We start from the raw sequence: 110,967 nt of genomic DNA, 5'->3' as shown, positions 1-110,967 counted from the left end.
TTTGTGAAACGCTCTCGCGGCGAAGTAAGAATTTATTCCGAACCGGCCATGGGGACCAGTTTCCGGATCTATCTCCCGCTTGTGGAGGACGGTGCCCGTCTCGAGACCGGCACCGTGCAGGAGGCTCATGTGCTGCCGCGTGGCTCGGAACATATCCTGATCGTCGACGATGAAGCCGAGCTTGCGGCCTTCGCCAGGGCAACGCTGGAAGAACTCGGATATTGCGTCACGACCTGTCATTCCCCTGCCGAGGCGCTGTCGAGCCTGCGCCACCATGAAAGCATCGATCTGCTCTTCACCGACATTGTCATGCCGGGAGCGCTCAACGGGATCGAGTTGTGCCGTCAGGCGAAATCCATCCGGCCGGGACTAAAAACGCTGCTGACGTCCGGATTTCCGGGCGAAGGCCGGTCGAATCTGGACACTTCCGAAGAGAATCTGCTGGTCAAACCCTACACCCAGAGCCGTCTGGCCGCCGCGATTCGCAGGAATCTCGATGAAGGGGGCAAGTCATGAAGGTCCTGATCTACGATGACGAAGCCGAATTTGCCGACTATGTCCGGGAGGCCATAGAGGATCTCGGACACAGCGTCACCGTCGCGACCAACGCCGGGGAATTTGCGGACCGCTTCTCGGTTGAAACGGACCTGATCTTTCTCGATCTGTTCATGCCGGATGTAAACGGCATCGAATGCATCCGTTTCCTTGCGGAAACAGGCACCAATGCCTTGCTCGTGTTGATGAGCGGTCAGGACCCGGCAATCCTGAACGCCGCCCGTGAGGGCGCACGCGCAAACAAGCTCGCGGTGCTTGACGTGATGAACAAGCCGATCGGGCTGATGGAACTGGAGAAAACGCTTGAACTTGCGGAAGCCGAGCTCGCAACGACGGTCCTCGCGAAAGCGGCCTCAACCAACGAGCCGGCACATTTTCTGCGAGAAGACATTCTGCAAGGCCTGGCAAGGAAAGAATTTTTTCTGGTTTACCAGCCGCAACTGCGCCTCGACAACAGAAGCGTGATTGGCGTGGAAGCCCTGATCAGGTGGGACCGTCCTGAGCACGGCTTGGTATCTCCTGCGCATTTCATTCCGGTTCTGGAGTCCGATCCGGCAGCGATGGGAACCTTGACGGACTTCGTCATTGAGACAGCTTGCAGGGACCAGAAGGATTTCACAAGAATAGCACCGCACCTGACTTGCTCGGTCAACCTGTCTGCGGCGACATTCGAGGATATCAGCCTCCCGGACAGGATTTTGCAGGTCGTCCACGACGCCGGCTTGCAGCCCGCACAGCTAATTCTGGAAGTCGCCGAAACAGCCGCTTCGTCTCATGTCGGCACCGCCATCGACATCCTGACGCGCTTGAGGATGGCCGGCTTCGGCGTTTCCATCGACGATTTCGGAACCGGCTACTCTTCACTCGAACAGATTGTCCATGTGCCTTACACGGAGCTCAAGGTCGATCAACGCTTTGTCAGGGACATACTGGACAGTGCCAAATGCCGGGCAATCTGCGAGATCAGCTGCTTGCTGGCCCAGAAAACCGACATGACGCCTCTGGCGGAAGGTGTCGAAGACGAAAAGACGGCCCTGGCCCTTCTGGAACTCGGCTTTGTTCTGGCCCAGGGGTTCCATTTCGCCAAGCCGATGCGCAGCACGCATCTCAAGTCATGGCTACAGAGTGCCGTCGCGAAGGGTTCAACCCGTGAAAAGGCAGACCTTGCCATGGTGCCATTCGGCAAAACCAAAGGTTAGAACGTTTTCCGATCAATTAGGATCATTTGATGAGTGTATCCGGTTCAGTCGGCAAGGCGCGTCGCGAAGCGCGATGCGGTGCATCGGGCAAGCGGCGCAACGCTGCCGATGGGCCGGATACCATCACCCGCAACAGCCCGGATGCGTATGAGAAGCAATTGAAATTGGGCCGGACGGTTTGGCGCACAGGCGTCGTTGGCCCACCCTTGCGGTGGGAAACACCACCGCGGGTGACCCGCCTGGCCAGTGCGCCAAACCGTCTCGGTCAAATGATCCTAATTGATCGGAAAACGCTCCAGCGGTCGATCGGCCCCGGTCCGGTCGCTGTCCGGCTCCTCGTCAAGGCGTGGCCGGAGTGTGCAGGGTCGTGACCGGCACGCCGGAAGCGACCTGGTGGTCGGTCAGGGCGAGGCTCGGATTGGTGGCCTTGGTGGCGGCAACACCGGCAAGGATCAGCGCGACGACGGCAATGCTCCAGAACTTCATGTCTTTGCTCCGTTGGCTGTGCCGCCCCCGCCAAGTCGTTGCGGGCCGTTCCGGCGACGATTCGATCTTCGACTTTCGTCTATATTATACTTTTGGGTAAGAAAATGCAAATTCGCTGCGTCACCTCGTGCCGAACACCGCGCAGCACGAACGTGCCCGCCCGTCGTTAGAGCGTTTTCCGATCAATGAGGGTCAAGCGCGAGATGTCCGGGCGGCAGGCAAAGCCGGAAATGTTCGTCAGGCCGGCCTCGGCCGGCGCCGTTGCGCGGCGAGATCGCGCGTATAGGCCGACAGGGCCTCGAGCTGTTGCTGCGCCATGCCGCCGTCCCCGGCTTCCAGCGCATCTGCCAGCGCTTCGTGCAGGTCGGCAATCCGCTCGCGGTCGCGCAGCTTGTAGACCAGCATGTTCATGAGGGGCTGCATGGCCTCGAACGCGGCCGACAACTGAAACCCCAGCAGCGGATTGCCGGTTGCCGAGGCAATCGCCGAATGAAAGGCGACGTCCGAGGCGCAGAACGCCTCGTCGCTGGTCAGTGCGTCGCGCTGACGGGCGATTTCCCTGCGCATGTCCGCCAGATGGTCCGGCGACCGCTTTTCGGCCGCCAGCGGCAAGGCCGAGGTTTCCAGCGCAAACCGGGCCTCGATGGCGTCTTCCAGGGGAATATCGTTCATGCCGATCAGGAGCCGGGTGGTCGTCACCAGATTGTCCTGGGCCTCGTCCCATGTGATGCGGTTGACGAAGGCTCCGCCCGAGGAGCCGCGCTCGCTCCGGATCAGGTTCTGTGCCGCCAGGCGCTTCAGCGCCTCGCGGACCGTCGAGCGCGATACGTCGAAGCGCTCGGCCAGCTCGGCTTCGCTCGGCAGGCGCTCCTCGCCGGCAAGGCGCCCTTCCAGGATGGCATCGCGAATGGCATTGGCGATCTGGACCGACAGGCCCTCTTTCTGAATCGTGTTGAATTCAATCGCCAAGCGCGCCTCCGGCCGGTCTGCCCTTCATCCCCGTCGAACCTAAAGAGGAGAAAGGTCAGGGTCAATTCAAAATGTTTAAATGTCTGACAATTAAATGTTTGACTTTTACGCTTTGGGCGCGCAGCGTTAGGTCAAAGACGATCTCGGGAGGATCCGATGGAGACCATGACGCGGCTGCTTGCCGGTCAGAGAGGCCTGTGGCTGGCCTTCTACGGCAGCGTGCTCGCCGCCTGGGGCGTCCTGTTCGCCATGCAGACGCGCGATGTGCCGGCGGCCCTGCAAATCGATGGCCTTGCCTTTCTTCTGTCACTCTGCCGGACAACCGCGGCGGATGCGGGCTTTGGCTCCGCCCTCATCATGTGGTCGCTGATGGCGCTCGCCATGATGGCGCCGACCGCCTTCCCGGCCTTCCGCACCTTTGCCCAGATCAACCGGACGGCAGGCGCCGGAGGGCAGCCGGTCGCAGCCCTTCTCGCAGGTTACGTGACCGTCTGGCTCGGCTTTGCCGTTGCGGCGGCGCTCCTGCAGGTTCGGCTGGCGGAATTCGGCCTGGTCTCGACGCTCGGCCGGTCGGTCTCGGCACCGCTCAACGGCCTTCTTCTGCTTCTTGCGGGCGCCTACCAGTTCAGCCGCCTCAAGGAGGCCTGCCTCAACGCCTGCCAGAGCCCGATGACCTTCTTCTTCAGTCACTGGCAGGCCGGCGCGACAGGCGGTGCGAAACTGGGTGTGAGGCTTGGCGCCGTCTGTCTCGGCTGCTGCTGGGCGCTGATGCTGCTCGCCTTTGTCGCCGGCACCATGAACCTGGCGTTCATGGGCCTCGCCATGGTGCTGATGACACTCGAAAAACTGCCGGCCGTCGGTGCCAGGATCACGGCACCGCTCGGTGTCTTTCTCATTTTGTCGGGAGCAGTCGTCTTGCTCCTGTCCGCAATCACAACAATCAACTAGGGAGAAAACCATGTCCGGATGGGCCATTCGCGGAGAACTGATCCTCAACTGCAATTGCACCGTCTTCTGTCCCTGCGTGGTCTCGCTCGGCAAGCATCCGCCCACGGAAGGTTATTGCCAGGCCTGGGCGGGCGTGCGCATCGACGAAGGTCACTATGAGGGCGAGGATCTCTCCGGTCTCAATGTCGGCCTGGTGCTTGAAATTCCGGGCCTGATGGCCCGCGGCAACTGGAAGGCCGCCGCCTATATCGACGAACGCGCCAGCGACGCCGCCTATGACGGCCTCATCAGGATCTTTTCCGGCCAGGCCAAGGGCACCACGGGACTCTTCAAGGTTCTGGTGAGCGAATTCCTGGGTGCGGAACGGGCTCCCGTCTCCTATGAAAACGCGGGCAAAAAGCGTCGCCTGATCGTCGGCAAGGCGATCAAGGGGGAGGTGGAGCCGGTACGCGGTGCCAACCCGGACAAGGACATTGTCGTCACAAACACCGAATACTGGATGGGATCGGACATCACGGTCGCCACGGCCACGCAAGGCCGTGTGCGCGCTTACGGCAGGGTCTGGGATTTCGACGGCAGAAGTGCTGAAATCTGCCAGATCGACTGGTCCGGCCCGGCCGCCGAAGCCGCAGCCTGACAACAACCGGAATTGGAGAACAGCTGATGACGTTCAAGGCCCTGATTGTCGACAAGGACGAAGACGGCAAGACCCATGCCGCGATCCAGGAGATCGACGAGAGCCGGTTGCCGGAAGCCGATGTCACCGTCAATGTCGAATATTCGACCCTGAACTACAAGGACGGCCTCTGCCTGGGCCCCGGCGGCGGCCTGGTCAGGAATTACCCGCATGTGCCGGGCATCGATTTTGCCGGCACGGTCGAGGAAAGTTCCGACGACTGGTACAAGCCGGGCGACAAGGTGGTGCTGACCGGCTGGCGCGTCGGTGAGGCCTGGTGGGGCGGCTATTCGCAGAAGGCGCGGGTCAAGGGCGAGTGGCTGGTGCCGCTTCCCGAAGGCCTGACCACCCGCAACGCCATGGCGATCGGCACGGCCGGGTTCACCGCCATGCTCGCGGTCATGGCGCTGGAGGAACACGGGCTCAAGCCGGAGAACGGTCCCGTCCTGGTCACGGGCGCCGCCGGCGGTGTCGGCTCGGTCGCGACCGCCATCCTTGCCAATCTCGGCTACGAGGTCGCAGCGGTCACCGGCCGGGAAGCGACTTGGGACTATCTGAAATCTCTCGGCGCCAGCAGCATTGTACCGCGCGACGATGTCGCCGAAACCGTCAAGCGCCCGCTCGAAAGCGAGACCTGGGCCGGCTGCGTCGACGCTGTTGGCGGCCCCATGCTGGCGAGAATCCTCGGCCAGATGAAATACGGTGCATCTGTCGCGGCTGTCGGCCTCGCCGGAGGCGCGGCCCTGCCCGCCACGGTCATTCCGTTCCTGCTGCGCGGGGTCAACCTGCTGGGCATCGACAGCGTCATGAAACCTTATGACGCGAGGCTGAAGGCCTGGGAGCGGCTGGCGAAAGACCTGCCCATGGACAAGCTGGAAGCTATGATCCGTCCGGCGACGCTCAATGATCTGCCGCAACTCGGCGCGGATATCCTGAAAGGCCAGGTCAAGGGCCGGGTGGTCGTCGATGTGAATGCCTGACGGGCAGGCCGCCCCCGACAGAAGCCCGGGTGCCATGGCCCCGGGCCCCGGTTAGGCCGTCTCGTTGAGGAGCTGCTCTATGGTCGCGTTGATCGACCTGCTGGCCATGTTGATGTCCTTGAGACCGTCCAGGATGTCTCGCTGAAAGATGCCGAGGTCATCGATCAGGTTGTTCAGACTGACTTGTGCAGCACTTAACGAGGCGCTCTCGATCTTGCCCATGATCCGCGTCACCTCCAGCCCCAGGACAAGCTGGCGCATTTCCTGACAGGCATCCTGGAACTGCGTAACCTGTTTCGCGATCGCCTTCAGACCGTCTGCCGCCTTGACTGCATAGGCCTGCCGCTGCTGGTCGAGATGGTCCATTTCCAGCTGGTTCGAAGCCTGTTCCCCGTTCTTCTCTTCCCCGTCATTTTCCTTTGTGAATTCGTCGTAGACCTCCCGCTGGATCTTGGACGTGCCGACCAGGAACAGGCCCTCGTTGATCGCCTGTGCGACCTGTTCCCCACCTTCCATGAACCGCTTCATCGTTCCCTGGATTTCCTTGGAGGCGGCGGTGTAGTTGTTGGAGATGACACACAGCGGCGCGCCTTCGTCACCGAGTTGCGCCGAGTGGATGCGCATGTTGAGGGAGACATATTCATTGCCCTCGTAGATCCGGTAGATATCCTCGGCCTTTTCCAGAAGGGACTTCGCGAAAGCCATGAGCTTCTTGAACAGGCTGATGCTCTTGTCTTCCTCGCGTCCGATCTGCTGGTTGCGCTCCATGAGGACCTCGCACATGGCGGCCGACATGAAGGATGCATATTCCCTGAAACCGAGTTCCTGGAGACGGCCGAGCAGCAGCCGGGCGCTTTCGTCCGAGCTCAACTTTTCAGAGAGCTCTTTTGATCTCAGCGCCCTGTATTCCTGTTCGGCGGCCTGGAACAGCGCGCCCTTCGGCTTGACACGAACGGAAAGGAAGCCGTTTTCAATCGGCGTTACAATGGCGAAAACCCAATAATAGCGCCCGTCCTTGGCCTTGTTCTTCACGAAGGCGCCGATGGGCCGGCCTTTCTTGATCGTGTCCCACAAGAGCCAGAAGACCGCTTTCGGCATGTCCGGATGGCGGATGATCTTGTGGGGCTTGTTGATGAGTTCATCCCAGCTGTAACCGCTAACCCGCTGGAAAACGCTGTTTCCGGACAGAATGATGCCGCTGTCGGTGGTTCTAGAAAAGAACAGTTCGTCAAAGGCAAACGGCGACTCGCGGTCCGTCTCCGTCGTCATGTCCGTATCGAGCATTCGGCTCACTCCGCTACCGGTGGAATCAGTCAAGAACTCCGGAAACTTTAGGGAATTTGCTTTAAAATAACTTGACCAAAGTCAGATAAACTACAACTTACGCGAAAGAATATGTATTAGTACTGATAAAACAGGTCGACGATGAAGGCGAACGACCTAACTCTATCGTCAATTCTGTCAGACTACCTGGAGTCAGAACTCGTCAAATTGACTGACAGGTTGCCAAGGGCAACTATCCGGCAGAACCGACAGACCTGCCGCAACTCGGCCTTGCCTTTTTGGGACCGGGTCAAAGCCCGGGTGGCTATCGAGTCGAACACCTGATCAGTGATCTCGCTGGTCGGTGGCCTCACCGCCCATACCGCTCTTTCAGAAAGTCGATCATGACCCTGACCTTCTGCGGCAGATAGGACCGGCTTGGATAGAGCAGCCAGGCCGCCGTCTCGAACGAGGCCGCCGCGCAGGCATGATCCGGGAAAAGATCGACCAGGGTGCCCTTTGCCAGATCCCGCTGCACCAGCATGATGGGCAGGAGCGCAACGCCCATGCCGAGCCGTGCCGCCGAGCGGATGGACAGGGCGTTCGAGATCACCGTTGCGCCTCCGACGGGAACACTGAAAGGCTCCGCGTCCTTTTCCCGAAATTGCCAGAGCGTCTTGAAGCCCGGGATGGCAAACCGGATGCAGTCGCGCTCAGACAGGTCCTCGGGATGCGCGGGCCTGCCCGTTCTTTCCAGATAGTCCGGCGACGCCACCACGCGGTAGCTGGTTGTCACCAATTTCGAAACGATCCAGTCGCCCTGCGGCACCTGGCCGAAACGCACGGCAAGGTCGATGCCGTCGGCCCTGAGATCCAGATTGGCGTCGGACGCCAGGATTTCGAGATCGATCTCCGGATACCGAGTCCGAAACTCCGGAAGGATGGGCATCAGGCATTCCTGAACGAAGGAAATGCTGGCGGTGAGGCGCAAGGTGCCGCGCGGCGCCACCGCATTTGTGCAGGCCTCCTCCCCGGCAGCCTCCAGTTCTTCCACCAGTGGCGCGATCCGGTTGAGATAGAGCTCTCCCTCCCCCGTTGGGGCAAGGCTGCGGGTGCTGCGCTGGAACAACCGGAACCCGACATCCTGTTCCAACTGCGCGATCACGCGCGAAATGCTCGACGCGTCCAGATCGAGCAGCCGGGCAACGGCGGCGAAACTGCCGAGATCGCGAACCAGCAGGGCGGTTTTCAGTGTTTCAAGCTCCATTCATGCACATTACGCACGAGTTAAGTGCATTTCGATCTATTTTTTGAAAAACAGCATCAAACTACATCGAACTTGCCATTCAACAAGGAGGCAGGTTCATGACACAGTTGCTCCGCATCAATTCAAGTTCCCGGCTGGAGGGCTCGCACTCGGCCGCGGTCGCCGACGTCTTCGAAGCCGAATACAGACAGAGAAACCCGGGATGCCGTGTGATCACCCGCAACGTGGCCGACGGGTCCATTCCGTTCATTGCGCAAGACACCATCGAGGGTTTCTACGCGCCGCAGGACACCCTGTCCGACGACCTCAAGGCGGCAACCGCCCTGTCGGATGCGTTGATCGCGGAAATCCAGGGGTCCGACACGCTGCTTCTTGCGGTCCCGATCTACAATTTCTCCATTCCGGCGGCCCTGAAGGCCTGGATCGACCAGATCATGCGGATCGGGCATACGTTTTCGATGGATGAAACAGGCTTCAAGGGGCTGGTCCGGGCCCGCCGGGCGGTCATCGTCTGCGCTTACGGCGCCGAGGGTTACTTGCAGGAAGAACCTTTTGCCGCGGCCAATTTTCTCGAACCCTACCTGAAATTCCTGTTCGCGTTTCTGGGTATCGAGACGGTGGAATTCGTCCACGTTCAGGGCACGGCAACGGCGGCGCCGGAAGCGTTTGCCGAAAGGCTGGACGATGCCCGGGCTCAGGCACGGAAAGCCGCCTAGTCCGGGATCTGCACTGCATTGCGACCCGCAACCGGAAAACGGGCATCAAGATCTTGCGTTCCAGGCCCGGATTCCGGTTGCATTCGGCGGACACCTCCCATATAAGCGCCCGGTCCAGAGTCGTCCGGCTCGTCGTGGACTGGATTCCTGTGTTCCGATGCAGACCGTCTTCGACAACCAAGGGCATGCCGTGTCGGCTCTGAATGCACCAAGAATGAAGAGCCCGTTTTCAAGCGGGCTTACCAAAGAAAGGATGCAAAATGCCCAAGCTGAAGACGAAATCCGGCGCCAAGAAGCGCTTCAAGGTGACCGCGACCGGCAAGGTGAAAACCGCGCAGGCCGGCAAGCGTCATGGCATGATCAAGCGCACGAACAAGTTCATCCGCAACGCCCGTGGCACGACCACGTTGAGCGACCAGGATGCAAAGATCGTGAAGCAGTTCCTGCCCTACGCATAAAGCCAGCCCCGAAGGAGATCATCTAAATGTCACGCGTCAAACGGGGCGTAACCGCCCACGCTCGTCACAAGAAAGTTCTTAAAGCAGCAAAAGGCTATTACGGCCGCCGCAAGAACACCATCCGCGTTGCCAAGCAGGCCGTCGAAAAGGCCGCACAGTACGCCTATCGCGACCGCAAGGCCAAGAAGCGCAACTTCCGTTCGCTCTGGATCCAGCGCATCAACGCCGCCACCCGTCAGCACGGCATGACCTACGGCACCTTCATCAACGGCCTGTCCAAGGCCGGTGTCGAGGTCGACCGCAAGGTTCTGTCCGACCTGGCCATCAATCAGCCGGACGCCTTCAAGGCTCTGGTCGACAAGGCGCAGGGTGCCCTCGCCGCTTAAGGCAGGGGACACTTTCGAGAATTTGCAAAGCGCGGTCCGTCGGGCCGCGCTTTTCTTTTGCGCGCTCATGTGATTCCCTGTCGTCTCCACCTTCAGCCTTTCGATCCGGTGCCGGGGACATGCAGCTTTCTCAGAAACAGACCTCCGTCTTCAAGGGCATGGCCGCCGCCCTGCTGGTCTCCGGCCTGGCCCTGGCGGCGGGCGCCTTTCTGTTGCCCGCAGGTCTTCCGGCGGAGGCCGGCACCGGTGGACGGCTTGAGCTCCTGGCAATATGCACGCTCGCGATCAGCGTGTGGTTGCTCGCGTCGATCGGTGTCCTTGCCAGGCACCGGTTCTTCACACCGGAAGACATCGACGGCAGCGGTCTGACCTCCGGCTCGGCCGAGGCAAGTGTCCTGCAGGCGGTGCTGCAGAACACGCTGGAACAGACCGTGCTGGCCGCAAGTGTCTATGGCTGCTTCGCCATTCTGGCTCCTGCGCACTATCTTGGGGCCCTTCCCGCGGCGGCAGGCCTGTTCTGGATCGGCCGGGCCCTGTTCTGGCATGGCTATGCGAAAGGCGCCGGCGGACGGGCCTTCGGCTTCGCCCTCACGTTCTATTCGACCGTACTGCTTCTGATCACGACGGTGGTCATGGCGCTGATCTGACGCATCTTCCTTTCCAACCCGAAGCCGACGGAGCCACTGCGGATGTCACACGCCATCATTTTCGACTGCGAATTCCTCACCGCTCCCGGCGCCATGAGCCGGCTTTGGGGCGGCCCCCTCGATCCCGATCCGACCGTTGTTCAGATCGGCGCCGTCAAGCTCTCGCTGGCTCCGGAATTTGCCCTGCTGGACGAGTTCCAGGTGCTGATCGCCCCGAAGGACCGGTTTGGCGGCAAGGCCTTGCTGGACCCGTTCTTCACGGAACTGACCGGAATTGACCAGGCATCGGTCGACCGGGACGGCATTCCCATGATCGACGCCCTGACGCGGTTTGAAGATTTCGCCGGCGACTGCACACTGTGGTCCTGGGGCAAGGACGAACTCTATCTCTATGCGATCAGCAGTTATATCGCGGGATGCGAGCCGGCCTTGCCGCCGCAACGCTTCGGCAATGCCTCCGCCCTGGTCCTCAAGGCCGGCGTGCCCTACGAGGACCTGAAGAAAACGACCAGCGGCAAGCTGGCGGACTATTTCGGACTGGAAGGCAGGCAGAGACGCCAGCATGACGCCCTGGACGACGCCATGTCCGTCGCCCTCTCCCTTCAGCATCTCTTGCAAGACGGCCGGCTGGCCCCGGGGGATTTCCGTCTTCCGGTCCAGGCCCGGTCCTGACGTCCGGCTCTGAAACCCGGCCCAGGCACCCGGCCCTCACACTCGGCCTGGGCACCCTCTTGCCCGGTCCTCTGGTCCCCTTACGCGTCCCGTCTCCAATTGAGAAAATAGCCCCCGCCATCCCCGCATCTCTTTAACTTTTGTCCTGTTTCGCACCACCTTGTTAACTTTTGTGAACACGGATCGGCGGTTTTCTGCGGACAAAAGGTTAACGCCCGCCTATATTGGCATGGTGATTGCGACGTTTCAGGAAAGGCCACACCAAGTGTGCCATTCTGAAACAACGAGGCGTTAAAACGTGCGAGTGAACCCGGTTACATCCGCTGGCCGTGCCAATGTGAGGCGCAAGCGTCCCTCCGTGGGAGAAACGGAGACCGAGCGTCGCGCGGATGATTTCGGCAGGCATCTTCCTGTGCCGCACCAGCCGACACTGGAGCGCGACCAGGCCGCCTTTGCCTCCCGTTATCGCCCCAACTCGATTTTTCTGGCGCAACTGATCGCCACCCGCGACTACGACATCCAGGCCGGCACACCACGCCCGGACGAAGCCCTCAATGGCGCCAACAGCTATCGCGCCGTGGCCGCCCTGCCGCGCCGCCGCGTTGCCGGCCATCTGCTCAAGGCCGAGCGTTAGGCGCACCACTTTCCAGAAGTACCACTGGAGACCTTCAGCCCGGGGCCCTGCTCCGGGTTCTTTTTTGCCAAAGACCGGAGAACCATGGCTGTCTTCATGGGCCGGAACACGTTTCCTTCAAGCCTGCCTGTGGCCTGATCCGGCGCCGGTACCGTGCCCAACGACATCGGCACGAAAAAATCCGGGCAACCAATGAACCGAAATCGGCGCCAACTGCACTTATGCTGCAGAAGGGCACAAACCGAGGCTGGCATGGACGAGGATCGACACCAAAAGACGCGTGTACTGGAGGAGTTCCTGATCCTCGACGCCAAACGGGGCGACCGGCAGGCCCTGAACCGCCTGATAGAGCTGCGCGGCCCCAGACTCCATGCGCACGCGGCGCGTCTTTCCGGCGATCGGGAAGCGGCCCGGGACATCGTGCAGGAGGCGTGGATCCAGATCATCCGGGCCTTGCCGTCGCTTCGGCAGGAACGCGCCTTTCTGCCCTGGGCCCTGTGCATCGTGTCCCGGCGTGTCGCCGCTCACATCAAGGACCGGCAAAAGGGCCGCAAGCTGTCACAGGCCTATGCGGCCGAAGCCGAAGTTGCGCCGGAACCGCCAGAGCCCGGAGGGCTCGAAACAGACGCAATCCTTGCCGCGTTGAAAAAGCTGCCCCCGACACAGCAAGCAACCGTCGCCCTTTTTTATCTGGAAGACCTTCGGGTCAACGAAGTGGCGACCGCCCTCAATGTGCCGGTCGGCACCGTCAAGACCCGGCTGATGAAAGCGCGCGAGACGCTGCGCGACCTGCTCGAAGGAGAAGCAAATGGATAAGCTCGACAGACTGATCGAAGACGCGCTGAAAGACGAGGATCAGCGGCTTGTGGAAGAGACGCGGGAGCTCGGTTTTTTTGCGCTGGGGCTCAAGCAATTCACCGGAAAGCTGGGCTGGGTCACCTGGGTCGTCATGACGCTCCAGGGTCTGATGTTCCTGGCCGGCGTCTGGTGTGCCGTCCAATTCTACGGCACGCAGGATGTTCTGGGCGCCGTCAAATGGGGCTTGACCGCAGCCGTCCTGATGCTTCTCGCAACCGCGCTGAAACTGAGTCTGGCGCCGCAGATGCAGGCGGACAGGATCCTGCGGGAGCTCAAACGGATCGAATTGATGGTCCTCAGCGCAAAGTGAATCCCGCGCCGTATCCCAATCCGGGTCTTCGCATCGCTGCTTCACGCGGCAGCGATGCGGAACCCGGCTGCTCGCCTCTCAAGTGGAACAGGGCAGCGACCAGAATGTGACGCGCGTCACATTTTTCCGTTGCGGTTCATCCTATATTGAAAAACAGATCCGGACTCTCCGGACCTCCGACCAGATTGGCCACGGACTGGCCCGCCACGGAGACTTCGAAATGCGAGTGAACCCCGTTACCGCCGTACCGGCCCTGCGCATCCGCCAGAAGCCGGTTGCCGAGTTCATCCCGAACCCGGAGCTTTTCGACACCACCGACAGCGCTTTTGGCGGCATCGACATGCCGGCCCATATCGCCGCTGCGGAACTCGAGCGCGGCCTGCACGCCGGCGCCCATGCCGAATATGCGACACAGCTTCTGGCCAGCCGTCACCTGGCGCTGGAAACGGAGCTGGAGCGCCGGCAGCACCACGCCTCCTACCGGACAGCCGCCGAAGACGTCGACGAGCGCTCCTATACGGTGTCCCTGTCCGCCTGAAGCCTGCCTGTCTGACACCTGTCCGTCAGCCGTCGATCCTCAGGAAACCGGCCAGGCCGGTTTTCTGGTGTTCGATCACGTGGCAATGAAACGCCCAGTCCCCCGGATTGTCGGCGACCAAGGCCACATCCATGGTTTCTTCTTCCAGCAACAGGGCGGTGTCGGTCACCATCGGCGGCAGTTTCCGCTTGTTCGAGCGCAGCAGCCTGAAGGAAACGCCGTGCAGGTGGATGGGATGGTCGTTCGGCGATTCGTTGCGCAGCCGCAGGACATAGGACTTGCCAAGCTTGAGCGTCGCCAACGGATCGAACGGCCCCGGCAGGTCGCCGGGCCAGGCGGTGCGGTTGATCGACCAGAACGTATAGCCGAGCGAGCCGCAGATGCTGGCCTGGGGCGCGTCGCCTTCGGGCGACCAGCCGAACACGAATTCCAGCACCTCCGCATTGGCAAGGTCCGGTTCCGGCACCGGGTTCGGCGGCAGCGGCTTCAGCTCCCGCAGGTCCCGGCCGGCGCTTTGCCCCGTGGGCCGGAAGGAGCACAGCTCCCGGTCGCCGTTCGGACGCTTGAGCAACAGGCGCACCACCTCGTCCTCCCGGTCGGGAACCCGCAGGGCGATATCCGCCCGCTGGCCCGGTGACAGGATGATGTCCTTCGCGGCCACCGGCCCGGGCAGCGGGTTGGAATCCAGCGCGATCACCCGCGCCTCGCCACCACTGATCTCGCCACCACTGATCTCGTAGCTACCGACGCGCGTCACGTCCGTCACCGCAAGCCGCAGCCGCACAAGACTGCCCGCCGGAAGGTCATACACCGGCGCAACGGACCAGTTGACCGTCGGCACGGTGCCATAAGTGCCGCCACGCGCCGCGTTGCGCGCCTTGAAGAATTCGATGAACTGGCCGTCGCCGCCAAGCCGGAAATCCCGGATATTCAGCGGCAGGTCCCGGTCGAAGCCCGGATCCTCGTCCTCTTCCACGACCATGACACCGGTGAGGCCCCGGGCCATCTGTTCCAGCGTGTTGCAATGCGGGTGGTACCAGAAAGTGCCCGCATCGGGCGGCGTGAAGTCGTAGCGGAAGGACTGGCCTGCCTCTATCGGATATTGCGTCAGGTACGGCACGCCGTCCATGCCGTTGGCGATCCTGAGCCCGTGCCAGTGCACGACCGAGGCTTCGTCCAGGGAGTTGCGGACATCGATGGTTGTTTTCCGGCCCTGTCTGAACCGCAACACCGGAGGCGGCCCGTCCGGCGCGAAGCTCATCATGTTCCGGGTCGTCTTGTCCGGCAGGATGGCATGGTCGAGACTGGCCAGGGTGAGCGCGTGATCGGCGGCCAGCGCCTGGCGCGCGCCAAGCCCGCCGGCAGCGAAGGCGGTCAGCGTGCCGGCGCCGCCGAGCAACAATTCCCGCCGGGAAAGTCCAGGCATCTTGAAACCTCTGTCGAGTGTCGGCGCGTCCGTGCCCAATCAACACAGCCGGGTCCCGGAACTCAAGGTTCAAATTGACGCGGCCCGCAAGCCGGCAGGATCAGTACCCTGCCGCGTGGCCGTCCTTGCGCGGATCGGAACCGGCGGTCAGGAGATGACGCGCCCTGTCGATCATGATCGCCTGGGATCCGCCGATCGGCCCTGATGCCGGAGTGACGGTGTGCCCCAGGGCCTTCAAGCCTTCCAGGGTCGACGGCGGCACCAGCTTCTCGGCCTCCAGAGCGTGGGTATCCATGTTGAAGAACATGCGCGGGAAGTCGATCGCGGCCTGCACATCCATGCCGTAGTCGATGATGTTGGTCAGCAGATGCGCATGACCGCAGGCCTGGTACTGGCCGCCCATCACCCCGAAGGAAAGGAACGGCGCACCGCCCTTGAGCACCGTCGCCGGAATGATGGTGTGCATCGGGCGCTTGCCGCCATCGATCGAGTTGGCATGTCCGGGCGCGGCCCGGAACGACTTGCCCCGGCAGTGCAGCAACACGCCGCTGTCCGGAGCCACGATGCCGCTGCCGAAATCGCTGAACAGGGAATTGATGAAGGAGACGGACAACCCGTCCTTGTCCACCACCGTCAGGTAGACCGTATCGGTCTGCGGCACCAGGGCATTTTCCGGAACGCTCGCCATGCGCTTGTCGAGGGAAACTTCCCGGGCCAGCTGATCGATGTAATCGGAACCGATCAGGCGCGTGTGGCAGACATCCATGTGACCCGGGTCGGTGACGAACCTGTTGCGCACCGCATAGGCAAGCCGGGCGGCCTCCATTTCCAGGTGGAACCGTTCCGGGCCGAGCGGGTCGAACCCTTGCAGATCGAATTTTTCCAGGATACCGAGCATGATCAGGGCGATGATGCCCTGGCCGTTCGGCGGCAATTCGGCCACCGTGTGGCCCTTGTACTCCCTCAAGACCGGCGACACGGCCGTGGTATGACAGGCCGCGAGGTCGTCCTCGGTCATCAGCCCGCCGCGCGATTGCAACGCGGACACGATGTCCTTGGCAATGTCGCCGGAGTAGAACGCATCGGCGCCGCCCTCGGCGATCTTTTGAAGCGTGTCCGCCAGATGCGGATACTTCAGGATCGTGCCCGTCTCCGGCGCCTCGCCCTTGATCAGGTAGCGCGCCGCGGAAACCGGATCGGCCCGAAGCTTGTCCAGGTTTTTCACCCAGTCGTGCGCGACGCGCGGCGCAACGGGGAAACCGTCCCTGGCATAATGAATGGCCCGCTTGAACAGCGATTTGAACGGCGCCGCTCCGTGCGCCTTGTGCAGCGTTTCCCAGGCGCGCACCGCGCCCGGAACGGTGACCGCATGGGGCGATGTGTCCGTGATTTCGGCAACACCAAGCTCGGCGAGTTTGTCGGGCGTTGCCGCGCGTGGTGCGGCACCGGAGCCGTTGAAGCCGGTCAACCGTCCATCCGGCTCCATGACGATGGCAAAACAGTCGCCGCCGACACCGGTCATATGGGGTTCGACCACGCACTGCACCGCAACGGCCGCGATCGCCGCGTCGACCGCATTGCCGCCCGCCAGGAGAGTTTCAAGCGCCGCGCTGGTCGCAAGGGGATGCGAGGTTGCCGCCGCCGCTTCCCGCGCAAAGACTGGGGAGCGGCCTGGTGCCTGAAAATCGCGATTCACTGAGGTTCTCCTACCCGCTGAAGCATTTTATCCATTTTGCCGAAAATGCTTCGCGGGTTTTTCGCCTATGCGCCCAAGGCCCGGTCTGCTAGCAAAATCGAATGACGGCCAGCACCTTAAGGAGAAGTCATCGAATGAGCAAACTCACTTTGTCTACGGCGGAGATCATCACCTCTGCCGCGATGGAAAAAGCGGCTGAACTGAACCTCAAGCCCCTGACGGTTTCCGTGCTCGACGCAGGCGGGCATGCCGTTCTTCTCAAGCGCCAGGACGGCGCCTCGATCATGCGGCCGCAGATCGCTGCCGGCAAGGCCATCGGAGCGCTGGCCGTCGGCACCGGCACCAGATGGCTGAATGACAATGCCGAATCGCGCCCGCATTTCGTCAACGCGCTCAACGGCGTTTCCGGCGGCGCCATCGTTCCGGTTCCGGGTGGTGTCCTGGTCAAGGACGGCAACGGTGAAACTCTGGGGGCCGTCGGCATCACCGGCGACACGTCTGACAATGACGAGGCCTGCGCCGTCGCCGGTATCGAAGCGGCGGGTCTGGTCGCCGATTGCGGCTGAGGCGAAAGGGTCTCTACCCCAAATGAGACGTCATCCTGAGGAGGGCCGACAGGCCCGACTCGAAGGATCGGCTGCAAGATTCTGGAACAAGTGGCCGAATCCTTCGAGACAGCGCTTTCGCGCGTCCTCAGGATGACGCTGAATGTGTTGCTGCCGCAATTCAAGCCAGACTGAACACCTTCCGGAAAACCTCGAGCTCACCTTCCGGATAGGCCAGCGTATCCAACGGCTGCCAGTCCCTGGCCAGAAACAGGGATTGCGCGCTGGCCGTTGATGCGTGGATTTCGCCGAATCCGACCTCACGGGCCTCCCGTTCGGCTGCGGCGACCAGCGCGGTTCCGATCCCCGCCCGCCTGCAGGTCTCCGGTACCAGAAGCGCCGTGAGCCATGCCCCCGGGTAGCGGTCGGACCCCGGCGAGGAGTCGCGCAGCGACACGGTGCCGACCGGCCGCCGCCCGGTGTCGAACGCAACCAGGCAGCGCGGCAGCCGATCGCGGGAGGCGAGGCATCTGTCGAGGTCCCGGTGCGCATCTCCCTGCCCGCCCGGGCCGTACCAGCCCGGCCAAGCGTCCGCGAACCAGAGTTCGATCCGGTCCAGCTGATCGGGGCATGTTTCAAGGGAGACGACCGAAATCGGACGGCCCGGTTCAAGGGACTTGGCCGCAGGGATATCGCATTTGACCGGCGCCTTGTCCGCAGTCACCGAAGTTACCTCTCCCATTGGGAGAGGTCGGAGCAACGGTCCGGGTGAGGGAGCAGGCCTCTCCGCAACTTTCAGGGATTTGTTCCCTCACCCCTACCCTCTCCCATAGGAAGAGGGAGCAGGCTTCTGCCCTATGCGATTGCCTTCGGCCCGGCCATGCTCACGTCCGGTCCTTCGATAATTCAGCTCTTGTCGCTCAGCTGGTTGATCTTCTTCTGCATCTCTTCCAGCTGTTTCTTCATGTTGTCCAGGTCCGATGGCTCGGACTTGTCTTCCTTCGCGGCAGTGGCGGGACTGCCGCCTTCGCCGGTCGGGAACGGCATGAACATCTTCATCGCCCGCTCGAACATTTCCGTGTTGCGCTTGACCTGGTCCTCGATCGCGTCGAAGGCCGTCGCGCCGAAGGCTTCGCTCATTTGCGAGCGCAGCTTCTCCTGCTCCTTGGTCAGCGAGGTCATGGAATACTCGAGAAAGCTCGGCACGAGGCCCTGCATGCTGTCACCGTAAAAACGGATCAGCTGGCGCAGGAAGGTGACCGGCAGCAGGTTCTGCCCCTTGCCTTCCTGCTCGAAAATGATCTGGGTGAGCACGGACCGGGTGATGTCATCGCCGGACTTTGCGTCATAGACGACGAAGTCCTCCTCCCCCTTCACCATCACCGCCAGGTCCTCAAGCGTGACATAGGTGCTGGTGCCCGTGTTGTAGAGCCGCCGGTTGGCGTATTTCTTGATGATTGTCGGCTCGTTGGTCTTGGCCATCCGTGAATTCCGCCTGTTTGCCTTTTTGGGCATGAACGGGAGGTCCTCCCGCTCTGGTTTCCCATTTGACGACAAGGCTTTCGCAGACTTGTCATCTCCTCCAACTAAGAGACTAAGCCAATCGTATCGGATCGTGCCACCCTTTTTATGTGCAGTGACGAAAGGATGATGCCGCAAATGCGAAAACAGGTCGCCGATAAGGACTGATACGGTTGACACGACCAGCTGGTGCAGTTCTAGTTCCCGCATCAATAAGGATTAAAAGGTGCCCTTGCGGCACCAGTCCACTACGGCCGATCGGCCACGAGTCCTGGAGAGTATGATGAGCGCTTTCACCGATATCGTCATTGTCAGTGCCACCCGCACACCTGTCGGATCCTTCAACGGATCCTTCGCAAATACCCCCGCGCATGACCTGGGTGCCATTGTCATGAAAGCGGCCATGGAACAGTCCGGTGTCGAGGGCGGCGACGTCGACGAGGTCGTTTTCGGCCAGGTGCTCACAGCCGGCCAGGGACAGAATCCGGCCCGCCAGGCCGCCATCAAGGCCGGTATCTCCGACGCGGCCACCGCCTGGACCCTCAACCAGGTCTGCGGCTCGGGCCTGCGCACCGTTGCCATTGCAGCGCAGCAAATCCTGACCGGCGACGCCACCATCATGATGGCCGGCGGCCAGGAAAACATGTCCCTGTCGCCGCACTGCGCTCACATGCGCGCCGGCTACAAGATGGGCGACTACAAGATGATCGACACGATGATCAAGGACGGTCTCTGGGACGCCTTCAACGGTTACCACATGGGCCAGACCGCAGAGAACGTCGCCGAGAAATGGCAGATCAACCGCGACCAGCAGGACGCATTCGCCGTTGCCTCCCAGAACAAGGCCGAAGCCGCCCAGAAGGCCGGCAAGTTCAAGGACGAGATCACCCCGGTGACGGTCGTCGAGCGCCGCGCCGAAAAGGTCGTCGAGGACGATGAGTATATCCGCCACGGCGCCACCCTGGACAGCGTCGCCAAGCTGCGTCCGGCCTTTGCCAAGGAGGGTTCCGTAACGGCGGCCAATGCGTCCGGCATCAATGACGGCGCCGCCGCCATCCTGGTCATGAGCGCCGCGGAGGCCGAAAAGCGCGGTCTCAAGCCGCTCGCCCGCATCGCCTCCTGGGCGACCGCCGGCGTCGATCCCGCGATCATGGGCTCCGGTCCGATCCCGGCCTCGCGCAAGGCGCTGGAAAAGGCCGGCTGGAACGCCGCCGACCTGGACCTGGTGGAAGCCAACGAGGCCTTCGCCGCCCAGGCCTGCGCCGTCAACAAGGACATGGGCTGGAACCCGGACATCGTCAACGTCAATGGCGGCGCGATTGCCATCGGTCACCCGATCGGGGCCTCCGGCGCCCGCATCCTGTGCACCCTGCTGCATGAAATGAACCGCCGTGACGCCAAGAAAGGCCTCGCGACGCTGTGCATCGGCGGCGGCATGGGCGTTGCCATGTGCCTGGAGCGCTGACCGGAAACAATCGGAATTGGTCATGGCCGGCTCGTCCGGCCGTGACCGAACAGGTCAGATCTTCGAAGAACGTTGAAAAACCTTGAGACCCGAAGGGTCCGGAACTGGAAGTCAGGAGGAAGGGGAATGAGCAAGGTCGCATTGGTCACGGGAGGCACGCGCGGTATCGGCGAATCGATTTCGCGGGGCCTGAAAGACGCTGGTTACACCGTGGCGGCCACATATGCCGGCAACACCGAAAAGGCGGAAGCCTTCAAGGCCGAGACCGGCATTCACGTCTACAAATGGGACGTTTCCGATCCTGACGCCTGCGCGGCGGGCATTGCCCAGGTCGAAAACGAGCTGGGGCCGGTGGAAGTGCTGGTCAACAATGCCGGCATCACCCGTGACGGCATGTTCCACAAGATGGACTTCGACCAGTGGCGCGCCGTCCTGTCGACGAATCTCGATTCGATGTTCACGATGACCAAGCCGGTGATCAACGGCATGCGCGGCCGCGGCTCCGGCCGCATCATCAACATCTCGTCGATCAACGGCCAGAAGGGCCAGATGGGTCAGACCAACTACTCGGCCGCCAAGGCCGGCGTGATCGGTTTCACCAAGGCGCTTGCCCAGGAAAACGCCTTCAAGGGCATCACCGTCAACTGCGTCTGCCCGGGCTACATCAACACCGACATGGTCGCCGCCATGCCGGAAAAGGTCCTGGAGAGCATCGTCTCGAACATCCCGGTCGGCCGTCTCGGCCATCCGGAGGAAATTGCGCAGACCGTGGTCTATCTCGCGTCCGACGCCGCGGCCTTCATGACCGGTGCCGTGATGACCATCAACGGCGGCCAGTACATCGCCAACGGCTGAATTGCCAGCTCAGCAGACAAGCAGGAAGGCGCCCCAGCGGCGCCTTTCTATTTGACTCTTCCGCCAACGGCTCATCGCGGATCGAGCTCACCGAGACAAAACCGTTGGAACCAGTAAGGATCACTCGGCGCTTCGGAGTCGAATTCCCGTAAGTAGTAGCTCCAGTCCCACCTCTTTTCAGGCGAAACCAGATGGAAATGGCCATTGCGGGTGCGCTTGGGCAGCGTCAGGAACGTTAGTCGCGCCCCTTGCGGCAATGCCTTTCTCGCCTCCGGAGAATAGAGGCAAAAAGGTCCCCCACCGACTTTTCTTGCAATCGCGTCATTGATCATTTGCGGATACCAAGCCCAGCTGTATGCCGTCAGGACCAAGATGGATGCGCCAGTTCCAATACCTGCTGATAAATGCAAGGGCCGCGCCAGCGGTGCCATTGCTCCCATGACTGCCGATACGGTGAAAGCGGTCGCACCGGCAATCGCAAGGATCAAATGCACCAAGAAGGGATTCGCAAGGTCGCGGGTTTGCCACGCGAGAGCGATAAAGCCTATTAACGAGAGAATTCCCGATGCCCAGAGACCGAAGACCACGTCCAGCCAAACAGGCGAAGCGGTTTCGGCATCCCGGATCGCTAACCCCCTGTTGAAGAGATAAACGAGAAACGTAAAGAGAAGACGCAACACGACCGCGAGGCACATACCGGCGACAATCAGTCCTGCCAGCACGCCCCCCAGCCCCATCCCCTCCGGCTCTGAAGGTGGGGTCAAACGCCACCACAACAGCAGTCCGAGAAAGGCCGCGGCCGATAGTTTCAAGGCCGTTTGAAGCCTGACAAAAAAGATCGGCGACATGGAAAACAAACCGATCAAGGCAAGACCGAGCAACATTGAAAGAACGTGCCTCAAGCAAAAATCTTGATGAATAACCGCGGGAAGCAATCCGGCGGAGACCTTTACTGGACAAGTTTTCGATAGCCCGACCCAAATTCAATGGACTGCAAAAAAACTGCTCAAAATTCGCTGAAATAACCCACCAAGTCGCGCGGTGAGCCGTGTTTGTGGAGGCAATGCCTTGACGCGCGCCACACTCTGCCCCTATTTCCCGGGAACACCCGACGAGGAGCAAACAAAAAAACATGGAATTCGAACACGGCCCGAACGACCCGACCCGCAAGGAACTGTCGCCACTTCTGAAGCTGGCGCTGGAACTGGGGCCGCTCGGTGTCTTCTTCCTGTTCAACGCGCGCGGTGAGCAGATCGCCGCCGCCTTTCCGGTGCTTCAGTCCGTCGGCAAACCGATCTTCCTGGCGACCGCGGCCTTCATGATCGCCATTTCGGTTTCCCTGGTCGTGTCCCTGTGGCTGACAAAACGCCTGCCGATCATGCCGCTGGTCTCCGGCGTCGTCGTGCTGGTCTTCGGCGCGCTGACGCTGTGGCTGCATGACGAGCTCTTCATCAAGCTGAAGCCGACCATCGTCAACTGCCTGTTCGGCTCGATCCTGCTCGGCGGACTTCTGTTCGGAAAATCCCTGCTCGGCTATGTCTTCGACAGCGCCTTCAAGCTGACCGACGAGGGCTGGCGCAAGCTGACCTTCCGCTGGGGCGTGTTCTTCTTTGTGCTGGCGATCATCAACGAGATCGTCTGGCGCAGCTTCTCGACCGATTTCTGGGTCAGCTTCAAGGTTTTCGGCATCATGCCGATCACCCTCGTCTTCACCCTGACCCAGCTGCCATTGATCCAGAAGCACGCCATCGTGGAAGAGGGCGAGGCCTGAGGGTGCCACTTTCCCCGTCTGTCATTCCCGCGAAATCGGGAATTCAGGGAACCTCATAAACCGCTGGAATCAATCAAGTTTCGCCCGGGAGTCCTGGGTCCCGGGTCTCTGCTGCGCTGCGCCCGGGATGACAACCTGGGAGCACTTTCTCCCCCCGGCATTCCGGACAAGTGCAGCAAGGCTGCACGCCGATCCGGAACCCAGCGCGTCAGCGTGAGCGCAAGCGAACTCCATATTCAGACAAAAGCTTTGGCCGCGCTTTCAGCGCGAAATATGTCTGGAGTCCGGATCGGCGCTCGGCTGCGCCCTCACCTGTCCGGAATGACGGCATTCGGTTTCATCCTCAGTGCATCTCGCCATGCCCGAAGGACACATCCCGGCGCGCGCCGGTGATGGAAATCGAGAAACCCGCGATCACGTCGATCAGGGAAATCGCCATCAGGATGAAGAACAGGGACGTGGCCGCCTGTTGCAGCACCAGGAACTCGACCAGATAGGCGACGAAGACCAGCACGGAAAACATGTGGTCGAGCAGCGCCGTCGTGCCGATACGGGTCGCCTTCAGGATCTCGATGAACAGGAAGAAAAGCCCCAGCGTGATCAGGACGTCGCTGGTGAGCAACTGGAAGGTCGCGCCGGAGACCATGGCGATGGTGATGATCGGCTGCGCCCAGAACCCGGCATCCCCGGCCGCCGCCGTGAACGCCAGCGCGTTGTAGATCAGCAGGGAAAACAGCGTGAACGGAACGGCGGAGAAAAGGCGCATGGCAGGCTCCCGGCAGGACTGGCCCGGTGCGGGCCGATGGCGGCGAGCTGACACGATCTTGAAAGCTTATTCAAGGCATGGCCCGCAAAAGACAAAGAAAAAGGCCGGCCCGTCGGAACAAGGCCAGCCTAGATCTCGTTTTGCCATGCGGCGATCCGTCCGAAAGGGACCCGAGCCTGACACCGTCTGCTTTCAGCGCGCTGAAAGCGGAGAGGTGTTATGCCTCGTCCTTAGCGGTAAGGATCTGACGGCCCCGGTACATGCCGGTCTTCAGGTCAACGTGATGCGGACGGCGCAGTTCGCCCGAATCCTTGTCCTCAACGTAAGACGGCTGCTTCAGGGCGTCCGTAGAACGGCGAAAACCGCGCTTCATGCGCGAGGTTTTTCTCTTTGGAACGGCCATTTTTCTTTTCTCCGTGGTCCATAACAGCGCGGCCCGGACCGGGTAAGCCCGGGGCGTGGCGTCACGCAACGTGTTGGAATGCGCGGCGTTATACAGGCAACGCCAGCGTTTTGCCACCCCATAGACAAAAAATTCTTGGTCTAAGTAGACCAGGCTGGTGGGAAGGACCACCCACCCCGGCCTATTTCCCCAGAACACAGCCGAAAATCGGCCCCGCGCCATTGACCCTGGCGAGGTTTGTCGCCGCCAGGCGGCGGTGCCCATTGGAGGGTTTGGCCGGGTTCCGGCCAAGCGGATTGGGCAGGGACGTGGCCAGTCTTGCAGCCTCGGTTCTGGTGAGATCCCTCGCAGGCTTGCCGAACCAGGCCTGGGCGGCGGCTTCGGCACCGAAGATGCCCTCGCCCCATTCGGCGATGTTGAGATAGATCTCCAGGATCCGTTTCTTGGTCAGGATCGCGTCCAGCATCAGCGCCAGGGGCAGTTCCAGCCCTTTCCGGATATAGGACCGCTCACCCCACAGGAACAGGTTCTTGGCCGTCTGCATGGTGATGGTGCTGGCCCCGCGCGGCCGTTCGCCTTCGCTCAGCGCCTCGACCTGGTCCTGAAGCGCGTCCCATTCGACGCCGTCATTCTCGCAAAAGCCGCTGTCTTCGGATGTGATCACCGAGCGGACCAGGTTGGGCGATATTGCCTCCAGCGGCACCCATTGCCGGTCGACCCACAGGAACTGAACGTAGCGGCCGATCATCAGCGTGCTCACAGGCGGCACGACGGAGTAGATCACGGTCAGGACGGGTGGCAGCAGAAGGAGGATCAGCACAAGCTGCAGGAGCCTCCTGCGCAACAATCCCCAGAAACCACGCTTCCCGCCTGATGTCTTTCCCGAGCCGGGCCTCCCCCCCGATGCCGGCTTAACTTTCGCCATTCAGTTTCCGTTCGTTGTCGACAATGAAGTCGCGGACAATGGGTACGGCGTCCCGCTCCTTCGACACAAGGAGCTGGAAAACCATGTTCGAACCATGCAGGAACCCCAGTTCGACGGCACAGAGGTAGAACTCCCACATCCGGCAAAAGGCTTCATCGTAAAGCGCCGCCGCCTCGGAACGCTTGTCCTCGAACCGCTGCCGCCAGTCGCGAATGGTGTAGTAATAGTGCAGGCGCAGGATTTCCGCATCGCAGACCCATAACCCAAGCCGTTCCGTCGAGGCAAAAACTTCCGACAGGGCGGGCACGTAACCACCGGGGAAAATGTACTTGCGGATGAACGGTCCGGTCGTGCCCGGCGGGGTCATGCGCCCGATGGAGTGAATCACCGCATATCCCGTTTCCGTCAGGCAGTCCCGGATCTTGCCGAAATAGGCATCCAGGTGACCGATGCCGACATGTTCCATCATGCCGACGGAAATCACCCGGTCGAACCTGCCTTCGAACTCACGGTAGTCCTTCAGCACGAAGGTGACCCGGTCCTCAAGGCCCGCCGCGCGCACCCGCTCCTCGGCGATCTTCACCTGCTCGGGCGACACGTTCAGCGAGGTCACGCGCGCGCCGGCCTCGGCCATGCGAATGGCCAGCGCCCCCCAGCCGCCGCCGATCTCCAGGACGTCCATGTCGGGCTCAAGGTCGAGCTTGGCCACCAGATGCGTCAGCTTGGCGTGTTGCGCCGCTTCCAGCGTGTCGTCGGCGCTCGTGTAATAGGCACAGCTGTAATTGAGGCCGTCATCCAGAAACAGCCGGTAGAGCTCCGTCGACAGGTCGTAGTGATGCCGCGCCTGCGCCTTGGCCCGTTCGACGCTGTTCTTCTGCTGGCGCCGGCGCATGGCCTTCCAGCCCTTGCGCAGCAGTCCCTGGACCGGGTGCGCGCCGAGCGGCGCCCTGTTGATCGAGAACAGGAACATGAAGTCGTAACAGGTCGATCCCTCTTCCATGGTCAGGGTGCCGTCCATATAGGCTTCGCCTGCCGCAAGTTCGGGATTGAGGAACAAAGACCGGTAGAGCTTCTTGTCGTGCAGCCGGATGGTCACGGTCGGACCATCCGTTCCGGAGCCGAATTCATGCGCCCCCCCATCGACATCGATGACGCGCATGCGCCCGCGTTTGATGAAGCTGCGCAGAAGGCCGGAAAGCAATCTCATGAATGGGTCTCCAAATAATCCGGTTCGAAATCGACGGTGCTGGTCGCACCGGCCACTTTTTCAAATTCAAGCCTTGACGATACAGACAATAGGTCTCAGGGAAACCCGGTCTTTCAAAAAGTTGTCGGCAGCAATGCCCCGACCGGAGCCCATCGTGACCCTTGACCTGAAACAGCACCTTGCGAAACACGGCGAAAATATCGGGACGGTGTTGGAAGACATCCTCAGCGCGCGGCTTCTGCCCGGCGAGACGGCGCGCCCGGAACGGCTGCTGGCCGCCATGCGCCACGGCGCGCTCAACGGCGGCAAGCGGCTCAGGCCCATTCTCGTGCTGGAAGCCGCCAGGCTGTTCGGCCGCACGGATGACGGTGTGGTCAAGGCGGCCTGCGCGCTGGAACTCATCCACTGCTATTCCCTCGTCCATGACGACCTGCCCGCCATGGACGACGACGACCTGCGCCGCGGCCAGCCGACGGTGCACAAGGCCTATGACGAGGCCGCCGCCATCCTGGCCGGGGACGCCTTGCTGACGCTGGCCTTCGACGTCATCACCGGGGAAGCCGTGCACTCCGACGCGGGCGTGCGGCTGGCGCTTTCCCGGGAGCTGGCCCGCGCCGCAGGCGTCGGCGGCATGGCGGGTGGCCAGATGCTCGACCTCGACTCCGAGCACCGCGACCGGACAGAGGCCGAGATCCGCGAACTGCAATCGATGAAGACCGGCGCCCTCCTGCGCTATGCCTGCCGGGCCGGTGCCCGCCTCGCAGACGCCTCTGACGCCGATATCGACCGCCTGACACGGTTCGGCGAGGTGATCGGCCTTGCCTTTCAGCTGGCCGATGACCTGCTGGATGTCGAAGCCAGCCCCGAGGCCATGGGCAAGGCCACCGGCAAGGACGCCGAGGCCGGCAAGGCGACGCTGGTCGGGCTCTGGGGCGTTGAAAAAACCCGGGCGGAACTGGTCCGGCTGCAGGCGGAAGCGGAACTGCTGCTGGCGCCCTACGGCACAAGGGCCGATACCTTGAGCGCCCTTGCCGCGTTCATCGTCAACCGGACGAGTTAAGTCTGAATTCTTCACTTTCAGCGTCATCCTGAGGAGGGCCGAAAGGCCCGTCTCGAAGGATCGGCGGCATATTCCGAACAAGCGGCCTATCCTTCGAGACAGCGCTGACGCGCTTCCTCAGGATGACGCTTGAGCAGGGGTTTATGCAAACAGGCTTGCGGCCGAAGACCCTGCGATACCCGAAAACCGTCCGGGCCTACTCCGCCGGGCCGTCCGGATTGCCCTTGCCGTGACGGCCGAAATCCGGTGCCTCGGTTTCCTGGCCCGCCTCGATGATCGAGCGGCGAATGCCGCGGGTGCGGGTGAACAGGTCGAACAGCATCTGGCCGTCACCCCAGCGGATCGCGCGCTGCAGGGCGGACAGATCCTCGGAAAACCGCGCCAGCATTTCCAGGATCGCGTCCTTGTTGTTGAGACAGACATCGCGCCACATGGTCGGGTCGGACGCCGCCAGGCGGGTGAAATCGCGGAAACCGGAAGCGGAATACTTGATCACTTCCGACTTGGTCACGGTTTCCAGATCATCCGCCGTGCCGACGATGTTGTAGGCGATCAGGTGCGGCAGATGCGACACGATCGCCAGCACCAGGTCGTGATGGTTCGGGTCCATCCGGTCGACATCCGAACCGCAGCCCCGCCAGAAAGCGCTGAGCTTCTCTACCGCGTCCGGGTCCGTCCCCTCCGGGGGCGTCAGGATGCACCAGCGATCCTCGAACAGTGTCGGGAAGCCCGCATCAGGGCCGGACTGTTCCGTACCGGCGATCGGGTGCCCCGGAACGAAATGCACCCCATCGGGCACATGCGGGCTGACCTGCTCGACCACCGAGCCCTTGGTCGAGCCGACATCGGTCAGGATGGCGCCTTTCTTGAGCACCGGGGATATCCACTTGGCAACCGCCGCATTCGCCCCCACGGGAACACACAGGATGACCAGGTCGGCTCCCTCGACGGCTGCGGCGGCATCGAGCTCATAGCGGTCGCCCAGCCCCAGCTCCTCGGCCCGCCGGAGCGTTTCCGGAGAGCGGGTGGAGATGGAGATTTCCTTCACCAGGCCGCGTTGTCGGGCGACCTGGGCAAGGGAAGACCCGATCAGGCCGATACCGATCAGGGCCATGCGCTCGAAGAGGGGGGCAGCAGTCATGTGATTTTTTTAGTTCTTTTCGAAAAAGTCTTTCAGATGGCCGATCACGGTCCGGTTGGCATCTTCGGAGCCGACGGTCATGCGGATCGCGTTGGGCAGGCCGTAATTGCCGACCAGACGCAGAACGCAGCCGCGCTCCAGCAGGTAGGCATCGGCATCCTTCGCGCGCTTGCCGTCCTCGTCCGGAAAATGCACCAGCACGAAATTGCCGACGCTCGGTGTCACCTTGAGGCCGAGTTTTTCCAGCTCCCCGGTCACGAAGGGCAGCCATGTTTCATTGTGCTCGACAGACTTCGCGACAAAGTCGCGGTCCCGGACGGCAGCCGTTCCGGCGGCAATCGCCATGCCGTTCATGTTGAACGGGCCGCGGATGCGGTTGAGCGCATCGATGACATGCGCCGGGCCGAAACCCCAGCCCAGCCGGAGATTGGCGAGACCGTAGATCTTGGAGAAGGTCCGGGTCATGATGACGTTTTCGCTCGTCGCCGCCAGCTCGATGCCGCTTTCATAGTCGTTGCGGCGGACATATTCCGCGTAGGCCGCATCCAGCACCAGCAGCACATGCGGCGGCAGCCCCTGATGCAGGCGGCGGACCTCCTCGAAGGGCAGGTAGGTGCCGGTCGGATTGTTCGGATTGGCGACGAACACCATTTTCGTCCTGTCGGTCACCCGTGCGAGGATGGCGTCCACATCCGTGGTCAGGTCCTTTTCCGGCGCGATCACCGGCGTCGCCCCGGCCGCGCGGATGGCGATGTCATAGACCAGGAAACCGTGCTCGGAATAGATCGCCTCGTCGCCAGGGCCGAGATAGGCATAGGCGATCAGGCTCAGGACTTCGTCGGACCCGGCGCCGCAGATGATCCGGTCGGGATTGAGCCCGTAGACCTCGCCGATCGCATTCCGCAATTCCGTGGCGGCCCCGTCCGGATAGAGTTCCAGGTTCTGCGCCACGGCCTCGATGGCGGCTTTCGCGGCAGAGCTGGTGCCCAGCGGCGTCTCGTTCGAGGAGAGCTTGTGGACGGTCTTGCCGTGGGAGCCCTTCGACTTGCCCGGAACATAAGGGGCAATGTCCAGAACGCCCGGCTTCGGCTGCGGGCGGTTTTGGGTCTCGTCGGCCTGTGTCACTGCGCTCATCTCGTTCATTCCTGAGGCTCCTCGTCCTCGCCAGCAAAACTGTCTTCCGGATCGCCGTCAATCGGTGCGGCGTAACCGCCGACACGTCTCAGCACGTCGGGCTCCGCTCCGGCGGCGCTGCAGGCAACCCGGACATCTTCCTCGCTCAGGTCCCCGGAAATCGCCAGCAGCGCATCGACGCCGCTTGCGGAGCGGAAGAAACTGAGCACCTCGATGCCCTGGTCCATCAGCCTGACCGGCAGAATATCGGACCAGCGGGCGTCATAGACCGCCACGTCGGCGTTGTCGATCATGCTGTCCGCTTTCGACAGCACCAGGGCCGGCAGGTCGGCCGGTCGTTCGTCGAGAACGACAAAGGGCAGGCGCGCCCGGACCAGGGCGCCGGCCTCGCTGAGGCCGCGCCACCACGGCAGTTCCGCCCGGTCGGTCAGGGCAACCAGGCCGAGATCGCCGTCAGACGCCGTCACGGCGCCGACGACATCGGCCGCATCCGCGGCCGGGACGAGTTCCACGGAGAAGCCGAAATAGAACCGGGCAAGGTCAAGCATCTCGATCAGCTCGGCGCTGCCGTCCAGGTGAACCGCCGCATCCGCCTGCAGGCTGGTGCAGGCACTGATGAGATCGCGCCAGAGATGTTCGACCGTTGCAAGCGGCAGCTCGCCGCGATGGCGTTCGACCATCTGGCGCATCATGTCCGCATCCCGGTCCGGGTGAAACAGGGCCGCGCCCTCGCCCGCCGCACGGCGGGCAGCCAGGATGCCCGCCTCGGCCTGGGCACGTTCCATCAAGGCTTCGTGAATGCGTTTGTCGATCTCGTCGACGCGCTCCCGAAGATCCTCCAGCGACAGTCCGCTGCCGGGCAATTGAGACATCACGTTTTTCCGGTTTTCTTAAAGGGTCGGCGGCGCATAGTCATAGGCATGTGATGGCGCAAACGCAAAAGAAAACGTTGACTCGGCGCGTTCCGCACGGCTACCTCGCCAGTCTGGCCTTGTGCAGTGCCACAGGATGCCGGACACCCGCCGGGGACGTACACGCAAACTCTGAAAGCCATGTCCGCAGACACACCCAGTACCGCCACACCGGAAGATCTGAAGGCGAGCGAGGCCGTTTCGCCCTCGAGCAAGCTCGCCAGGTTTCCTGCCGAAGAGCCTCTGGAACTCGATTCCGGAGCCCGGCTGGGCCCGTGGCAGATCGCTTACGAGACCTACGGGACGCTCAACGCCGACAAGACCAATGCGGTGGTGGTCTGTCACGCCCTCACGGGCGACCAATACGTGGCCTCGACCAATCCGGTGACCGGCAAGCCCGGCTGGTGGAGCCTGATGGTCGGTCCGGGACGACCCATCGACACCAACCACTATTTTGTTGTCTGCGCCAACGTCCTGGGCGGCTGCCTCGGCACCACCGGGCCGGCGACGATCAATCCGGAGACCGGCAAGGCCTACGGGCTCGACATGCCGGTGGTCACCATTCGCGACATGGTCCGCGCCCAGGCGCGCCTGGTTGATCACCTGGGCATCGACACGCTGTTTGCCGTGATCGGCGGTTCCATGGGCGGCATGCAGGTGCTGCAATGGGCTGTCAGCTATCCCGAACGGGTCTTCGCCGCGGTGCCGATTGCCGCGGCAGCGCGGCACACGTCCCAGAACATTGCGTTCCACGAAGTCGGCCGCCAGGCGATCATGGCGGATCCGAACTGGCGTGGCGGCAATTACATCGAGGAAGGCGTCCGCCCCACCAAGGGTCTGGCGGTTGCCCGCATGGCGGCCCATGTCACCTACATGTCCGACGAATCGCTGCATCAGAAATTCGGCCGCAACCTGCAGGACCGCGAGCGCAAGACCTTCGGGTTCGACGCGGACTTCCAGATCGAAAGCTACCTGCGCCACCAGGGCATGACATTTGTCGACCGTTTCGACGCCAATTCCTATCTCTATGTCACCCGCGCCATGGACTATTTCGACGTGGCAGAGGAATTCGGCGGCACCCTCGCCAATGCCTTCCAGAACACGGACACGCGCTTCTGCGTCATGTCGTTCACCTCGGACTGGCTGTTCCCGACCTCGGAAAGCCGGCGGGTGGTCAAGGCGCTGAACGCGGCCGCCGCGAACGTCTCCTTTGTCGAGATCGAGAGCGACCGCGGCCACGATTCGTTCCTGCTGGATGTCCCGGAGATGTTCGACACCATTCACGGCTTCATCACCGGCGCCGCGCATGCCCGCGGCATTCCGGCTCCGGGCGAGGAGGCCTGAGATGAACCTTGCTCCCACTCAGACCCGTCCCGGTGAAGTGCGCGGCGACCACAAGGTGGTGGCTGAACTGGTACCCGAAGGCGCACGCGTGCTCGACATCGGCTCCGCGGACGGCGAGCTGCTCGATCTTCTGGTGCGCGAGCGCAATGTCGACGGGCGCGGCATAGAACTGTCCCAGGAAGGCGTGAACCGCTGTGTCGCCCGGGGCCTGTCCGTCATCCAGGGCGATGCCGACACCGACCTGGCCGACTATCCCGACCGGGCCTTCGACGTCGCCATTCTCAGCCAGACGCTGCAGGCGACACGGGCACCGAAAGAGGTGATGAGCGAGCTTCTGCGTATCGGCAAGCATGTGGTCGTGTCGCTGCCGAACTTCGCCCATTGGCGCAACCGCGCCCAGCTCCTGTTCCGCGGCCGCATGCCGGTGACCAAGTACCTTCCCTATGAATGGTACGACACGCCCAACATCCATTTCTGCTCCCTGCGCGACTTTGTCGACCTGTGCCGGGAACTGGATGCCGATGTCGAAAAGGCCATTGCTCTCAGCGCCAAGGGCAACAAGATCCCCGTCAACGCCCCCTGGTGGGTCTGGAACATCGTCGCCGAACAGGCGGTTTTCCTGCTGAAACGGTAGAAAGTAAACCGCACCGCCGTCATTCCGGACAAGCGCAGCGAAAGCTGCGTGCCGATCCGGAATCCAGCGGATCCTCGTGAGCGAAGCGAACTCCAAATGAACGGCGCGCCTTCGGCGCGAATGATGTCTGGATTCCGGATCAGCGTTCGGCGTTGCCTCACTTGTCCGGAATGACGGCAGATGGGATTATCTCGCGTCCACCCGCCGGTGCACGGAGCGGACGGGTTTCAGGCCCGTGGCGACGCCTTCGGGGATGAAGACCGGGCGCAGCACCCGCAGCCGGCTTTTCTGGCCGCCCGACGGCAGGCTCTGGAAGACGACCTTTTCCGCCTCGACCACCAGGATGCCGCCAAAGACCGGCCAGATGCGCCGGCCGATGCTTTCCCAGGTCCGGGCCGCGCGCAGGATCGCACGCTTGCGCGAGGGCGGCATGAACAGGGCTTCTCTGTCGTCCAGGACGTTGAACTGGCAGCTCTTCAGCAGGTCCTTGAGCTGGCCGCCCGAATAGGGCCGGCCATAGCCGAAGGGAGAGAGTTCCGACTGTGCCCACAATCCGCGCCGGTTGGGCACGACCGCGATCAGCCGTCCCCCGGGTGCAAGCACCCGCCAGGCCTCCCTCAGGAGAGCCGCCGGGTCGGAGCAGTGGTCAAGCGCATGGACCAGCATGACACGGTCGAAATAGGCGTCCGGCAAAGGCAGGTCGTCGTCTTCCACGAGGACGCTGGTGCTGTCGCGTTCCCGCGGCCAGGGCACGGCGCCCTGGGGGGCGGGCATGGCCGCGATAGCGCGTTCGGCACTGTCCAGATAAGGCCGCATGAACGGGCCGGCATAGCCGATGCCGAGCACGCTCTTGCCATCCATGTCCGGCCACATCTTGCGGATCGGCGCCCCGATCAGGCTGCGCAGCAGCCGTCCGAGCGGTAAATCGTAAAATGCGCGCAGATGGACGACGTCGAGATACATTCCGGCCGGCTCGGTGAGTTCTGGGATCTGGATTGAACATGGATCAAGCCATCAGCGCAAGATCTCTTGCCTTGCCCTTGAAGGTGCTCTTTGCCACTTTACGTTTCGAGAAGCCATCCCCGAAACGGAGCCCGCCCATGGCCTTGCGCGACACCACCGAAATTCACCAGTTCCCCTGCCTCGACGACAATTTCGGCGTGCTTGTGCACGATTCGCAGACCGGAACCACCATTGCCGTCGACGTTCCCAGTGCCGCCGCCTATGAGCAGGCGCTGAAGCAAACCGGCTGGACGCTCAGCCATATCCTGATCACGCACCACCACTGGGACCACGTCCAGGGCCTGGGGGAGCTGAAACAGAAAACCGGCGCCACGGTGATCGGGCCCGAACGCTCCCGCCAGAAGATCGCCGAGTTCGACCAGACCGTGGAGGACGATGACGACGTTCTGTGCGGTCCCTACGAGGTCAAGGCCATCGCCACGCCCGGGCACACGCTTGACCAGATCTCCTGGTACATTCCCTCGATCGGTGTTGCCCATACCGGCGACACGCTGTTTTCGCTCGGCTGCGGCCGGGTCTTCGAGGGTGACAAGGAAATGATGTGGTCGTCGCTTTCCAAGCTGCTGCGCAAGCTGCCGGACGACACCACGATCTATTGCGGTCACGAATATACCCAGGCCAATGCCCGCTTCTCGCTCACAATCGAACCGGACAATGCCGATCTGAAGGCCCGGGCGGAAGAAGTCGCCGCCTTGCGTGCAAGCGGCAAACCGACCCTGCCGACCACCATGGCCCGGGAAAAGGCGACCAATCCATTCCTGCGCGCCGGGGAAGCATCAGTTGCCGCCGCGCTTGGAATGGAGGGCAAGCCGGCCGCGGAGATATTTGCCGAAATCCGCACCCGCAAGGACAACGCCTGAAACCGCTGCGCAAACGCTGGGGTTGCAGAGTTTTTTCAGGCTTTCTGCGCCCCGCGCCTTAAAACCGGCGGAACCTGCCCCCATATGCACGTCATCGTGATCATGAAGGGGCAGACGCCATGACACCAGCCAGTTCCGAAGCCCATCTCGCGCGTTCCGCCGAGCAGCGCGCCAAGGATGTTGTCCACCGGATCGTCAGCCAGGCCGAGGCAATCCCGGTCCATCAGGGCGGCGGCCACAAGCTCGACATGCAGGTGCTCTACGAGGAAGTGGTTGCGGCCTTGCGCGAAACCATCGATGATCTTGCCTTCTGCTCCGGGACGAAGCCCTCCTGACAGCCTCCTTCCCGGCGCTCAACGCATCAGCCGAGCCGGGGACCGCAATGACCGTTTCTCCCGACCTGACAGCCGATCAGGTCGTCTCTCTCCTGAACATGCAGCCGCATCCGGAAGGCGGCTATTATGCCGAAACCTTCCGTGACAGCGTCACGGATGACAGCGGCCGCGCGGCGTCCACGCTGATCTATTTCCTGCTTCCCGAAGGTGTTCTTTCCCGCTGGCACAAGGTCGATGCGGTCGAAACCTGGCACTGGTACGCCGGTGCACCGCTGGAACTGTCCATCAGTTCCGACGGTTCTTCAAAGGACGTCCTCACCCTGGGCAATGACCTCCTTTCCGGTCAGCGCCCCCAAGGCATCGTACCGCGCGACGGCTGGCAGCAGGCCCGCTCGCTCGGCGCCTGGACGCTGGTCGGCTGCACCGTTGCGCCGGGCTTTCAGTTCGAAGGGTTCGTGATGGCACCGGAGGACTGGGAGCCGGGGCCGTGATCGGCCTCCTGTTCAGAAAACGGATTTTCACGGGCTATGCCGCCAGCGCCCTGGTGGCCAGCCTCACGCTGCACATCGTGATCAACACCCTGTCGGGCGGCGGCGACGGAGGTCTCAGCCTGAACATGGTCGTCTACCTGGTCCTGCTGATGTTCGTGACGCTCTACACGATGGTGCCGTCGCTCCTGTTCATTGCCTATTGCGAAAAACGGACGATCCGCAGCGCCGTCTTCTACGTGCTCTTTTCCGCCGCGCTGGCCTTCGTGGGACTGCCGGTCATGTTCCTCAATGTCGATTGGGAAATCTTCAAGACCGCGCTGATCTTCACCCCAGCCGGGATCGTCTCCGGCCTTGTCTACTGGTCGCTCGCCGGCCGGCTCGCCGGCGACGACGCCAGGCTCCTGAAGGCCCAGATCGAGGCATTCGACTGAAACCTGCATGGCTTCGGCTCAGGTCAGCCCTTTTATCGCGCCCGTGAATTGTGACCGGCTCCGGACCGACCGGCCTTCGCGGACGAAGAGGATGTTCGCCGCAGGTTCCGGCGGTCATCGGCGAGCGGAAGTCCGATCGGCTGGTTTGGCGGCCGCCTTGATCTGCGACCGCCTTCCGGGTTCGAAACCCTTTATGCCGCCGCGCGGGCGCGCTCCAGAGCGCGCTCCAGATCGCCTGCCGGGTTCCCGGTCAGGATGCTCGGCTGGTGGCGGGTCTCGACAACGTTCTCAATTCCGACCAGTCCGAACCACCAGTCCATGTATGTCGAATGAAAGTCAGCGCCGTATTTCTTGTCCGCTCCGGGGGCAAAAACGCCTGAAGAATAAAATACATTGGCCGTCTTGTTTTCCAAAAGCCCGAAATAGCCGCGTTCCGGCTCGAATCCGAACAGCAGGCCCGGTTGGGTGATGACGTCGATATAATGCTTGAGCTTGTAGGGTATGCCCCCATTCCACATGGGAATGTTGAAGACATATTCGTCCGCATCGATGAAACGCTGCGTAACCGCGACGATCTGATCCCAAGCGCTTTGCGCCGAGGGCGTCATGGTGCCGACGCCGAAGAATGACAGCTTGGCCGCGTTCTTGTCGCCGTCAAAATCGGGCAAATGCTCTTTCCAAAGATCCAGAACATCGATTTCAAGCCCGGGTGCCCTCGATTTGCGCTGCTGCAGATAGGCATTTGCAAGCGATGCCGACTGGGATTTCTCTCCACGCGGTGACGCATTTATGTGCAGAAGTCTGGTCATTCCGTTGGTCTCCGTTAGCATAGCCGGAAGCCATCTTCCGGTAACCACTATTAATCATTTTTGACGGTTACGCACAATCCTGATAACCGTCAAAATCACTTATTGACGGTTTCATTTTCGCGTGAAGTCTCCTCAGGAACAGTCTTATGCCGCACGATTTGCCGCCGCCCATTCTGCTTGCCGACCACACGGCGCTGGACTTTCTGAATTCGGTCGGCGCGCCAAACGGTGAAGACATCGAATGGCTTGGAACCGGAGAGGACCTGATCACATGGCTGGAGACAACGGGCCTGATCAGCGCTGACCAGGCGCGATCGTGCCTCAGGGACGTGCAAATGCGCGACCTGGATGCCGCCGCACGTGACGCGGTCGCCTTACGCGAATGGTTTCGGGACTTCCTTGCCGATCAAATCCATCGGACCACCTGGGATTTCGACGACGCGGACGTCGAACCGGTCAACCGGATACTGAGGCGAGGAAACTATGTTTTCCAACTGAGCAGCGGCAAAGGCGATCCGGAGCTGAAAGGCTCCGCCGTCATAGAGCACGCCGGGGATCTGCTGTTTCCAATCGCTCTGGAAATCGCGGATTTCCTGTCAACGGCGAAGCATCAGGACACACACATCTGTGCCGGGGAGACCTGCACATTCTGGTTCGTGGACCTGACAAAGAACAAGAAACGGCGCTGGTGCGACATGAAAATCTGCGGCAACCGCGCCAAGGTGACGGCCTTCAGATCGCGACGGGCCGGAAAGAAAAGCTGATCCCCGTTTAAATTCCGCGTGGTATCAGGCCAGCCCGGCAATCGCGCTGGCGAAATCCTTCGCCGAGAACGGTTCGAGATCGGCAACACCTTCGCCGACGCCGATGAAATGCACCGGCATGCCGTGCTTGGCGGCGATCGCGACAAGAATGCCGCCGCGGGCGGTGCCGTCGAGCTTGGTCATCACCAGGCCGGTCACGCCGGCGACCTTGCCGAAGATCTCGACCTGGTTGAGCGCGTTCTGGCCGGTGGTGGCATCCAGCGTCAGCAGAACCGTGTGCGGGGCCTCCGGATCGTGCTTCCGGATCACGCGGATGACCTTTTCCAGCTCATCCATCAGCTCCGCCCTGTTCTGCAGGCGGCCTGCCGTATCGATCAGGAGAACGTCGACGGCCTTGTCCTTCGCCTCTTTCATCGCGTCGAAGGCGAGGCCGGCGGCATCCGCGCCGGTATCGCGGGCGATCACCTCCGCGCCGGTGCGCTCGCCCCAGATCTTCAACTGCTCGACAGCGGCTGCCCGGAACGTGTCGCCGGCGGCCAGCATCACCGACTTGCCCTCGGAGCGCAGCTTCTGGCTGAGCTTGCCGATGGTGGTGGTCTTGCCGGTGCCGTTGACGCCGACCATCAGCACCACGTGCGGTTTCTTGCCGGTGTCGAGATCGAGCGGCTTCGCCACCGGCTCCAGAACCTTCTCGACTTCCTCCGACAGGATCGAGCGGACTTCCTCCGGCGAGATTTCCTTGTCGTAGCGGCCGTCGGACAGACGCTCGGTGATCGCCATCGCCGTGTCGACGCCGAGATCGGCCTGGATCAGCACGTCCTCCAGCTCCTCCAGCATGGAGGCGTCCAGCTTGCGCTTGGTGAAGATGGAGGAAATGCCTTCGGTCAGCGAGGCAGACGACCGGGACAGGCCCTGTTTCAGGCGCTGGAACCAGGACTGTTTCGGTTCTTCCGGCGCCGGAGCGGGCGTAGGATCTGCCACCGGTGCCGGAGGCGGCGGGGACGGCACCACTTCAGCCGGTTCGGTAACCTGCTCCGCGCCCGGCTCCTCGCCCGTCACATCGGTCGGCAGGGACTCTTCGGGGGCAACCGGTACAACCGGGGCGGAAAAATCGTCCACCAGGTCCGGACCGTCCGCGACGCTGAAGGGTTCCGCGGGCCGGCTCAGCGAGCCGGCCGGCGGAACTTCCATCTCGGTCTCAAGTTCCGGCGAACCGGGGTCCTCGCTCGGGGCAGGGGCCGCCTCGCTGGTCTCTACCGGACCAGCGGCGGTGTCCGCAGCATCTTCCGGCTTGTCCTTGCCGCCGAAGAGCCGTCCAAGAAACCCGCGCTTTTTCTCGCTCATGAACCCGCCTTAAAGATCTGTCCGTCATTGCATCGCGCCACCACCGGCGAGACCACACCTAATGCCTCATCCTGAGGAAGCGCGTGAGCGCTGTCTTGAAGGATGGGCCGCTTGCTCCGAGTATGCCGCCCATCCTTCGAGACGGACCTTCGGTCCTCCTCAGGATGACGACAATTGTCTGGTTTTAGCCCAGTCCGACGCATTTCACAGGACAGCCTATTCAAGCTACATCGAAAACCGCCGCTCAGGCGGCCCTGGAAAGGGCTTCGCCCAGAAGATGACGCCCGGTATGGCCGATAATTTTCGTTTCGACAATCTCTCCGGCAGAACCGCCCGTCAGTTCGACCTGGGTGAACTGCTCCGTCCGGCCAAGACCTTCCTTCTCGATCAGCACGGGCCGGATGCCGCCGACCTCCGCCGCCAGATGACGTCCCAGCGCCTCTTCCCCCTTTGCCCTGAGCCGCGCGCCGCGGTCCTTGACGACCTGGCGCGGAAGCTGCGGCATGCGCGCCGCCGGTGTGCCCGGGCGCGGCGAAAACGGGAAGACATGCAGATGGGTGAGACCGCATTCGTCGACGATCTTCAGCGAATTTTCGAACATCTCTTCGGTTTCGGTCGGGAAGCCGGCGATGATGTCGGCGCCGAAGACCACGTCCGGGCGCATCCGGCGCACCTCTTCGCAGAACCGGATCGTGTCGGCGCGCAAGTGCCGCCGCTTCATCCGCTTCAGGATCATGTCGTCGCCCGCCTGCAGGGACAGGTGGAAATGCGGCATCAGCCGCTCGTCCTCTGCAATCACCCGCATCAGGTCGTCGTCGGCCTCGATGCTGTCGATCGACGACAGGCGCAGGCGTTTCAGTTCCGGCACCATCTTCAGGATCTTGGCCGTCAGGGTGCCCAGTTTCGGCATTCCCGGCAGATCCGCGCCATAGGAGGTGATATCGACACCGGTCAGCACGATCTCGTTGTAGCCGTTGTCGACAAGACGCCTGATCTGGTCGGTGACCACACCCATCGGCACGGAGCGGGAATTGCCGCGGCCATAGGGAATGATGCAGAAGGTGCAGCGGTGGTCGCAGCCGTTCTGGACCTGGACAAAGGCGCGGGCGCGCCCGGTCAGGCCGTCGATCAGGTGACCGGCGGTTTCCTCGACACTCATGATGTCGTTGACGCGCACCTTCTCGGATTCCGAAATGCCGAAGGCGGCGACATCGGCATAGGACTTGCGCTCCAGCTTCTCGGTGTTGCCGAGCACAAGGTCGACCTCGTCCATCGACGAAAAGGTGTCGGCCTCGGTCTGGGCGGCACAGCCGGTGACGATCACACGCGCGTCCGGGTTGTCGCGCTTGGCCTTGCGCACGGCCTGGCGCGCCTGGCGGACCGCCTCGTTGGTGACCGCGCAGGTGTTGATCAGGATGGCGTCCTTGAGGCCCGCAGCCTCCGCTTCGCGCTTCATCACCTCCGACTCGTAGGAATTGAGCCGGCAGCCGAAGGTTACGACATCGACGCTCATGACGCGGCTCCGGCCTCCAGCGGCGCGTCGCCTGCGCCGGTCTTGCGCCAGGCCAGCGTATCCAGATCGATCTCGCCCTCGAATTCCACTTCCGTCAGGCCGGTCATCAGCACATGGCCGTCGCTCTCGCGCCACTCGATGCCGATCGGGCCGCCGGGCAGGTGAATGGTGGTCTTGCGGCCGGTCCTGCCGTCGCGTGCCGCGGCAACGCCGACGGCACAGGCGGCCGTGCCGCAGGCAAGCGTCAGGCCGACACCACGCTCCCAGACCTTCACCCGGATCTGGTCCTTGTCGAAGATATGGGCCAGCGAGATATTGGCGCATTCGGGGAAAATCGGATGTGTTTCCAGAAGCGGCCCGATCCGCTCAAGATCATAGGCCTCGACATCGTCGACCCAGAAGATCGCATGCGGATTTCCCATGTTGACGGCAGCGGGCGTGTGCAGGATCGGGTCGTCGATCGGGCCGATTTGCAACTCGATGGCGCGCGTGTCGGCAAATTCCTCGGCGAGCGGGATCTGGTCCCATTCAAGACGCGGCGCACCCATGTCGACCGTAACACTGCGCGGCCCGGCGGCATCGAAGGCATGCAGCAGGCCTGCCGCGGTCTCGATGGTCACCAGATCCTTGCCGGCCTCTTCCATCAGCAGGCGGCCGATACAACGGGTGGCATTGCCGCAAGCAGACACCTCACCACCATTCTGGTTGTGAATGCGCATGAAGGCGTCGACGCCGAGCGAAGACCGCTCCACGGTGATCATCTGGTCGAAGCCGATGCCGTTTTCCCGGTCGCCCAGCGCGGCGATGACATCCTTGCCAAGACGCAGCGGTTTTTCCCGCGCGTCCCAGACCACGAAGTCGTTGCCAAGGCCGTTCATCTTCAAAAAGGGTCTGGTTTCAGACGCCATACCGGGTGCACTTCTTGTTGAACTTGAGGAAAAGCGCCCGCCATCTTGCGGACATTGGTCCCTATATGGCGGAAATCATCGCAAATTACCAGTGGGGCAGGATGTCGGATCAGATATGCGTAAACGGCGAGCGTTCCGACGCCTTATGTCTCCGTGCTCGCTGCGGCTTCCTTGTCCGCTTGAGGACTTGGTGATGCAGGACAGGCGCCGGATGCAGCCACCCTTGACTCAACCTTTAGTAATTAATGCTTAATACGGCAACTGAGTTGACTTGGCCCGAGATTCTGGTCCCAATCGGTCGACTAGGAGGACCTCATCATGACTTCAGGCGTTTCCAGACGGCGTTTCCTGCAAGGTGCCACGGCTCTTGCGGGTGGGCTTGCCGCTCCTCCCCTGCTATCGGGGTTCTGGCAGGCCAGGGCGGGCTACCAGACGAGCCGCCCCGATCTTGGACCTGACTTCGGAAAAGGCAAGTCGGTCGCGATCCTCGGCGCCGGCGTCGCCGGATTGACCTCGGCCTATGTGCTGGCGAATTCCGGTTTCAAGGTCGCCGTCTTCGAGGCGGATGACCGCTATGGCGGACGCAGTCTGACGGCACGCCCCTCCGATGAGAAATACAAGGACTGGTGGTTCGCCAAATACAATCCCGACAAGCTGTTCCCGAAAATGTACGCCGACCGCTACCAGGAACGGTCCGGCAGCCCGGCGCCGCAGGAACAGGTTTGTACGTTCATGGATGACCTCTGGCAGGAGAGGGATTACCAAGGCGATCCGGTGGAGCTTTTCCTGAATGCGGGCCCGGGCCGCATTCCGTCAAATCACTTCAATCTCATTGCCCTGTGCCAGGAGATCGGCGTTGCGCTGGAACCCTATTTCTTCCAGTCCATGTCCAATGTTCTTCAGAGCGAGAAATTCAACGGCGGGCAGCCGGTCGCCATGGGTCAGGTCACATACAGCCTCTTTTCCGAAATGGCGGAGATGATGGCCAAGGTCAACATGGAGGCCTGCAAGCTCGGCGGCAACTCGGAAAAACAGATCGCCGAATTGATGCAGATCTTCGGGGATCTGAAACGCACCGACCCCAACGATCCCTGCAATCTGGTGATCGACGCCATGTCTTCGCGCATCGGTTACAGCGACGTGCCCGGCGGCTGGCGGGATGCGGGCGCATTGCGCAAGCGGCTCGGCCTTGAGTCCATTCTCGATTCCGGCTTCGTCGGGGACCCGGCGGCCAATCCGGAACTGTCTCCGGGATCCTTCCTCTTCAACAGCTACAATATCGACTGGCAGCCGAGCCTGATGCAGCCTGTCGGCGGCATGGACCGCATCTGGCAGCAATTGCTTCTGCAGGATGTGCAGGCGGATTCTCTCATATATGGCTCGGGCGATGTCCAGGGACAGACGCCGAAGGTCGGTGACCTCGTCTTCCTCAACACCGAAGTGACCGAAGTCTACGCGGACTCTGCCCGGACAGTTGTCGGTCTCAAGGGAGGCGATCATGGCCGCGAGTGGAACGACGGCAGGGAAGAGTTCGATTTCTGCATTTCCACCATGGCCCCGTCGCTGCTGAACGGCATCTTGAACAAGCAGCACATGCCCGCCGCGTTCCTTGCCGGGCTTGAGGCCTTCAGCGTAACAGGACATTGGCCGAACGATCCGACACCGGATCTCTGGACTCCCGCCATCAAGGTCGGCTGGCAGGGCAGGAACAGGTTCTGGGAAACGGAAGACGAGATCTATGGCGGCATTTCCTGGACGGACGATATCATCAGTCAGATCTGGTACCCGTCCGAGGATTTCACCGCCCACACGGGTGTCCTGACGGGTGCCTATAACCGGGGAACGGAGGCGGTCACCTTCGCCGCCTTCACCCAGGAGCAGCGCATCGATGCCGCCATCAACGGTCTCGGTCTCCTGCATCCAGGCAATGAGAAGGACATATATGTAGACCGCGGCATGACGATCGCGTGGCAATACATGCCGCATCAGGTCGGCGGATGGGCATCGGACACGGCAAAGGAAACGCCGGATGTCTATGAGCAGATCACGACCTTCTCGACCTCCCTGCCGTTTTTCTGCGCGGGGGACACGTGGAGCTACTGGCCGGGCTGGCAGGAAGGCTCGGTTTCATCGGCCTATTGCGCCATCTCCGCCATCGCTCTCATCATGGACCCGGGCAATCAGGGCTTCGCCGACAAGGCCTGCCATATCAAGTAGGCCGTCAGGGCCGTGACCCTGAGATCCACGCAGTTCCGTTCTCGCGACGGAACTGTCGTGTTCCTGCGCCTTCCTACAAATTCGACGCGTTGAACGTATCGCAGGCGTCCAGCTGCCCGGCCTGGAAACCCTTCTTGAACCAGCGCGCCCGTTGCGCCGAGGTGCCGTGGTTGAAGCTTTCCGGAACGATATAGCCCTGTGACCGGCGTTGCAGCGTGTCGTCGCCGATCCGGCTGGCGGCGTTGAGCGCCTCCTCGATATCGCCTTCCTCGACAAAGCCGCGTTGGCGGGCAGCATAATGCGCCCAGATGCCGGCGAAGCAGTCAGCCTGCAATTCGACCCGCACCGAGAGCGCATTGCCCTCCGCCTTGCCCATCGTACGCCTGGCCTTGTGAAACTCCGGCAGAATGCCAAGAACGTTCTGGATGTGATGGCCAACCTCATGGGCCAGCACATAGGCCTGGGCGAAATCTCCCGGCGCGTTCAATTGAGACGCCAGTTCCTTGTAGAATTCGAGATCGATATAGAGCTTGCTGTCGGCCCCGCAATAGAAAGGACCGGTCGCGGCGCTGGCATAGCCGCAGGCCGAGGACACCGAACCTGAAAACATCACCAGCGTCGGCTCCGGATAGGTGCCGCCGCCGTCCCGGAAGATCTCGCCCCAGGTGTTTTCCGTATCCGCCAGGATGACGGAAACGAACTGCGCGGTCTCGTCGTCGGCGGCGCTTCGTGGAGGCTGGCTGCCGGAGGAAGCCGGCGGGTAGCCGCCACCGTCGAGCTGACCGAGCAATGTCAGCGGGTTGACCCCGGTCAGCCAGGCAATGCCGAGCACAATCAGGATGCCGGTCAGGCCAAGCCCGCCACCGGCACGCACCCTGCGGCCGCGCGGCACACGCATGCCCCCGCCGCGCGAGCGCCTGTCATCGATATTGCTGCTGCCGCGGCGGCCTTTCCAGCGCATGCTTGTATTCCTTCTCAACGTCCCCCTTGCTGATACCAGAGTTATCCGGCCAGGCCTACGCTGTTGCAGTCATATGCCAGGGCCTGCCCAGCCACTCGACGCGCGAGGCAAGTGCCCCGCACCACTGGACGCAAAAAAAATGTGATGCCCGTTACAGTGGAGACGGGCCGCCACCTCTAGTCTTTGCGCTTGTGGGGCAGAAGAAAGGACTTTGTGAATGCCCGACGCAAACGCACAGCAAGCACAGCGCCTGATCGATTTCGCGACCCAGAGACTGGGCCGCGTCGAAGGCAATGGCCAATGCTGGACCCTTGTGGACAACGGATTCCAGCATGTCGGTTTCATCAAGCCGGCCTCCACCTATGAATGGGGACGCGTCGTCAGCAATCTTTCCGACGCCCGGCCCGGCGACGTTTTCCAGTTCACCCGGTTCGAGGTCACCACACGGGTCACGCAGCCGGACGGGAGCTGGCAGGAACAGACCCTGTCGCGAGGTGAGCCGCGGCACACCGCGATCCTGGAAAGCGTCAATGGCAACGTCGCCACGTTTCTGGAAAGCAATGTGACCGACGACCAGACCGTCAAGCGCAACGACATGGGCGTGCGGACCGCCACCACGACCGACGATGCCGGTGTCCGCACCTCGATCACGGTCAGCGGCAGCTTCATCATCTATCGGCCGCAGGTCGCGGCAAACCCATGATCCCGTTGATTGCCGCAAACAGGCCGACCTGTGCGGCACTCAGGCGCGGATCACCATTTCCGCGCCGGCGGTGATTGTCGACAGGATCAGCCGCATGTGCCGCGGCGCGACGGCCACACAGCCTTCCGTCGGGCGGTAGTCTTCCCGCGCGATATGGAAAAAGATCGCGCTGCCCTTGCCCCTGACCGCCGGCGACAGGTTGCAGTCGAGCACGACGACGATGTCGTAGAGCCGGTCGTCGCGCCACATTGTCTCGTGGCTCGCGGCAAAGGGCAGGTCGACCGGCCGGTTGTAACGCGGGCTGGCCGGATCATCGCACCAGCCGGCAGTCGGTGTCAGCGGCTCGATTGGAAGCAGCGTGCTGGGCGGCAATCCCCTGTCCGGCCGGTAATAGACATGCAGCAGGGCAAAGCGCCCCGACGGCGTGCCGCCGTCGCCTTCGCGCTTGCGCGTCACGATGCCGGATCTGCCGAGCGCACACGGAACCGTGATCTCGCCGATGCGCAGGACACCCTTTGTCCGGTCGCGGGCAAGCGCGTGAACCTCGAGCATATCCGTGGCTTTTTTGGCTGTTCCCATGATTTGCCTGTCCCCTGGCGCCGTCTCGTGCGAAGGTCTTGATAAACCACCCCTAAACCCCGCGTGAAGAAGAATTGACGCCGCACCGCTTGTATGGCGAGAATTTCACGCGCACATAGGGGCAGCAACACGCTTGTGTCCATTGCGCAAGTTGACGTGATCGGTTTTTAGGCTTTTGGCGAGGAACGACGACGATGACCGCCCGCACGATATTGATTGTCGATGATGATAACGAACTGCGCGAAGCGCTGGTGGAACAGCTCTCGCTTTATGACGAGTTCGAGACCATCCAGGCGGATTCGGCAACTTCCGGCATCGCCATGGCGAAGGAAGAACATGTCGACCTGCTGCTCATGGATGTCGGCCTGCCGGATATCGACGGGCGGGAAGCGGTCAAGCTTCTGCGCAAAAGCGGCTTCAAGGCGCCGATCATCATGCTGACCGGCCATGACGGCGACAGCGACACCATCCTCGGCCTCGAGGCCGGCGCCAACGATTATGTCACCAAGCCGTTCAAGTTCGCGGTGCTGCTCGCCCGTGTCCGCGCCCATCTGCGCCAGCACGAGCAGAGCGAAGACGCCACCTTCGCCATTGGCCGCTATTCCTTCCGCCCGGCCGCCAAGGTGATGCAGGACGACGCCGGCTCCAAGGTTCGGCTGACGGAGAAGGAAACCTCCATTCTCAAGTTCCTCTACCGCGCCGGCGAAAAACCGGTCACCCGCGACGTGCTTCTGCATGAAGTCTGGGGCTACAATTCCGGTGTCACCACCCACACGCTGGAAACCCACATCTACCGCCTCAGGCAGAAAATCGAGCGGGACCCGTCCAATGCCGAGCTTCTTGTCACAGAAGCCGGTGGATATAAGCTTGTGCCGTAACGGGTAATCAGCGTAAATCTGGGGCATGAGCCTTGCCCAAGACATTGCGATTCTCAAACAAATCCCGATGCTTTCGGACTTTCAGGACGATCAGCTGCGCCTGCTCGCCTTCAGCGCCGAAAGCATGGATTACAGCAGCGGCCAGCGCCTGTTCGACCAGGGCGACCGCGCCGATGGCGGTCTTGTGATCACCGACGGCACGGTCAGCCTCCAGACAAAGGGCGCCGACGGCTTTGAGGAAATCGAACGGGTCGGCCAGGGCACGCTTCTTGGCGAAACCGCCCTTCTGGCCGAAAACAAGCGCCCCTGCCGGGCCGAGGCCGTCGACGCCGTGCGTATCATCCGTATTCGCCGGGCCCTCTTCAAGCGCATGATCCAGGAATATCCGGAGCTCGCCCAGCGCCTGCTCGACCAGCGTGTCAGCCATTTCCGCTACACGGTGTCCGCGCTGAAGCCGATCGGCGACAAGATGGCCGAACTGGAGCAGCTCAACGCCGAGCGGCGTGTCAAGGACGACGAAAAGCAGTCGTAGGCCTTTTTGAGGGGGCTTGCGGGCTCCCATCATTCCCAACCAGAGAAAATGTTCCCGGGCCTCGTCATTGCCGGACTTGATCCGGCAATCCATGCCGTTGCTTTACCAAATCAACCGCCCTGTCGAACGGGCCCGCAACGGCATGGTGCCCATGGTCAAACCAACTGCTGTCCGGTTAAGCAGGAGCCTCTGTACGCAAACAGGCTTTCCCGCTTGTTCCAGTCTCTCCCTCCAAGGGCAAGGCAATCGCATTTGCAATTCCTCGTCAAAGCCCTTGGCAAATACGTTACCTTTGGAGTCATCCCGGCCAAGCGCAGCGCGAGCCGGGACCCACTCGCAGATCCGCATACCCAAGCGTACGGTGCGTATTCGAAAGGTGCCTTTGCTTCTCCACTCTGCAAACGAGTGGGCCCCGGGTCTCACTTTGTTCGCCCGGGGTGACACCGATGTCTGTGGGGTGTTTTCTTCAATTGCGATTGCCCAGCCCTCCAGGGGGGAGAGGGGTGCAAGCGGCAAGGCACTGCGTGTCCCGGATCGGGACAAGCGTAACTATCGACAATGAATCAATGACCTGTTGAAACTGAGCCGCGTTAAACCGGACACCAGTGGTTTAAGCCATGGGATGACGACAAAGGGATACTTGTCCGAGAGTGATCTTACACCCGCCTCAGCCCGAACTTCGGTCGCACCAGTCCGGCAACCGCCTGCACCAGCGCCGCAGCCGCGATCCCCAGCCCGGCAAGGCCGACCCACACGGCCGGGCGGATCGCTGTCGCGATGTCGAAATTCGCCGCGAAAACCCGGTCCGCGGGAATGCCGGTGGCAAGCGCGTACCAGGCATATTCAATGCCCGCCGTTCCGAGCGCCGCCAGGACTGCACCGCCTGCCAGGACCAGAGGGTTCGAGATGTCGACCCCTGCCTTCACGGCCCCCCGGTAAAGCATCAACAGCACGAACAGTCCCGCCATCAGGGTCGGTTCGGTGACGTCCGATTTCGACTGCAGGAAGAAATGCACCAGCGCCAGAACCCCGAGTCCGTAAACAAGGCTGTGCAGGCGCTGCCAGTTGCGGCCAAGCTTGCGGATTGCCGTGTCGAAGGAGGTTGCGCCAAGGGCCGACAGGCCGAGCAGCGCGGCAAAGCCGATTGTCAGGTAGATGCGTTGACCGATTTCGGAAGCGACCTTCAGGAGATTCCACTGCTCCTGGGCTGCATAGAGGCCGAGATGCAGCAATGCATAGGCCAGAACGGACAGCCCGATCATGCGCCGGAGACCTGCGATCCGGTTCCAGGAGAAGATCCTCCTGAGCGGTGTCACCGCAAGGCTCAGCAGCAGGAACCGCACTGCCCAGTCCCCGCTGGCATGCAGCGCCGCCTCATAGGGTTCGGCCTGAACAGGTCCGAAGGCGAGGCCGGACAGGAGCGTGACCGCGGGCAGCAACAGGCAGAGAAAAACCGCCAGGCGCAACGGACACAACTTGCCGCGCCGGTTGGTCCAGGGCGCGTAGGGGGCCAGGGAAGACAAGGTCATGGAAAGGATTTAGCCCTTCGGGCTGAAGATTTCATCAAACAGCTCTTCAAGCCTGTGTGAGACGCCCGCGACCAACCTCGAGGGTGCACGCTCATGGCACCGACGGCCACGCGATCAGGTCTTGTCGACCTTCCTGAGCGTCGCGCGAACCGTGGAAAGCGTCATCAGCATGCCCGGAACGCTGAGCAGTTCCTTGAAGCAGCGCGTGAACAGCGCCGTACGGCCTGGCGTATAGGGCGCGCGGATGAAGGCCTTCAGCCCCCAGCCGATGCCGCCCACCTTGGGCATCGCCCCGATCACCTTTGAGTAGCCGTTCCGGACGAAGACCCATTTATGGTTCTTGAAGGAGTCCAGCACCCTGATCCGTTCGATGTCCCGCTTGAATTCCCGGGACAGGATCGACGTTGCGCGTTTCGTGAAGGTCCAGTTGATATTGATGTTCACGTCTTCCTTGGCAACCGCCCGGTGATACCAGTAGGGCGGAACGTAGAGCAGGTCGCCTTCTTCGAGGTCGAACTTGTAATAGTCCCTGGAGCGCAGAAGCTTCTCTTCCGATTTCAGAAGCGTGAAATTGGTAAAGGGATAGCAGGGCAGAGGCGTTTCCGGCGACACCAGCACCCATTCCTTGCGCCCCTTCACCTGGACGGTGATCACGTTTTCCGCATTTGTGTCGTAGTGGAATTCCGTCCGGTTGTGCTTCCTGTTGATCCAGAAGCGCCAGGCAATGGAATCCGGCATCACCTTGTCCGACCTCAAAATTTCCTCAAGGAAGTCCGGCATCACGATGTCGTCCTCGAGGACCGGTTTCCGGCTGACGAAAAAAACACCCCTGTCCTTGACACTCGGGTTTCCGTGCAGATCGGCCCGCAACCGCTCCGGAGTCCATTTGCCCCGCGCCGGCCAGTCCTTCGCCAATCCCTTGATGAGTACCGGTCGCTCCGGCCCGCTGAAGGTTTCGAGAAACGTTTCACGGCTTGGGACTTCGCTGACGGTCGTGATGGTTGGCGGGGATCCGTTGTTCATGTATGTCCCGTATCGAATGATGCGTTTCGGCTGGCAATGCCGGAAAGGCAGCGGCCAATAAAATCAATCGTCTTGCAGTAAAACGACGCTAGTCACATCGTTAATTCATATCAAGTTGAAACAACAACGTCTTTTCAGGATACGCCTGCCAGGCAGTCGGAAATAGAAAAAGCCGGGCCAAATGACCCGGCTTTGCCAAACAATCGGTGAGATACCCTCACACCCAGGGACGGCTCTCGCCCATCTTGCCTTCGAACGTGTCGATCTGGTCCGCCTTGGCCATGGTCAGGCCGATGTCGTCGAGACCGTTCATCAGGCAGTGCTTGCGGAAATGGTCGATCTTGAAGGCGATGTCGCCGCTTTCCAGACCCTGGATCTCCTGGTTTTCCAGGTCGATGGTCAGCGTGAAGTTGGAACCCCGCTCGGCCGCATGCATCAGCGTGTCGAGTTCATCCTCCGAAACCTGGATCGGCAGGATGCCGTTCTTGAAGCAGTTGTTGTAGAAGATGTCGGCGAAGCTGGTGGAGATCACGCAACGGATGCCGAAGTCCAGCAGTGCCCAGGGGGCATGCTCGCGAGAGGAGCCGCAGCCGAAATTGTCACCGGCAATCAGGATCTTGGCGTTGCGGTAAGCGGCCTTGTTGAGCACGAAATCCGGATTTTCCGAACCGTCGTCATTGGCGCGCATCTCGTGAAACAGCGCCGTGCCGAGACCGGTGCGCTTGATGGTCTTCAGGAACTGCTTGGGAATGATCATGTCCGTGTCGATGTTCACGATCGGCAGAGGGGCCGCGACACCGGTCAGGGTTTCGAATTTTTCCATGTTTTTCTCCCGAAAGGATGGCTCAAGCGGCAAGGCTTGTGGTCTGGTCGACACCGAGCATCAGGTTGAGGTTCTGGACGGCCGCGCCGGACGCGCCCTTGCCCAGGTTGTCATAGACGGCAAGGATCACGGCCTGCGCCCTGGCATCATTGGCAAAGACGTGCAGGCGCAGCGTGTTGGTGTCGTTGAGGGCCTGGGGGTCGAGGATGTCGGCGCGTTCCAGCGCCTCCAGCGGTGCGACCTCGACAAAGCCGCCGGCACTCGCGGCGAAATGATCGGCCAGTGCGGCATGCAGCTCTTCGCCGGTCGGCACCTTGGCAAGACCGGCCAGGTTCAGGGGCACGGCGGTCAGCATGCCCTTGTAGTAGTTGCCGACAGACGGCGTGAACAAGGGAGCCGAGTCGAGCAGCGCGTATTCCGTCATCTCCGGCAGGTGCTTGTGATTGAAGCCGAGCGCATAGGGAGCGAACTCGTTGGCCGAGGTGCCCGCGGCCTCGTAGTCGGCGATCATGCCCTTGCCGCCACCGGAATAGCCGGAAATGCCGTGATAGGTGAAATTGAACCCTGCGGGAATCAGCCCGGCTGCGATCAGCGGCCGCACGGCGGCAATCAGCCCCTGCGGCCAGCATCCCGGATTTGCAACCCGCATGGCGGCGGCGATGATATCGCCCTGGTCGGCGTCCATCTCTGCAAAACCGTAGGCCCAGCCCTCGGCGACACGATGGGCGCTCGAGGCATCGATCACCCGCGTGGTGTCGTTCTCGATCAGCGCAACGCTCTCCTTGGCCGCCGCATCGGGCAGGCACAGGATGGCAACGTCCGCCTTGTTGAGATGGTCGGCCCGGGCGGCCGGATCCTTCCGGCTTTCCTCCGGGATCGAGATCAGCTCCAGGTCGCGGCGCATGGCAAGACGCTCGCGGATCTGCAGACCCGTCGTACCGGCTTCGCCATCAATGAACACGCGCGCGACCATGGCCCGCTCCTCTCCTTTTGATAAGTCGGGAGCGTCATACACCCAAACAACGGCCTTGTCACCGCCGAGACTGGAGCCGTGAGCTCAACGGGCCCTTGAGTGATACTCATCATTCGGGCGCATGTCGGATGCCGCCGCGACGCGGTTGGACATGTTGAAGAACCCCGTCACGGACGCGATGTCCCAGATGTCACGGTCCGTGAACCCCACATCCCGAAGCGCCTGGCGGTCACCTTCCAGGATCTCGGCAGGCCTTTCCGTCAACTTGACGGCAAAGTCGAGCATCGCCCGCTGCCGGTCGGACAAGTCGGCCACCCGGTAGTTCATCACCATGAGCTCGCCGAGCACCGGATCGCCCGAAAGTTCGCGCACCGCGGCGCCATGGGCGGTCAGGCAGTAAAAACAGCGGTTGACCGCCGATACCGCAACGGCAATCATCTCCCTCTCCAGCTTGCTGAGACCGCACTCGGCCAGCATGAGGTCGTTGTACATGTCGGTGAAGGCACGCAGCTTCGTTTCGTCGAAGGCATAGGCCTGGAGGACATTGGGCACCAAACCCAGTTTCTCCTCGCACACGTCGAAATACGCTCGCGTTTTTTCACTTAATGTTTCATTTGAATCGATTTGCAAGGCCGTGACTTTACTTGACAATTTGCTCCTCCCGTCATGAAACCTTTTATGTCGCGACAATATGAACTTAAGTCGTAGGATAACCTAGACCGACAATGCGACAGAGCCAAACCATACGATCGCCTAAGGGGATGGAAAATGCCGGACAAACACGACGTCGAGAAACTGAAACTCATCGACGCGGTCCAAGCAACCTTGAGCCAGGAAGATCCCGCCCTCGCCGAGTTCTCCCACGCCTTTTATGACAGGGGCGCGGCCGAAGATCTCGTTACCTATTCGGCGGAAGAGCTGATCGGGTTCGTCCGGGATGCCTGGCAGGACTTCCAGAATCATGAACTCGGCACCCACCGCGTCAGCATTTCGGATCCCGCTTTCAAGGCCGACAGCAAGAAGATCAAGGGGTTGAGCGTCATTGAAGTCGTCAATGACAACATGCCTTTCCTGGTCGACTCGGTGATGGACGAACTCCAGGAAAGCAAGCTGGAAGTGCACCTGGTCCTCCACCCGATCTACATCGTCGAGCGCGACGAAAACGGCAAGCTGACCTCGTCCGTCGCCCGCAAGAAACCGCCGAAGCGCACCGACCGCCAGGAAAGCCTGATCCATATCCATGTAACCAGGATCGATTCCGACGACGCCCGGGCCGACCTGCAGGCGCGCCTGGACAAGGTCCTGAAAGACGTCCGCTCGGTGGTCTCCGATTTCAAGCCGATGCAGGAACGTCTGGCTGAGGCCATCGACACCTACAAGACCACCCAGATCCCCAGCAGCAGCGACGACCTGTGGGAGGCCATCCACTTCCTGGAATGGATGGAAAACGACAATTTCATCTTCCTGGGCATGCGCGAATACACGTTCGAAGGCGGCGTCGAGGAAGGCGAACTCTCGCCCCATGAGGGCACCGGCCTCGGTCTCCTCACCGACCCGGATGTCCGGGTCCTGCGACGCGGCTCCGAATTCGTGCAGATCACGCCGGAAATCCGCGAGTTCCTGAAGAAGCCGGAACCACTGATCATTGCCAAGGCCAATGTCAAGAGCACCGTGCACCGGCGCGTGCACATGGACTATGTCGGCGCGAAACTCTACGACGACGACGGCAACCTGATCGGTGAATTGCGCATTGTCGGCCTGTTCGCCTCCACCGCCTATACTGAACCGACCAGCACGATCCCGTTCCTGCGCCGCAAGGTCGCCAGCGTGCTGGCCCGGGCCGGTTACGGGTCCGAAAGCCATTCCGGACGGGCGCTGCGCAACGTCCTGGAGGCGTTCCCCCGGGACGAATTGTTTCAGATCGAGCGCGAGCGCCTGTTCGACTTCTCGATTGCCATCCTGCAGCTGGATGAAAGACCGCGTATCCGCGTGCTGTCGCGTCCGGACAAGTTTGACCGCTATGTCTCCATACTCGTCTTCGTTCCGCGGGACCGCTATTCCACGGAGGTGCGCCTGAATGTCGGCACCTACCTGGCGTCCATTTACGAAGGCCGGGTATCCGCCTGGTACGTGACCTATCCGGAAGGACCGTTGGCGCGGGTGCATTACATCATCGGCCGCGACAAGGGTGAGACGCCGCAGCCGGAGCAGGAAGAGCTGGAGACGGCGGTTGCCGACATGGTACGCACCTGGTCCGACAGTGTCCGGGATGCATTGAAGCAGGAATTCGCACCGGCCCGGGCCCGCAAACTGGCCGACCGTTACGCACTGTCCTTCCATGGCGGCTACAAGGAAGTCTACAACGCCCAGTCCGCGCTCTACGACATCGTCAAGCTGGAAACGCTTTCGGAGCGCAACGACACCACGATCAGCTTCCACCGGCCCAAGGGCACCAGGGAAAACCGGCTGGCACTCAAGGTCTATCACCGCGGGTCGCCGATCCCCTTGTCGGCGCGCGTGCCGATGCTGGAAAACATGGGCTTCCGGGTGATCAACGAGCGGACCTATCGCATCACCCCGGCCGACGCGCCCATGTCCTATCTGCATGAAATGACACTCGAGGCACGTGGCGGCGAGGACATCGACTTCACCGACCAGCTGCAGACCCGGCTGGAGAGCATGTTTATCGCGGTCTGGACCGCGCAGGCCGAGGATGACGGCTACAACCGCCTCGTTCTCACCGCCGACCTTGCCTGGCGCGACATCGCCGTCATCCGCGCGCTGTCCAAGTATCTGCGCCAGGCCGGCATCCGCTTTTCCGAAGACTACATGTGGTCGACGCTCAACAATTACCCGTTGATCACCGCCAAGCTGGTCGAGCTGTTCCACCTGCGCTTCAACCCGGCCGTCACCGAAAAGGACCGGGACCTGGGCACCGAGCGGCTCGAGGGTGAACTCACCTCCAATCTGGAAGAAGTTGCCAGCCTCGACGACGACCGCATCCTGCGCCGGTTCCAGAATGCCATCGAGTCGGTCCTGCGCACCAACTTTTACCAGCTGGACGGCAAGGGTCAGCCAAAGCCGGTCTTTGCCTTCAAGATCGACAGCCGCATGATCGACGACCTGCCGCAGCCGCGTCCGTTCCGCGAAATCTTCGTCTACAGCCCGCGGGTGGAAGGCGTGCATCTGCGCTTCGGCATGGTTGCCCGTGGCGGTTTGCGCTGGTCGGACCGGCCGCAGGACTTCCGCACCGAGGTGCTCGGCCTGGTCAAGGCCCAGCAGGTCAAGAACGCCGTGATCGTCCCGGTCGGCGCCAAGGGCGGGTTCGTGCCGAAGAACCTGCCGCCGATGAGCGACCGCGACGCCTGGTTCAAGGAAGGCACCGAGAGCTACAAGATCTTCATCAACGCGCTGCTCGACGTCACCGACAACCTCGACGAGGACAAGATCGTGCCGCCCGAGCAGGTCAACCGCTTCGATGGCGACGATCCCTATCTCGTCGTTGCCGCCGACAAGGGCACGGCGACCTTCTCGGACACCGCAAACGGCATTTCCGAAGGCCGGCATTTCTGGCTTGGCGACGCCTTTGCCTCCGGCGGGTCCGCCGGGTACGACCACAAGAAAATGGGCATTACGGCCCGCGGCGCCTGGGAGGCGGTCAAGCGGCATTTCCGCGAGATGAATCGCGACATCCAGACCGAGCCGTTCACGGCTGCCGGTGTCGGCGACATGTCCGGCGACGTCTTCGGCAACGGCATGCTCCTGTCGAAAGCCACCAGACTGGTCGCCGCCTTCGACCACAGGGACATCTTCATCGACCCGGATCCGGACCCGGCAACCACCTGGGAAGAGCGCAAGCGCCTGTTCGACATGGGCCGCTCCTCCTGGAAGGACTACAATGAAAGCCTGATTTCAAAGGGCGGCGGTATCTTTTCCCGCCAGTTGAAGTCCATTCCGCTGTCGCCGGAAATCCAGGCGCTCCTGAACCTGCCGAAATCCAGCGCGCCGCCGCAGGAAGTCATGATGGCGATCCTGAAGATGGAGGTCGACCTGCTCTGGTTCGGCGGCATCGGCACCTATATCCGCGCCACGACGGAAACCGACGCGGATGCCGGCGACCGCGCCAACGATCCGATCCGCATCACCGCGCCGCAGCTCGGCGCCAAGGTGATCGGTGAAGGCGCCAACCTGGGCCTGACGCAGCTGGCCCGGATCGAATTCAACAAGAAAGGCGGGCGCTGCAATTCCGATGCGATCGACAATTCCGCCGGGGTGAATTCCTCCGATATGGAGGTCAACATCAAGATCGCCCTTGGCGCCGCGGTGAAATCCGGCAAGCTGACCCTGGAACAACGCAACACGCTGCTCGCCGAGATGACCGACGAGGTCGCCGACCTTGTTCTCAGGAACAACTACCTGCAGACCCTGGCCATCTCCATGACGCACCTGCAGGGCATGGAGGATTTCGGCTACCAGGTGCGCATGATGCGCCAGCTGGAACAGGCGGGATTGCTGGACCGGGTTGTCGAACAGCTCCCGGACGAGGCCACGCTCGACGAGATGCGCAAGGCCGGCCAGCTGCTGACCCGTGCAGAACTCGGCGTGCTGCTGGCCTATGCCAAGATCACGCTATACGACGCGCTCCTGGAAAGCTCGGTTCCGGATGACGACTATCTCGCCCGCGAGCTGTTCCGCTATTTCCCCGACCAGATGGCGACCACCTATCAGGACGAGATCAACGGTCACCGGCTGCGCCGCGAGATCATTGCCACGATGCTGGCCAATTCCATGATCAACCGCGGCGGACCCACCTTCCTGACCCGCCTGATCGATCAGACCGGGGCCACGACGACGGAAATCGCGCAGGGCTTCGTCGCCGTGCGCAACAGCTACGACCTGACCGATCTCAACACGGAAATCGACGCGCTCGACACGAAGATCGACGGCGACCTGCAGCTTGAACTCTATTCGGAAGTCCAGAGCCTGTTGCTGGAACGGGTGGTCTGGTTCAAGCGCAACGTCTCCTTCGACAAGGGCCTGTCGGCGGTGGTCGAACGCTTCCGGTCCGGCATCGCCGCGCTGCGCGGCCGGCTGGAAGCGGTGCTGCCCGAGGAACCGGCCGCCGTCCTGAACCAGCGCGCTGCCGACTTCGTCGAGAAAGGCGTTCCCGAGCCGCTGGCCAGGCGGATTGCCTGGCTGCTGGCCGAGAACGCGATCCCGGACATCGTCATCGTGTCGGAGGAAACCGGCGCGGATCTCGATACGGCAGCAACCGCCTATTACCAGGTCGCGCACAGTTTCCAGATCGGCTCCATGCACGAACGGGCCAATGATCTGGATGTGCGGGACTATTTCGACGGCCTGGCGCTCGACCGCGCCCGCGCGACCCTGTTCGGTGCCCATCGGGCCCTGGCGGTCGAAGCGGTTCGCGACGGCGGCTTCTCCTGCTGGCTGGAGAATCACGAAACCCAGGTGGTGCGCACCAAGCGGGCGGTCACCGAGATCCTCGACGGCAGCCTGAGTGTTTCCAAGTTCTCCGTCGCGGCCAGCCTTCTGTCGGAAATCTGCGGCAAGGCGTGAGCCTGGTGGCGTCAACAATTGCGGCTGGCGGAGTATCCGCCGGCTGCAGATTCAAGATGGACTTAATCCCACTGCCCTCGTCATCCTGATGAGGCGCAAAGCGCCGTCTCGAAGAATCGGCGGCGAATTCCAACACAAGTGGCCGATCCTTCGAGACGGGCTTTGCCCTCCTCAGGATGACGCTGAACAAGTTGATTGGCTTGGCACTTCAGCGGCGTCAGCCGCCTTTCTTAAGGACCTTCGAAAATGACCGTCACTTCCGAAGTTCCTCCGGCCAAGACCGACCCGCGGGCCGTGCTGTCCTGGGCGCTGTTCGACTGGGCCGCGCAGCCGTTCTTCACGCTGATCACCACCTTTGTCTTTGCCCCCTATTTCGCTTCGGCCCTGGCCGCGACACCGGCGGAGGGTCAGGCGCTCTGGGGGTATGCCACCGCCGCCGCGGGCCTCGGCATTGCGCTCACCGCCCCCGTGCTCGGTTCCGTCGCCGACGCGACCGGCCGCCGCAAGCGCTGGATCCTTGTCTTCTCGATCCCGTTCGTGATCTGCTGCTGGGCCTTCTGGGAGGCCGCGCCAGGAAGCGCGCACGGTATCCTGATCGCACTCGTCGCCTTCGGCATCGGCACCTTCTGCATCGAGGTCGCGACTGTCTTCAACAACGCGATGATGCCGTCTCTTGTGCCCCCGGAGAGGATCGGCCGACTGTCGAGCTTCGGCTGGGCCATGGGCTATGCCAGCGCCCTGATCACGCTCCTGATCACTCTCGGGTTCCTGGCCGCCAGCGCGGACACAGGCAAGACGCTGCTTGGAATGACGCCTCTCTTCGGTCTCGACCCGGCCACCGGCGAGGGCGACAGGGCCTCCGGCCCGTTCTCCGCATTGTGGTATCTGGTCTTTGCCCTGCCGATGTTCCTGTTCGTGCCGGACGTGCCGCACCAGGCCAGCCTCGGCCCCGCCATTCGTGCCGGGTTGAACAGCCTGAAGGCAAGCCTTGCCCAGGCACGGTCCAACCGCAACATCTTCCGGTTCCTGCTGGCCAACATGATCTTCAAGGACGGATTGGTGGCGCTGTTCGCCTTTGGCGGCATCTATGCGGGTGGCCAGCTCGGCTGGGGCGCCATCGAAATCGGCACGTTCGGCATCATCCTGACCATCACCGGCACTTTGGGCCTTGTGCTCGGCGGCCCCATGGACGACCGTTTCGGCGCCAAACCCGTGATCGTCTTCGCGCTGGTCGTGCTGATGTTCTGCGGGCTGGGCATGATCTCCATCGACAAGGACACCGTCTTCTTTGTCGTCAGGACGGCAGCGGCTCCGGAAGGCGCCCTGTTCGCCTCCCTGCCGGAACAGATGTTCATCGGCCTCGGCGCGGTCATCGGCGCGGTGTCCGGCCCCTTGCAAGCCTCCTGCCGCAGCCTGCTGGTGCGGCTGGCGCCGGCGGAACACATGACCCAGTATTTCGGTCTCCTGGCCCTGTCGGGAAAGGTCACCAGCTTTCTGGCCCCGCTCGCCGTCGGCATCGTCACCAGCCTTTCCGGCAGCCAGCCGGCCGGCATGTCGGTGATCCTGGTGTTCTTCGGCGTGGGCCTTGTGTTGCTCCTGAAGGTGCGCGAGCGGGAGATGGCATGAGTTCTGATTATGTCGGCTTTCCACGGAACAAGAAGGAAGAACGGTTATCGGCACTGCCGATCGCGTTGTTGCTGGATTATGCAAAGACGGTCTTGAGCGATCCCGAACTGCTTGAAAGACTAAAAACGGGTTGGGATCGCAATATCACATCCCGCTGGACAGATGACCAATTTGCGGAGCTCGCATGGCTGGAAGAAAAACAAGGCGAACAGTTTCTCTCCTCCAAGGGGTATCATGGACTGTACGGACGCCACAAAGTCGCACTGGCCAAGGTCGAGAAAGCCATCATTGAGTACCTGAAAAGTCCTTCGGACGAATTCGAGCCTTTCCTACGGGAAAGACTTGAAGGATCCCAATTTGTCCTGGAGACCTATTCAACGGATTAGAGCTTTTCCGGCTGGATTGTCTGAGACAAACAAAAAACGTGCCGGCTTTCACCGGCGCGTTTCCCAATCAGCTTGAAACCTGGTGTCAGCCGACCTGGCGGACATTGGCGAGGAAGCCTTCGACTTCCTGGCGCAACCTGCCGGCCTCGCTTTGCAACACGTTGGCCGACGCCGACACCTGGCGCGCCGCGTTGCCGGTATCGTCGGCCGATGCCGCCACCTTGACAATGTTCTGGGCGACTTCCTGGGTACCGTTCGAGGCCTCCTGGATGTTGCGGGCGATCTCGTCCGTGGCCAGGCCCTGCTGCTCCACGGAGCTCTGGATCGAGGACGAGATCTCGTTCATCTTCTCGATGGTTTCGGAGATACCCTTGATAGCCTCGACGGAACCGGCGGTTTCCGTCTGGACCGACTGGATCTGCAGCGAGATTTCCTCGGTCGCCTTGGCGGTCTGGTTGGCGAGTTCCTTCACCTCCGCCGCCACGACGGCAAACCCCTTGCCGGCTTCTCCGGCGCGGGCCGCTTCGATGGTGGCGTTCAGGGCCAGCAGGTTGGTCTGCTCGGCGATATCCGTGATCAGCTTGACCACTTCACTGATCCGGTTGGCGGCTTCCGCCAGCCCCTCGATCTTGCTGTTGGTCGACTGGGCCTGATCGACGGCATGAGCGGCGATTTCCGTCGACTGGGTCATCTGGCGGGAAATCTCACCGACCGATGCCATCAGCTCCTCGGCGGCCGAGGCAACCGTTTCAACGTTGGAGGATGCCTCTTCCGAGGCCGCCGCGACAGCCGTGGACTTGTCGCTGGTATCGTCCGCGCCGGCCGTCAACGTGCCGGAAGCGGCGTTCAGGTCTTCCACCTGGGTCATGACGGTCTGAGTCAGCTCGGAAATCTGGCGGTCGAAATTCTGTGACAGCTCGCTGATCCGCTCCGCCCGGGCCAGTTGCTGGCGCCGTGCTTCTTCCTGTTCGGCGGCGAGCGCCTCGGCTTGCCGGGCCTTGTCGCGGAACACTTCCAGCGCCTTGCTGATTTCGCCGATTTCATCGGCGCGGTCCGTGTCGTGGATCGGCTCGTCGTAACGGCGGTCGATCAGCGCCTGGATGCTGGAGACAGCGCGTTCCAGAGGACGGCGGACAATCGTGTTGCCGACCAGGTAGATGGACAGGGCAACAACAATCAGCAGCACGATGCCGACACCGATGATCAGTGCCGTGATTTCGGACGAGGCCGCATTCAGCGTGTCGAGCGGCACGTTGACCACGACCGCCATCTTTGCATCCGTCCCGGAAATCTCGACGGGTGTGACGATGCGGTGCACGTTGGTGCCAAGCGTGTTGGAATAGCCGTCATAGGCGAAAGGTTCACCGGCCTTGACCGCTGCCAGCAATGCGTCGCGAACCGCCAGATCCGCATCGGAACGGCCTTCCGCCCATGACTTGCCGAGCACCGCGGGATCCGGATGGGCGATCCAGACGCCGTTCTGGGAGACCAGATGGACCGACCCGGTGTCGAGGGGGGTTTGCCTGCCGAGCGCCTCGGAAAGGGGCGTCAGAAGAATGTCGCCGCCGGCGACGCCGATGGTCTTGCCGCCATTCTTGATCGGAATGCTGAAGGAGACGCCCGTGACGGTCTTGCCGTCGGCTTCCCAACTGTAGGGCTCGGTGACATAGTCCTTGCCCGGAACAAACGCGCCGTTGAACCAGAGCTGGCCGGCATCGCTCATGTCACCGACCGCGATTTCCTCGATCGTCCGGTAGGCAAGGGTGCCATCCGCCTTGCGGAAGTAATAGGGCTGCCACGCGCCGTTCACGGCCCAGGTTTCATTGCCCTTGAACTCGGCGTCCCTGCCGTCGAGCTGGTCACCGACAATAACGCCCCAGGCGCCCGACAGGTCCTTGTTTGTAAGCGCCAGGTTCTCGACAACGGCGCTCCAGGCTTCACGGTCGGCGATGCCGCCCTTTTTCATGCCTTCGAGCGTGCTTGCAAGGGCCTGCGCCGATTTGAGCCCCTTTTCCAGACCACGCCGGACGAATTCGGCCTGTTCACGGGCCACCGTTTCCGCTTCGGCCTTGGCCAGGTCGCTCGTGATCTCCGAAGCTTTCCAGCCGATAAAGCTGATGCCGACCACAAGGGCAACCGTCAGGGCGGCGGCACTGGCCCCGATAAGCTTTGTTGTGACCTTCGCTTTTTTAAACACCCGTAGTCTCCGCAATTCTCAAGAAAGCGGCAGATGAACTGCCCCAACCTCTTCCAGAATACCGAAGCGGTGTTAACAAGGTCTTCAAGGAGTGAACGGTTCCAAGGTTATCCCGTCAGGTTTTCCAGTATTTTGGGAGCGTCGGGCGGAAGGTCTCAAACGGGACGGTCCCGGCCCTGAACGGGCCGGAACACAGAGACATTTCCGGAGCTGTTCCGCTTTAGTGGCGGAAGTGGCGCATGCCGGTCAGGACCATGGCAAGGCCCGCCTCGTCGGCCGCCGCGATGACCTCGTCGTCGCGCATGGAACCGCCCGGCTGGATGACCGCGGTGGCACCCGCCTCGGCCGCAGACAGCAGGCCGTCCGCAAAGGGGAAGAACGCGTCGGAAGCGACCACGCAGCCCTTGGTCAGCGGCTCCCCGAGACCTGCCGCCTCGGTCGCATCCAGAGCCTTGCGCGCTGCAATGCGGGCCGAATCCACACGGCTCATCTGGCCGGCGCCGACACCAACCGTGGCCCCGTCCCTGGCATAGACGATGGCGTTCGACTTGACGTGCTTGGCAACGCGGAAGGCGAATTTCAGGTCGGCCAGTTCCTGGTCGCTCGGTGCGCGCCTGGTCACCACCTTCAGGTCGAGATCGTCGACAACACCATTGTCGCGCGACTGCACCAGGAGACCGCCGGCCACGGACTTGACGAACAGGCCCTTGGCGCGGGCGTCGGCGAGACCGCCGGTGACCAGCAGGCGCAGGTTCTTCTTGGCGGCGATGATCTCGCGGGCGGCCTCGTCCGCGTCCGGAGCAATGATCACTTCGGTGAAGATCTTGACGATTTCCTCGGCCGCGGCCGCGTCCAGCGTCTGGTTCAGGGCGACAATGCCGCCGAAGGCCGAGACCGGGTCGCAGCGCAGTGCCATTTCATAGGCGTCTTTCAGGCTCGCGCCTTCCGCGACGCCGCAGGGATTGGCGTGTTTGATGATCGCCACGGCGCTGGTGCGGGCCGGGTCGAATTCGCTGACCAGTTCGAAGGCCGCGTCCGTGTCGTTGATGTTGTTATAGGACAGCGTCTTGCCCTGAAGCTGCTTCGCCGTGGCGACGCCCGGACGGTTTTCGCCGGTCTTGTAGAACCCTGCGGTCTGGTGCGGGTTTTCGCCGTAACGCATGACTTCGGCAAGCGCCCCGCCGACGGCGCGGTGCGCCGGTGTGGCTTCGTCCAGCTGCTCCGCCATCCAGTTCGAGACCGCCGCGTCATAGGCTGCGGTGCGGGCAAAGGCCTTCAGCGCCAGTTTCTTGCGCAGCGCGATGGGCGACTGGCCGCCATTGGCGTCGAGTTCGGCTATCACGGCTTCGTAGTCGGCCGGGTCGGTGACAACGGTCACATAGGCATGGTTCTTGGCGGCGGCGCGGGTCATGGCGGGCCCGCCGATGTCGATATTCTCGATCCCCGTCGCATAGTCGGCACCCGAGGCGACAACGTCCTCGAACGGATAGAGATTGCCGCAGAAAAGATCGATGCCGCCGATGCCATGATCCTTCATCGCAGCCTGGTGGTCGGCATCGTCGCGGATCGCCAGCAAACCGCCATGCACATTCGGGTGCAGGGTCTTGACCCGCCCGTCCATGATTTCGGGAAAGCCCGTCACCTCGGAAATGTCCTTGACCGCCAGCCCGGCGTCTTTCAGCGCCTTGAAGGACCCGCCCGTGGAAACCAGTTCGACACCGCGCTCTGCAAGCGCCCTGGCGAAATCGACCAGGCCGGTCTTGTCGAAGACCGACAGGAGCGCGCGTTTGACGGGAACGAGTTCCGGAACGGGAACGGCTTTGGACACAATGGCCATGAATTTGCCTCGCGATTGGGACGCCTTGGGAGAGTTGGCGTCGCCCTAGCACGTCTTCAGGCAAATCGGAAGCTCATCAGAAGTCGAAGCGCCGCTATTCTTCCTCCAGGGGCAGTTCTTCCAGGTCATCGAAATCGCTGGTGCCACGGCGGCTGAGCTTGGCGACGGCCGTCTTGCGGAACTGCCAGCTGACCGACGGCGCCTCCTGAAGCGATCCGGCAACCACGATCTGATCCGTCTTCCTGTGACCGTAGACATCTGACAGATAGATGCTTTCCTCCAGCATCACCTCGTTGCCCGGCGCCTCGAATTCCCAGGCTTCGCCGTCCCGGCAGACCAGCAGCACCGCCGAACCGCCCCTGACGAGCGAACTGCGCACGCTCGGGTGAAGGTGGAAACGGATGGCGTAGTGATGTTCCCGGTCGATCGGCCCGACCGCGCTCAGGGTGTCGACACCGTCCAGCACCGTGCCGTCGCCGGCAAGCCTCAGGTCGCGTTCGTGGATCACGTTGAACTCGGCGGCATAGCCGTCATGGGACGCGGTGACCCGGCTGCCCATGGTGTCGTCCTCGCGGGCGACCGGCACCTTTGCCGGCCCGGAAAGGATCGGGGCTCCGAGAATGTGGCCGAACGGCCTGTCGGACAGGAAACGGCAGGACGAGGTGTCCTCGACGACGACGGTCGAGTGGGCCGCTGTTGACCGGCTGACCCGGCGCCACAACGGGTTCGACTTTGGCGAGACGCCGCAATTCACCACGATCCGGTTGGCGCCGGAGGAAAACTCCAGCGAAAGGCAGCCCGCATGGGCGTCGGAGGATACGTTCAGGGCAGGAGAGGGGCCCGTATCGATCAGAACGACCGAACTTCCACCGCTCAGCCGCTGGTACCCGGAATGCGGCGCATTGACGGGCGGTGCGCCCCTTGCATCGTCATAGGCAAGGATGGTGGCAACCAGATCGCTGGGTGTCGATCCCATGCCGTTGAAATGCGCCAGGGCGCCGTCGCCATGCCGGAAGAACCTCAGCAGCGGCATCATCCGGTCCACCGATTGCAGCATCGCCGGCGGCACTTCCAGCCCCTGAGCGACAAATGCCTGCCGGACGGGAAGCAGATCGGCGAGAATATCGATCAGCGCCCGCGGGTTGCGGGAAATATGGCCACCATCAGGGAGGATCTGCCGGGTCAGTTCCTGGTCGAGACGGCGGATGCTCTGACGGGCAAACCGGCCCTGGCCCGCCATGGAGATACAGGCCGAGGCGATCGCCAGCGCGCCATGCAGCCGTTCGACACCATCCTCGGTCTCGTTGATGGTCTGGCGCAGGTAGCGCACCTGCCGTGCGAGCGACTTGACGAAACTCCGGTAAAAGTCATGGTCGCCGTCCTGAAGGATGAAGGGCGAATGCGCCAGCCAGGACAGGATCCGCCGGGTGACCACCGACGCTTCCCAGCCGATGTCATGCCAGCGTCCGGAATACCGGATCCAGTCCTCCACCAGCGCGCGGGCGTTCTGCCGGGAGATCTGGCTGTCGGACGCGCGCAGGTCGCGCAACCAGCCGAAACTGTGCAACTCGCGTTGCCAGTCCTCGTGCACTGCCTTGAGTTCGAAAGGCGAGCGCCCCTGTGTTTCCACAAGGTGCCCTGAAAACAGGAACCGGCCGCCATAGATATCGGCGGCGTTGGTCGCATCCGCGGTGCGCAGATCCTGCGGCGCGATCAGCAGACGCGCCGGCACAGCCGAAAACGGCTGCATGCGGAACAGCGGTCCGCCATGCATCCATTTCAGGGAACGTTGCCAAACATGCAGGGCCACAAGACGCCAGATTCGGCTTCTTTCACTGAGGCTTGCGATATTCACCAAACCATCCCCGATAATGATGGTTCATGCGCGTCTATGGGAACTCTCCGACCAAGAAAATACGAAAACGAACCATTAAGGTTAGCATTTCATTTAGAGAATCATTGCAAGTGAACGGTTTATGCAGCGTTAAAGACGCCTGAATCTGGCAGCGAAAAACCCATCCATACCATCGAAATCGTCAGTCCTTGCCGCCTTGTGACAGGGCAGGCAGCGCATATACCCCGTATTTGTGACAAGGTGTTCAAGACCGCCAACCTCGGCGGCTTCGACGGCCACCGGCTCGACCTTGCCGGCCTGGCGCTCCAGGAAAGCCGCTGCCTGCGCTTCCCCCTCGGCCGCTTCGAGCGAGCAGGTGCAATAGACGATCAAGCCGCCCGGTTTCACCCAGTTGATCACCCGGTCGAGCAGCTCCTGCTGGATTTCGGTCAGCTTTTCAATGTCATAGGGTTTCTTGATCCAGGGCACGTCCGGATGCCGGCGGATCGTGCCGGTGGCGCTGCAGGGCGCGTCGAGCAGAACCGCGTCGAACGGTTCCTGCGGCTCGAATTTGCGCAGGTCCGAAACGGACGTGGTCACGCTGAAGCCGAGCCGGGCCATGTTCTCCTCAAGCCGCCTCAGGCGGCCCTTGGAGATGTCGACGGCGGTCACGTCCGCTCCGGCCGCCGCGAGCTGGGCCGTCTTGCCGCCGGGGGCTGCACACAGGTCCGCGACCTTCAGACCCTTGACGTCGCCGAGCAGGCGCGCGGGCAGGGCCGCGGCGACATCCTGCACCCACCAGCTTCCGTCCTCGAAGCCGTCCAGCGCATCCACCGCGCCTTTCTTCAGGAGCCGCACGCTGCCGGCCCCGACAACGGCACCGCCGAGCCTGTCGGCCCAGGCCTCCGGGTCCGATTTCACGGTAAGGTCCAGCGCGGCTTCCGCCTGGTGCGCTGCGGCGATGTCCCGCGCGATCTCCGCGCCATAGGACTCTTCCCAGCTCTCCCGCATCCAGTCCGGCGTGTTCAGCAGGGTCGGATCGAGATCTTCCGTCACCTCGTCCTTTTCCCGCCCCAACCGGCGCAGGACGCCATTGACCAGGCCCTTGTAGGGCCGGGCGCGGCGGTCCAGGCCGGCATGGTCGACCGCCAGCGAAACGGCGGCGCGATCCGGAATGTCGAGAAACAGCATCTGGGCGATCGCCACGTGCAGAATGTCCAGCACCCGGCCGGTTTTTTCCGGGATCGGCCGGTCGAGCAGGCGCTCGAGGATTTCGGCGATCTCACCGCGGTGACGCAAGGCGGCACCCACAATGGCGCGAACCAGCGCGCGGTCGTTTCCGGCAAGCGCGCGGAACCCGGAATGGCCGGACGCGGCATCCAGCTCGCCATCGAGCGGGCGTTTCTTGTGAACGACATTGCCGAGAATGTCCGCGGCCACCTTGCGGGCCGCGAATCCCGGCTTTTCCGGTTTTTCCTGAGCCGGACCGGCCGCGGTTTTCTGTTTGTTGTTCGGCCGTCTGGTCACGGAGCCATTCCAATCGCGTCGTCGGCCGGAGAAAACCGGCCTGTCTCAAAACCAAGCGCCGCAGACCGGTCCTCCGGCTGCGGCGCGCTAGCATCATTCTAGAGCCGGGGCTGCCACCGTCAAAGCGGTTTTTGCCTGTTCCTGTCCGGCCTAGCCCCAGGGGCCTTTCGGATGGCGGGAGCCGCTCGACGGCACGGAGGAGGGACCTGCACCGGCGCGGGGCCCGGTTCCATGAGAACCCTGGCGGCCGAAAGACCCCGGACCGCCGGTGCCGAGACCGGAAGCCGCCAGCTTGCGCAATTCGTCGATCCGGTTCTGTGTGTTCGGGTGCGTGGAAAACAGGTTGTCCATGCGCTCTCCGGACAGCGGGTTCATGATGAACATGTGTGCCGTGGCCGGGTTCGCCTCGGCGTCCGGATTGTGGATTCGCTCCACACCGCCGGCGATCTTGCCCAGCGCGGAGGCCAGCCACATCGGCTCGCCGCAGATCTGGGCGCCCATGCGGTCGGCCGCGTATTCCCGGGTTCGCGAGATCGCCATCTGCACGACCATGGCGGCCATCGGCGCCACGATCATCATCAGCAGCATGCCAACGATGCCGAGCGGGTTGTTGCGGTTTCCGCCGAAGAAAAACGCGAAATTGGCCAGCATCGAGATCGCGCCGGCAATCGTCGCCGTGATCGTCATGATCAGGGTGTCGTGGTTTTTCACGTGCGCCAGTTCGTGGGCCATCACTCCGGCGACTTCCTCCGGTGACAGCATGTCGAGCAGCCCTGTCGTCGCCGCCACGGCGGCGTTTTCCGGGTTCCGGCCCGTGGCAAAGGCGTTCGGCTGCGGATTGTCGATGATGTAGACCTTCGGCATCGGCAGGCCGGCATTCTGCGCCAACCGCGCGATCATCCGGTGGAAATCCGGTGCGCTGCGCTCGTCGACTTCCCGCGCATGGTGCATGCGCAGCACCATCTTGTCCGCGTTCCAGTAGCTGAACAGGTTCATGGCCGCGGCGATGGCCAGGGCGATCACCATGCCCGCCTGCCCGCCGATCATGAAGCCGATGCCCATGAACAGGGCGGTCATTGCCGCCAGAAGCATTGCTGTGCGAATGTAGTTCATCGCTGCCGGGTTCCGGTCCTTGTCGTCACGAATTGTCCGGGCCGTTCCCGCCCGGGCTCGTCCAAAAGATGGGGAGTGCTGCCAATCTTGGCAAGATTACCCTATATAGACATGACAGAACCGTAATCCAGATCAGCCGAGACCCATGACGGACAAAACGGACAGCCCGACGACGGCCTACAGCCAGAACGACGCCCCCTCCCTGAAGACCGGTGTCGCGGAAGCCCCGAAGAAGCGCTTCGAAGAGCTGCCGCCGGCGGCCCAGCGCGCCTTGCAGGAAGCCGAGGACCGCCGCCGGGAGATCGATGCACGCCAGAAAGCCATGCCCGAAGAGGTCAACGGCCGCGGCGGACTCGAGCCGACCCGCTACGACGACTGGGAGATCAAAGGCCTGACGGTGGATTTTTGATCATATCCGTGCGCAGCGCCGGTTTTGTGTTCCACCAGCCGCTATTCAGCACCTGCCCCGACATTCTCCGGTTTCCTCGATGAATATTCCGCCGTGCTCAAGCCGACCTGCGGGCATCGGAACGCCTGATCGCAATAGGAAGTTGTGCGATCTCATCCCTGCAGGAAATCGGGCAAAAGGCTTGTCGATCGAAAAAGAACCGTCTCTCAACCTTCTCAGCGCACCGCTCTTCATCAGCTGGGCAAGTCCCGCATTGTTTGGCAACACGTCATACGTTTCCGCCTTGCCACTGGTCAGAATGTCTTCCGGTGCGACAATTTCAATTCCCCCCGGGTAGGTCCCGAGAAACTCTCGAACAATATTTGCGATCGCTGATGGCTCAGTCTCGCTATCGCTTGCCAAGGGGTTCGTCTCTTCAAAACCATTCTCTGTCATGCGAAAGCGCTGTTTCCCCTTGCGGATCACAAGGGCGTTGTAGCGACTGGCTGACGTTGCCGGCACTGGCTTTTTGTTTTGGCCGGACGGCACCTTCAATCTACCGAACCTGGAGTCGCTTATCATCTGAACCTTCCGTTCCAGAGCATATGTCAGCGCTGAATTTGCTCGGCTCCAGTCTATGGTCTCCGGTTGACTGGCAGAGGGAATATCGCAGTCGGATGATGACACGAATTCCACAATCTCCGCAGGCAGCCCTATCACACCAACAGCTTTACTACCGGCGCCGACAAAACGTTCCACGCGCTCGGTTGCGCCGGTAACGCGTAGAACCGTCACACCGCTCGGAACGGCAACAATGTAAAGCGGTTTGCTCCCCTTCTCGATCTCGAGTGTTGCGAAGCTGGTTTCTTCATCAAGACCATCGACAGCCGCCGTGGAGAGTGAGATTCCCCGGCCGCCCCCAATATATACGGCCAGCGCATTGGCTGAAGGTGCAGGCAGATTGCAGGTCCTGACCGGTTTCCGGCTTTTGAGATCGCCGGAGTAATTTGAAAGATGCTGCTCCTTCGCCTGAAGTGCGTCCTTGGCGATACTTTTGATTGAGGCTTTCACCTCTTCAACATCCACAACGCCATCGCCGTCGATGTCGAACTCCAGAAACGCCGTTGCCTGAAGTCCGCGACGTCCGGCCGACTCCCGCATTTCCGCAATTTCTGCATCGACCCGGTTCGCAATCTCCGCTCCGGATAATATACCGTCCTCATCGGAATCGACCTCGAGCACCATGGTTTCGAAGGAGACCCGCTCGTGTCCCTGAAGAATTCCTCTGACGCGGTCGATTTCCTTGGCCGACACGTTTCCGTCGCCGTCTAGGTCATTCCGCAGGATCTTGGAGAGCGTGTCTTGACGTTTTTTGGCCTCGTCCCGTCGCGCCACGGTGTCGGCGATGTCTTGCGTCAGCCTGCCTGATGGCGCCAATCTGAAGAGGTCATTGAACACGCGTTGCTGTACCGTCGGCACGTCCAATCCATTCACCACCAGACTGCGCACATGGTCGCTGGCTGATGAGGACGATTGGGACAGGGCGGGAGAAACGGCCATCAGCAAAGCGGATAAGGCAGCGATGCTGCGAAACATTCGGAAACCTCCAACCATAAATCTATACGTCCAAAAGCCACCCAATGGCGGCCACCACAACTTATAGGTTTACAGTCTGAATCGAAGCCTAATGCGCGCCTGAAATTGTAGAAGTAATCGAGGTATCGGAATATCCCCTAAGACACGGTCTTTCCCGCCCAGGTTCGGGGAGTTGCCAGGATCGGCGCGGGTACAAGTCTGCCCCCCGAAAAACTGGCTATCAGATCTCAATCAGCCAGCTTGCGCACCTCCACCGCGACGGCCGCGGCCAGTCCGGCCTGCGGTTTGGCGTCGAAATGGATGGCGTCCACCGCGCTTGCCGAAATCACCGTGCCCGTGTCGAAAAAGGCCGCGCCATATTCGGTGGCCTTTTCCCGGTAGCACGCGGCGAGGCGGTGGGATTCGGCAACACTCTGATCGCTGAATTGCGCCACGAAAGGCGTGCCTGCCATGGGGGCGAGCGGCGGCGGTGCCATCAGGAGCACCTTCGGTGCCCGGCCTTCCGCGTCATCCGTCGGACGGCGTGCGAAATCCAGAAGCCGGCCCATGGCGATCGCGATCGTGTCTGCGTTCATGCCGAAACGCGCCTGCAGGTCGTTGGTGCCGAGCATCATGACCAGGACATCGATCGGCATGTGGGTCTTGCGCACGGTTTCCAGGTGCTTGAGCCCGTTCTTGTCGCCCTTGACCGGGTCCTCGAAGACGGTCGTGCGTCCGTTGACGCCTTCCTCGATCACATAGAAATCCGGCCCGAGTTCGCCCTGCAAGAGCCGCGTCCAGCGGATGTCATGGCCGTACCGGGACTTGTCCACCGGGTTGAAGCCCCAGGTCAGGGAATCGCCGAAGCAGACAACGGAGATCGGATCTTTTCTCGCCGGCATGAGAGGCTCTTTGCGGTCAATGACAAGGTGTGAAGGCCGAGATTAGTAAAGTTCACCGGGCGGAACAATTGTCGGAATGTGTTGTCCCCGGCCCGCTTGGTTAATAAGAGATTTACCAAGCAGGCGATAGGGTCGTCGCAAAGTTATGCGTCACGACTGCCGGATCATAGATGATTGCCAGCCCAAAGCCCTATCAGCGCGGTGTCTCCCTGCCGAGCTCCAATCCGTTTCAACGTCTTGCCGATCTCCTGGACGGCGAGACACCGGGTCTCGACCCGATCATCATGACCATTGGCGAGCCGCAACACGCGATTCCGGAGTTTACCGCGGAAGTTCTGACGGAAAACATGGCGGACTTCCGGCGGTATCCGCCCATCAAGGGGTCACCGGAATTCCGGCGGACAGTGGCGACCTGGCTGGACAAGCGCTATGCGCTTGGCGGCACAATCGACCCGGAAGACGGCGTGCTGCCGCTCAACGGCTCCCGTGAAGGCCTGTCCTTTGGTGCGATCGCTGCGCGCGACCAGCTGGACAAGGGCCTGGATCATCCGGCCGTGATCCTGCCCAACCCGTTTTACCAGACCTATGCCGCAGCGGCCCATGTGGCCGACGGCGAGGCGGTTCTGCTCGACGCGGTCGCCGGCAACAACTTTCTGCCGGATCTGGACAGTCTCGATACGGATCTGCTCGACCGCACCGTCGCCTTTTACGTCGCCTCGCCGACCAACCCGGAAGGCTATGTCGCCGACATCGCCTACTGGCAGCGGCTGATCGCCCTGGCACGCAAGCACCGGTTCTTCATCTTCGCGGACGAATGCTATTCGGAGATCTACCGCAAGACCCCGCCTCCGGGCATTCTGGAAGCCGCCGTGCAAATGGGCGAGGGCTTTGCCAAGATCATCGTGCTGAACTCGCTTTCGAAGCGCTCCAATCTGGCGGGCCTCAGATGCGGCTTTGCCGCAGGCGACCCGGATTTCCTGAGAAAATGGGCGAAATTCCGGGGTCTGGCCGCGCCGCAGGTGCCGCTCCCGGCCCAGGCCGTGGCCGTGCGTGCCTACCAGGACGAGGCCCACGTCATTGAAAATCGCCGGCTCTACAACGAAAAATTCGCTGCCGCCGAAGAAATCCTCGGCCCGATCCTGGGTCCGGTGACACCGGAAGCCGGGTTTTTCCTCTGGCTCGATGTCAGCCGTTGGGGCGACGGCATCTCGGTGACCAGGTCCCTTTGGCGCGACGCCGGCCTCAAGGTTCTGCCGGGCAGCTTCCTGGCCTCGGATCAGTCGGACGGCAGCAATCCTGGACGGAACTACATCAGGATCAGCCTGGCGGCACCCCTGGAACAGGCCAGAATCGCCCTCGACCGTTTGGCAAACTGGATGGGAGACACGCAATGAGACGGGCCAGCGCAGTTCGCGGCAACGGCCGCAGGTCTTCGGTCGATCTTCTCGACACCGAAAGCCCGTTCAAGCGCTTCCTCCGGCGCAACCTGGTCGGCGCCGCCGGTCTCGGCATCATTGCCTTCGCCGCGATGCTGGCGGCCGCGCTGGCGACCTGGTCGGTCAGCGACCCGAGCCTCAACCACGCTACCGGAGATCCGGTCCGCAACGCGCTCGGCACGCCCGGCGCGATCCTGGCCGACATCCTGATGCAGACCATCGGTCTGGCCACCGCCGTGTTCCTGGTTCCCCTGGTCCTGTGGGGCTGGCGTCTCCTGACCGGGCATGCGCTTGGCATCGGCCGCAAGCGGCTGTTTTTCTGGCTCGTCGGGTCCGGCCTCGCCGCCGGTGCGCTCGCCGCGCTGCCGGTGCCGGAAAGCTGGCCGTTGCCCACGGGTCTCGGCGGCTTCCTGGGGGACACCGTTCACAGCGTTCCGGCCGTGATCACGGACAACATGACCGGAGGCGCGGCGACCATCGTCGGCGGTCTCGGGCTTGGCGTTCCCGCTGTCCTGTTCCTGCTGGCCGCGGCCGGCTGGCTCGGCGCCGCCGGTGCCCCTGCCCAGCGCATTGAACCCGGCCAGACCCCCACGGGCCACGGCAAGTCGATCGAGGACGAGCTCGACTTCGATGAAGAGGACGGCGAATCGCGACTTGCCATGCTGGCCAGCGCGGCGATGGGCCAGATGGGACACTGGGGCCTGCTTGCCGCCGCCCAGCTGCGCCGCTTGACCGGCCTGCGGCGCACGCGGCCTATGGAGGACGAGGACTGGTCCGAGGACGAGCTTGAAGCGGAATATGAACCCGAGGACGGCGACCAGGGCAGCCGCCTGAAGGCGTTCCGCAGGGCCCTGACCGGCCGGCTGATGCAAGGGGACGACGACGGGCTCGACGAGTTCTACGAGCGAGGCCGCCATCCCGACGACGATCCGGACGATCCGCAAGCCGGCGACCCTTATGCGGAGGAGGGTGACACCTTCGAACCGGATGACCTCCTGATCGACAAGGGACCGGTCTCGGGCCAGCAGGCCATGCCCGTCGGCATCGCCGCACCGGAGCCCGCCAGGGCCGCGCCTCAGCAACCTGCTCCGCAGGCCGGGCGGGTCGTCCCGCAAGCCCCGCGCCCGAAACAGAGCAAGCGTGCGATCGAGGAAGCACAGCCATCCTTCCTGGGAGCAGCGGAAGAATACGAGCTGCCCCCGCTGCGCTTCCTCGCCGAACCGAAGGCCGGCGGCAAGGTGCCGGGCCTGTCGGCCGACGCCCTGGAACAGAATGCCCGCATCCTGGAAGGCGTCCTGGAGGATTTCGGCGTCCGCGGCGAGATCCTCGAGGTCCGCCCCGGCCCCGTCGTCACGCTCTATGAACTGGAACCGGCACCGGGCATCAAGTCCTCGCGTGTCATCGGCCTTGCCGACGACATCGCCCGCTCCATGAGCGCGATCTCCGCCCGCGTCGCCGTCATTCCGGGCAAGAACGCCATCGGCATCGAGCTGCCCAATGCGCGGCGCGAGACCGTCTATCTCCGGGAACTTCTGGCGGCCCAGGACTTCGAGAAATCAAAGTCGAAACTGGCGCTGGCGCTCGGCAAGACCATCAACGGCGAAAGCGTTGTCGCCGATCTCGCCCGCATGCCGCACCTGCTGGTCGCCGGGACCACCGGTTCGGGCAAGTCGGTCTCGATCAACACCATGATCCTGTCGCTGCTCTACCGGCTCACTCCGGATCAGTGCAAGATGATCATGATCGATCCGAAGATGCTGGAACTGTCGATCTATGACGGCATTCCGCATCTCCTCACCCCGGTGGTGACCGATCCGAAAAAGGCCGTCGTCGCGTTGAAGTGGACCGTCCGCGAGATGGAGGACCGCTACAAGAAGATGTCCAAGATGGGCGTCCGCAACATCGACGGCTACAACACCCGCATCAAGCAGGCGCTGGAAAAGAACGAGAGCTTCACCCGCACCGTCCAGACCGGCTTCGACCGTGACACCGGCCAGCCCATCTACGAGGAAGAGGAACTGCCGCTCGAGGCAATGCCGTATATCGTCGTCATCGTCGACGAAATGGCCGACCTGATGATGGTGGCCGGCAAGGACATCGAAGGCGCGATCCAGCGCCTCGCCCAGATGGCCCGTGCCGCCGGCATCCACCTGATCATGGCCACCCAGCGTCCGTCGGTGGATGTCATCACCGGCACGATCAAGGCAAACTTCCCGACCCGGATCTCCTTCCAGGTCACCTCGAAGATCGACAGCCGCACGATCCTGGGTGAAATGGGCGCCGAACAGCTGCTCGGCATGGGCGACATGCTCTATATGGCCGGTGGCGGCCGTATCCAGCGTGTCCACGGTCCGTTCGTTTCAGACGACGAGGTCGAGGACATCGTCAAGCACCTGAAGGTCCAGGGCACGCCGCAATATCTGGAAGCGGTGACCGAAGAGGACGACGAAGGCGACAGCCCGTATGACGGCGGTGGCGGACTGGGCGGCGGCGACGAGGGCAACGACCTTTACGACAAGGCCGTGGCCATCGTCCTGCGCGACAAGAAGGCCTCGACCTCCTATGTCCAGCGGCGCCTGTCGATCGGCTACAACCGCGCCGCCTCGCTGATCGAACGCATGGAGCAGGAAGGGCTGATCAGCCCGGCCAACCACGCCGGCAAGCGGGAAATTCTCGTGCAGAACGGCGTCGAAGAGGAATTTTGATACGTCTTCCGGCAAGTTTTGTGGAATTATGAACAAGGATGCCAAAGCTTTGCCACACACGATCCCTAGCTAAGGGGAACCGTGTGACAGAGAAAACGACTTAGGACATTGCATCATGTTGAAACGCCTCGCCCTTCGTCTGATCAAGCCCGTAGCGGCAGCAGGCCTGGCCGCAGTCCTGTCCCTCTCGGCATTGCTTCCGGCAAGCGCGCTCACCGAGCAGGAACAGAAGACGCTCAAGGATCTGAATTCCTACTTCAACTCGGTGAAGACCATGCATGGCGACTTCATCCAGTTCGGTCCCGACGGGTCCCAGTCGGACGGCAAGTTCTACATGGCCCGGCCGGGCAAGGTGCGATTCTACTACAACAAGCCGTCCGTGCTCGACATCGTCGCCGACGGCAAGTCGGTCTCCGTGCGCGACCGCAAGCTCAACACCCAGGACATCTGGCCGCTGGGGCAGACGCCGCTGCGCTTCCTGCTGTCCGACAGCATCGACCTGCAACGGGACACGAATGTCACCAACGTGCTGGTGGAAGAGGACCTGGTCACGGTCACCATTTTCGACAAGACCAAGTTCAATTCGGGCACGCTGACGCTGATCTTCGATGCCAAGGACTACGCCCTGAAACAATGGACGGTCACCGACCAGCAGGGCTATGACACCTCGGTCGCGGTCTACAATGTCGTGTCCAACGCTCCGACCAATCCCGACCTGTTCAAGATCGACTACCTGGCCAACGCGCGCCAGGACAAGAATTGACGGGCACCGGACAGTTCCGTGACCGGTGACACCACCCCGGGCAGCCGGTCGGTCGTCTGCCAGCTGCTCGAAAGCTACTGCGCCGGCAAGGGTCTCAGCCTGACGACCGGAGATCCGCACGGCCATGCCGGCTATGTTGAAAACCGCTCCGGCCGGCGCTGGTTCTTCAAGGGCACACGGTTCGACCTCAACCCCTATGGTGCCGCCGAAATCGCCAACGACAAGGCCTATGCCTGCCGGTTCCTGAAAGAGGCCGGCATTGCCGTGCCCGCCAGCCATTTCGTGCAGGGCGACGAGGTCCGCACCGGCAAGCGGCCGCCGGAAGACGTGCTCGACTTTGCCGAGGACACCGGCTTCCCGCTCTATGTGAAGCCGAACGAAGGCCAGGAAGGCCGGGGCGTCATGCGGGTCGACACCTATCACACGCTGCAAAGCGCTCTCACGATCCTGGCCAAGAGCCACCCGGCCATGCTGGTCCAGGAAGAGATCCGCGGAACCGACCTCCGGGTCCTCGTGCTTGATGGCGAGGTTCTGTGTGCGTTCGAGCGCCACGCTCCGCAGGTCACAGGCGACGGCACCAGCAGTCTTGCGGAGCTGGTCGACGCGCATCCGGGCATCGACCCCTCGGACGGCCGCATTGATTTCGAACTTTCCCAGCAGGCCCTGATGCTGGAAAGCGTGCCGGAAGCCGGACAGACCGTGGCGCTGTTGCCGGTCTCGAATCTCTCTTCCGGCGGCACGGCCAAGATCATCACCGCCGCACTCACCCCCGACATTCACGCCATGGCCCGCCAGGCGGTTCGTGCGCTTGGCCTGCGATATGCCGGCGTCGACCTGATCGCGCCCTTCGAGCAGCGCCCGGACACCGCCGCCGTGGTGCTGGAGGTCAATGCCGCGCCGGGCCTTTCCAATCTCTACCGCCAGGGCTGGGAAGAAACGGCCGCCGTGAAGCAGATCTACGAGAAGGTGTTTGACGCCACCTTCAGAGCGTGAGCGCTGCCTGCCGCCTTCCCTTCGGGCCCGTCGACCGTTATGCCGGTAGTCCGGTGAGAAAATTCCAGGGAGACAGCCATGCGCGCGATCACCTATGACCGGTTCGGCCCGGCAGGCGAGGTCCTGACACTCGAGGACCTGCCGACACCCGATCCCGCTGCCGGCGAGGTCCTGGTGCGCCTTTCCACCTCCGGGGTCAATCCGTCGGATATACGCGCCCGCGCCGGAGGCCGTCCGGGCGTGACCGAGCCACCCTTTCCCAAGATCATCCCGCACAGCGACGGCGCCGGCGTGATCGAGGCAGTCGGCGAGGGCGTTTCCAGGGCCCGGATCGGCCAACGGGTCTGGATCTGGAACGGACAGTGGCAGCGCGCCTTCGGGACGGCTGCGGAGCATATCGCCGTTCCGGAAATCCAGGCCGTGACACTGCCGGACAGCGTCTCCTTCGAGGAAGGCGCCATCCTCGGCATCCCCGGCCTGACCGCGGTGCATGCGGTGCTCGCCGGTGGACCCGTCGCGGGGAAAACCGTGCTTGTCAGCGGCGGCGCCGGAACCGTCGGCCATCTGGCGATCCAGGTGGCTGCGTCCAGCGGCGCAACGGTGCTTGCGACCGCACGCGGCAGCGCCGGACTGCAGGCGGCCCGCGACGCCGGCGCGGCGCATGTCTTCGATTATACCGCCGACGATCTGGCTGACCAGATCCTGGAAGCCACCGGCGGCAAGCTGGTCGACCGGATCGTCGAGGTCGAATTCGGCCGGAATGCCGAGACCGACACAAAGGTCATTGCCGAGCGCGGCACCATCGCCGCCTATGGTTCGGCCAAGGACATGACCCCGGTGCTGCCGTTCTATCCCTTGATGTTCAAGGCAGCCCACCTCGACCTTGTGCTGGTCTATCTTCTCTCCGAAGCCGAGCGCGCCGCGGCCGTCGGCAACCTGTCGGACCTTCTGGAGAAGAACGCCCTCACATTCCGGATCTCTGATGTCCTGGACCTCGCCGACTGCGCGAAAGCCCATGACATCATCGCCGCCGGGGAGCGTGCAGGCTCGGTCCTGTTGAAGATCTGACGCCCGCATGCTGCAGATGCTCACCGTTTTGCCGACTGGAAGTCGCCGGACAAAAGAGGCAAGGTCGACGGAAGTTGACGTTAAAGGAATGGATTCATGACAGACATCGTGATTGCAAGCGCCGCGCGGACGGCGGTCGGAAGTTTCGGCGGCGCGCTGAAGGACAGCCCGCCCTGTGACCTGGCCACCACGGTCGCCAAGGCCGCGATCGAGCGGGCGGGGATCGAGCCGGGCGTGATCGACCAGGCCTTTTTCGGCAATGTCATCCACACCGAGCCGCGCGACATGTATCTCTCGCGCGTTGCGTCCCGTCAGGCGGGTGTTCCCGATCACGCCCCGGCGCTGACCATGAACCGGCTTTGCGGCAGCGGCCTGCAGGCGATCGTCTCCGCGGTCCAGGCGATCACGCTTGGCGACGGCGAGGTTGCGCTCGCCGGCGGCGCGGAAAACATGAGCCGTGCCGGCTATTCTCTGCCCGGTGCCCGGTTCGGCCAGAAAATGGGCGATGCGCCGATCGTCGACATGATGACCGGCGCCCTGCACGACCCGTTCGGCATCGGCCACATGGGCGTGACGGCGGAAAACGTCGCCGAGGAACACGGCATCTCGCGCGAACGCCAGGACGCCTTTGCGCTGGAAAGCCACCGCCGGGCCAGCGAAGCCATCAAGGCAGGCTTCTTCAAGGACCAGATCGTGCCCCTGACCCTGGGACGACCGGGCCGGGAAACCGTCTTCGACACGGACCAGCATGTCCGTCACGAAGCAAAAATCGAGGACATGGAGAAGCTCCGCCCCGTCTTCAGGAAAGACGGCCGGGTGACGGCCGGCAATGCCTCCGGCCTCAATGACGGCGCCGCCGCGCTGATCCTGATGAGCGCCGACAAGGCAAGGGAACTCGGCGTGACGCCACTCGCAAAGATCCGCTCCTACGGCATCGCCGGTGTCGATCCGGCGGTGATGGGCATCGGTCCGGTTCCGGCCATGCAAATCGCGATGAAGCGGGCCGGCATTGCCGCCGGTGATCTCGATGTGGTGGAATCGAACGAGGCCTTTGCCGCGCAGGCCTGCGCGGTCAACGACCTGCTCGGACTGCCGGAGGAAAAGGTCAACCCGAACGGCGGTGCGGTCGCCCTCGGCCACCCGATCGGCGCCACCGGCGCGATCATCATGACCAAGCTTGTCTACGAACTCAAACGCAGCGGCGGCAGCCTCGGCGCGGCCACCATGTGCATCGGCGGCGGTCAGGGCATCGCGGTGATCGTGGAAAACACCGTCTGAAACACTGGTGTTTCCACTTCCGGAAAAGAAAGTGAACCAATACTTGCGCGGCTGCTTCAATATAACCGTGCAGCTTACGGTAGTACATCTTTAAATAGTCAGGCGTTTTCTATTGCAGGCAAAGGAAAATCGGTGATACTTGGCGCACCATGCCTGAAACCTCGGTGCAAAGGTCCAGATTGTTACAATTCATCCGGCTTGTCGGCCTCCTCGCGGGATGCCTGACAATGGCGGGAACAGCCTTGGCCTATTGTCCGGGACCTGTCGCAATCGTCGAGGACCTCGCGCTGAATGCGGTTGTCGTCCCACAGGTCGAACGCCTCTACCGAAAGCTTGGCTGCGAATTGACGACAGCCCCCTATCCGGGCCGACGTGGCGTCGTTGCCTTCAATGCGCATGACGTCAGCGGGGAACTGTTCCGTCTGCGTCTCGTCGAGGACTCCTACGAAACCGGGTTCGTCCGGTCCGCACAACCGGTGCTGCAGGCCCGCGAAGCGATCTGGATCCAAGGATCCGGGACCTTGAGCGCAACAAGCAAGATCGGTTACGTGATCGGGCGATGGTGGCAGGAAGAATATGCACAAGCCAACGCCGATCAGTTCAACTTCGTCAAATACTCCAGTTCCGCGGATCTCTGGATGGACTATGAGCGCCATCTCCTGGATGGCTTTCTCGCAAGCGACATCCTGGTCGAGACGGAATTGGGCAAAGGCGATATCTCGGAAAAACCGGCCATGGCGCGCCTGATCCGCACGTCAGAGCTCTACCATTACCTCGGTACCGAGTTCTCGGCTTTCATGGCTGACTTTTCGGAGCTTCTTAGGCAGCAATCGCGCGCTCAATAGGCGGCAGATGCACGGTTCGGGCCCTGCATGTGCAACGGCGGCGATCAGGGAATCGCGGTCATCGTGGAGGCTGTGTTAGGCTCAATCCAGCGTCGTGAACTCCATTCGGCAGACCTGGTTGATGGCGCTGAATTTGCTCTTGGGAATGCACAGTTTCTGCAAACCTTCCGCACGGCACCTGCAAACTTGGACGCCAGCATGAATCAAACCTTCATGCCTCATCCGGATTTGTCCATTGCCCCACTTATCAAGCCGTCTCGCTAAGCTCTTTCTTCAGCCTGTTTGCGTCTATCTGTGTCTTTGCGCGAGCGCGTTTGCTCATTCGCCTTACTATACGCAGCAGCTGGAGCTCTCCGGACCCGACGGCGAGAAGCTGTTTCTCAAGATCCTCAATGGAGACGGTGTCGTCGTTGCCGATCCGCAACAGGTTATCATCGTCAACAAAAAGGGCAGGCTTCGCGCCGCAACCCCGACTTCGGTAGCGCTTTTTCTTATTTGCGCGTCAGACAAAAGAATTGAGAGCTGCGTTGTCTACGACACACACAACGGTTTGCTCTATCAACCTCTCCCTCCACGATTCGAAACAGGTGCGGTTGTCGAGAAAGATGGCAAACCGATCAACTATCCAGATTATGAAACAACATTTTTCGGATTCTCGGTCCGAGAAGCCACACCTTGGGAAATCGCAAAGTACGAGTTTTTGAGCATTTGCAGCGAACCTGTGGTCACGTTCTTCACCATCCTCTGGTGGGCTCTTCTGTTCCGGATCAGTCTGCCGTTCGTTTCGGACCTGCGCGGATATTTTTCAGGAACGACATCCGCGCTGGAGTTCGTATCCAAAACAGTCATCAGAGTCTTATCTGTTGCCGTGATGCTGTTTTTGACAATGCTGCTTTGGGTCGTCTCACTTTTTTCCACCTGGTTCGTGGCCTTCTGCTTGGGCTCAGGCTTTCTGCTTGCAATTCTTTCTTACCTTCAGCCGTGTCTGCGAATACCATCGGTTCTCAGGTAAGCTTGGACATGCCTGAACAGACTCGCCGCATTCAAGGCAGAAACACCGGCACTATCCGGCAAGCAATCACGACATCAATATTCGCCGAGCTTCATGTCCCGCGAATAATCCCCAGGGACCTCCTTGGTCACCGCCTGGCCGCAGATGGTGGCGCCGCGGGTGGCATCGTAGGTCAGGGACGGTGAGCCGGCGAGCTGCCAGCCCTTGTTGAGGGCCTGGGTCACCCGGTGGCAGAATTCGCTGTCGTCGACACCGGTGATGAAGCGGTAGAGTTTCATGGAAAGACTCGCTGTGATCTCAGGAACGGGCCGCGATGGCGTCGGCGATGGCGATCACCCGCTTGCCCATCTCCGCATGTAGCCGCTCCACCATCTTGCCGTCCACCTGAATTGCGCCCTTGGACGCGTTTTCCGGCTTGTCGAATTCGGCGTTGATCAGCCGCGCCCAGGCAACCTCGTCCTCGGACGGGCTGAAGGCGGCGTGGCAGGGGCCGATCTGCTTGGGGTGGATCAGCGTCTTGCCGTCCATGCCCATGTCGACGCCCTGCGCGCATTCCGCGGCGAAGCCGTCTTCGTCCTGAAACGCGTTGTAGACGCCGTCCAGGATGTCGATGCCGCCGAACCGGGCCGCGGCAACGCAGGTCATCAGCCAGGGCGTCATCGCCGCGCGGCCGGGCGTGAGGCGCGCACGGGTTTCCTTGGCGAGATCATTGGTGCCCATGACGAAGCAGGACAGCCGCACGGCCGGATCCCTGCCGCAGGCGCCGATGGCACCGGCGTTCAGCATTGCCTCCGGCGTCTCCATCATCGCCCAGAGCTTCACCTTCTCGGAGGCACCCAGAACGGAAAGCTTGTGCGCGACCAGCTGCAAGTCGGCGGGAGAATTGACCTTCGGCACCAGGATCGCGTCCGGACCGGCCTTGACCGCGGCGGCGAGGTCCTGTTCGCCCCAGGGCGTATCGGGCCCGTTGACGCGTATGACCACTTCCCGCTGGCCGTAGCCGCCGGCAGAGACCGCCGCAACAATCTGGTCGCGGGCAAGGTCCTTTGCGTCGGGCGCAACGGCGTCTTCCAGGTCGAGCAGCAGGCAATCCACGTCCAGCGTCTTCGCCTTTTCCAGCGCGCGCTGGTTGGAACCTGGCATGTAGAGTGCGGAACGGCGGGGTCTGAGCTGTGACGTCATGGAACGATCCCTGGAGCTGAAGAGAACGAATTTCCCGACAACCTAGAGGATCGCAGCATGCAGGGGAATTCGCCGAAGGGGGAACGGCCCCGGAAAAGGGTCACATCAGCTCTTGGCCCGTTTCGCCGGAGATCTGAAGATCATGTCCTTGGCAGCGATCACGGCGCCGAGCGTGATTGCAAGACACGCAATGCCGACGGAAAGGGTCAGGGCACCGAAGCCGAACGCGATCAGAAGCAGCGTGGACAGCAGCGGTGCGGAATAGGCGGCCGCGCCCAGGACCTGGATATCCCCGCGCTTGACGCCGATGTCCCAGGTGAAGAAGGCAAGCCCAACCGGAAAGGCCGCCAGGGCCAGGACAGAGGCCCATTGCAGCGGTGCCGCGGGCCAGACCGTTTCCTCAAGCAGGAGATGACAGACGCCGGACAACAGCGCCGTCATCAGGCAAAAGCCTGCCACGGCTTCGGTCGGCACCGCGCCAAGACGGCGCGACAGCACCGAGTAGCTCGACCAGAACAGGCAGGAGGCCACCGCGGCTCCATAGCCGAGCATGGATCCGCCGGCGAACTCGACACCTTCCCCGCCGGTGATCAGCAGGACCGCGCCGGCAAGACCGAGCACGGTGCCGAGAATGTGGTGCAGCCGCAGCTTTTCACCCGGTAACAGGGCGGAAAACAGAACGATCAGCAAGGGCCAGGTGTAGTTGATCAGGTTGGCTTCGACCGGCGGTGCGTTCCGGATTGCGGTGAAATAGAAGAAATGGAAGCCGAACAGCCCGAATGTTCCGAAGGCCCAGACACCGATCGGTTGGCGCAGCAGGCGCGTTTTTCCGGTCACGAGCAGCCACGCCAGGGCCAGAAGGCCGGAAAAGCCGAAACAGAGCGTGTTCAACAGGAAAGGCGGCACGTTGCCTGATCCGGCGCCAAACAGTCCGAGAGTCGCCCACATCAGCACCGCGCTCAGTCCGATTCCCGTTGCCTTGAGCCTGCCTGTTTCCGTCATGTCACCCTTCCGTGTCTTGTCGACATCGCTCATTGCATGAAATGACAAGGGGCGAAAGAGCGAAAGCAGGCGCTGGCGCCGGTCATGACGCAAATCATATTTGATCGTTGTCCTTGAATCCCGATCCTGTTTCAGGACATTGTGTGCCGAACCTCAGTCGATTTTCTTTCCGGGGATTACATGACAACACCGCAGATCAGGGCTCTCGGGCTGGATGATGCCCATCAGCTTGCACCGCTCATCGCCGAAAACGCCCAGGCTCTCAAACGCGGAGCCCCTCGCAGGCCGGACGAGTATTACGCCGAACGCATCCTGGCGGACAAAACCGCCGAGGTGATCGGTGCCGAGAGCGGCGGTGAACTGGTCGGATTCGCCGTCTATTTCGACCTGCCCGAGTTGATCACCGGGCTGCGCATCGGCCAGCTCGACGACATCTATGTGCATCCGGACCACCGCAACAAGGGCATCGGGCGAAAGATGATCGAATCCCTGGTGAGCGAGGGACAAAGACGTGGCTGGCTTCACCTGCGCTGGCTCGTGCCGGGCAAGAACACGCCGGCCGTCGCACTTTATGAAAAAATCGCCGAGCCGGACCACCGCAAGAGCTACGTCATCCCGATCGACCGCATCGCGGGCGACTAGGCTGAACCGGTATCGTAGTCCAGGCGCCCCCCGTGTGCTCCCGGGAAGAAATCCGGTGGCCACACGGGTGCTGACGCACCAGGCGACCCGCAGCCGTCTCGGCTGATCCTCTCAGATACCGGCGGGAAAGAGCGGCGGGATCCGGGCCACGGGCAGGAGACCGACCTGGACAAGGCCACTGGTCACTGTAACCGGGATCTTGATGGACCGGACGCCGTCGACCTCGGTCGCCGCCGCGTCGAGGCTTTTGACAACGCCTTCAAGCAGCGCAAAGGTCTGGTCTCCGGGTGCAAACAGAGGCCGCAGGGACTGCAACAGCGCCTCGGCGTTGCCGACTGTCACTTCAAGCGTCCCGGACACCGTCCCGTCACCCGCAAGGACGAGATCGCCGCTGGCAGCCGCGTTGCTCTGCCCAAGCACCGCCTCCGCAAGCATCAGCCTGACGGGAAGCTCTCCGCCTTGCGCCTGTACCAGCGAGAAAAGATCCGCGCCGGCCAACAGCACCATGCCGCCATCGATCCTGACATGGCCACGCAGCATCAGGGTCTGATCGAGTTCCGGCACGGAGTTCAGCGCAAGTCTGTCGATCGTGACGAACCCCTCGAGCATCCCCTGGGTGTCCGGCGCTTCGCGCAGATGAATTTCGGCCTTGTCGGCAGAAAACCGCCCCGCGGAGATCATGGTCCCGAAGGCAGCCTCCGGCTTGTCGACGACCGCATCCAGCGCCCCCAGGGCACTTTCTGAAAATTTCACGCTGGCCCGGGCGGTTTCCCAGCTGACATCCCCGGTCAGGCCTGTGACCGGCGCCGCCATCGCGGCCGGCGACCGTGCCTCCAGGATCACATGCCAGGGATTGTAGACCAGGGCGACAGCGTTCAGGCCGCCGAGCGAGCCCGTTGTCCCCCTGCGGTCCGCGCTCTGCATGTCGCTGCAGGCGACTTCATAACGGAATGGAAAACCGGCAATACCAAGATCGGCGCATGTCAGGTCGAGGCCCTGTCCCGCCATCCGTTGCATCTGCAGGTCGAGCTGTCCGGCCAGCACGGACCGGCCGTAGAGCCAGGCGGCCGACCAGCCCACGATGACGACCACCAACGCGACGATCAGCAGAATGTAGCCCCGCCTCGAGGGCTTCGGTGGTTTGGGTTCGGTTTCGGACACGGATCAGCGATTCCTTGTAGAGGGTTCCGGCTTCGAGTTTATCGGTTCCGGCACAAACGCGCAGCATCGAAGGCGCCATTGAATTGGCCGGTGCGGCTTGTTATCTCCGCATCAGCGGGAACAAGAGACAGGACGATATGAGCGATTTTTGGGTCTTTGGCTACGGGTCTTTGATGTGGAACCCCGGATTTGACTTCCTGCGTGCGGAACGGGCCCTTTTGAGGGGCGCTCACCGGTCGCTCTGCGTCTATTCCTGGGTCCATCGCGGCACCCAGGAACGGCCGGGACTGGTGTTCGGGCTGGACAATGGCGGCGCCTGCCAGGGCATTGCCTACCAGGTTGCCGAAGATATCTGGCCACAGGTGCTGGACTATCTGCGCGCGCGTGAACAGACCACCATGGTCTACAAGGAACACCATCATCATATCGAATTCGACAGTGGCGAGAAGGTCCAGGCCCTGGTCTACATGGTCGACCACAGCCATCAGCAATATGCCGGCGCACTGCCGCTGGAAGATCAGCTTGAAATCGTGAGGGGGGCCGTCGGAAAATCAGGCGAGAACCCCGAATATATCATCAACACCGCGGCTCACCTGGCGGAGATGGGCATCCGGGACACCGGGCTGGCCTGGCTGGCGGACCGCCTCAAGGGCCTGCCCGAAAACTGAAATCCGCCGTGCGGGATCTTGCGCGGCGTGCCCGGCCGGAAACCGTGCGGACCGCAAACAAGAAAGGCCGTGCGCAATGCACGGCCCTTTCTTTTTCAACGATCGTGTCGCGCCGTCAGTGGTGCGGAAAACCGGCCTTGGCAGTGCCGTTCCAATCGCCCAGGAAAGGCAGGATCAGGACATTGCCGCCCTGCCTGGCATTCGTCAGCTCGCGCACGGGCACCCTTTCTTCACCGTTGAGGTCGCCGTAGGCCTGGCGGGGGAAATCCGCGGTCGCAGAAGGTTTGACAATCTGGACACGATTGCCGCGCGCGGCGCGCAGGGCCTTTTCATTGGCAATCTGCATCTGACGGACGGACACGGGTTCGTCGCCGGACAAGTCGCCATAGGCCTGGCGCGGGAAATCCGCAAATGCCGACCCGATCGCAGCGCTGGAAACGACGCCGGCCGTCAGCAAGGTGGCGATAATTTTTCTGGTTGTACGCATGTTAAAGCTCCGTGTGTTGGTTTGACCGGACAGAACCACTCTTCTTTCTTGCTGAGCGGCCTCATCTGACCGGTATACGTCGTGACACACCGAATATGGGAAGTTTATACAAACAAAAAATAGTCATAACTCGCCTGTGAAGGAAAAGTTATTACAAATAAAAGAAATCACAGCCCCGTGTTTTGTGAGTTACTTATTTTTTACTTGAAATACCGTCCCGGGAAGCACCATCCGTGTGAAAGCGCATACGGACATCATTCTCCCCCGGCGGGCGCCCCGCGCCATCTGCCGCAGGACTTCATGCGTTCACGCGCTTAACCGGCCTGAGCCTGCCTGCGCGCATCCACCTGGTCGAGGACCGGCGACGGCCGTCTTGCCTGGCGGGCTTCCTCAAGCAGACGGTCGCTTGCCGTTTCGATGTCGGACACCATGCGCTGGTAAAAGGCATCCGGCTTCAGACCTGCCTCGATCGGCGGCAGGATTTCCACGATCACGGTTCCCGGATGGACCGTCCAGGACGACCGCGGCCAATAGAGGCCCGCATTATGGGCGATCGGTACCACCGGACATTTCAGGTCGCGGTAGAGATGGGCGATGCCGAACTTGTACTTCGGCTCGGCACCGGCAGGCCGGCGTGTACCTTCCGGAAAGATCAGGATCTGGCGCTTTTCCGCGATCGCTTCCTTGGCCGCTTCCATCATGGCCGCCAGCGCTTCGGACCGTTTGCCCCGGTTGATCGGGATCTGCTTGAACTTGGCCGTGTACCAGCCGAAAATCGGAATCCAGCGCAACTCCCGCTTCAAAATGAACGTCGGACTGGTGAAGAGCGGGATCATCGCAACGGTTTCCCATGCGGACTGGTGTTTCATGGCCGCGATGAAACCGCCCTCGGGCAGGTTTTCCTTACCCCGAACCTCGACCCGGATGCCCGCAAACACCCGCATCAGCAGTTGCAGGATCCTCGACCAGGTTGGCACCACCCACCATCCCCACCGGCGCGGCAGCAGCATCACGGGGGAAAACAGGATCATCAGAACCAGGGTGACGAAATAGAACAGGACCTGAAACAGGGTAGAACGCAGAAGAAGCATGGCACCGTAATCGCGGATCTTGGGCGGTCGGCCGGAATGCCGCGATCAGGCCCGCTTCAGCGCGCCCCCTTCACAGTAATCCGGAGTCGGGCGAGGATATACTTCACATATTCACGCATGAGAAGCCGCATCGTCGCCGGTTCCTGGTACCAGGACTCCAATTTCAGGTCCTTGGAGAAGACCGGATAGGCAATCAGATCGACATCCGGCAACGCGCCGGACAGTTCCGCCTCGGCCCTGGGAAGATGATAGGCGCTTGTGACGACGAGGAGGGAACCGAAGCCGTTTTTCTTGACCCAGGCCGCCGTTTCCGCGGCATTTCCGGCCGTGTTCAGCGCGACCCGGTCAAGATCGACGCTGGCCTTTTCCAGCGGCATGGCCGATGCGGTCACCGCTGCCAGCTGTTCCCGGGTGGTGCCCGGGTGAACGCCGGAAATCAGCAGCCGGTTGGCCCGGCCCTCTTCCAGGAGGCGCACCGCTTCGCTGACACGGGCGTGTCCTCCGGTCAGGACAACGATGGCATCGGCATTCGCGGAGCTTGGCACCTTGGCCGTCGCGATCGTGTGGGCAAACAGTGCAAACTGTCCGATTGCGCCGGCCAGCAACGCGGTCAGGACAGCCACGAAAACGATGCGCAGTCCGAACCGCTTTCTGGGCGCCGGCGCGGACACGGTCGCGCCACGCTCCACGGAAACCGGAGCACCGTCCTCCAAAGCAGGGTCTATGACTGTGTCAGCATGTGTCATGGCGCGACTATGATAGGTGATTCGGCCAATTTCACGGCATTTACACAGAAAATCAATCCACTTTCGCCAGATGCGCCTTGACCGCGAGGCCCGACGTCAGCGCCGTGAGAATGGCGACGAGGAAGACGACACCGAAAACACCAAGATATCCGGGCAGGCTCACCGAGATGCCACCGAACAGCGCCGACAGCTGGTCCGACCCCGCCTGGCCGGAGCTTTGCCGGGTGAACATATCAAGGACCGCAAAGCTCAGGATCGCGGCCAGCCCCCCCGAGACACCGCCCTTGAGGCCAAGCATGAGAAAGTGCCTCTGGAATTCACGGGCAATGAAGCTGTCCTCGGCTCCGACGAAATGCAGCACCGAAACCACGTCCTTATTGCCTGCCATGGCCGCCTGCGTGGCAAAGACCACGCTCAGGACCATCGACCCGAGCACCAGGACCATGATGGCGACACCGCCCGCGACGACCGCTCCGGCCATGGCGGACAGGCGCGAGGTCCACACGGAATGGTCATCGACGCTGGCACCGGTCACGTTTTCCGACACGACCGACCTGAGCTGGGCAAGATTGAGCAGCGTCGGATCGCCGACTGTGATCTGGATCAGCCGCGGCACGGGCAGGCCTTCAAGCTCCAGCCCCTCCCCGAGCCAGGGCTCCAGCAGGGACTTTGTCTCGGCGTCCGACAACGCCCGGACAGTGTCGATGCCTGGAAATTCCTGTGCCAGCGCGACGGCCTTGTCGATCTCGCGCAGCATGTTGACGCCTTCAACCGGCCGGATCTGGATGGTGATTTCGCGCACCAGGTCGTTCTGCCAGGCATCGGCGGCATCCCACACGACCGACACCGCGCCGACCGTGAGGCAGGCGAGGAAGCTCATGATCGCCACCACCAGCGTCAGCGCCCGTCCGGCCACCGACTGCGGCGGCACGATCGCCGCGGCGGGCCGCAGCTTCGCGTCGTCGCCCTGGGGCTCCTGCTTCGGTTTCGGTGACGCCTTGCGCACCGGCCGCTTCTTGCGCTTGGGACGCTCGGTACGTTTCGGCGGCTTGACTGCGGCAGCAGCGCCCTTGGTTTTATCGGTGTCGTCGGACTGAACCATTGTGCCGCCTAGTCGAATATTGAAAGGCGCCCGTCCGCAAGCACCATGCGGCGGGCATCCACCTGTTCCAGCAGCGCGATGTCGTGAGTCGCGATGACGACGGACGTGCCGAGTTTGTTCAATTCGATGAACAGACGCAACAGACGGCGGGCAAGAGGCGGGTCGACGTTGCCTGTCGGCTCGTCGGCGAGAAGCACTTCCGGGCGCGTGATCAGGGCCCGCGCGATCGCGGCACGCTGTTTTTCCCCACCGGACAGGACCGGCGGCAGCACATGCATGCGGTCGCCGAGCCCGACCCATTTCAGAAGGTCGATCACGTCCGAGCGGTACTCTGCTTCCTCCTTGCCGACGACCCGCAGCGGCAAGGCGACGTTTTCATAGGTGGTCAGGTGGTCCAGCAAGCGAAAATCCTGGAAGACGACGCCGATCTTGCGCCTGAGTTTCGGCAATTCCTGTTTATCCAGCACGCTCAGGTCCCGGTTGAACACCTTGATGAGCCCGCGGGTCGGCCTCAACGACATGAACAGGAGCCGGATCAGGCTGGTCTTGCCCGCACCCGAGGGACCGGTCAGGAACTGGAACGACTGCGGTTCGATCTCGAAACTCAGATCACGCAGGATCTCCGGGCCCATGCCATATCTCAATCCGACATTTTCAAAGCGGATCACGAAATCACTCCTGTCGACTGCACCGGTTGCCGTGCTCAATCATAATGGTGGGTACGGTTCTTAATTGCATCCCGCTCTATAGCCTGGCCGTTAACGCTGCATTAAACATATAAAGGTCCAGTAGGGACCTGAAACCCCGACATCCGATTTGCTGGCCTTTGTCCAATATTTCGTGCCGGATTTCGACCCTGTCGGTTCCCGTCAGAACCGTTTGAGCATGCCATGACGAAAGGTCTTCGCGCATGAAGATCAAATGTCCGGACTGCAGTACGTCCTACGAAATTAGTGCGGAAGCCGTCGGCGCGGAAGGCCGCAGCGTCAAATGCGCCAAGTGCGGCAACCGCTGGTTCGTCGCGCCCGAGGATGACGAGGACGGCTCGGTCGAATTCCGAGGCGGCGCGGACACACCGGAAGACATCGCCGATGCACCCGGAGAGGACTCCGGCAAGGACGAGGCGGAATGGGCTGCCGACTCCGATGACGACGGTCCCGCCTCCGCGGAGGCGACCGAAGAAGAAGACGACGACCCCGGCGATTTTGCTCCGGAACCGGCCACTTCACGTGCCAGCACCGACGAAGACAAATTTGCCGCGGACATGGAAGAGGACGAGCCGGAGGAGACCGGCAACAAGTCCGACATCGAGTCCATGGCCAAGCGGCCCAAGATCATCGTCAATCCCAACAAGTTCCGCCGAAACCATATCGGCGCGCTGCTGAACTGGCTGCTCCGGCGCAACTACCGGCGGATCGGCGGCATCGTGCTCTTCGGCGGGGCGCTCGCCGTCTGCGCCATGTTCATCCTGATGCGCGACAACGTGGTCAAGCAATCTCCCGATCTTGCCAGCCTGTTCCAGCTGATCGGTCTCGAGGTCAACCTGCGCGGTCTCGAGTTCCGCAATCTGAGGACCTTCACGGAAGTCGAGGACGGCAAACGGGTGCTGGTCGTCGAGGGATCGATCCGCAACCTGCTCGAGGAACGCAACACCGTTCCCGCGGTCCGGCTGTCGATCCGCAGCTCCGACATGCAGGAAGTCTATGCCTGGACCGTGGAACCGCGGACAAAATCGCTGAATGCACTGGACGAAACCCGGTTCAGAACGATATTAGCCGACCCGCCCGGAAATGCTTCCGACATCCAAGTCCGTTTTGTCGAGCGCGGCAAGCGCCAGATAGTTCTCGAGTAACCATGACCGCACATATTCATACCCTCTTCGATGAAGACGCCATTGCCCAGCGTGTCGACGCGCTCGCGGAGGAAATCGCCGAAGGCAGACCGCAGAACCTGTTGGTGGTGGCCGTTCTCAAGGGCAGCTTCATCTTCGCGGCCGATCTTGTGCGCGCCATGCACCGCGCGGGCCTGCAGCCGGAAATGGAATTCATCCATCTGTCCTCCTACGGGGCGGGGACGGAAGGGTCCGATACCATCCGGATTTTGCGCGATGTTGAAAGTGACGTTAACGAGCGCGATATAATATTGGTGGATGATATTCTGGAATCGGGCCGCACGCTCGCCTTTGCGCGCGAACGGCTGAGTGACCGGGGCGCTCGTTCTGTCAAGGTTGCCGCCTTGCTGGACAAACCGGAGCGCCGCAAAGCTGCCATATCTGCCGATTATGTCGGGTTTGCCTGTCCTGATAAGTTTGTCGTCGGATATGGTATGGATATGGGCCACGCTTGGCGGCAGTTGCCCTATATTGGATACGTTGTCGTGCCCGAGGAAGGCACGGCCGACGGCAACACAGGAGAGTGAGCATGGCTCGCATTCTTCTTACCGAAGACGATGAAGCGGTTCGCAGCTTCGTGAAGCGCGCGCTCGAACTCGACGGCCATTCCGTCGAGGCGGTCGAGGATGGCGGAGAAGCCGTGGAATCCCTGACCCGGGAAAAGGGTGCCTTCGATCTTCTTCTCTCGGACATCAAGATGCCGGTCATGGACGGAATTGCCCTGGCCCTGCACACGGCGCGCGACCATCCGCAGCTGCCGATCCTGCTGATGACCGGCTTCGCCGACCAGCGCGAACGCGCCAACGGCCTGGAATCCCTGGTGCACGACGTCATCACCAAGCCGTTTTCGCTCGCCGACATCCGCAAGGCGGTCCGCAAGGCCATCTCCGGCGAGGCGGTCCGGGAAACCCGCCGCTACGCGTAATTCAGTAAGCACACTGCAAACCGAAGTGATTGTGAACTCACACAGTTTATTTTGAGGATTTTTTTCGCGAGCAAAACGCAAGCAAGATTTAGCTTTCCCTGCTCAATAACCGAAGTTGTCTTCTTCGACGTGATCTAGAATTACGTTTTTGTTTACATCTATTTGAAAAATCACAACCAGCGGAGGATCGTTTCCGATCCGTTGCACTCTCGCATACCGAAAAGAAACTAGGTCACTTTCGAATATCGGAAATCCATAGGGATCGTGAATCAAACTTTCGATAATCGGTTCCATCGCGGCATCAATTGAACGATAGCCACCGAGTTTTTTTACAGCTTCATCGAAATTTTTCGTTGCGATAATTTGGCGCATTACTGCGACCGCCAGCGCCTTTCTATCCCCATCAACTCGAACTTTTTAAGTGCTTCGTCCGGCAGTGGAGCGTCTTCTAGGAATGCTGACTGATAAGGCATAGGATCGCCATTTTTTCGAGTTTTCCAGGCTGTTCCATGCGAGCTATCGCTAGTTTCAGTTCCGGTCATAATTCGATAATGTTCAATTGCCTCATCAATGTATTCTAAATCTTCTGGGCTGAAGTATCGCATTACAGGATCTTCTAATGCGATATGCCGTTTTTCAGTGAATTGGCCCATCTCACGCAACTCAATTCGAAGTAACCCATCGCGCAACATTTCATTAATTACCGGCGGCATTTCAACGGGAGCGGGGCCCATCTTTAACCTTTGGTATTGCCGCCCCGTAACAGGGACCATACGATCTTTGAACGATTGAAAATCTGACCGCCACAAAATCTTGTTTAGTTTTATGGCGCCAAAATAATCCAAGTCTTCGCATGCCTTGCAGACATACAGGATTGCCTCTTTCAAACGTCTTTGACCGCCTGAAAGGTGAAATTTGTAAGCACTCCTGCTAAGCGTGTCTTCGACCCAATCCATATGTGCACCGTCGAATCATATTCTAAGCAAATATATGGTTTTAATATTGACAAGACAACAACAACTCGCTATCGGGCGCTCGCAACAAATGGATTCGGCAGGTCATTGAGAGTAACTTCGGCAGGTAAGATACTGATTAAGCTAAAGAAAAAGTACTGCTGCTGAAACACGGCAAAAGCGCGAGCTCTCTCAAAAAGTAGCGTACCCGATGTAAATCACTGAGTTGATCTACAAATACAGTCGAGATTCTGTCGCCCAAAAACAAAATTTCCGGCTCAATAGCGCTTCAGCAGCCGCTCCAGATAGTCCAGTTCCAGCTTCGGACGGGACGGGTCGGAGAAACGGCGGCGCAGTTCTTCCAGGATGCGGCGGGCGCGCTGAACGTCGATCTCGTCGGGGATCTGCACCCGGTTGTTGAAATCGGGTCCTTCGGTACGGCGCGGCCGTCCGAGCGGATCCTCGTCCAGCGGCGAGGGGCCGTTGGGGGAGCCCGCGCCCTCGCCCTGGCCCATCATCTGCTCTGTCAGGCCCTGTGCGCCACGGCGCAGCGCATCGAGCGCATTGCCCTGCTGACCGAGGGCCTGCTGGCCCTCGCCCTCGCCAAGCGACTGCTGGGCATCTCCCATCGACTCGCCGGCTTCCCCGAGAGCCTGGTTCTGCCCCATCCCGTTCTGATTGAGCTGTTCCATCAGTTCCTGCAGCTGCTGGGCGAGGTCTCCCTGACCCTGTTGCAGCTGCTGCAGCATCTGTTCAAGCTGCTCCCGGGTCATCTGCTGGCCCTGGCCCTGCTGCTGCTGCTGTTGCCCGCCGCGCTGCTGTTGCTGGTCCTGATTGAACTTGTGGGTCTCGTCCATCAGCTGCTGCTGTTTCTGGATCATCTCGCCCAGCTGGTTGAGCATCTCCATCATTTCGCTGCTCATGCCGTTCGGCATCATCTGCGGCCGGCCAGCCTGCAGGTTCTCCAGCATCTGCTGCATCTGGGCCAGCAATTCGCGCGCCGCGTCCCGTGAGCCGGTGCGCGCCAGCTCCTCGATCCGGTCCAGCATCTCGCTCAGGTCCTGCTGGTTGAGCGACTGCTGATTGCCGTCGAAGGGCTGCATGGCCTGCGGGTTCTGGCGCATCTGCTCCGCCAGCGCCTGCATGTATTCGTTGAGCGCCTCGCGCAGCTGCTGCGTCAGCTTGGCGATTTCCTCGTCGCTTGCCCCTTCCTCAAGGGCCTTGCGCAGGGCTTCCTGCGCTTCGCGCAACTTCCGCTCCGCGGCGGACAGGTCCCCGTCCTCGATCGACAGGGCAAGGTCCCACAGCAGCGGCAACAGGTTTTTCAGGTCCTCGTCCGTCTGAGCCTGGACAAGTTCTCCATAGGCGAAGCGCATGCCCAGATAGTTGCGCGGCTTGAAGCCGAAGTGCTGTGGCGCCAGCATCAGCGCATCAAACGCGGTGATGACCTGGGCGTGGTTCTGCGCGTCCAGCGCCAGATTGCGGCGCTGCTCGACCACTGCCCGGGCCAGAGGCTTGCCGAACCGGCGCTGCGGCAACGTGATCCGGTAGGCAGGCGACATGCCTTCCTGGCCGGCCTGGTCCCGCGCCATCAACGTCAGGTCGATTTCGGACCCCGCCCAGGGATGGGACGTCAGGTCGCGGATGGTCTCGGCCGTCTTGGCCGTGCCGGCTCGGGAGGGCAGCGACAACGGGAACTGGGGCGCCTCCACGAGTGGCCGGGGCACGCGGTTGCCGTGGTCCGGATTGGGCAGGGGCGTGATCCGGGCTTCTGCAGCCACCACACCGTAATCGTCATTGACCAGGTAGGCGAATTTCAGGGCGCCGCTGAGTTGCTCCTCCGGGTCGTCGGTCAGGCGTATTGTCGGTGCATCGTCCGGGCGGACCGCGAAAACATAGCTCAACAGGCGCTCTTCACCGTTGAGAAGTTCCACCACCCCGGTCGTTTCCAGCTCCAGGCGGCGTTCGACCGGCAGCAGCTTCGCCAGCTCCGGATCGGAGGTTTCAGCGGTTGCCTCCGGCGCGACGACACGGGGCTCGGCCCCATCCGCACCCGCAAATGTCATGACCAGCTCGCCGGCACCCTGGCTTCTGACCACCAGGACGGACCCTTCGGGCACGGACACGGGCGCACCGGGATCGCGCAGCTGCGCGCTCTCGCCGGTCAGGTAGACCGGAGGCTCGCTGGTATAGAGCGGCGGCGTGACCCAGGCATCGAGCCGGCTGGGCGGTTCGACGGTCTTGAACGGGTTTTGAAAAGCGGAGCCGAGCCGGACCATCCGGTCACCGCTCGCCGTGGAAAACCCGATCACAATCAGGCTGGCGGCGATCACACGCAAGGCCCAGGGATCCCGCCGGAAGGCTTGCGGATCGGGAGCCTTGGTGCGGATCGACGCAACGGCTTCCGCCGTCCGGCGCTGATGCAGGGCCCAGATCGCCTGGCTTTCCGGATTGCCGGACCCGACGGACAGTTCGTCCTCGAGCGCGGTGAGGGGACGATGTTGAAAGCCGGAGGCCTTCTCGACCCGGCTGAGCGCATCCTCGCGCGACGGCCATCTGAGATTCAGAAGGTCCCTGGCCGCATAAAGTGCCGCGCCGGCAAAGACGATCACGCCGAGAGGTCCCGCCCAGGCCGGCAGGATCAGCCAGAGGCCAAGCCAGGACAGGCCGACAAACAACCCGACGACAACAAAAACAGGCAGAAGCGCGCGCCAGAGCCGTTCCACGAACAGGGCCCAGCGGCTTTGCCCGACAAGCCGGTCGAGGCGCGCCTTGATGAAGGCCCGCCAGCCATAGGACTCGGGGGATTGTGGCCTGATGGGATCTTGATTGCTGTCAGTCGGGCTCAATGGGGCCTCCGGTTGTCATCCCGAAAGCTGCCAGTCGATCACGCTACGCAGCCGCAGGACCTGTCCACCCCCACTAAGGTGAGGCAAAGGAGGCCTTCCGGCAACCTGTCGGAACAACTAATTGTCCGAAGATTGTGTCACGAACCCTTGAGCCAATCCGGAATCCGGTCCAGGCCGATCAGGTCCTCGTAGCTTGTCCGTGGCCGGACAACGGCAAATTGACCAGCATTTACGAGCACTTCCGGCACGAGAAGGCGCGAATTGTAGGTGCTGGACTGGACCGCGCCATAGGCTCCGGCGGAATAGACCGCAAGCAGATCGCCGGCCTTTACCCTGGGCATATCCCGGTCCTGGGCAAGAAAATCCCCGGTTTCGCAGACCGGGCCGACAATGTCGGCCTTGATTCGTGCGGTTTGCGCATCCGCCTCCTGCACCGGGCGAACCTCGTGATAGGCGTCGTAAAGAGTTGGCCGGATGAGATCGTTCATGGCGCCATCAACGATCACGAAGGTCTTGTCCGCACCTTCCTTCACATAGATGACCTCGGTCACCAGGATGCCGGCATTGCCGGCGATCATGCGGCCGGGCTCGAACATCACCTTGCAGTCGAGCTCCCGGACATGCTTCTTGACCACTTCGGCATAGGCGTCCGGATGCGGTGGCGGATTGTTGTCGGTGACATAGGGAATGCCGAGACCGCCGCCGAGATCGACGTGGTCGATCACATGACCCTCGGAGCGCAGTTCGGCGATCAGGCCGCCCAGCCGCGCGAAGGCATTGTCGAACGGCTCCAGCTCGGTGATCTGGGATCCGATATGCATGTCGATACCGGAAACCTTGATGCCCGGAAGCGCGGCCGCTTCGGCATAGACCTCCCGGGCCCGCTGCCAGGGAATACCGAATTTGTTTTCCGCCTTGCCGGTGGCGATCTTGGCGTGGGTCCTGGCATCGACATCCGGGTTGATACGCATGGAGACCCGGGCCGTCTTGCCCATCCGGTCGGCAACCTTGGACAGCTGCAGCAATTCCGGTTCGGATTCCACGTTGAAACACAGAATGTCTTCTTCCAGCGCATGGGCCTGTTCGGCCTCCGTCTTTCCGACACCGGAAAAGACGATCTTGTCCGCCGGCACACCGGCGGCCCGCGCCCGGCGCAATTCGCCTTCGGAGACAACGTCCATGCCGGCGCCCAGATCCGCCAGCGTCTTCAGAACCGCCTGGTTCGAATTGGCCTTCATGGCGTAGCAGACCAGCGACGGGATATCGTCGAACGCGGAGGAGAACACCTCGAAGTGGCGCGACAGCGTTGCGGTGGAATAACAGTAGAACGGCGTGCCGACCGCGCGCGCGATCTCTTCGATCGCCACATCTTCGGCGTGGAGCACGCCGTCTCTGTAATCAAAATGGTGCAAGGGACACCCTCATGCAGCTGGGCGCAGCCGAATGGCTGCCATGCCGGTCTTATTGGATCAGGAAGTCCAGGGGGAAGGACTTTTCGCTTTCCGGCGGTTCCGTTTGAGGCGGCGCCGGGGCGATTGCAGGATCGACGGCGGTTTCCGCCTGCGACGCGGCCGCGCTCGGATCGTCCAGCCCGCCCTTTCTACCGCACCCGGTCAGGGTCACGCTCAGGCAAAGACCGAGCAAGGCCAGGATTTTGAACCGGGTTGTCATTGCCATTCCGCCTCTTTGAACCGGTTGGCCCGCGTTCCGGGGATCGCGGGCTGCGTTTCGAATGCTAGCACCGGCTCTTCTCCTCGCATGAGACGGCGCATTCGGCAAGGGCTTCAGCCCCTGGCCAGCTCTTTCAGCCAGCGGCGCGCCTGTTTTCGAACATTGACCGGCGAGGTTCCGCCATAGCTTGTGCGGCTGCGCACGGACTTGTCGACCGAAAGCACCTGGAAGATTTCCCCGGTGATCTTCGGTTCGACCGCCTGCATCTCTTCCAGGGACACCTTGTGCAGCTCGACGTTCTTCTCCACCGCGATCGCCACGATCCGGCCGGTGACGTGATGGGCGTCGCGGAACGGCAGGCCGAGCACGCGCACCAGCCAGTCGGCCAGATCCGTCGCCGTGGAGTAGCCGGACCCTGCGGCCTTTTTCATGGCCTTCACCACCGGCTCCAGGTCGCGCACCATGCCGGTCATCGCGGCCAGGGCCAGGGAAATGCTGGCCAGCCCGTCGAATGCCTGTTCCTTGTCTTCCTGCATGTCCTTGGAATAGGCCAGCGGCAGGCCCTTCATCATCACCAGCAGCGCCTGCAGGGAACCGTAGATACGGCCCGTCTTGGCACGGACCAGCTCGGCGGCGTCCGGGTTCTTTTTCTGCGGCATGATCGAGGAGCCGGTCGAGAACTTGTCCGACAGCTTGACGAAGCCGAATTGCGCGGAACACCAGATCACGATTTCCTCGGCCAGGCGGGACAGGTGCATGGCCGCCAGCGACGCGGCAGCAAGAGCCTCGATCACGAAGTCCCGGTCCGACACCGCGTCGAGGGAATTGGCGGACGGACGGTCGAACCCGAGGGCGTCAGCGGTCATCTTGCGGTCGATCGGAAAGGACGTTCCGGCAAGGGCCGCCGCACCGAGCGGGCATTCGTTCATGCGCTTGCGCGCGTCGCGCACCCGGCCGCGGTCGCGGCCGAACATCTCGACATAGGCCAGAAGATGATGACCGAAGGTCACGGGCTGCGCCGACTGCAAATGGGTGAACCCGGGCATGACGACCGTGGCATGGGTCTCGGCCTTCTCGGCAAGAACCTGCATCAGCTCCGTGAGCTGGGCGTCCAGCGTGTCCAGCGTGTCACGCACCCACAGGCGGAAATCGGTGGCCACCTGGTCGTTGCGCGAGCGCGCGGTGTGAAGACGGCCGGCCGCCGGACCGATCAGTTCGGCCAGGCGTGCTTCCACGTTCATGTGGATGTCTTCCAGCGCCCTGGAAAAGGTGAATTCACCTGTCTCGATCTCTGACAGGATTGTGTCTAGACCTTGAACGATCTTGTCGGCATCGTCCCGCGTCACGATGTCTTTTTCAGCGAGCATGCGCACATGGGCTTTCGAGCCGTCGATGTCTTGCCTATATAGCTTCCGGTCGTAGTCGATGGAGGCGTTGATCTCCTCCATGATGGCGTCCGGTCCCTCGGCGAACCGGCCTCCCCACATGCGATTGCTCATGTCCTGTCCTTTAGAAGGCGCCCCGTCGAGGGGTGTGAACGAATGACCAAGCCAACCGAACCCGCAAAAAGCTCCAGACGCGGCCTTTTTGCCGCCGGGCTCGCCGGTGCAGTGGCCGCCGTAGCGGCTCTATACGTGATCGTTGGACCGAATGGCAATATCGCCGACACGCAAAGCTGCACAGCGGCACTGAACGCGGCCGGTGCCGCCAAGCCGTTCGCGACCGGAGAAGTGGCCGCGTTCCTGCCCGCGAGTGAGCCGCTCGACCTTCAGAATCTGACATTTGCGGGGGAGGACGGCCAGCCGGTGACCCTGGCGGATTTCAGGGACAAGACGGTCCTTCTCAATCTCTGGGCCACCTGGTGCGCGCCCTGCCGCGCGGAAATGCCCGCGCTGGACGAGCTGCAGGCGGATCTGGGCGGCGACGGATTTGAGGTGGTTGCGGTCAATCTCGACCGGGGCGGTCCGGACAAGCCGAAGGCGTTCCTGTCCGAAATCGGTGTCAGCGACCTCGCGTTCTACCAGGACAGTTCAAACAAGCTGCTTCAGGACCTGAGAAAGGTTGCCCGCGCGACCGGATTGCCGACCACGATCCTGGTTGGCCCCGAGGGGTGCGAGATCGGAACAATGTATGGCCCCGCCGAATGGGCATCCGGCGAGGCCAAGGCATTAATTGAATCGGTGATCAAGCCCACCGGCGCCTGACGGCGCCGTACCAGCCGTCAGACCGTGATGTCGACGGCGTTGCCGAGACCCGGAATCTGGCGCTGTTCGCGGCGGTCCTCTTCCTGGGTCGCCTGGGCGTCTTCCAGCCGTTCCGCAACCTGCCGCTCCTGATCGTTCTGATCCTTGACCGCGTTGGCGGCCAGTTCATTTCGAACACTTGCGGCGCTGTAGGCGGCCGAGGAGGAGGTGCTGTCGGATACACTCGCCATTACGGTACTCCCTTGGCGTGGTGATGGGGTTACGCCTGCGGCCGGCATTCTCCGGTCCTGCGGGCTCCTAGGCCAGAATGTTGATCTGGGTCCCGAGCCCTTCTTCCAGGCGGCGCGTTTCTGCGCGGCTTTCCAGCTGTTCAGCTTTCAGACTGAGATACTCGGCCCGGTTTGTGCTGAACTGCGCTGCGATTTGCGCTTTTTCCGCAGCTGCTTCCGACCGTTTCGCCTTGATTACCTCTGCCTGTTCGGCGATCTGCTTGGCTCTCGAAGAGTCTACGGTCGGCTGAAACGCCTGACTTGATCCATATCCTATTGCTTCAGGCATCTTCGTTCCAATCCTTGGATACGATACTGCGATATCATATTGAAACAAATAGCTGAACTTAAAGGTAAAGACGAACACTTACCTTAGGTCAGAGTTAATCGAATACTGAGGGTTGCGTGAAATTTATCTAAAATTTAACACTTTTCACGCCAAGGCATTGAAAGAAAACGATTTACGCTCCGGCTGGAACCGCGCACGCAAATCGCGACTGGGCAGCCCAGGGCCGGAAGCCGACACGAAAAGGCCGCTCGGAACGGTCCGGGCGGCTGTATCGGGTTAAGAAACGGAAAGGGGTGCCGGGATCAGGCGGTCACGTCGACGGTGCCGCCAAGGCCCGGTGCGGGCGCGGCCTGGGCCGACTGCAGGTTGTCGGCACCCTGCTGCAGAAGCGCCACCAGATTGGCATCCTGCTGGGCGGCCATTTTCAGCATTTTGGATTGCAGCGCCTGGGCCGTTTCGGCCTGGGACTGTGCAACGAATGTGTTGGCAATGCCGATGCTGTCCATCTGGAACTCCTCGATTCCCGCGCACTCTATCGGCCGCGCCTTAAACGGGCGTTAACACATGCAGCTCCGTCAGCTGCCCGGCTCGTGCCGGAGGACGGAGCGACGGACCTTGCCGGAGGGTGTTCGTGGCAAGTCTTCGAGCACGCGATAGACTTTCGGCCGCTTGTATTCCGCGAGGTTCTCCACTGCGTGCGCAGCCAGCCGGTCGGTGTCGAAACCGGCCGGGTCCACGGGGACCACGAAAGCGGTTATCAGGCTGATACCGTCGCGGGTCGGCACCGAGGTCACGGCGACCTCCTGGACCTGCGGATCGGCGGCCAGGACGCGTTCCACCTCTTCCGGCGCCACCCGGTAGCCGAAGGCGTTCATCAGGTCGTCGGCCCGGCCCTCATACCAGTAGTAGCCGTCCGCATCCACCCGCGCCCGGTCACCCGTGAGAAACCAGTCGCCCCTGAAGGCCGCCCGGGTTTCTTCCGGATTGTTCCAGTAGCTCAGCATCAGCCCGGGCTCTTCCCGGTGTACGGCCAGGAGACCCGGTTCGTTCGTTGCCGCGGCTTCCCCGGCATCGCCTGATTCGCTCAGGACCGTGACCTTGCGACCAACCTGCGGCTTGCCGGGGGAGCCCGGTTTCACAGGCACGTCCGGACCGCTGGACAGATAGGTCGAGATCTCGCTCATGCCGAGCGCCTCGTAAAGGTCACGCCCGCTTCGGGTTTTCCAGTCCTCGTAAAGACTTGCGGACAGCGCCTCGCCGGCCGTCAGTCCGTGACGCAGGTCCGGAAAGCTCCGCGGCGTGACCGCGCCGTATTTCAGGATCCGGCGGTACAGGCTCGGCACGGCGGCAAAAAGCGTTGCGCGGCTGGCGGTCAGGATGTCAGGCCAGAGATCCGGGTCGCGCGGACCGTCATAGACAATGCTGGTCGCCCCGTTTGCCCAGGGGTCCATCAGGCCCGCCCCCAGCGTATAGGTCCAGTTGAAGGCTCCGGCATGCAACAACCGGTCCCCGGCGCACATGCCGTACCAGCCACGGTCCATGGGGCGTCTCGCGGCCGCCGCCCGCTGCGCGTGCAGGACACCCTTCGGCTTGCCGCTGGTACCGGAGGTATAGATCAGGAATGCGGGATCATCCCATGCCGTGTCCGCAAACCCGCCCGGTGGCGTGCGTTTGAGTTCGGCAATCGCTTCCGGCCCGATAAAGATCACCTCACCCGGGTCGCCGGGCAGGGACGTGCCGCCGTCATGCAGAAGAAGCCGGGCACCGCTGTCCGCCAGGATCGCGCCCGCTTCAGTGCCGGTCAGTTGCGAGGACGTGGGAATGGGAACACCACCCGCGGCGATCGCACCGAAGAACAGCAGCGGAAAATCACTGGAATGTCCGATCCGCAGGAGAACACGATCCCCCCGGCGGAGCCCGGTCTCTTGCAGGCCGGCGGCAACCGCAAGCACCGCCTGCGTCAGCGCGCCGAAGCTCCACCGCTCCAGCAGAGCTCCGCCCGCACCGACCACTTCCAGCGCCGTCTTGTCCGGATCGGGCGCGGCATTGGTCAGGCAGTAACGGGCAAGATTCATTGCGTCAGCGGGTCGGAACCGGATGCTCTCCGCGGTAATCGTAGAAACCGCGCTGGGTCTTGCGGCCGAGCCAGCCGGCCTCGACATATTTCACCAGCAGCGGGCACGGGCGGTACTTGGTGTCGGCCAGGCCTTCATAGAGCACCTGCATGATCGACAGGCAGGTGTCCAGACCGATGAAATCGGCCAGCTGAAGAGGTCCCATCGGATGATTGGCGCCCAGGCGCATGGCCTTGTCGATGGATTCCACCGAACCCACGCCTTCGTAAAGCGTGTAGATCGCCTCGTTGATCATCGGCAGCAGGATGCGGTTGACCATGAAGGCCGGGAAATCCTCCGCCACGGCGATCTGTTTGCCCAGCCGGTCGCAGAAACCTTTCGACGCCTCGAAGGTCTCGTCTTCCGTGGCAATGCCGCGAACCAGTTCCACAAGCTCCATGAGCGGGACCGGGTTCATGAAATGAATGCCGATGAACCGCTCCGGGCGGTCCGTCGTGGCGGCAAGCCGGGTGATGGAAATCGACGAGGTGTTGGTTGCCAGAATGGCTTCGGGCTTCAGGATCGGGCAGAGCTGGGAGAAGATCTTGCGTTTCACCTGCTCGTTTTCGACGGCGGATTCAATCACAAGGTCCGCGTCGCGCAAAAGGTCGAGGTCTTCCGCCGGCTTGATCCGGTCCAGTGCCGCCTTGCGTTCATCTTCGCTGATCTGGGATTTGGAGACCTGGCGGGCCAGGTTGCCGTTGATCGAGGCAAGGCCCGACTCGATCCGTTCCATGGAAAGGTCGCTCAAACCCACGTCGAAGCCGGCAAGTGCGCACACATGCGCAATCCCGCTGCCCATCTGACCAGCGCCGATCACGCCGACTTTCTTGATTTCGACTGCCATCCGTAAAATCCGATCCTTAGAAACATCCCGAATGATCGGGTTGCGGCTATTTTTGGCAAGTCTTGCGCCGAACAGCAAGAACCCCGGAGCGAAAACTGTCATTCACCCCGGGGTCCGTGATCAATTTGCCGCAGGTCTTACTCGACGGCAGCCTTCAATTCGGGCAGGACATCGAAGAGATCCGCGACCAGGCCGTAGTCGGCGACCTGAAAGATCGGCGCTTCCTCGTCCTTGTTGATCGCGACGATCACCTTGCTGTCCTTCATGCCGGCGAGGTGCTGGATGGCACCGGAAATACCGCAGGCAATATAGAGATCCGGCGCCACCACCTTGCCGGTCTGGCCCACCTGCCAGTCGTTCGGGGCGTAGCCCGCGTCGACGGCGGCGCGGGACGCACCGACCGCGGCGCCCAGGGCATCGGCGACCGGCATGATGACTTCCTGGAACTTTTCCGAAGACCCGAGCGCGCGGCCACCGGAAATGATGATCTTCGCGGAGGTCAGTTCCGGACGGTCGGACTTGGACAGTTCCTCGCCGACAAATTCCGAAAGCCCGGCTCCGTCGGTACCACCGACTGTTTCGATCGTGGCCGAACCACCGGCTTCAGCGGCGGCAAACGTGGACGTCCGCACGGTGATCACCTTTTTCGGGTCACCCGACTTGACGGTCTGGATGGCGTTGCCCGCATAGATCGGACGCTCGAAGGTCTCGGCATCGACGACGGCGGTGATGTCGGAGATCTGCATCACGTCCAGCAGCGCGGCAACGCGCGGCAGGGTGTTCTTGCCGTTGGCGGTCGCCGGGGCAACGATGGCGTCATAATCGCCGGCCAGGCCGACGATCAGGTCGGCGGTCGGCTCGGCCAGCTGATGCTCGAGCGCGTCGCTTTCGGCCACCAGGACCTTGGCTGCGCCGGAAAGCTTTGCAGCCTCCTCGGCAACGCCCTGGACGCCTTTTCCGGCCACCAGGATATGAACATCGCCGCCAAGAGCCACCGCGGCGGTCAGGGCCTTGGCCGTGGCGTCGTTGAGTGCGCCGCCGGCATGTTCAGCCACAAGAAGTGTTGTCATGAGAGTTTTCCTCCTGCAGCGGTCCTTAAAGGACGCCGGCCTCGTTCTTGAGTTTGTCGACAAGCTCGCCGACCGATCCGACCTTGATGCCGGCCTGGCGCGAGGCCGGCTCGGCGGTGGAAACCACGGTCAGGCGCGGCGCGACATCGACACCGAAATCCTCGGGAGTCTTCTCGTCGATCGGCTTCTTCTTCGCCTTCATGATATTCGGCAGCGACGCATAACGCGGCTCGTTGAGGCGCAGGTCGGTCGTAACGACGGCCGGAAGCTTCAGCTTGACGGTCTGCAGGCCGCCATCGACCTCACGGGTGACGTCCACGGTGCCGTCACCGAGATCGACCTTGGAAGCGAACGTTCCCTGGCTCCAGCCGAGCAGGGCGGCCAGCATCTGGCCGGTCTGGTTGCAGTCGTCGTCGATGGCCTGTTTGCCCACGACCACGAGACCCGGCTCTTCGGCTTCGACGATCCCTTTCAGGATTTTCGCGACAGCGAGCGGTTCCGTGGTCTCGTCGGTTTTGACAAGGATGCCGCGGTCCGCGCCCATTGCGAGGCCCGTGCGCAGCGTCTCGGTAGCCTGTTGCGGCCCCACGGAGACGACGATCACTTCACTCGCCTTGCCGGCTTCCTTCAGCCGCAGGGCTTCTTCAACGGAGATTTCGTCAAACGGATTCATCGACATCTTGACGTTGGCGAGATCGACGCCGGAACCGTCCGCTTTGACGCGAACCTTCACGTTGTAGTCAATGACCCGCTTCACGGGTACGAGGATTTTCATTTGGTCTCAACCTCTTGCTGGGCCGGCTTTCACCGCACCGCATCTTCAGGCCACATCCCCCAGATGACGTTAGGTCACAAATGGCGGAAATGAGCCAACCGTGGCGCATGGCGCGGGACGGTACTGACCGATGCGGCGGCTGTCAATTGCGGTAAAAGGTCTAAGGCGGCAATTTGCCGTGCCTGGAAAAGCATGCGTCGCAATGATGATAGTTCGGCAGCGCAGCAAGGCTTGGAAAATCGGGTCTGGCGGGCGCAAAACCCTTTACGCCAGACCCTGGCCGGGGATCCCGAAGGTCCCCGGTGTTTTTTTAGATGCCTGGCGTTTCCGGAGAGAATTTGTCGGACACCGGCTCCGCGAATACCGTGGTCCAGGTTCCGTTGACGTCCCGGCACGCCGTTCCCCTGATGGACAGGTCAAGGCCGCCGAACGTGGTCTGGCGCAGATACTGCCGGCACCAGTGCCCGCTTTTGCTGCGGTAGGTCTTGATCGGGGTGAGGACCTCGCTCCAGGCGCCTTCCTGGCCGATGAGGACCGGTTCCCCGCTCACCTTGGTCTCAAGGGCCTCCTGCACCGTTTGCGCCAGCAGGATCCGTTCGGTTTCCATGTGGGCGGCCAGCGAGGACACCGCGTCGTCCATGCGCGATTGCATCCAGTAGGTGGTGAAGGCGAAGGTGCCGGCGATCAGCACAAGCGCCGCCGCCATCTGCGCGACGACACCTGTCCACGGCGCGCCCGCGCCTGCCGGACGGCTGCGCCTGGCAAATTCCCGGTCGATCAGCGACTGGAAGCGCTCCATCGAGGCATCGGGTACGGCGGCTGGTACAGCTTTCTGGAGTGCCGAGTTGTCTGCCGCCATCTGCTGCATGAGCTCCGGGCCGCCATCCAGTTTCTCGATGCGTTCGCGCAGCGCCGCGCGTTCTTCTTCGGCGCATTCCCCGTCCAGTACCTTGCCGATATCCTTGGCAAGCAGGATCTGCTCGCGCCTTTCGTCAAAAGTCATCCCACACCCCCTGGCATAGTGCGAAGCCTGGCTTGCGGCCCGGCATCCTTGGCCTCCAGCCATTCGCGCAATTTGAGCCGCGCCCGGGCCAGCCGGCTGGTCACGGTGCCGATCGGAACGCCGAGTTCCTCCGCCACGTCCTTGTAACTCCGGCCTTCCACGGCGATCTTCAACAGGACATCACGGCTGTCCTCTTCAAGTTCACCGATAAAGACCTGCACCCGCTGCAGCTCCAGACTGCTGGCCGCCGCCTTCGCGCCGTCATAGCTTTCCTCGAAATCCAGCATGGCCAGATCGAACAGCCTTGCCCGGTTGGCGGTGTCCCGGACCGTATTGAAATAGAGGTTCTGCAGGATTCGGAACATCCAGCTGTCAAGCCTGGTCGCCGGATCGAACTGGTCAAGCGACCGGATCGCACGCTCACAGGTCGCCTGAACCAGATCATCCGCCTGATCCGCATTCCGGCACAGCCTTAAAGCAAAACTCCTCAGCTTCGGGAGCAGACGGATCATCTCCGTCTTTAACATTTCTTCAGGCAAGGAGTTCTCCGCAAAACCGCTCTCACGACTAACAACACCTAATTAAACTTTTTTATCCCGACTTTTTTTGGGCTATTCTCGGGAAGAAGAAAGAACACTCGGGTGTTATGGGAGCGACGGCAGCAAAAAAGCTCTCTCGCAACGTTGCCCCCAACAGAAACCGCAAGAAACCGAATTGATGAAACCCACCCGCCAGATAACATTGCAAGACCGCCTCTCTGTGATGATTAGCGTACTGCCGGGTGCTGTGGCAGCGGTTATGGTGTTCTCTCTTGTCCTCTTCAGCCCCTTGATCGACATGAAGGACAGCATTTCCGCTGCCGCACAATCGCACGGCGAACGTGGTGGCGGAGGGGGCAAGGACCGCAGCGACAGGTCGGATCGCAATGACAAGAGCGACCGCGGTGACAAATCGGACCGCAGCGACAAGAACGACCGTAATGACAAGTCGGACCGCGGCGACAAGAACGACCGTAATGACAAGTCGGACCGCAATGAACGAAGCAGTCGTTCTGACCGGGACAGGGACAGTGATCGCAGCGCGTCATCGCAAAGCAAGTCCGAGACACGCGCTCCGGACAGTGACGACAGCACTGCAAATTCCCCGGCCAATTCCGCAAGCAACAACGATTCTGGCAACTCTGCCCAAGAAAAGCCTGGATCTGGCAGTCTTCTGCAGCGACTATTCGGCGGTCGCCAATTTTCCGGCGACAGTGAACCTTCCGGAAAGCCGCTTTCCAGGGGTCAGGAACAGGAAGCGATCCAGAACGGCTGGAAATAGATCCAAGAGGCGGGATCGGTATTGGCGGGAATATTTGGTGGGCTCCCCAAAAGGGTAGCGGTCCTAATTGTGTTCGCGGGGACGGTATCGTCCTGTTCGGCAACATCCGGACAGGTGGGCCCCGAGCCTGAATCCCTGTCCGCAGAGCCTGAATTGCAGCGCTCGGACCAGACCCTGGCCACCAGAAATCTTCAAAAAGCCCTCGAGAATTCGGTTTCCGGAAAAACGCTGAACTGGCGCAATGCGAAAAGCGGCGCAAGCGGTTCGGTCACGCCGACCAGGACCTGGAAAACCACCAGGGGAACCTATTGTCGTTCTTATAACGAAGTGATCAGGCTGGCGTCGGGGAAATCCATGCGCCGCAAGGGCGTCGCCTGCCGGCAAGCCAACGCGGTCTGGAAGGCGGCGTAGCGGTTCCGGTTGACGACAAGAACGCGGTTCAGGCCAGGTTTCGGTCAAACAACGGCACGCCCGGGCGCCTCAGCACCAGGACCAGAACGGCGCCGGCGGCCAGGCCGCCGATATGCGCGATCCAGGCGACCTGGCTGTCCGCCGCGGTGATCGCATTGAAGACCTGGTAAAGGATCCAGGCTCCAAGCAGCCAGACCGCCGTCAGGCGCACCGGAATGCGCCCCAGCACCAGCACCCAGACCTTAACCCTCGGATGCAGCATCAGATAGGCCGCGACCACGCCGGACACCGCACCGCTGGCACCGATCAGCGGAACCTCGGAATTGACGTCCATGACCGCATAGGCGAGACCGCCTGCAGCCGCGCAGACCAGATAGAAGGCCAGATAGCGCAGATGGCCCATGGCGTCCTCGACATTGTCTCCGAACACCCACAGGAACAGCATGTTGCCGATGAGATGCATGAACCCGCCATGCAGGAAGGCGTAGGTCACGACCGATGTCCACTCCGGCAGCACCTGCAACTGTGGCGCCAGGTCGCGCAGGTCGAAGAACACCACCGGGATCAACCCGAAAGAATAGGACGACGCGGCGACGGCCTGCTGCTCTCCGGCGTCCTGGAACACGAGGAAAATCAGCACGGTGACTGCGATAATGGCCAGGTTCACGTAGGGCAGGGGAACGTGGACAAGGCGATTGTGGTCATGAAGGGGAATGAACATCCGGTGGGCGGCCTCATGCGATCGGGCGCTTCGCGAGGGAAGCGAGTGTCAGCGGTTCTGCCCGGGCACCCACAGAACGTCGTCCGTCCCCTTGGCGTTCAGAAAGCGTGACGCGACGAAAAAATAGTCGGACAAACGGTTCATGTAGCGCACGGCGGCGGGATTGACCTGTTCCCGGGCACCGAGATCCACCATCAGACGCTCCGCGCGGCGCGAAACCGTTCGGGCGAGATGCAAATGCGCCGACGCCGGACTGCCGCCCGGCAACACGAATGATCGCAACGGGCTGAGATCCGCGTTGAGGCTGTCGATGGCTTCCTCGATCGCATCCACCTGGGCGTCGGTGATCCGCAACGGCTCGTACCCCAGATCCTGATCCGTCTCGGGCGTGGCCAGGTCCGCGCCGAGATCGAACAGGTCGTTCTGGATCCGGCCGAGCGTCACGTCGATCTCCGGCGCGGCTTCCGCGGTTTGCAGCCGGACCAGGCCAACCACCGCGTTGGTCTCGTCGACGGTTCCATAGGCTTCGATCCTGAGATCGTTCTTCCGACGGCGTTCACCGGACCCGAGCGCCGTGGTGCCGTCGTCTCCGGTCTTGGTGTAGATCTTGTTCAGCACGACCATTGTGCCCGCCCCCTGTTGCGTTCAAATCCGGTATTCAGTGACCGGAGCCGAAAAAATAGAGCCCGCCCATCACAAGCACAATAACCAGGAACTGTAGTCCCACGCGCCAGCGCATCAGCATCTGGGACCGGTTGGCGGGCCCGTTGCGGAACATGTTCCAGATCCCGAGCAGAAGCACAATGGCCACAGCCGCCATTCCGATCGGGATAAGCACGTTGATGAAGTCTGCCATCTTGGTTTCCTCGTGAGGCCGGCAGCGGAGGCACCGCATCACCGGCCTGAAGTCCTATTCTTCGTTGTCGGCCGCCCAGACACAGAGCCGGTCGAGAAGGCTGGTCGGCAACACCCGTTTTGCCACGGCCATGAACGTCGTCGGTACCGTGACATGATAGCGCGCTTTCGGCCGCTTTGCCTCGAGCGCATGCACCAGCTTCTTCACGACCGCTTCCGGCGGCAGCTTGAACGGCCCCGGTTCTCCCGCTTCCATGCGCACCCGGCGTTTTTCATACGTCTCACGATGTACGGAGGATTGCAGGCCCTCTGCGCCGATCCAGCGGTCGAAATTGGCCAGCGCGTTTTCGGTAAACCGCGTGTCGATCGGGCCGGGTTCGATCAGGCTGACGTGAATGCCCGACCCCTTCAGCTCCTGGCGCAACGTGTCCGAGTAGGCCTCGAGCGCAAATTTCGATGCCGTGTAGGCGCCCCGATATTTGAGCGCCACGAAACCGAGCACGGACGAACATTGCACGATCCGGCCCCGTCCATTTGTGCGCATCGCGGGAATCAGCCGTGCGGTCAGCTCGTGCCAGCCGATGAAATTGGCTTCGAACAGGGCCCGCATCGCTTTGGCCGGAATGTCCTCGAGCGCGCCCGGCACCGCATAGGCGCCATTGTTGAACACCGCCTCAAGCTTGCCGTCTGTCCGCTGCAGAACCTTGTCAGCCGCCGCCGAAATGCTGGCGCCGTCCTCGTAATCCAGTCGGATCGCCTCGAAACCCAGATCCGTCAGCCGGTCGACATCCTCCTGCCGCCGTGCCGCCGGAAACACCCGCCAGTCACGGCCGCGCAGGATATGGGCCGCCGAAGCACCGATACCGGAAGAGCAGCCTGTGATCAGGATCGAGCGCGGCTTTGAAAAGCTCTCGGGATAATCATTCATTCAAACGGAATCCGGCGGAAAGGGACGGGGCCCCGAATTCCTATCAGATTGGTTCCCCGGAAAGCAATTTCGGCACCGGGCCGGCAAAGCCCGCCGCTTCCTTGATGAAGCGGGATTTCAGCGAAGGCATGCGGTCGACAACGCCAAGACCGAAATCCCGCATGGCCCGCAGGATGTCGTTGTCGTTGGAAAACAGCCGGTTGAGCACGTCGGTGACGACGCCCATCTGGAACGTGTCGAAGCGCCGCCAGCGCTGATAGCGTTCCAGCACGTCGAAGCCTCCCAGGTCCTGCCCCAGACGGCGCGCCTCCACCAGCACCTCGGCAAGTGCGGCGACATCCTTGAAACCCAGGTTGAGCCCCTGACCGGCGATCGGATGAATGCCATGGGCCGCATCGCCAATGAGCGCGAAGCGGGGTTTGACGAAATCGCGCGCAAGTTTCAGGCCGAGCGGATAGGCCCGCCGTGGGCCGTCAAGCTCCAGCGCACCCAGGTGATGGCCGAAACGGCGCTCCAGCTCGAGCTCGAACGTGAACTCGTCGGAGCGCACCAGCCGCTCGGCGTCCGATGTCTTTTCGGTCCAGACCAGAGAAGACCTGTTGCCCGGCAGGGGCAGGATCGCGAAGGGACCGGCCGGCAGGAAATGCTCCTCGGCCCGGCCCTCATGCGGCCGCTCGTGTTTCACCGTCGTCACGATGCCGGACTGGCCGTAGTCCCAGTTGACCGTCCGGATGCCGGCAAGCTCGCGCAGCCTGGAGCGGACCCCGTCAGCGGCCACAAGAAGCCTGCTTTTCAGGACGCTGCCATCTTCCAGCTGCAGGTCGACATGATCGGCATGGCTGCGGAAGGTCTCGGCCGTCCCGGGCGCGAAAAACTCGACGCCCAGCGCCTTGGCCGCCTTGTAGAGCGCCGGCATCATCACACCGTTCGGCATCATGTGCGCAAAGGCTTCCCCTTCGCTCGCCTCGCCGCCAAAGGTCAGGAACACCGGCCGGACCGCGTCCCGCAGCTTGCTGTCCGTCACGATCATTTCGTTGATCGGCTGGGCCTTGTCCGCAATCTTCGGCCAGACGCCGAGCTGCGTGAGCATGCGCGACGCGGCAGCGGCAATCGCCGATGCACGCGGATCCTTGTGCAGGTCCGCCATCGGCTTCGGATCGACGACCGCGCAGGAGAGACCGGCATCGCCCTGTTTCAACGCGACCGCCAGCGAAAGACCCACATATCCGCCTCCTGCAATCACAACATCGAACATGTCGGTGGCACGTTTCTTCTTTGCCATTGTCTTCCGCTCCTCGCCTTCAGGTTCCCCAAAGGCATCTTGACTTTAACGTCAGCTGCCGTCCAAGAGTGCGTTCATCAGACCGAAAACGCCGGCAGGGCTGCCGGGTCACTATCTAGCAGGGATCGCGCCGATGAACACGGCCATTGACAACCTACTCCGGATTCTCGACCTGGAACCGCTGGAACGCAACCTGTTCCGTGGTCGCAGCCCCCAGGTCGGCTGGCAGCGCGTGTTCGGCGGCCAGGTGATCGGCCAGGCGCTGGTGGCGGCGTCCCGAACCGTTGTCGAGGACAGGCATGTGCATTCGCTGCATGGCTACTTCCTCAGGCCCGGCGATCCGTCGGTGCCGATCATCTACGAGGTCGACCGGATTCGCGAC

The 110,967-nt window shown here is 62.1% G+C and carries 115 protein-coding genes (2 of these 115 only partly in view); 51 read left to right on the top strand and 64 right to left on the bottom strand.

What is annotated here, in order from left to right:
- On the top strand, positions 1 to 516 hold the 3' portion of the coding sequence (locus tag O6760_RS08385) for a PAS domain S-box protein (protein WP_269585030.1). Its footprint begins 2,298 nt before the window's first position; only the last 516 of its 2,814 coding nucleotides appear in the window; its start codon lies off the left edge, out of view; it ends in the stop codon at positions 514 to 516.
- Positions 513 to 1,754 (top strand): EAL domain-containing response regulator, encoded by a 1,242-nt coding sequence (locus tag O6760_RS08380; RefSeq protein ID WP_269585029.1) that lies wholly within the window; start codon positions 513 to 515, stop codon positions 1,752 to 1,754. The genes O6760_RS08385 and O6760_RS08380 overlap by 4 nt, the downstream gene beginning before the upstream one ends.
- A gap of 339 nt (positions 1,755 to 2,093) precedes the next feature.
- Here the strand turns inward: O6760_RS08380 and O6760_RS08375 are convergent, their stop codons facing one another.
- A complete protein-coding gene (locus tag O6760_RS08375; RefSeq protein WP_269585028.1) occupies positions 2,094 to 2,240 on the bottom strand; it encodes a hypothetical protein in 147 nt (48 codons plus the stop codon).
- A 237-nt stretch (positions 2,241 to 2,477) separates the two neighbouring features.
- The gene (locus tag O6760_RS08370; RefSeq protein WP_269585027.1) at positions 2,478 to 3,209 is read right to left on the bottom strand and encodes a FadR/GntR family transcriptional regulator; all 732 of its coding nucleotides are present in this window, start codon (positions 3,207 to 3,209) and stop codon (positions 2,478 to 2,480) included.
- 156 nt (positions 3,210 to 3,365) lie between these two features.
- On the opposite strand from O6760_RS08370, the gene O6760_RS08365 reads away from it, so the two are divergent.
- The 3 genes from O6760_RS08365 to acuI are packed head-to-tail and all read left to right on the top strand — an operon-like array spanning position 3,366 to position 5,813.
- On the top strand, positions 3,366 to 4,157 hold the full coding sequence (locus O6760_RS08365) for a DUF2182 domain-containing protein (protein ID WP_269585026.1): 792 nt from the start codon (positions 3,366 to 3,368) through the stop codon (positions 4,155 to 4,157).
- Between the two features lie 10 nt (positions 4,158 to 4,167).
- On the top strand, positions 4,168 to 4,794 hold the full coding sequence (locus O6760_RS08360; RefSeq protein ID WP_269585025.1) for a DUF1326 domain-containing protein: 627 nt from the start codon (positions 4,168 to 4,170) through the stop codon (positions 4,792 to 4,794).
- A 26-nt stretch (positions 4,795 to 4,820) separates the two neighbouring features.
- Entirely contained in the window at positions 4,821 to 5,813 is a 993-nt protein-coding gene (acuI, locus tag O6760_RS08355) for an acryloyl-CoA reductase (RefSeq protein WP_269585024.1), read from the top strand.
- Positions 5,814 to 5,864: 51 nt separating this feature from the next.
- On the opposite strand, the gene O6760_RS08350 is transcribed toward acuI, so the two are convergent.
- Together O6760_RS08350 and O6760_RS08345 are read right to left on the bottom strand one after the other, a co-directional pair.
- Positions 5,865 to 7,097 (bottom strand): PAS domain-containing protein, encoded by a 1,233-nt coding sequence (locus tag O6760_RS08350; protein WP_269585023.1) that lies wholly within the window; start codon positions 7,095 to 7,097, stop codon positions 5,865 to 5,867.
- A 349-nt stretch (positions 7,098 to 7,446) separates the two neighbouring features.
- Entirely contained in the window at positions 7,447 to 8,343 is an 897-nt protein-coding gene (locus tag O6760_RS08345) for a LysR family transcriptional regulator (protein WP_269585022.1), read from the bottom strand.
- Between the two features lie 98 nt (positions 8,344 to 8,441).
- Between O6760_RS08345 and O6760_RS08340 the strand changes: the two genes are divergently transcribed.
- From O6760_RS08340 to O6760_RS08300, 9 genes are all read left to right on the top strand, one after another.
- Positions 8,442 to 9,059: an FMN-dependent NADH-azoreductase gene (locus tag O6760_RS08340; protein WP_269585021.1), complete on the top strand. Its 618-nt coding sequence runs from the start codon at positions 8,442 to 8,444 to the stop codon at positions 9,057 to 9,059.
- 260 nt (positions 9,060 to 9,319) lie between these two features.
- Positions 9,320 to 9,517 carry a 50S ribosomal protein L35 gene (gene rpmI / locus O6760_RS08335; protein ID WP_023002610.1) on the top strand — a complete coding sequence of 66 codons (198 nt, stop codon included), beginning with the start codon at positions 9,320 to 9,322 and terminating at the stop codon, positions 9,515 to 9,517.
- 26 nt (positions 9,518 to 9,543) lie between these two features.
- A complete protein-coding gene (rplT, locus tag O6760_RS08330; protein WP_269585020.1) occupies positions 9,544 to 9,903 on the top strand; it encodes a 50S ribosomal protein L20 in 360 nt (119 codons plus the stop codon).
- A 119-nt stretch (positions 9,904 to 10,022) separates the two neighbouring features.
- The gene (locus O6760_RS08325) at positions 10,023 to 10,550 is read left to right on the top strand and encodes an MAPEG family protein (protein WP_269585019.1); all 528 of its coding nucleotides are present in this window, start codon (positions 10,023 to 10,025) and stop codon (positions 10,548 to 10,550) included.
- Positions 10,551 to 10,592: 42 nt separating this feature from the next.
- Positions 10,593 to 11,222: a 3'-5' exonuclease gene (locus O6760_RS08320; protein WP_269585018.1), complete on the top strand. Its 630-nt coding sequence runs from the start codon at positions 10,593 to 10,595 to the stop codon at positions 11,220 to 11,222.
- A gap of 304 nt (positions 11,223 to 11,526) precedes the next feature.
- A complete protein-coding gene (locus O6760_RS08315; protein ID WP_269585017.1) occupies positions 11,527 to 11,856 on the top strand; it encodes a hypothetical protein in 330 nt (109 codons plus the stop codon).
- Positions 11,857 to 12,108: 252 nt separating this feature from the next.
- Positions 12,109 to 12,672 carry an RNA polymerase sigma factor gene (locus tag O6760_RS08310; RefSeq protein ID WP_269585016.1) on the top strand — a complete coding sequence of 188 codons (564 nt, stop codon included), beginning with the start codon at positions 12,109 to 12,111 and terminating at the stop codon, positions 12,670 to 12,672.
- Positions 12,665 to 13,024, top strand: a complete 360-nt coding sequence (locus tag O6760_RS08305; RefSeq protein WP_269585015.1) for a DUF6768 family protein — start codon at positions 12,665 to 12,667, stop codon at positions 13,022 to 13,024. Before O6760_RS08310 ends, O6760_RS08305 begins: the two co-directional genes overlap by 8 nt.
- A gap of 220 nt (positions 13,025 to 13,244) precedes the next feature.
- On the top strand, positions 13,245 to 13,562 hold the full coding sequence (locus tag O6760_RS08300) for a hypothetical protein (RefSeq protein ID WP_269585014.1): 318 nt from the start codon (positions 13,245 to 13,247) through the stop codon (positions 13,560 to 13,562).
- A gap of 25 nt (positions 13,563 to 13,587) precedes the next feature.
- On the opposite strand, the gene O6760_RS08295 is transcribed toward O6760_RS08300, so the two are convergent.
- On the bottom strand, positions 13,588 to 14,988 hold the full coding sequence (locus O6760_RS08295; RefSeq protein ID WP_269585013.1) for a multicopper oxidase family protein: 1,401 nt from the start codon (positions 14,986 to 14,988) through the stop codon (positions 13,588 to 13,590).
- A 100-nt stretch (positions 14,989 to 15,088) separates the two neighbouring features.
- The gene (gene ggt / locus O6760_RS08290) at positions 15,089 to 16,684 is read right to left on the bottom strand and encodes a gamma-glutamyltransferase (protein ID WP_269585012.1); all 1,596 of its coding nucleotides are present in this window, start codon (positions 16,682 to 16,684) and stop codon (positions 15,089 to 15,091) included.
- A gap of 134 nt (positions 16,685 to 16,818) precedes the next feature.
- On the opposite strand from ggt, the gene O6760_RS08285 reads away from it, so the two are divergent.
- Positions 16,819 to 17,250 (top strand): GlcG/HbpS family heme-binding protein, encoded by a 432-nt coding sequence (locus O6760_RS08285; protein WP_269585011.1) that lies wholly within the window; start codon positions 16,819 to 16,821, stop codon positions 17,248 to 17,250.
- Between the two features lie 160 nt (positions 17,251 to 17,410).
- Here the strand turns inward: O6760_RS08285 and O6760_RS08280 are convergent, their stop codons facing one another.
- Together O6760_RS08280 and phaR are read right to left on the bottom strand one after the other, a co-directional pair.
- Positions 17,411 to 17,953, bottom strand: a complete 543-nt coding sequence (locus O6760_RS08280) for a GNAT family N-acetyltransferase (RefSeq protein WP_269585010.1) — start codon at positions 17,951 to 17,953, stop codon at positions 17,411 to 17,413.
- Positions 17,954 to 18,135: 182 nt separating this feature from the next.
- Positions 18,136 to 18,711, bottom strand: a complete 576-nt coding sequence (phaR, locus tag O6760_RS08275; RefSeq protein ID WP_269585009.1) for a polyhydroxyalkanoate synthesis repressor PhaR — start codon at positions 18,709 to 18,711, stop codon at positions 18,136 to 18,138.
- A gap of 322 nt (positions 18,712 to 19,033) precedes the next feature.
- Between phaR and O6760_RS08270 the strand changes: the two genes are divergently transcribed.
- A complete protein-coding gene (locus tag O6760_RS08270; RefSeq protein ID WP_269585008.1) occupies positions 19,034 to 20,215 on the top strand; it encodes an acetyl-CoA C-acetyltransferase in 1,182 nt (393 codons plus the stop codon).
- 126 nt (positions 20,216 to 20,341) lie between these two features.
- Positions 20,342 to 21,070 carry an acetoacetyl-CoA reductase gene (gene phbB, locus O6760_RS08265; RefSeq protein ID WP_269585007.1) on the top strand — a complete coding sequence of 243 codons (729 nt, stop codon included), beginning with the start codon at positions 20,342 to 20,344 and terminating at the stop codon, positions 21,068 to 21,070.
- Positions 21,071 to 21,141: 71 nt separating this feature from the next.
- Here phbB and O6760_RS08260 read toward each other — a convergent pair whose 3' ends face one another.
- Complete coding sequence (locus O6760_RS08260; protein WP_269585006.1) at positions 21,142 to 21,954, bottom strand: hypothetical protein; 813 nt, start codon at positions 21,952 to 21,954, stop codon at positions 21,142 to 21,144.
- 248 nt (positions 21,955 to 22,202) lie between these two features.
- Here O6760_RS08260 and O6760_RS08255 point away from each other — a divergent pair, with 248 nt between their 5' ends.
- Positions 22,203 to 22,841 carry a septation protein A gene (locus O6760_RS08255; RefSeq protein WP_269585005.1) on the top strand — a complete coding sequence of 213 codons (639 nt, stop codon included), beginning with the start codon at positions 22,203 to 22,205 and terminating at the stop codon, positions 22,839 to 22,841.
- A gap of 343 nt (positions 22,842 to 23,184) precedes the next feature.
- Here the strand turns inward: O6760_RS08255 and O6760_RS08250 are convergent, their stop codons facing one another.
- From O6760_RS08250 to O6760_RS08235, 4 genes are all read right to left on the bottom strand, one after another.
- Positions 23,185 to 23,607, bottom strand: coding sequence for a hypothetical protein (locus O6760_RS08250; RefSeq protein ID WP_269585004.1), 423 nt, complete (start codon positions 23,605 to 23,607; stop codon positions 23,185 to 23,187).
- A 217-nt stretch (positions 23,608 to 23,824) separates the two neighbouring features.
- Positions 23,825 to 24,010: a 50S ribosomal protein L32 gene (gene rpmF, locus O6760_RS08245; RefSeq protein ID WP_248156894.1), complete on the bottom strand. Its 186-nt coding sequence runs from the start codon at positions 24,008 to 24,010 to the stop codon at positions 23,825 to 23,827.
- A 181-nt stretch (positions 24,011 to 24,191) separates the two neighbouring features.
- Entirely contained in the window at positions 24,192 to 24,935 is a 744-nt protein-coding gene (gene mtgA / locus O6760_RS08240; RefSeq protein WP_269585003.1) for a monofunctional biosynthetic peptidoglycan transglycosylase, read from the bottom strand.
- Complete coding sequence (locus O6760_RS08235) at positions 24,922 to 26,142, bottom strand: SAM-dependent methyltransferase (RefSeq protein WP_269585002.1); 1,221 nt, start codon at positions 26,140 to 26,142, stop codon at positions 24,922 to 24,924. The genes mtgA and O6760_RS08235 overlap by 14 nt, the downstream gene beginning before the upstream one ends.
- Before the next feature lie 154 nt (positions 26,143 to 26,296).
- Between O6760_RS08235 and O6760_RS08230 the strand changes: the two genes are divergently transcribed.
- Positions 26,297 to 27,202 (top strand): polyprenyl synthetase family protein, encoded by a 906-nt coding sequence (locus O6760_RS08230; protein ID WP_442969865.1) that lies wholly within the window; start codon positions 26,297 to 26,299, stop codon positions 27,200 to 27,202.
- Positions 27,203 to 27,398: 196 nt separating this feature from the next.
- Here O6760_RS08230 and O6760_RS08225 read toward each other — a convergent pair whose 3' ends face one another.
- From O6760_RS08225 to O6760_RS08215, 3 genes are read right to left on the bottom strand one after another with little or no spacing between them, the layout of a single operon-like run.
- Complete coding sequence (locus O6760_RS08225) at positions 27,399 to 28,343, bottom strand: prephenate/arogenate dehydrogenase family protein (protein WP_269585001.1); 945 nt, start codon at positions 28,341 to 28,343, stop codon at positions 27,399 to 27,401.
- Between the two features lie 9 nt (positions 28,344 to 28,352).
- Complete coding sequence (gene hisC / locus O6760_RS08220) at positions 28,353 to 29,486, bottom strand: histidinol-phosphate transaminase (RefSeq protein ID WP_269585000.1); 1,134 nt, start codon at positions 29,484 to 29,486, stop codon at positions 28,353 to 28,355.
- The gene (locus tag O6760_RS08215; protein WP_269584999.1) at positions 29,483 to 30,349 is read right to left on the bottom strand and encodes a chorismate mutase; all 867 of its coding nucleotides are present in this window, start codon (positions 30,347 to 30,349) and stop codon (positions 29,483 to 29,485) included. Before O6760_RS08215 ends, hisC begins: the two co-directional genes overlap by 4 nt.
- A gap of 180 nt (positions 30,350 to 30,529) precedes the next feature.
- Between O6760_RS08215 and metX the strand changes: the two genes are divergently transcribed.
- Together metX and metW are read left to right on the top strand one after the other, a co-directional pair.
- On the top strand, positions 30,530 to 31,732 hold the full coding sequence (metX, locus tag O6760_RS08210) for a homoserine O-acetyltransferase MetX (protein WP_269584998.1): 1,203 nt from the start codon (positions 30,530 to 30,532) through the stop codon (positions 31,730 to 31,732).
- A 1-nt stretch (position 31,733) separates the two neighbouring features.
- Positions 31,734 to 32,366, top strand: coding sequence for a methionine biosynthesis protein MetW (metW, locus tag O6760_RS08205; protein WP_269584997.1), 633 nt, complete (start codon positions 31,734 to 31,736; stop codon positions 32,364 to 32,366).
- Positions 32,367 to 32,552: 186 nt separating this feature from the next.
- Here the strand turns inward: metW and O6760_RS08200 are convergent, their stop codons facing one another.
- Positions 32,553 to 33,329 carry a class I SAM-dependent methyltransferase gene (locus O6760_RS08200; RefSeq protein WP_269584996.1) on the bottom strand — a complete coding sequence of 259 codons (777 nt, stop codon included), beginning with the start codon at positions 33,327 to 33,329 and terminating at the stop codon, positions 32,553 to 32,555.
- A gap of 137 nt (positions 33,330 to 33,466) precedes the next feature.
- Here O6760_RS08200 and gloB point away from each other — a divergent pair, with 137 nt between their 5' ends.
- From gloB to O6760_RS08180, 4 genes are all read left to right on the top strand, one after another.
- Positions 33,467 to 34,249 (top strand): hydroxyacylglutathione hydrolase, encoded by a 783-nt coding sequence (gene gloB / locus O6760_RS08195; protein WP_269584995.1) that lies wholly within the window; start codon positions 33,467 to 33,469, stop codon positions 34,247 to 34,249.
- Positions 34,250 to 34,368: 119 nt separating this feature from the next.
- A complete protein-coding gene (locus tag O6760_RS08190) occupies positions 34,369 to 34,584 on the top strand; it encodes a hypothetical protein (RefSeq protein WP_269584994.1) in 216 nt (71 codons plus the stop codon).
- Positions 34,585 to 34,631: 47 nt separating this feature from the next.
- On the top strand, positions 34,632 to 35,075 hold the full coding sequence (locus O6760_RS08185) for a cupin domain-containing protein (RefSeq protein WP_269584993.1): 444 nt from the start codon (positions 34,632 to 34,634) through the stop codon (positions 35,073 to 35,075).
- Positions 35,072 to 35,506: a hypothetical protein gene (locus O6760_RS08180; protein ID WP_269584992.1), complete on the top strand. Its 435-nt coding sequence runs from the start codon at positions 35,072 to 35,074 to the stop codon at positions 35,504 to 35,506. Before O6760_RS08185 ends, O6760_RS08180 begins: the two co-directional genes overlap by 4 nt.
- A gap of 191 nt (positions 35,507 to 35,697) precedes the next feature.
- Here the strand turns inward: O6760_RS08180 and O6760_RS08175 are convergent, their stop codons facing one another.
- Positions 35,698 to 36,315: an FMN-dependent NADH-azoreductase gene (locus O6760_RS08175; protein WP_269584991.1), complete on the bottom strand. Its 618-nt coding sequence runs from the start codon at positions 36,313 to 36,315 to the stop codon at positions 35,698 to 35,700.
- 146 nt (positions 36,316 to 36,461) lie between these two features.
- Here O6760_RS08175 and O6760_RS08170 point away from each other — a divergent pair, with 146 nt between their 5' ends.
- Complete coding sequence (locus O6760_RS08170; protein ID WP_269584990.1) at positions 36,462 to 37,079, top strand: CGNR zinc finger domain-containing protein; 618 nt, start codon at positions 36,462 to 36,464, stop codon at positions 37,077 to 37,079.
- A gap of 24 nt (positions 37,080 to 37,103) precedes the next feature.
- On the opposite strand, the gene ftsY is transcribed toward O6760_RS08170, so the two are convergent.
- From ftsY to dapF, 3 genes are all read right to left on the bottom strand, one after another.
- On the bottom strand, positions 37,104 to 38,423 hold the full coding sequence (ftsY, locus tag O6760_RS08165; RefSeq protein WP_269584989.1) for a signal recognition particle-docking protein FtsY: 1,320 nt from the start codon (positions 38,421 to 38,423) through the stop codon (positions 37,104 to 37,106).
- Positions 38,424 to 38,667: 244 nt separating this feature from the next.
- The gene (mtaB, locus tag O6760_RS08160; RefSeq protein WP_269584988.1) at positions 38,668 to 39,936 is read right to left on the bottom strand and encodes a tRNA (N(6)-L-threonylcarbamoyladenosine(37)-C(2))-methylthiotransferase MtaB; all 1,269 of its coding nucleotides are present in this window, start codon (positions 39,934 to 39,936) and stop codon (positions 38,668 to 38,670) included.
- Positions 39,933 to 40,844 (bottom strand): diaminopimelate epimerase, encoded by a 912-nt coding sequence (gene dapF / locus O6760_RS08155; RefSeq protein ID WP_269584987.1) that lies wholly within the window; start codon positions 40,842 to 40,844, stop codon positions 39,933 to 39,935. Before dapF ends, mtaB begins: the two co-directional genes overlap by 4 nt.
- A 318-nt stretch (positions 40,845 to 41,162) precedes the next feature.
- Between dapF and O6760_RS08150 the strand changes: the two genes are divergently transcribed.
- Positions 41,163 to 43,061, top strand: coding sequence for a flavin monoamine oxidase family protein (locus tag O6760_RS08150; RefSeq protein WP_269584986.1), 1,899 nt, complete (start codon positions 41,163 to 41,165; stop codon positions 43,059 to 43,061).
- Positions 43,062 to 43,134: 73 nt separating this feature from the next.
- On the opposite strand, the gene ypfJ is transcribed toward O6760_RS08150, so the two are convergent.
- Positions 43,135 to 44,022: a KPN_02809 family neutral zinc metallopeptidase gene (gene ypfJ / locus O6760_RS08145; protein ID WP_269584985.1), complete on the bottom strand. Its 888-nt coding sequence runs from the start codon at positions 44,020 to 44,022 to the stop codon at positions 43,135 to 43,137.
- Positions 44,023 to 44,239: 217 nt separating this feature from the next.
- On the opposite strand from ypfJ, the gene O6760_RS08140 reads away from it, so the two are divergent.
- A complete protein-coding gene (locus tag O6760_RS08140) occupies positions 44,240 to 44,725 on the top strand; it encodes a hypothetical protein (protein ID WP_269584984.1) in 486 nt (161 codons plus the stop codon).
- Between the two features lie 39 nt (positions 44,726 to 44,764).
- Here the strand turns inward: O6760_RS08140 and O6760_RS08135 are convergent, their stop codons facing one another.
- Positions 44,765 to 45,304 carry a L,D-transpeptidase family protein gene (locus O6760_RS08135; RefSeq protein ID WP_269584983.1) on the bottom strand — a complete coding sequence of 180 codons (540 nt, stop codon included), beginning with the start codon at positions 45,302 to 45,304 and terminating at the stop codon, positions 44,765 to 44,767.
- 194 nt (positions 45,305 to 45,498) lie between these two features.
- Between O6760_RS08135 and O6760_RS08130 the strand changes: the two genes are divergently transcribed.
- Together O6760_RS08130 and O6760_RS08125 are read left to right on the top strand one after the other, a co-directional pair.
- On the top strand, positions 45,499 to 46,182 hold the full coding sequence (locus O6760_RS08130; protein WP_269584982.1) for a response regulator transcription factor: 684 nt from the start codon (positions 45,499 to 45,501) through the stop codon (positions 46,180 to 46,182).
- Positions 46,183 to 46,207: 25 nt separating this feature from the next.
- Positions 46,208 to 46,714 (top strand): Crp/Fnr family transcriptional regulator, encoded by a 507-nt coding sequence (locus O6760_RS08125; RefSeq protein ID WP_269584981.1) that lies wholly within the window; start codon positions 46,208 to 46,210, stop codon positions 46,712 to 46,714.
- Positions 46,715 to 47,370: 656 nt separating this feature from the next.
- Here the strand turns inward: O6760_RS08125 and O6760_RS08120 are convergent.
- From O6760_RS08120 to O6760_RS08100, 5 genes are all read right to left on the bottom strand, one after another.
- Entirely contained in the window at positions 47,371 to 48,243 is an 873-nt protein-coding gene (locus O6760_RS08120) for a sulfite oxidase heme-binding subunit YedZ (RefSeq protein ID WP_269584980.1), read from the bottom strand.
- A gap of 114 nt (positions 48,244 to 48,357) precedes the next feature.
- Positions 48,358 to 49,266: a cupin-like domain-containing protein gene (locus tag O6760_RS08115; RefSeq protein ID WP_269584979.1), complete on the bottom strand. Its 909-nt coding sequence runs from the start codon at positions 49,264 to 49,266 to the stop codon at positions 48,358 to 48,360.
- A 217-nt stretch (positions 49,267 to 49,483) separates the two neighbouring features.
- Entirely contained in the window at positions 49,484 to 50,089 is a 606-nt protein-coding gene (gene leuD / locus O6760_RS08110; RefSeq protein ID WP_269584978.1) for a 3-isopropylmalate dehydratase small subunit, read from the bottom strand.
- A 22-nt stretch (positions 50,090 to 50,111) separates the two neighbouring features.
- On the bottom strand, positions 50,112 to 51,062 hold the full coding sequence (gene argC / locus O6760_RS08105; RefSeq protein ID WP_269584977.1) for an N-acetyl-gamma-glutamyl-phosphate reductase: 951 nt from the start codon (positions 51,060 to 51,062) through the stop codon (positions 50,112 to 50,114).
- A gap of 84 nt (positions 51,063 to 51,146) precedes the next feature.
- The gene (locus O6760_RS08100; protein ID WP_269584976.1) at positions 51,147 to 51,713 is read right to left on the bottom strand and encodes a peroxidase-related enzyme; all 567 of its coding nucleotides are present in this window, start codon (positions 51,711 to 51,713) and stop codon (positions 51,147 to 51,149) included.
- Between the two features lie 117 nt (positions 51,714 to 51,830).
- On the opposite strand from O6760_RS08100, the gene O6760_RS08095 reads away from it, so the two are divergent.
- The 3 genes from O6760_RS08095 to O6760_RS08085 all read left to right on the top strand — a co-directional run bounded on the left by O6760_RS08095 (position 51,831) and on the right by O6760_RS08085 (position 58,654).
- Positions 51,831 to 56,642 (top strand): NAD-glutamate dehydrogenase, encoded by a 4,812-nt coding sequence (locus O6760_RS08095; RefSeq protein ID WP_269584975.1) that lies wholly within the window; start codon positions 51,831 to 51,833, stop codon positions 56,640 to 56,642.
- 246 nt (positions 56,643 to 56,888) lie between these two features.
- On the top strand, positions 56,889 to 58,268 hold the full coding sequence (locus tag O6760_RS08090; protein ID WP_269584974.1) for an MFS transporter: 1,380 nt from the start codon (positions 56,889 to 56,891) through the stop codon (positions 58,266 to 58,268).
- A complete protein-coding gene (locus O6760_RS08085; protein ID WP_269584973.1) occupies positions 58,265 to 58,654 on the top strand; it encodes a hypothetical protein in 390 nt (129 codons plus the stop codon). The genes O6760_RS08090 and O6760_RS08085 overlap by 4 nt, the downstream gene beginning before the upstream one ends.
- A gap of 85 nt (positions 58,655 to 58,739) precedes the next feature.
- Here O6760_RS08085 and O6760_RS08080 read toward each other — a convergent pair whose 3' ends face one another.
- The 5 genes from O6760_RS08080 to htpX all read right to left on the bottom strand — a co-directional run bounded on the left by O6760_RS08080 (position 58,740) and on the right by htpX (position 67,162).
- The gene (locus O6760_RS08080; RefSeq protein WP_269584972.1) at positions 58,740 to 60,851 is read right to left on the bottom strand and encodes a methyl-accepting chemotaxis protein; all 2,112 of its coding nucleotides are present in this window, start codon (positions 60,849 to 60,851) and stop codon (positions 58,740 to 58,742) included.
- A gap of 220 nt (positions 60,852 to 61,071) precedes the next feature.
- Positions 61,072 to 62,688 (bottom strand): bifunctional phosphoribosylaminoimidazolecarboxamide formyltransferase/IMP cyclohydrolase, encoded by a 1,617-nt coding sequence (purH, locus tag O6760_RS08075; protein ID WP_269584971.1) that lies wholly within the window; start codon positions 62,686 to 62,688, stop codon positions 61,072 to 61,074.
- Between the two features lie 94 nt (positions 62,689 to 62,782).
- On the bottom strand, positions 62,783 to 64,462 hold the full coding sequence (locus O6760_RS08070) for a heparinase II/III domain-containing protein (protein WP_269586231.1): 1,680 nt from the start codon (positions 64,460 to 64,462) through the stop codon (positions 62,783 to 62,785).
- Between the two features lie 210 nt (positions 64,463 to 64,672).
- On the bottom strand, positions 64,673 to 66,049 hold the full coding sequence (locus O6760_RS08065; protein WP_269584970.1) for an RsmB/NOP family class I SAM-dependent RNA methyltransferase: 1,377 nt from the start codon (positions 66,047 to 66,049) through the stop codon (positions 64,673 to 64,675).
- Between the two features lie 150 nt (positions 66,050 to 66,199).
- A complete protein-coding gene (htpX, locus tag O6760_RS08060) occupies positions 66,200 to 67,162 on the bottom strand; it encodes a zinc metalloprotease HtpX (protein ID WP_269584969.1) in 963 nt (320 codons plus the stop codon).
- A 145-nt stretch (positions 67,163 to 67,307) separates the two neighbouring features.
- On the opposite strand from htpX, the gene O6760_RS08055 reads away from it, so the two are divergent.
- Positions 67,308 to 67,571 carry a DUF1674 domain-containing protein gene (locus O6760_RS08055; RefSeq protein WP_269584968.1) on the top strand — a complete coding sequence of 88 codons (264 nt, stop codon included), beginning with the start codon at positions 67,308 to 67,310 and terminating at the stop codon, positions 67,569 to 67,571.
- Positions 67,572 to 67,616: 45 nt separating this feature from the next.
- On the opposite strand, the gene O6760_RS08050 is transcribed toward O6760_RS08055, so the two are convergent.
- A complete protein-coding gene (locus O6760_RS08050; protein ID WP_269584967.1) occupies positions 67,617 to 69,146 on the bottom strand; it encodes a hypothetical protein in 1,530 nt (509 codons plus the stop codon).
- 227 nt (positions 69,147 to 69,373) lie between these two features.
- Positions 69,374 to 70,027 (bottom strand): SGNH/GDSL hydrolase family protein, encoded by a 654-nt coding sequence (locus O6760_RS08045; protein ID WP_269584966.1) that lies wholly within the window; start codon positions 70,025 to 70,027, stop codon positions 69,374 to 69,376.
- A 170-nt stretch (positions 70,028 to 70,197) separates the two neighbouring features.
- Here O6760_RS08045 and O6760_RS08040 point away from each other — a divergent pair, with 170 nt between their 5' ends.
- The 8 genes from O6760_RS08040 to O6760_RS08005 all read left to right on the top strand — a co-directional run bounded on the left by O6760_RS08040 (position 70,198) and on the right by O6760_RS08005 (position 80,127).
- Entirely contained in the window at positions 70,198 to 71,421 is a 1,224-nt protein-coding gene (locus O6760_RS08040; protein WP_269584965.1) for an aminotransferase class I/II-fold pyridoxal phosphate-dependent enzyme, read from the top strand.
- Positions 71,418 to 74,168 (top strand): FtsK/SpoIIIE family DNA translocase, encoded by a 2,751-nt coding sequence (locus tag O6760_RS08035; protein ID WP_269584964.1) that lies wholly within the window; start codon positions 71,418 to 71,420, stop codon positions 74,166 to 74,168. Before O6760_RS08040 ends, O6760_RS08035 begins: the two co-directional genes overlap by 4 nt.
- A 115-nt stretch (positions 74,169 to 74,283) precedes the next feature.
- Positions 74,284 to 74,931: an outer membrane lipoprotein carrier protein LolA gene (locus tag O6760_RS08030; RefSeq protein ID WP_269584963.1), complete on the top strand. Its 648-nt coding sequence runs from the start codon at positions 74,284 to 74,286 to the stop codon at positions 74,929 to 74,931.
- Between the two features lie 18 nt (positions 74,932 to 74,949).
- Positions 74,950 to 75,924 carry an ATP-grasp domain-containing protein gene (locus O6760_RS08025; protein WP_269584962.1) on the top strand — a complete coding sequence of 325 codons (975 nt, stop codon included), beginning with the start codon at positions 74,950 to 74,952 and terminating at the stop codon, positions 75,922 to 75,924.
- Between the two features lie 78 nt (positions 75,925 to 76,002).
- Entirely contained in the window at positions 76,003 to 76,992 is a 990-nt protein-coding gene (locus O6760_RS08020; protein ID WP_269584961.1) for an NADPH:quinone reductase, read from the top strand.
- 96 nt (positions 76,993 to 77,088) lie between these two features.
- A complete protein-coding gene (bktB, locus tag O6760_RS08015) occupies positions 77,089 to 78,270 on the top strand; it encodes a beta-ketothiolase BktB (RefSeq protein WP_269584960.1) in 1,182 nt (393 codons plus the stop codon).
- A gap of 227 nt (positions 78,271 to 78,497) precedes the next feature.
- Positions 78,498 to 79,115 (top strand): hypothetical protein, encoded by a 618-nt coding sequence (locus O6760_RS08010; RefSeq protein ID WP_269584959.1) that lies wholly within the window; start codon positions 78,498 to 78,500, stop codon positions 79,113 to 79,115.
- A 235-nt stretch (positions 79,116 to 79,350) separates the two neighbouring features.
- Positions 79,351 to 80,127: a hypothetical protein gene (locus O6760_RS08005; RefSeq protein ID WP_269584958.1), complete on the top strand. Its 777-nt coding sequence runs from the start codon at positions 79,351 to 79,353 to the stop codon at positions 80,125 to 80,127.
- A gap of 74 nt (positions 80,128 to 80,201) precedes the next feature.
- On the opposite strand, the gene O6760_RS08000 is transcribed toward O6760_RS08005, so the two are convergent.
- The 3 genes from O6760_RS08000 to yddG form a co-directional block, all read right to left on the bottom strand.
- Entirely contained in the window at positions 80,202 to 80,405 is a 204-nt protein-coding gene (locus O6760_RS08000; RefSeq protein ID WP_269584957.1) for a DUF1737 domain-containing protein, read from the bottom strand.
- A gap of 19 nt (positions 80,406 to 80,424) precedes the next feature.
- Positions 80,425 to 81,309: an HpcH/HpaI aldolase/citrate lyase family protein gene (locus O6760_RS07995; RefSeq protein WP_269584956.1), complete on the bottom strand. Its 885-nt coding sequence runs from the start codon at positions 81,307 to 81,309 to the stop codon at positions 80,425 to 80,427.
- Positions 81,310 to 81,414: 105 nt separating this feature from the next.
- Positions 81,415 to 82,311 (bottom strand): aromatic amino acid exporter YddG, encoded by an 897-nt coding sequence (yddG, locus tag O6760_RS07990; RefSeq protein WP_269584955.1) that lies wholly within the window; start codon positions 82,309 to 82,311, stop codon positions 81,415 to 81,417.
- A 180-nt stretch (positions 82,312 to 82,491) separates the two neighbouring features.
- On the opposite strand from yddG, the gene O6760_RS07985 reads away from it, so the two are divergent.
- Positions 82,492 to 82,953, top strand: coding sequence for a GNAT family N-acetyltransferase (locus O6760_RS07985; protein ID WP_269584954.1), 462 nt, complete (start codon positions 82,492 to 82,494; stop codon positions 82,951 to 82,953).
- Positions 82,954 to 83,064: 111 nt separating this feature from the next.
- Here the strand turns inward: O6760_RS07985 and O6760_RS07980 are convergent, their stop codons facing one another.
- Complete coding sequence (locus O6760_RS07980) at positions 83,065 to 84,114, bottom strand: DUF2125 domain-containing protein (protein WP_269584953.1); 1,050 nt, start codon at positions 84,112 to 84,114, stop codon at positions 83,065 to 83,067.
- A 137-nt stretch (positions 84,115 to 84,251) separates the two neighbouring features.
- Here O6760_RS07980 and O6760_RS07975 point away from each other — a divergent pair, with 137 nt between their 5' ends.
- On the top strand, positions 84,252 to 84,782 hold the full coding sequence (locus tag O6760_RS07975; RefSeq protein ID WP_269584952.1) for a gamma-glutamylcyclotransferase: 531 nt from the start codon (positions 84,252 to 84,254) through the stop codon (positions 84,780 to 84,782).
- 115 nt (positions 84,783 to 84,897) lie between these two features.
- On the opposite strand, the gene O6760_RS07970 is transcribed toward O6760_RS07975, so the two are convergent.
- The 5 genes from O6760_RS07970 to ftsE form a co-directional block, all read right to left on the bottom strand.
- Complete coding sequence (locus O6760_RS07970) at positions 84,898 to 85,269, bottom strand: hypothetical protein (RefSeq protein WP_269584951.1); 372 nt, start codon at positions 85,267 to 85,269, stop codon at positions 84,898 to 84,900.
- A 314-nt stretch (positions 85,270 to 85,583) separates the two neighbouring features.
- On the bottom strand, positions 85,584 to 86,360 hold the full coding sequence (locus tag O6760_RS07965; protein WP_269584950.1) for a lysophospholipid acyltransferase family protein: 777 nt from the start codon (positions 86,358 to 86,360) through the stop codon (positions 85,584 to 85,586).
- Positions 86,361 to 86,416: 56 nt separating this feature from the next.
- A complete protein-coding gene (locus O6760_RS07960) occupies positions 86,417 to 87,106 on the bottom strand; it encodes a YdcF family protein (protein ID WP_269584949.1) in 690 nt (229 codons plus the stop codon).
- A 52-nt stretch (positions 87,107 to 87,158) separates the two neighbouring features.
- Complete coding sequence (locus O6760_RS07955; RefSeq protein WP_269584948.1) at positions 87,159 to 88,208, bottom strand: cell division protein FtsX; 1,050 nt, start codon at positions 88,206 to 88,208, stop codon at positions 87,159 to 87,161.
- Between the two features lie 8 nt (positions 88,209 to 88,216).
- Complete coding sequence (ftsE, locus tag O6760_RS07950; RefSeq protein ID WP_269584947.1) at positions 88,217 to 88,876, bottom strand: cell division ATP-binding protein FtsE; 660 nt, start codon at positions 88,874 to 88,876, stop codon at positions 88,217 to 88,219.
- Positions 88,877 to 89,118: 242 nt separating this feature from the next.
- Here ftsE and O6760_RS07945 point away from each other — a divergent pair, with 242 nt between their 5' ends.
- From O6760_RS07945 to O6760_RS07935, 3 genes are read left to right on the top strand one after another with little or no spacing between them, the layout of a single operon-like run.
- Positions 89,119 to 90,060 carry a zinc-ribbon domain-containing protein gene (locus O6760_RS07945; RefSeq protein ID WP_269584946.1) on the top strand — a complete coding sequence of 314 codons (942 nt, stop codon included), beginning with the start codon at positions 89,119 to 89,121 and terminating at the stop codon, positions 90,058 to 90,060.
- 2 nt (positions 90,061 to 90,062) lie between these two features.
- Positions 90,063 to 90,626 carry a hypoxanthine phosphoribosyltransferase gene (gene hpt, locus O6760_RS07940; protein ID WP_269584945.1) on the top strand — a complete coding sequence of 188 codons (564 nt, stop codon included), beginning with the start codon at positions 90,063 to 90,065 and terminating at the stop codon, positions 90,624 to 90,626.
- A gap of 2 nt (positions 90,627 to 90,628) precedes the next feature.
- Complete coding sequence (locus O6760_RS07935) at positions 90,629 to 91,024, top strand: response regulator (protein ID WP_269584944.1); 396 nt, start codon at positions 90,629 to 90,631, stop codon at positions 91,022 to 91,024.
- 102 nt (positions 91,025 to 91,126) lie between these two features.
- On the opposite strand, the gene O6760_RS07930 is transcribed toward O6760_RS07935, so the two are convergent.
- From O6760_RS07930 to argH, 6 genes are all read right to left on the bottom strand, one after another.
- On the bottom strand, positions 91,127 to 91,396 hold the full coding sequence (locus tag O6760_RS07930; RefSeq protein WP_269584943.1) for a hypothetical protein: 270 nt from the start codon (positions 91,394 to 91,396) through the stop codon (positions 91,127 to 91,129).
- A complete protein-coding gene (locus O6760_RS07925; protein WP_269584942.1) occupies positions 91,396 to 91,980 on the bottom strand; it encodes a Panacea domain-containing protein in 585 nt (194 codons plus the stop codon). The genes O6760_RS07930 and O6760_RS07925 overlap by 1 nt, the downstream gene beginning before the upstream one ends.
- A 275-nt stretch (positions 91,981 to 92,255) precedes the next feature.
- Positions 92,256 to 94,826 (bottom strand): TIGR02302 family protein, encoded by a 2,571-nt coding sequence (locus O6760_RS07920; RefSeq protein WP_269584941.1) that lies wholly within the window; start codon positions 94,824 to 94,826, stop codon positions 92,256 to 92,258.
- Positions 94,827 to 94,963: 137 nt separating this feature from the next.
- Positions 94,964 to 96,238: a diaminopimelate decarboxylase gene (lysA, locus tag O6760_RS07915; RefSeq protein ID WP_269584940.1), complete on the bottom strand. Its 1,275-nt coding sequence runs from the start codon at positions 96,236 to 96,238 to the stop codon at positions 94,964 to 94,966.
- Between the two features lie 49 nt (positions 96,239 to 96,287).
- A complete protein-coding gene (locus O6760_RS07910) occupies positions 96,288 to 96,503 on the bottom strand; it encodes a lipoprotein (protein ID WP_269584939.1) in 216 nt (71 codons plus the stop codon).
- A gap of 107 nt (positions 96,504 to 96,610) precedes the next feature.
- Positions 96,611 to 97,996 (bottom strand): argininosuccinate lyase, encoded by a 1,386-nt coding sequence (argH, locus tag O6760_RS07905; RefSeq protein ID WP_269584938.1) that lies wholly within the window; start codon positions 97,994 to 97,996, stop codon positions 96,611 to 96,613.
- A gap of 42 nt (positions 97,997 to 98,038) precedes the next feature.
- Between argH and tlpA the strand changes: the two genes are divergently transcribed.
- The gene (gene tlpA, locus O6760_RS07900; RefSeq protein WP_269584937.1) at positions 98,039 to 98,701 is read left to right on the top strand and encodes a thiol:disulfide interchange protein TlpA; all 663 of its coding nucleotides are present in this window, start codon (positions 98,039 to 98,041) and stop codon (positions 98,699 to 98,701) included.
- A 17-nt stretch (positions 98,702 to 98,718) separates the two neighbouring features.
- On the opposite strand, the gene O6760_RS07895 is transcribed toward tlpA, so the two are convergent.
- The 9 genes from O6760_RS07895 to O6760_RS07855 all read right to left on the bottom strand — a co-directional run bounded on the left by O6760_RS07895 (position 98,719) and on the right by O6760_RS07855 (position 105,580).
- Positions 98,719 to 98,931: a hypothetical protein gene (locus tag O6760_RS07895; RefSeq protein ID WP_269584936.1), complete on the bottom strand. Its 213-nt coding sequence runs from the start codon at positions 98,929 to 98,931 to the stop codon at positions 98,719 to 98,721.
- Positions 98,932 to 98,998: 67 nt separating this feature from the next.
- Positions 98,999 to 99,337: a hypothetical protein gene (locus O6760_RS07890; protein ID WP_269584935.1), complete on the bottom strand. Its 339-nt coding sequence runs from the start codon at positions 99,335 to 99,337 to the stop codon at positions 98,999 to 99,001.
- A 224-nt stretch (positions 99,338 to 99,561) separates the two neighbouring features.
- Positions 99,562 to 99,765: a hypothetical protein gene (locus tag O6760_RS07885; protein WP_269584934.1), complete on the bottom strand. Its 204-nt coding sequence runs from the start codon at positions 99,763 to 99,765 to the stop codon at positions 99,562 to 99,564.
- Positions 99,766 to 99,834: 69 nt separating this feature from the next.
- Positions 99,835 to 101,334 carry a class I adenylate-forming enzyme family protein gene (locus O6760_RS07880; protein ID WP_269584933.1) on the bottom strand — a complete coding sequence of 500 codons (1,500 nt, stop codon included), beginning with the start codon at positions 101,332 to 101,334 and terminating at the stop codon, positions 99,835 to 99,837.
- Positions 101,335 to 101,338: 4 nt separating this feature from the next.
- Positions 101,339 to 102,220, bottom strand: coding sequence for a 3-hydroxybutyryl-CoA dehydrogenase (locus O6760_RS07875; RefSeq protein WP_269584932.1), 882 nt, complete (start codon positions 102,218 to 102,220; stop codon positions 101,339 to 101,341).
- Positions 102,221 to 102,357: 137 nt separating this feature from the next.
- Entirely contained in the window at positions 102,358 to 103,290 is a 933-nt protein-coding gene (locus O6760_RS07870; RefSeq protein ID WP_269584931.1) for an electron transfer flavoprotein subunit alpha/FixB family protein, read from the bottom strand.
- Positions 103,291 to 103,315: 25 nt separating this feature from the next.
- Complete coding sequence (locus tag O6760_RS07865) at positions 103,316 to 104,065, bottom strand: electron transfer flavoprotein subunit beta/FixA family protein (protein ID WP_269584930.1); 750 nt, start codon at positions 104,063 to 104,065, stop codon at positions 103,316 to 103,318.
- A gap of 310 nt (positions 104,066 to 104,375) precedes the next feature.
- The gene (locus tag O6760_RS07860) at positions 104,376 to 105,068 is read right to left on the bottom strand and encodes a hypothetical protein (RefSeq protein ID WP_269584929.1); all 693 of its coding nucleotides are present in this window, start codon (positions 105,066 to 105,068) and stop codon (positions 104,376 to 104,378) included.
- Positions 105,065 to 105,580: an RNA polymerase sigma factor gene (locus O6760_RS07855; protein ID WP_269584928.1), complete on the bottom strand. Its 516-nt coding sequence runs from the start codon at positions 105,578 to 105,580 to the stop codon at positions 105,065 to 105,067. The genes O6760_RS07860 and O6760_RS07855 overlap by 4 nt, the downstream gene beginning before the upstream one ends.
- Positions 105,581 to 105,782: 202 nt before the next feature.
- On the opposite strand from O6760_RS07855, the gene O6760_RS07850 reads away from it, so the two are divergent.
- Both O6760_RS07850 and O6760_RS07845 read left to right on the top strand, forming a co-directional pair.
- Complete coding sequence (locus tag O6760_RS07850) at positions 105,783 to 106,388, top strand: hypothetical protein (protein WP_269584927.1); 606 nt, start codon at positions 105,783 to 105,785, stop codon at positions 106,386 to 106,388.
- A 153-nt stretch (positions 106,389 to 106,541) separates the two neighbouring features.
- A complete protein-coding gene (locus O6760_RS07845; RefSeq protein ID WP_269584926.1) occupies positions 106,542 to 106,799 on the top strand; it encodes an RT0821/Lpp0805 family surface protein in 258 nt (85 codons plus the stop codon).
- A gap of 28 nt (positions 106,800 to 106,827) precedes the next feature.
- Here the strand turns inward: O6760_RS07845 and O6760_RS07840 are convergent, their stop codons facing one another.
- Genes O6760_RS07840 through O6760_RS07820 form a run of 5 tightly spaced genes read right to left on the bottom strand, consistent with a single transcriptional unit; the run spans position 106,828 to position 110,585 of the window.
- Positions 106,828 to 107,520, bottom strand: a complete 693-nt coding sequence (locus O6760_RS07840) for a rhomboid family intramembrane serine protease (protein ID WP_269584925.1) — start codon at positions 107,518 to 107,520, stop codon at positions 106,828 to 106,830.
- Positions 107,521 to 107,568: 48 nt separating this feature from the next.
- Entirely contained in the window at positions 107,569 to 108,144 is a 576-nt protein-coding gene (locus O6760_RS07835) for a cob(I)yrinic acid a,c-diamide adenosyltransferase (protein WP_269584924.1), read from the bottom strand.
- 34 nt (positions 108,145 to 108,178) lie between these two features.
- Entirely contained in the window at positions 108,179 to 108,376 is a 198-nt protein-coding gene (locus O6760_RS07830) for a twin transmembrane helix small protein (RefSeq protein ID WP_269584923.1), read from the bottom strand.
- 54 nt (positions 108,377 to 108,430) lie between these two features.
- Positions 108,431 to 109,303, bottom strand: coding sequence for an SDR family oxidoreductase (locus tag O6760_RS07825; RefSeq protein ID WP_269584922.1), 873 nt, complete (start codon positions 109,301 to 109,303; stop codon positions 108,431 to 108,433).
- 43 nt (positions 109,304 to 109,346) lie between these two features.
- On the bottom strand, positions 109,347 to 110,585 hold the full coding sequence (locus O6760_RS07820; RefSeq protein WP_269584921.1) for a ubiquinone biosynthesis hydroxylase: 1,239 nt from the start codon (positions 110,583 to 110,585) through the stop codon (positions 109,347 to 109,349).
- Between the two features lie 133 nt (positions 110,586 to 110,718).
- Between O6760_RS07820 and tesB the strand changes: the two genes are divergently transcribed.
- Positions 110,719 to 110,967: the start of an acyl-CoA thioesterase II gene (gene tesB / locus O6760_RS07815; RefSeq protein WP_269584920.1), read on the top strand. It continues 618 nt past the right edge of the window; the window shows 249 of its 867 coding nt (coding positions 1-249); the start codon lies at positions 110,719 to 110,721; the stop codon falls past the right edge of the window.

Source organism: Roseibium sp. Sym1, from assembly GCF_027359675.1.
GTDB lineage: Bacteria > Pseudomonadota > Alphaproteobacteria > Rhizobiales > Stappiaceae > Roseibium.
This window is presented reverse-complemented; position numbering and strand designations above follow the sequence as displayed.

Excerpts from the sequence above, each read along its gene's own strand:
- O6760_RS08345 (WP_269585022.1), bottom strand. The coding sequence starts at position 8,343 with ATGGAGCTTGAAACACTGAAAACCGCCCTGCTGGTTCGCGATCTCGGC.
- O6760_RS08250 (WP_269585004.1), bottom strand. The coding sequence starts at position 23,607 with ATGCGCCTTTTCTCCGCCGTTCCGTTCACGCTGTTTTCCCTGCTGATC.
- O6760_RS08375 (WP_269585028.1), bottom strand. The coding sequence starts at position 2,240 with ATGAAGTTCTGGAGCATTGCCGTCGTCGCGCTGATCCTTGCCGGTGTT.
- O6760_RS08365 (WP_269585026.1), top strand. The coding sequence starts at position 3,366 with ATGGAGACCATGACGCGGCTGCTTGCCGGTCAGAGAGGCCTGTGGCTG.
- O6760_RS07995 (WP_269584956.1), bottom strand. The coding sequence starts at position 81,309 with ATGACGTCACAGCTCAGACCCCGCCGTTCCGCACTCTACATGCCAGGT.
- tlpA (WP_269584937.1), top strand. The coding sequence starts at position 98,039 with ATGACCAAGCCAACCGAACCCGCAAAAAGCTCCAGACGCGGCCTTTTT.
- O6760_RS08270 (WP_269585008.1), top strand. The coding sequence starts at position 19,034 with ATGAGCGCTTTCACCGATATCGTCATTGTCAGTGCCACCCGCACACCT.
- O6760_RS07945 (WP_269584946.1), top strand. The coding sequence starts at position 89,119 with ATGAAGATCAAATGTCCGGACTGCAGTACGTCCTACGAAATTAGTGCG.
- O6760_RS07865 (WP_269584930.1), bottom strand. The coding sequence starts at position 104,065 with ATGAAAATCCTCGTACCCGTGAAGCGGGTCATTGACTACAACGTGAAG.
- O6760_RS07885 (WP_269584934.1), bottom strand. The coding sequence starts at position 99,765 with ATGGACAGCATCGGCATTGCCAACACATTCGTTGCACAGTCCCAGGCC.
- O6760_RS08115 (WP_269584979.1), bottom strand. The coding sequence starts at position 49,266 with ATGAACAACGGATCCCCGCCAACCATCACGACCGTCAGCGAAGTCCCA.
- O6760_RS08090 (WP_269584974.1), top strand. The coding sequence starts at position 56,889 with ATGACCGTCACTTCCGAAGTTCCTCCGGCCAAGACCGACCCGCGGGCC.
- O6760_RS08310 (WP_269585016.1), top strand. The coding sequence starts at position 12,109 with ATGGACGAGGATCGACACCAAAAGACGCGTGTACTGGAGGAGTTCCTG.
- O6760_RS08325 (WP_269585019.1), top strand. The coding sequence starts at position 10,023 with ATGCAGCTTTCTCAGAAACAGACCTCCGTCTTCAAGGGCATGGCCGCC.
- O6760_RS07965 (WP_269584950.1), bottom strand. The coding sequence starts at position 86,360 with ATGCTTCTTCTGCGTTCTACCCTGTTTCAGGTCCTGTTCTATTTCGTC.
- O6760_RS08150 (WP_269584986.1), top strand. The coding sequence starts at position 41,163 with ATGACTTCAGGCGTTTCCAGACGGCGTTTCCTGCAAGGTGCCACGGCT.
- O6760_RS08200 (WP_269584996.1), bottom strand. The coding sequence starts at position 33,329 with ATGTATCTCGACGTCGTCCATCTGCGCGCATTTTACGATTTACCGCTC.
- O6760_RS08215 (WP_269584999.1), bottom strand. The coding sequence starts at position 30,349 with ATGTCTCAATTGCCCGGCAGCGGACTGTCGCTGGAGGATCTTCGGGAG.
- O6760_RS08255 (WP_269585005.1), top strand. The coding sequence starts at position 22,203 with ATGGAATTCGAACACGGCCCGAACGACCCGACCCGCAAGGAACTGTCG.
- O6760_RS08305 (WP_269585015.1), top strand. The coding sequence starts at position 12,665 with ATGGATAAGCTCGACAGACTGATCGAAGACGCGCTGAAAGACGAGGAT.
- O6760_RS07830 (WP_269584923.1), bottom strand. The coding sequence starts at position 108,376 with ATGGCAGACTTCATCAACGTGCTTATCCCGATCGGAATGGCGGCTGTG.
- O6760_RS08300 (WP_269585014.1), top strand. The coding sequence starts at position 13,245 with ATGCGAGTGAACCCCGTTACCGCCGTACCGGCCCTGCGCATCCGCCAG.
- gloB (WP_269584995.1), top strand. The coding sequence starts at position 33,467 with ATGGCCTTGCGCGACACCACCGAAATTCACCAGTTCCCCTGCCTCGAC.
- argH (WP_269584938.1), bottom strand. The coding sequence starts at position 97,996 with ATGAGCAATCGCATGTGGGGAGGCCGGTTCGCCGAGGGACCGGACGCC.
- rplT (WP_269585020.1), top strand. The coding sequence starts at position 9,544 with ATGTCACGCGTCAAACGGGGCGTAACCGCCCACGCTCGTCACAAGAAA.
- O6760_RS07975 (WP_269584952.1), top strand. The coding sequence starts at position 84,252 with ATGAGCGATTTTTGGGTCTTTGGCTACGGGTCTTTGATGTGGAACCCC.
- argC (WP_269584977.1), bottom strand. The coding sequence starts at position 51,062 with ATGGTCGCGCGCGTGTTCATTGATGGCGAAGCCGGTACGACGGGTCTG.
- leuD (WP_269584978.1), bottom strand. The coding sequence starts at position 50,089 with ATGGAAAAATTCGAAACCCTGACCGGTGTCGCGGCCCCTCTGCCGATC.
- O6760_RS08295 (WP_269585013.1), bottom strand. The coding sequence starts at position 14,988 with ATGCCTGGACTTTCCCGGCGGGAATTGTTGCTCGGCGGCGCCGGCACG.
- ypfJ (WP_269584985.1), bottom strand. The coding sequence starts at position 44,022 with ATGCGCTGGAAAGGCCGCCGCGGCAGCAGCAATATCGATGACAGGCGC.
- O6760_RS08070 (WP_269586231.1), bottom strand. The coding sequence starts at position 64,462 with ATGCATGGCGGACCGCTGTTCCGCATGCAGCCGTTTTCGGCTGTGCCG.
- O6760_RS07875 (WP_269584932.1), bottom strand. The coding sequence starts at position 102,220 with ATGGCAGTCGAAATCAAGAAAGTCGGCGTGATCGGCGCTGGTCAGATG.
- acuI (WP_269585024.1), top strand. The coding sequence starts at position 4,821 with ATGACGTTCAAGGCCCTGATTGTCGACAAGGACGAAGACGGCAAGACC.
- O6760_RS08125 (WP_269584981.1), top strand. The coding sequence starts at position 46,208 with ATGAGCCTTGCCCAAGACATTGCGATTCTCAAACAAATCCCGATGCTT.
- O6760_RS08320 (WP_269585018.1), top strand. The coding sequence starts at position 10,593 with ATGTCACACGCCATCATTTTCGACTGCGAATTCCTCACCGCTCCCGGC.
- O6760_RS08235 (WP_269585002.1), bottom strand. The coding sequence starts at position 26,142 with ATGAGATTGCTTTCCGGCCTTCTGCGCAGCTTCATCAAACGCGGGCGC.
- O6760_RS08360 (WP_269585025.1), top strand. The coding sequence starts at position 4,168 with ATGTCCGGATGGGCCATTCGCGGAGAACTGATCCTCAACTGCAATTGC.
- O6760_RS08120 (WP_269584980.1), bottom strand. The coding sequence starts at position 48,243 with ATGACCTTGTCTTCCCTGGCCCCCTACGCGCCCTGGACCAACCGGCGC.
- O6760_RS07955 (WP_269584948.1), bottom strand. The coding sequence starts at position 88,208 with ATGGTTCAGTCCGACGACACCGATAAAACCAAGGGCGCTGCTGCCGCA.
- O6760_RS08050 (WP_269584967.1), bottom strand. The coding sequence starts at position 69,146 with ATGTTTCGCAGCATCGCTGCCTTATCCGCTTTGCTGATGGCCGTTTCT.
- O6760_RS08170 (WP_269584990.1), top strand. The coding sequence starts at position 36,462 with ATGCCGCACGATTTGCCGCCGCCCATTCTGCTTGCCGACCACACGGCG.
- O6760_RS07985 (WP_269584954.1), top strand. The coding sequence starts at position 82,492 with ATGACAACACCGCAGATCAGGGCTCTCGGGCTGGATGATGCCCATCAG.
- O6760_RS08190 (WP_269584994.1), top strand. The coding sequence starts at position 34,369 with ATGACACCAGCCAGTTCCGAAGCCCATCTCGCGCGTTCCGCCGAGCAG.
- O6760_RS08340 (WP_269585021.1), top strand. The coding sequence starts at position 8,442 with ATGACACAGTTGCTCCGCATCAATTCAAGTTCCCGGCTGGAGGGCTCG.
- O6760_RS08010 (WP_269584959.1), top strand. The coding sequence starts at position 78,498 with ATGGCGGGAACAGCCTTGGCCTATTGTCCGGGACCTGTCGCAATCGTC.
- O6760_RS07855 (WP_269584928.1), bottom strand. The coding sequence starts at position 105,580 with ATGATCCGTCTGCTCCCGAAGCTGAGGAGTTTTGCTTTAAGGCTGTGC.
- O6760_RS07910 (WP_269584939.1), bottom strand. The coding sequence starts at position 96,503 with ATGGCAATGACAACCCGGTTCAAAATCCTGGCCTTGCTCGGTCTTTGC.
- mtgA (WP_269585003.1), bottom strand. The coding sequence starts at position 24,935 with ATGGCGAAAGTTAAGCCGGCATCGGGGGGGAGGCCCGGCTCGGGAAAG.
- O6760_RS07825 (WP_269584922.1), bottom strand. The coding sequence starts at position 109,303 with ATGAATGATTATCCCGAGAGCTTTTCAAAGCCGCGCTCGATCCTGATC.
- O6760_RS07835 (WP_269584924.1), bottom strand. The coding sequence starts at position 108,144 with ATGGTCGTGCTGAACAAGATCTACACCAAGACCGGAGACGACGGCACC.
- ftsY (WP_269584989.1), bottom strand. The coding sequence starts at position 38,423 with ATGAGCGAGAAAAAGCGCGGGTTTCTTGGACGGCTCTTCGGCGGCAAG.
- O6760_RS08000 (WP_269584957.1), bottom strand. The coding sequence starts at position 80,405 with ATGAAACTCTACCGCTTCATCACCGGTGTCGACGACAGCGAATTCTGC.
- O6760_RS08140 (WP_269584984.1), top strand. The coding sequence starts at position 44,240 with ATGCCCGACGCAAACGCACAGCAAGCACAGCGCCTGATCGATTTCGCG.
- rpmI (WP_023002610.1), top strand. The coding sequence starts at position 9,320 with ATGCCCAAGCTGAAGACGAAATCCGGCGCCAAGAAGCGCTTCAAGGTG.
- O6760_RS08175 (WP_269584991.1), bottom strand. The coding sequence starts at position 36,315 with ATGACCAGACTTCTGCACATAAATGCGTCACCGCGTGGAGAGAAATCC.
- O6760_RS08380 (WP_269585029.1), top strand. The coding sequence starts at position 513 with ATGAAGGTCCTGATCTACGATGACGAAGCCGAATTTGCCGACTATGTC.
- O6760_RS08035 (WP_269584964.1), top strand. The coding sequence starts at position 71,418 with ATGAGACGGGCCAGCGCAGTTCGCGGCAACGGCCGCAGGTCTTCGGTC.
- O6760_RS08045 (WP_269584966.1), bottom strand. The coding sequence starts at position 70,027 with ATGCCGGCGAGAAAAGATCCGATCTCCGTTGTCTGCTTCGGCGATTCC.
- O6760_RS08085 (WP_269584973.1), top strand. The coding sequence starts at position 58,265 with ATGAGTTCTGATTATGTCGGCTTTCCACGGAACAAGAAGGAAGAACGG.
- O6760_RS07840 (WP_269584925.1), bottom strand. The coding sequence starts at position 107,520 with ATGTTCATTCCCCTTCATGACCACAATCGCCTTGTCCACGTTCCCCTG.
- O6760_RS07860 (WP_269584929.1), bottom strand. The coding sequence starts at position 105,068 with ATGACTTTTGACGAAAGGCGCGAGCAGATCCTGCTTGCCAAGGATATC.
- O6760_RS08040 (WP_269584965.1), top strand. The coding sequence starts at position 70,198 with ATGATTGCCAGCCCAAAGCCCTATCAGCGCGGTGTCTCCCTGCCGAGC.
- O6760_RS07935 (WP_269584944.1), top strand. The coding sequence starts at position 90,629 with ATGGCTCGCATTCTTCTTACCGAAGACGATGAAGCGGTTCGCAGCTTC.
- O6760_RS07870 (WP_269584931.1), bottom strand. The coding sequence starts at position 103,290 with ATGACAACACTTCTTGTGGCTGAACATGCCGGCGGCGCACTCAACGAC.
- O6760_RS08020 (WP_269584961.1), top strand. The coding sequence starts at position 76,003 with ATGCGCGCGATCACCTATGACCGGTTCGGCCCGGCAGGCGAGGTCCTG.
- O6760_RS07895 (WP_269584936.1), bottom strand. The coding sequence starts at position 98,931 with ATGGCGAGTGTATCCGACAGCACCTCCTCCTCGGCCGCCTACAGCGCC.
- yddG (WP_269584955.1), bottom strand. The coding sequence starts at position 82,311 with ATGACGGAAACAGGCAGGCTCAAGGCAACGGGAATCGGACTGAGCGCG.
- rpmF (WP_248156894.1), bottom strand. The coding sequence starts at position 24,010 with ATGGCCGTTCCAAAGAGAAAAACCTCGCGCATGAAGCGCGGTTTTCGC.
- O6760_RS08225 (WP_269585001.1), bottom strand. The coding sequence starts at position 28,343 with ATGACTGCTGCCCCCCTCTTCGAGCGCATGGCCCTGATCGGTATCGGC.
- O6760_RS08055 (WP_269584968.1), top strand. The coding sequence starts at position 67,308 with ATGACGGACAAAACGGACAGCCCGACGACGGCCTACAGCCAGAACGAC.
- bktB (WP_269584960.1), top strand. The coding sequence starts at position 77,089 with ATGACAGACATCGTGATTGCAAGCGCCGCGCGGACGGCGGTCGGAAGT.
- O6760_RS07960 (WP_269584949.1), bottom strand. The coding sequence starts at position 87,106 with ATGACACATGCTGACACAGTCATAGACCCTGCTTTGGAGGACGGTGCT.
- O6760_RS08185 (WP_269584993.1), top strand. The coding sequence starts at position 34,632 with ATGACCGTTTCTCCCGACCTGACAGCCGATCAGGTCGTCTCTCTCCTG.
- O6760_RS08135 (WP_269584983.1), bottom strand. The coding sequence starts at position 45,304 with ATGGGAACAGCCAAAAAAGCCACGGATATGCTCGAGGTTCACGCGCTT.
- O6760_RS08095 (WP_269584975.1), top strand. The coding sequence starts at position 51,831 with ATGCCGGACAAACACGACGTCGAGAAACTGAAACTCATCGACGCGGTC.
- metW (WP_269584997.1), top strand. The coding sequence starts at position 31,734 with ATGAACCTTGCTCCCACTCAGACCCGTCCCGGTGAAGTGCGCGGCGAC.
- O6760_RS07925 (WP_269584942.1), bottom strand. The coding sequence starts at position 91,980 with ATGGATTGGGTCGAAGACACGCTTAGCAGGAGTGCTTACAAATTTCAC.
- O6760_RS08260 (WP_269585006.1), bottom strand. The coding sequence starts at position 21,954 with ATGTTGCTCGGTCTTGCCTTGATCGGTTTGTTTTCCATGTCGCCGATC.
- O6760_RS08130 (WP_269584982.1), top strand. The coding sequence starts at position 45,499 with ATGACCGCCCGCACGATATTGATTGTCGATGATGATAACGAACTGCGC.
- phbB (WP_269585007.1), top strand. The coding sequence starts at position 20,342 with ATGAGCAAGGTCGCATTGGTCACGGGAGGCACGCGCGGTATCGGCGAA.
- htpX (WP_269584969.1), bottom strand. The coding sequence starts at position 67,162 with ATGAACTACATTCGCACAGCAATGCTTCTGGCGGCAATGACCGCCCTG.
- phaR (WP_269585009.1), bottom strand. The coding sequence starts at position 18,711 with ATGGCCAAGACCAACGAGCCGACAATCATCAAGAAATACGCCAACCGG.
- O6760_RS07820 (WP_269584921.1), bottom strand. The coding sequence starts at position 110,585 with ATGGCAAAGAAGAAACGTGCCACCGACATGTTCGATGTTGTGATTGCA.
- O6760_RS07880 (WP_269584933.1), bottom strand. The coding sequence starts at position 101,334 with ATGAATCTTGCCCGTTACTGCCTGACCAATGCCGCGCCCGATCCGGAC.
- O6760_RS07930 (WP_269584943.1), bottom strand. The coding sequence starts at position 91,396 with ATGCGCCAAATTATCGCAACGAAAAATTTCGATGAAGCTGTAAAAAAA.
- purH (WP_269584971.1), bottom strand. The coding sequence starts at position 62,688 with ATGGCCATTGTGTCCAAAGCCGTTCCCGTTCCGGAACTCGTTCCCGTC.
- dapF (WP_269584987.1), bottom strand. The coding sequence starts at position 40,844 with ATGGCGTCTGAAACCAGACCCTTTTTGAAGATGAACGGCCTTGGCAAC.
- O6760_RS08285 (WP_269585011.1), top strand. The coding sequence starts at position 16,819 with ATGAGCAAACTCACTTTGTCTACGGCGGAGATCATCACCTCTGCCGCG.
- mtaB (WP_269584988.1), bottom strand. The coding sequence starts at position 39,936 with ATGAGCGTCGATGTCGTAACCTTCGGCTGCCGGCTCAATTCCTACGAG.
- hpt (WP_269584945.1), top strand. The coding sequence starts at position 90,063 with ATGACCGCACATATTCATACCCTCTTCGATGAAGACGCCATTGCCCAG.
- metX (WP_269584998.1), top strand. The coding sequence starts at position 30,530 with ATGTCCGCAGACACACCCAGTACCGCCACACCGGAAGATCTGAAGGCG.
- O6760_RS07970 (WP_269584951.1), bottom strand. The coding sequence starts at position 85,269 with ATGCGTACAACCAGAAAAATTATCGCCACCTTGCTGACGGCCGGCGTC.
- O6760_RS08030 (WP_269584963.1), top strand. The coding sequence starts at position 74,284 with ATGTTGAAACGCCTCGCCCTTCGTCTGATCAAGCCCGTAGCGGCAGCA.
- O6760_RS08350 (WP_269585023.1), bottom strand. The coding sequence starts at position 7,097 with ATGCTCGATACGGACATGACGACGGAGACGGACCGCGAGTCGCCGTTT.
- hisC (WP_269585000.1), bottom strand. The coding sequence starts at position 29,486 with ATGAACGAGATGAGCGCAGTGACACAGGCCGACGAGACCCAAAACCGC.